This window comes from Acetobacterium tundrae (genome assembly GCF_008086615.1).
Lineage (GTDB): Bacteria > Bacillota > Clostridia > Eubacteriales > Eubacteriaceae > Acetobacterium > Acetobacterium tundrae.
The window spans coordinates 1-115,343 of record NZ_RXYB01000009.1 but is presented as its reverse complement, the minus strand read 5'-3'; the positions used below and the strand labels follow the sequence as shown (position 1 = coordinate 115,343).

107 protein-coding genes, 3 tRNA genes and 1 other RNA gene (1 of these 111 running past the window's edge) are annotated in these 115,343 nt (G+C 40.8%); 19 read left to right on the top strand and 92 right to left on the bottom strand.

Translation table 11 applies throughout. The features are described from left to right. Positions 1-524 carry the 5' end (the start) of a DNA primase gene (gene dnaG / locus FZC40_RS09175; protein WP_148603587.1) on the bottom strand. Its footprint begins 1,258 nt before the window's first position, so 524 of the gene's 1,782 nt are visible here — the first part of the coding sequence; the start codon lies at positions 522-524; the stop codon falls past the left edge of the window. A gap of 388 nt (positions 525-912) precedes the next feature. Beyond that, positions 913-2,190 (bottom strand): MFS transporter, encoded by a 1,278-nt coding sequence (locus FZC40_RS09170; protein ID WP_148603586.1) that lies wholly within the window; start codon positions 2,188-2,190, stop codon positions 913-915. Positions 2,191-2,395: 205 nt separating this feature from the next. Here FZC40_RS09170 and FZC40_RS09165 point away from each other — a divergent pair, with 205 nt between their 5' ends. Next, a complete protein-coding gene (locus tag FZC40_RS09165) occupies positions 2,396-3,283 on the top strand; it encodes a LysR family transcriptional regulator (RefSeq protein WP_148603585.1) in 888 nt (295 codons plus the stop codon). A gap of 1 nt (position 3,284) precedes the next feature. On the opposite strand, the gene FZC40_RS09160 is transcribed toward FZC40_RS09165, so the two are convergent. The 8 genes from FZC40_RS09160 to FZC40_RS09125 all read right to left on the bottom strand — a co-directional run bounded on the left by FZC40_RS09160 (position 3,285) and on the right by FZC40_RS09125 (position 12,516). Continuing rightward, the gene (locus tag FZC40_RS09160; protein WP_148603584.1) at positions 3,285-3,806 is read right to left on the bottom strand and encodes a hypothetical protein; all 522 of its coding nucleotides are present in this window, start codon (positions 3,804-3,806) and stop codon (positions 3,285-3,287) included. Continuing rightward, positions 3,782-5,446, bottom strand: coding sequence for a medium-chain fatty-acid--CoA ligase (fadK, locus tag FZC40_RS09155; protein WP_148603583.1), 1,665 nt, complete (start codon positions 5,444-5,446; stop codon positions 3,782-3,784). The genes FZC40_RS09160 and fadK overlap by 25 nt, the downstream gene beginning before the upstream one ends. Positions 5,447-5,632: 186 nt before the next feature. Further along, the gene (locus FZC40_RS09150; protein WP_148603582.1) at positions 5,633-6,916 is read right to left on the bottom strand and encodes an MFS transporter; all 1,284 of its coding nucleotides are present in this window, start codon (positions 6,914-6,916) and stop codon (positions 5,633-5,635) included. A gap of 128 nt (positions 6,917-7,044) precedes the next feature. Next, positions 7,045-8,061 carry an electron transfer flavoprotein subunit alpha/FixB family protein gene (locus tag FZC40_RS09145; RefSeq protein ID WP_148603581.1) on the bottom strand — a complete coding sequence of 339 codons (1,017 nt, stop codon included), beginning with the start codon at positions 8,059-8,061 and terminating at the stop codon, positions 7,045-7,047. Between the two features lie 16 nt (positions 8,062-8,077). Then, the gene (locus FZC40_RS09140) at positions 8,078-8,866 is read right to left on the bottom strand and encodes an electron transfer flavoprotein subunit beta/FixA family protein (RefSeq protein ID WP_148603580.1); all 789 of its coding nucleotides are present in this window, start codon (positions 8,864-8,866) and stop codon (positions 8,078-8,080) included. A gap of 12 nt (positions 8,867-8,878) precedes the next feature. Continuing rightward, the gene (locus tag FZC40_RS09135) at positions 8,879-10,021 is read right to left on the bottom strand and encodes an acyl-CoA dehydrogenase family protein (protein WP_148603579.1); all 1,143 of its coding nucleotides are present in this window, start codon (positions 10,019-10,021) and stop codon (positions 8,879-8,881) included. Between the two features lie 16 nt (positions 10,022-10,037). Next, positions 10,038-11,261, bottom strand: coding sequence for a CaiB/BaiF CoA transferase family protein (locus FZC40_RS09130; RefSeq protein WP_148603578.1), 1,224 nt, complete (start codon positions 11,259-11,261; stop codon positions 10,038-10,040). 82 nt (positions 11,262-11,343) lie between these two features. Next, positions 11,344-12,516 carry an acyl-CoA dehydrogenase family protein gene (locus FZC40_RS09125; RefSeq protein WP_148603577.1) on the bottom strand — a complete coding sequence of 391 codons (1,173 nt, stop codon included), beginning with the start codon at positions 12,514-12,516 and terminating at the stop codon, positions 11,344-11,346. A 338-nt stretch (positions 12,517-12,854) separates the two neighbouring features. Between FZC40_RS09125 and FZC40_RS09120 the strand changes: the two genes are divergently transcribed. Next, a complete protein-coding gene (locus tag FZC40_RS09120) occupies positions 12,855-13,112 on the top strand; it encodes a hypothetical protein (protein ID WP_148603576.1) in 258 nt (85 codons plus the stop codon). Between the two features lie 88 nt (positions 13,113-13,200). Here FZC40_RS09120 and ppdK read toward each other — a convergent pair whose 3' ends face one another. The 17 genes from ppdK to FZC40_RS09035 all read right to left on the bottom strand — a co-directional run bounded on the left by ppdK (position 13,201) and on the right by FZC40_RS09035 (position 30,552). Next, the gene (gene ppdK, locus FZC40_RS09115; RefSeq protein ID WP_148603575.1) at positions 13,201-15,837 is read right to left on the bottom strand and encodes a pyruvate, phosphate dikinase; all 2,637 of its coding nucleotides are present in this window, start codon (positions 15,835-15,837) and stop codon (positions 13,201-13,203) included. 5 nt (positions 15,838-15,842) lie between these two features. After that, positions 15,843-16,646, bottom strand: coding sequence for a pyruvate, water dikinase regulatory protein (locus FZC40_RS09110; protein WP_148603574.1), 804 nt, complete (start codon positions 16,644-16,646; stop codon positions 15,843-15,845). A gap of 11 nt (positions 16,647-16,657) precedes the next feature. Then, positions 16,658-17,296, bottom strand: a complete 639-nt coding sequence (locus tag FZC40_RS09105; RefSeq protein ID WP_148603573.1) for a helix-turn-helix transcriptional regulator — start codon at positions 17,294-17,296, stop codon at positions 16,658-16,660. A 128-nt stretch (positions 17,297-17,424) separates the two neighbouring features. After that, a complete protein-coding gene (locus FZC40_RS09100) occupies positions 17,425-17,994 on the bottom strand; it encodes a helix-hairpin-helix domain-containing protein (protein WP_148603572.1) in 570 nt (189 codons plus the stop codon). A gap of 1 nt (position 17,995) precedes the next feature. After that, positions 17,996-18,847 carry a histidinol-phosphatase HisJ gene (gene hisJ, locus FZC40_RS09095; RefSeq protein WP_186843839.1) on the bottom strand — a complete coding sequence of 284 codons (852 nt, stop codon included), beginning with the start codon at positions 18,845-18,847 and terminating at the stop codon, positions 17,996-17,998. Positions 18,848-18,944: 97 nt separating this feature from the next. Next, positions 18,945-19,703, bottom strand: a complete 759-nt coding sequence (locus tag FZC40_RS09090) for an amino acid ABC transporter ATP-binding protein (protein WP_279233326.1) — start codon at positions 19,701-19,703, stop codon at positions 18,945-18,947. 1 nt (position 19,704) lies between these two features. Then, entirely contained in the window at positions 19,705-20,376 is a 672-nt protein-coding gene (locus FZC40_RS09085; RefSeq protein WP_148603570.1) for an amino acid ABC transporter permease, read from the bottom strand. 118 nt (positions 20,377-20,494) lie between these two features. Beyond that, positions 20,495-21,325 carry an ABC transporter substrate-binding protein gene (locus FZC40_RS09080; protein WP_148603569.1) on the bottom strand — a complete coding sequence of 277 codons (831 nt, stop codon included), beginning with the start codon at positions 21,323-21,325 and terminating at the stop codon, positions 20,495-20,497. 90 nt (positions 21,326-21,415) lie between these two features. Continuing rightward, positions 21,416-22,585 carry a TraB/GumN family protein gene (locus FZC40_RS09075; protein ID WP_148603568.1) on the bottom strand — a complete coding sequence of 390 codons (1,170 nt, stop codon included), beginning with the start codon at positions 22,583-22,585 and terminating at the stop codon, positions 21,416-21,418. A gap of 76 nt (positions 22,586-22,661) precedes the next feature. Further along, positions 22,662-23,675: a LacI family DNA-binding transcriptional regulator gene (locus FZC40_RS09070; protein ID WP_148603567.1), complete on the bottom strand. Its 1,014-nt coding sequence runs from the start codon at positions 23,673-23,675 to the stop codon at positions 22,662-22,664. A gap of 39 nt (positions 23,676-23,714) precedes the next feature. Further along, complete coding sequence (locus FZC40_RS09065) at positions 23,715-24,974, bottom strand: pyridoxal phosphate-dependent aminotransferase (RefSeq protein WP_148603566.1); 1,260 nt, start codon at positions 24,972-24,974, stop codon at positions 23,715-23,717. 27 nt (positions 24,975-25,001) lie between these two features. After that, positions 25,002-25,553 (bottom strand): Fe-S-containing hydro-lyase, encoded by a 552-nt coding sequence (locus tag FZC40_RS09060; protein ID WP_148603565.1) that lies wholly within the window; start codon positions 25,551-25,553, stop codon positions 25,002-25,004. Between the two features lies 1 nt (position 25,554). Continuing rightward, entirely contained in the window at positions 25,555-26,397 is an 843-nt protein-coding gene (locus tag FZC40_RS09055; RefSeq protein WP_148567655.1) for a fumarate hydratase, read from the bottom strand. A gap of 119 nt (positions 26,398-26,516) precedes the next feature. Further along, a complete protein-coding gene (trmL, locus tag FZC40_RS09050) occupies positions 26,517-26,981 on the bottom strand; it encodes a tRNA (uridine(34)/cytosine(34)/5-carboxymethylaminomethyluridine(34)-2'-O)-methyltransferase TrmL (RefSeq protein ID WP_148603564.1) in 465 nt (154 codons plus the stop codon). Positions 26,982-27,189: 208 nt separating this feature from the next. Beyond that, positions 27,190-28,314 carry a lysylphosphatidylglycerol synthase transmembrane domain-containing protein gene (locus FZC40_RS09045; protein ID WP_148603563.1) on the bottom strand — a complete coding sequence of 375 codons (1,125 nt, stop codon included), beginning with the start codon at positions 28,312-28,314 and terminating at the stop codon, positions 27,190-27,192. Between the two features lie 246 nt (positions 28,315-28,560). Continuing rightward, positions 28,561-29,865, bottom strand: a complete 1,305-nt coding sequence (locus FZC40_RS09040) for a sensor histidine kinase (RefSeq protein WP_148603562.1) — start codon at positions 29,863-29,865, stop codon at positions 28,561-28,563. Between the two features lie 18 nt (positions 29,866-29,883). Beyond that, a complete protein-coding gene (locus FZC40_RS09035) occupies positions 29,884-30,552 on the bottom strand; it encodes a response regulator transcription factor (protein WP_148567651.1) in 669 nt (222 codons plus the stop codon). 126 nt (positions 30,553-30,678) lie between these two features. Between FZC40_RS09035 and FZC40_RS09030 the strand changes: the two genes are divergently transcribed. Both FZC40_RS09030 and FZC40_RS09025 read left to right on the top strand, forming a co-directional pair. Next, on the top strand, positions 30,679-31,356 hold the full coding sequence (locus FZC40_RS09030) for a response regulator transcription factor (RefSeq protein WP_148603561.1): 678 nt from the start codon (positions 30,679-30,681) through the stop codon (positions 31,354-31,356). Further along, the gene (locus FZC40_RS09025; RefSeq protein WP_148603560.1) at positions 31,343-32,824 is read left to right on the top strand and encodes a sensor histidine kinase; all 1,482 of its coding nucleotides are present in this window, start codon (positions 31,343-31,345) and stop codon (positions 32,822-32,824) included. Before FZC40_RS09030 ends, FZC40_RS09025 begins: the two co-directional genes overlap by 14 nt. Positions 32,825-32,891: 67 nt before the next feature. On the opposite strand, the gene FZC40_RS09020 is transcribed toward FZC40_RS09025, so the two are convergent. Genes FZC40_RS09020 through argC form a run of 4 tightly spaced genes read right to left on the bottom strand, consistent with a single transcriptional unit; the run spans position 32,892 to position 37,245 of the window. Next, on the bottom strand, positions 32,892-34,064 hold the full coding sequence (locus FZC40_RS09020; protein ID WP_148603559.1) for an acetylornithine transaminase: 1,173 nt from the start codon (positions 34,062-34,064) through the stop codon (positions 32,892-32,894). A 10-nt stretch (positions 34,065-34,074) separates the two neighbouring features. After that, positions 34,075-34,944 carry an acetylglutamate kinase gene (argB, locus tag FZC40_RS09015; protein ID WP_148603558.1) on the bottom strand — a complete coding sequence of 290 codons (870 nt, stop codon included), beginning with the start codon at positions 34,942-34,944 and terminating at the stop codon, positions 34,075-34,077. A 22-nt stretch (positions 34,945-34,966) separates the two neighbouring features. After that, positions 34,967-36,190 (bottom strand): bifunctional ornithine acetyltransferase/N-acetylglutamate synthase, encoded by a 1,224-nt coding sequence (gene argJ / locus FZC40_RS09010; RefSeq protein WP_148603557.1) that lies wholly within the window; start codon positions 36,188-36,190, stop codon positions 34,967-34,969. A gap of 14 nt (positions 36,191-36,204) precedes the next feature. Further along, positions 36,205-37,245, bottom strand: a complete 1,041-nt coding sequence (gene argC / locus FZC40_RS09005; RefSeq protein WP_148603556.1) for an N-acetyl-gamma-glutamyl-phosphate reductase — start codon at positions 37,243-37,245, stop codon at positions 36,205-36,207. A gap of 385 nt (positions 37,246-37,630) precedes the next feature. Here argC and FZC40_RS09000 point away from each other — a divergent pair, with 385 nt between their 5' ends. Beyond that, positions 37,631-38,857: an argininosuccinate synthase gene (locus tag FZC40_RS09000; protein ID WP_148603555.1), complete on the top strand. Its 1,227-nt coding sequence runs from the start codon at positions 37,631-37,633 to the stop codon at positions 38,855-38,857. Positions 38,858-38,859: 2 nt separating this feature from the next. Further along, positions 38,860-40,239, top strand: coding sequence for an argininosuccinate lyase (gene argH / locus FZC40_RS08995; protein ID WP_148603554.1), 1,380 nt, complete (start codon positions 38,860-38,862; stop codon positions 40,237-40,239). A gap of 127 nt (positions 40,240-40,366) precedes the next feature. Here the strand turns inward: argH and FZC40_RS08990 are convergent, their stop codons facing one another. Further along, on the bottom strand, positions 40,367-40,714 hold the full coding sequence (locus tag FZC40_RS08990) for a GIY-YIG nuclease family protein (protein WP_148603553.1): 348 nt from the start codon (positions 40,712-40,714) through the stop codon (positions 40,367-40,369). Beyond that, positions 40,714-41,190, bottom strand: a complete 477-nt coding sequence (locus FZC40_RS08985; protein WP_148603552.1) for a DUF6530 family protein — start codon at positions 41,188-41,190, stop codon at positions 40,714-40,716. The genes FZC40_RS08990 and FZC40_RS08985 overlap by 1 nt, the downstream gene beginning before the upstream one ends. A gap of 199 nt (positions 41,191-41,389) precedes the next feature. On the opposite strand from FZC40_RS08985, the gene FZC40_RS08980 reads away from it, so the two are divergent. The 4 genes from FZC40_RS08980 to FZC40_RS08965 all read left to right on the top strand — a co-directional run bounded on the left by FZC40_RS08980 (position 41,390) and on the right by FZC40_RS08965 (position 45,152). Next, positions 41,390-42,052 (top strand): TetR/AcrR family transcriptional regulator, encoded by a 663-nt coding sequence (locus FZC40_RS08980; protein WP_186843764.1) that lies wholly within the window; start codon positions 41,390-41,392, stop codon positions 42,050-42,052. A gap of 394 nt (positions 42,053-42,446) precedes the next feature. Beyond that, a complete protein-coding gene (locus FZC40_RS08975; RefSeq protein WP_186843763.1) occupies positions 42,447-43,604 on the top strand; it encodes a uroporphyrinogen decarboxylase/cobalamine-independent methonine synthase family protein in 1,158 nt (385 codons plus the stop codon). A gap of 10 nt (positions 43,605-43,614) precedes the next feature. Further along, complete coding sequence (locus FZC40_RS08970) at positions 43,615-43,794, top strand: hypothetical protein (RefSeq protein WP_148603549.1); 180 nt, start codon at positions 43,615-43,617, stop codon at positions 43,792-43,794. A 173-nt stretch (positions 43,795-43,967) separates the two neighbouring features. Continuing rightward, complete coding sequence (locus FZC40_RS08965; RefSeq protein ID WP_148603548.1) at positions 43,968-45,152, top strand: MFS transporter; 1,185 nt, start codon at positions 43,968-43,970, stop codon at positions 45,150-45,152. 103 nt (positions 45,153-45,255) lie between these two features. Here FZC40_RS08965 and FZC40_RS08960 read toward each other — a convergent pair whose 3' ends face one another. Next, positions 45,256-46,101, bottom strand: a complete 846-nt coding sequence (locus FZC40_RS08960) for a DMT family transporter (protein WP_148603547.1) — start codon at positions 46,099-46,101, stop codon at positions 45,256-45,258. Positions 46,102-46,214: 113 nt separating this feature from the next. Here FZC40_RS08960 and FZC40_RS08955 point away from each other — a divergent pair, with 113 nt between their 5' ends. Next, positions 46,215-47,741 (top strand): YifB family Mg chelatase-like AAA ATPase, encoded by a 1,527-nt coding sequence (locus FZC40_RS08955; RefSeq protein WP_148603546.1) that lies wholly within the window; start codon positions 46,215-46,217, stop codon positions 47,739-47,741. A gap of 97 nt (positions 47,742-47,838) precedes the next feature. Here FZC40_RS08955 and lgt read toward each other — a convergent pair whose 3' ends face one another. The 36 genes from lgt to pdxR all read right to left on the bottom strand — a co-directional run bounded on the left by lgt (position 47,839) and on the right by pdxR (position 83,675). Continuing rightward, a complete protein-coding gene (gene lgt / locus FZC40_RS08950) occupies positions 47,839-48,624 on the bottom strand; it encodes a prolipoprotein diacylglyceryl transferase (RefSeq protein ID WP_148603545.1) in 786 nt (261 codons plus the stop codon). A gap of 2 nt (positions 48,625-48,626) precedes the next feature. Next, positions 48,627-49,193: a phosphate propanoyltransferase gene (gene pduL, locus FZC40_RS08945; protein WP_148567635.1), complete on the bottom strand. Its 567-nt coding sequence runs from the start codon at positions 49,191-49,193 to the stop codon at positions 48,627-48,629. 65 nt (positions 49,194-49,258) lie between these two features. Further along, complete coding sequence (recN, locus tag FZC40_RS08940) at positions 49,259-50,998, bottom strand: DNA repair protein RecN (RefSeq protein ID WP_148603544.1); 1,740 nt, start codon at positions 50,996-50,998, stop codon at positions 49,259-49,261. A gap of 11 nt (positions 50,999-51,009) precedes the next feature. After that, positions 51,010-51,459 carry an arginine repressor gene (locus FZC40_RS08935; RefSeq protein ID WP_148603543.1) on the bottom strand — a complete coding sequence of 150 codons (450 nt, stop codon included), beginning with the start codon at positions 51,457-51,459 and terminating at the stop codon, positions 51,010-51,012. A gap of 27 nt (positions 51,460-51,486) precedes the next feature. Further along, positions 51,487-52,356, bottom strand: coding sequence for an NAD(+)/NADH kinase (locus tag FZC40_RS08930; protein WP_243135789.1), 870 nt, complete (start codon positions 52,354-52,356; stop codon positions 51,487-51,489). Positions 52,357-52,369: 13 nt separating this feature from the next. Continuing rightward, positions 52,370-53,194 (bottom strand): TlyA family RNA methyltransferase, encoded by an 825-nt coding sequence (locus tag FZC40_RS08925; RefSeq protein WP_148603542.1) that lies wholly within the window; start codon positions 53,192-53,194, stop codon positions 52,370-52,372. 44 nt (positions 53,195-53,238) lie between these two features. Then, positions 53,239-53,811: a hypothetical protein gene (locus tag FZC40_RS08920; protein WP_148603541.1), complete on the bottom strand. Its 573-nt coding sequence runs from the start codon at positions 53,809-53,811 to the stop codon at positions 53,239-53,241. A 670-nt stretch (positions 53,812-54,481) separates the two neighbouring features. Beyond that, the gene (locus FZC40_RS08915; protein WP_243135788.1) at positions 54,482-55,378 is read right to left on the bottom strand and encodes a polyprenyl synthetase family protein; all 897 of its coding nucleotides are present in this window, start codon (positions 55,376-55,378) and stop codon (positions 54,482-54,484) included. Then, entirely contained in the window at positions 55,378-55,593 is a 216-nt protein-coding gene (gene xseB, locus FZC40_RS08910; RefSeq protein WP_148567630.1) for an exodeoxyribonuclease VII small subunit, read from the bottom strand. Before xseB ends, FZC40_RS08915 begins: the two co-directional genes overlap by 1 nt. A 2-nt stretch (positions 55,594-55,595) precedes the next feature. Further along, on the bottom strand, positions 55,596-56,804 hold the full coding sequence (xseA, locus tag FZC40_RS08905; protein WP_186843762.1) for an exodeoxyribonuclease VII large subunit: 1,209 nt from the start codon (positions 56,802-56,804) through the stop codon (positions 55,596-55,598). After that, positions 56,791-57,774, bottom strand: coding sequence for a Kae1-like domain-containing protein (locus FZC40_RS08900; RefSeq protein ID WP_148603539.1), 984 nt, complete (start codon positions 57,772-57,774; stop codon positions 56,791-56,793). Before FZC40_RS08900 ends, xseA begins: the two co-directional genes overlap by 14 nt. After that, a complete protein-coding gene (nusB, locus tag FZC40_RS08895) occupies positions 57,761-58,177 on the bottom strand; it encodes a transcription antitermination factor NusB (protein WP_148603538.1) in 417 nt (138 codons plus the stop codon). Before nusB ends, FZC40_RS08900 begins: the two co-directional genes overlap by 14 nt. 195 nt (positions 58,178-58,372) lie before the next feature. Continuing rightward, entirely contained in the window at positions 58,373-58,717 is a 345-nt protein-coding gene (locus FZC40_RS08890) for an Asp23/Gls24 family envelope stress response protein (RefSeq protein WP_148603537.1), read from the bottom strand. 18 nt (positions 58,718-58,735) lie between these two features. After that, a complete protein-coding gene (locus FZC40_RS08885; protein WP_148567625.1) occupies positions 58,736-59,176 on the bottom strand; it encodes a CD1247 N-terminal domain-containing protein in 441 nt (146 codons plus the stop codon). Between the two features lie 2 nt (positions 59,177-59,178). Then, positions 59,179-59,736, bottom strand: coding sequence for an elongation factor P (efp, locus tag FZC40_RS08880; protein ID WP_148567624.1), 558 nt, complete (start codon positions 59,734-59,736; stop codon positions 59,179-59,181). A 108-nt stretch (positions 59,737-59,844) separates the two neighbouring features. Next, positions 59,845-60,717 carry a peptide chain release factor N(5)-glutamine methyltransferase gene (gene prmC, locus FZC40_RS08875; RefSeq protein WP_148603536.1) on the bottom strand — a complete coding sequence of 291 codons (873 nt, stop codon included), beginning with the start codon at positions 60,715-60,717 and terminating at the stop codon, positions 59,845-59,847. Between the two features lie 113 nt (positions 60,718-60,830). Then, positions 60,831-61,046 (bottom strand): 50S ribosomal protein L31, encoded by a 216-nt coding sequence (rpmE, locus tag FZC40_RS08870; RefSeq protein ID WP_148567622.1) that lies wholly within the window; start codon positions 61,044-61,046, stop codon positions 60,831-60,833. A gap of 83 nt (positions 61,047-61,129) precedes the next feature. Further along, positions 61,130-62,857 (bottom strand): transcription termination factor Rho, encoded by a 1,728-nt coding sequence (rho, locus tag FZC40_RS08865; RefSeq protein ID WP_148603535.1) that lies wholly within the window; start codon positions 62,855-62,857, stop codon positions 61,130-61,132. Between the two features lie 282 nt (positions 62,858-63,139). Then, positions 63,140-64,492, bottom strand: a complete 1,353-nt coding sequence (gene scfB / locus FZC40_RS08860) for a thioether cross-link-forming SCIFF peptide maturase (RefSeq protein WP_148603534.1) — start codon at positions 64,490-64,492, stop codon at positions 63,140-63,142. A gap of 61 nt (positions 64,493-64,553) precedes the next feature. Next, a complete protein-coding gene (scfA, locus tag FZC40_RS08855; RefSeq protein ID WP_083837856.1) occupies positions 64,554-64,700 on the bottom strand; it encodes a six-cysteine ranthipeptide SCIFF in 147 nt (48 codons plus the stop codon). 30 nt (positions 64,701-64,730) lie between these two features. Next, positions 64,731-65,117 (bottom strand): preprotein translocase subunit YajC, encoded by a 387-nt coding sequence (gene yajC / locus FZC40_RS08850; protein ID WP_148603533.1) that lies wholly within the window; start codon positions 65,115-65,117, stop codon positions 64,731-64,733. An 18-nt stretch (positions 65,118-65,135) separates the two neighbouring features. After that, positions 65,136-66,257 (bottom strand): tRNA guanosine(34) transglycosylase Tgt, encoded by a 1,122-nt coding sequence (gene tgt, locus FZC40_RS08845; RefSeq protein ID WP_148603532.1) that lies wholly within the window; start codon positions 66,255-66,257, stop codon positions 65,136-65,138. A gap of 32 nt (positions 66,258-66,289) precedes the next feature. Beyond that, entirely contained in the window at positions 66,290-67,315 is a 1,026-nt protein-coding gene (gene queA / locus FZC40_RS08840) for a tRNA preQ1(34) S-adenosylmethionine ribosyltransferase-isomerase QueA (protein ID WP_148603531.1), read from the bottom strand. Further along, complete coding sequence (gene ruvB / locus FZC40_RS08835) at positions 67,308-68,372, bottom strand: Holliday junction branch migration DNA helicase RuvB (protein ID WP_148603530.1); 1,065 nt, start codon at positions 68,370-68,372, stop codon at positions 67,308-67,310. The genes queA and ruvB overlap by 8 nt, the downstream gene beginning before the upstream one ends. A 3-nt stretch (positions 68,373-68,375) precedes the next feature. Continuing rightward, complete coding sequence (gene ruvA, locus FZC40_RS08830) at positions 68,376-68,978, bottom strand: Holliday junction branch migration protein RuvA (protein WP_148603529.1); 603 nt, start codon at positions 68,976-68,978, stop codon at positions 68,376-68,378. Between the two features lie 104 nt (positions 68,979-69,082). Next, positions 69,083-69,264: non-coding RNA, 6S RNA (gene ssrS / locus FZC40_RS08825), on the bottom strand. Positions 69,265-69,340: 76 nt separating this feature from the next. Continuing rightward, positions 69,341-70,702, bottom strand: coding sequence for a DNA repair protein RadA (gene radA / locus FZC40_RS08820; RefSeq protein ID WP_148603528.1), 1,362 nt, complete (start codon positions 70,700-70,702; stop codon positions 69,341-69,343). A 24-nt stretch (positions 70,703-70,726) separates the two neighbouring features. Next, positions 70,727-71,215 (bottom strand): VanZ family protein, encoded by a 489-nt coding sequence (locus FZC40_RS08815; protein ID WP_148603527.1) that lies wholly within the window; start codon positions 71,213-71,215, stop codon positions 70,727-70,729. A 297-nt stretch (positions 71,216-71,512) separates the two neighbouring features. Next, positions 71,513-72,151, bottom strand: a complete 639-nt coding sequence (locus tag FZC40_RS08810) for a YigZ family protein (protein ID WP_148603526.1) — start codon at positions 72,149-72,151, stop codon at positions 71,513-71,515. A gap of 3 nt (positions 72,152-72,154) precedes the next feature. Beyond that, positions 72,155-73,969: a GTPase HflX gene (hflX, locus tag FZC40_RS08805; protein ID WP_148603525.1), complete on the bottom strand. Its 1,815-nt coding sequence runs from the start codon at positions 73,967-73,969 to the stop codon at positions 72,155-72,157. 385 nt (positions 73,970-74,354) lie between these two features. Beyond that, positions 74,355-75,515 carry a tRNA uracil 4-sulfurtransferase ThiI gene (thiI, locus tag FZC40_RS08800; RefSeq protein ID WP_148603524.1) on the bottom strand — a complete coding sequence of 387 codons (1,161 nt, stop codon included), beginning with the start codon at positions 75,513-75,515 and terminating at the stop codon, positions 74,355-74,357. A gap of 18 nt (positions 75,516-75,533) precedes the next feature. After that, positions 75,534-76,700, bottom strand: a complete 1,167-nt coding sequence (locus FZC40_RS08795) for a cysteine desulfurase family protein (RefSeq protein WP_148603523.1) — start codon at positions 76,698-76,700, stop codon at positions 75,534-75,536. A gap of 46 nt (positions 76,701-76,746) precedes the next feature. Beyond that, a complete protein-coding gene (dcd, locus tag FZC40_RS08790; protein ID WP_148567608.1) occupies positions 76,747-77,280 on the bottom strand; it encodes a dCTP deaminase in 534 nt (177 codons plus the stop codon). Positions 77,281-77,364: 84 nt separating this feature from the next. Beyond that, complete coding sequence (locus FZC40_RS08785; protein ID WP_148603522.1) at positions 77,365-79,734, bottom strand: endonuclease MutS2; 2,370 nt, start codon at positions 79,732-79,734, stop codon at positions 77,365-77,367. A 4-nt stretch (positions 79,735-79,738) separates the two neighbouring features. Continuing rightward, positions 79,739-82,207, bottom strand: a complete 2,469-nt coding sequence (locus FZC40_RS08780) for a U32 family peptidase (RefSeq protein WP_186843761.1) — start codon at positions 82,205-82,207, stop codon at positions 79,739-79,741. A gap of 73 nt (positions 82,208-82,280) precedes the next feature. Further along, positions 82,281-83,675 (bottom strand): MocR-like pyridoxine biosynthesis transcription factor PdxR, encoded by a 1,395-nt coding sequence (gene pdxR, locus FZC40_RS08775; protein ID WP_148603520.1) that lies wholly within the window; start codon positions 83,673-83,675, stop codon positions 82,281-82,283. Positions 83,676-83,798: 123 nt separating this feature from the next. On the opposite strand from pdxR, the gene FZC40_RS08770 reads away from it, so the two are divergent. Further along, positions 83,799-84,647, top strand: coding sequence for a pyridoxamine kinase (locus tag FZC40_RS08770; RefSeq protein WP_148603598.1), 849 nt, complete (start codon positions 83,799-83,801; stop codon positions 84,645-84,647). An 80-nt stretch (positions 84,648-84,727) separates the two neighbouring features. Here the strand turns inward: FZC40_RS08770 and FZC40_RS08765 are convergent, their stop codons facing one another. The 3 genes from FZC40_RS08765 to FZC40_RS17900 all read right to left on the bottom strand — a co-directional run bounded on the left by FZC40_RS08765 (position 84,728) and on the right by FZC40_RS17900 (position 87,717). Beyond that, positions 84,728-85,405 (bottom strand): regulatory protein RecX, encoded by a 678-nt coding sequence (locus tag FZC40_RS08765; protein WP_148603519.1) that lies wholly within the window; start codon positions 85,403-85,405, stop codon positions 84,728-84,730. A gap of 62 nt (positions 85,406-85,467) precedes the next feature. Beyond that, positions 85,468-86,034, bottom strand: a complete 567-nt coding sequence (locus FZC40_RS08760) for a 2-(3-amino-3-carboxypropyl)histidine synthase (RefSeq protein ID WP_148603518.1) — start codon at positions 86,032-86,034, stop codon at positions 85,468-85,470. A 258-nt stretch (positions 86,035-86,292) separates the two neighbouring features. Beyond that, positions 86,293-87,717, bottom strand: a complete 1,425-nt coding sequence (locus tag FZC40_RS17900) for a M23 family metallopeptidase (RefSeq protein ID WP_243135787.1) — start codon at positions 87,715-87,717, stop codon at positions 86,293-86,295. A gap of 136 nt (positions 87,718-87,853) precedes the next feature. Between FZC40_RS17900 and FZC40_RS08750 the strand changes: the two genes are divergently transcribed. Further along, positions 87,854-89,182, top strand: coding sequence for an ATP-binding protein (locus FZC40_RS08750; RefSeq protein WP_148603517.1), 1,329 nt, complete (start codon positions 87,854-87,856; stop codon positions 89,180-89,182). Positions 89,183-89,547: 365 nt separating this feature from the next. Here FZC40_RS08750 and FZC40_RS08745 read toward each other — a convergent pair whose 3' ends face one another. The 11 genes from FZC40_RS08745 to prmA all read right to left on the bottom strand — a co-directional run bounded on the left by FZC40_RS08745 (position 89,548) and on the right by prmA (position 98,351). Beyond that, positions 89,548-90,840, bottom strand: coding sequence for an amidase domain-containing protein (locus FZC40_RS08745; RefSeq protein ID WP_148603516.1), 1,293 nt, complete (start codon positions 90,838-90,840; stop codon positions 89,548-89,550). A 136-nt stretch (positions 90,841-90,976) separates the two neighbouring features. Continuing rightward, positions 90,977-91,052 (bottom strand) — tRNA-Phe (locus tag FZC40_RS08740). Between the two features lie 135 nt (positions 91,053-91,187). Continuing rightward, a tRNA-Ile gene (locus FZC40_RS08735) sits at positions 91,188-91,264 on the bottom strand. A 23-nt stretch (positions 91,265-91,287) separates the two neighbouring features. After that, positions 91,288-91,364, bottom strand: a tRNA-Pro gene (locus FZC40_RS08730). A 364-nt stretch (positions 91,365-91,728) separates the two neighbouring features. Beyond that, positions 91,729-94,119: a cation-translocating P-type ATPase gene (locus FZC40_RS08725; RefSeq protein ID WP_148603515.1), complete on the bottom strand. Its 2,391-nt coding sequence runs from the start codon at positions 94,117-94,119 to the stop codon at positions 91,729-91,731. A gap of 112 nt (positions 94,120-94,231) precedes the next feature. After that, positions 94,232-94,675 (bottom strand): GatB/YqeY domain-containing protein, encoded by a 444-nt coding sequence (locus FZC40_RS08720; protein WP_148603514.1) that lies wholly within the window; start codon positions 94,673-94,675, stop codon positions 94,232-94,234. Positions 94,676-94,686: 11 nt separating this feature from the next. Next, a complete protein-coding gene (gene rpsU / locus FZC40_RS08715; RefSeq protein WP_013379247.1) occupies positions 94,687-94,869 on the bottom strand; it encodes a 30S ribosomal protein S21 in 183 nt (60 codons plus the stop codon). A 106-nt stretch (positions 94,870-94,975) separates the two neighbouring features. Further along, positions 94,976-95,320 carry a histidine triad nucleotide-binding protein gene (locus FZC40_RS08710; RefSeq protein WP_148567597.1) on the bottom strand — a complete coding sequence of 115 codons (345 nt, stop codon included), beginning with the start codon at positions 95,318-95,320 and terminating at the stop codon, positions 94,976-94,978. 14 nt (positions 95,321-95,334) lie between these two features. Beyond that, the gene (gene mtaB / locus FZC40_RS08705; RefSeq protein ID WP_148603513.1) at positions 95,335-96,648 is read right to left on the bottom strand and encodes a tRNA (N(6)-L-threonylcarbamoyladenosine(37)-C(2))-methylthiotransferase MtaB; all 1,314 of its coding nucleotides are present in this window, start codon (positions 96,646-96,648) and stop codon (positions 95,335-95,337) included. 1 nt (position 96,649) lies between these two features. Continuing rightward, a complete protein-coding gene (locus tag FZC40_RS08700; RefSeq protein ID WP_148603512.1) occupies positions 96,650-97,411 on the bottom strand; it encodes an RsmE family RNA methyltransferase in 762 nt (253 codons plus the stop codon). 1 nt (position 97,412) lies between these two features. Next, a complete protein-coding gene (prmA, locus tag FZC40_RS08695) occupies positions 97,413-98,351 on the bottom strand; it encodes a 50S ribosomal protein L11 methyltransferase (RefSeq protein WP_148603511.1) in 939 nt (312 codons plus the stop codon). 392 nt (positions 98,352-98,743) lie between these two features. Between prmA and FZC40_RS08690 the strand changes: the two genes are divergently transcribed. The 3 genes from FZC40_RS08690 to FZC40_RS08680 are packed head-to-tail and all read left to right on the top strand — an operon-like array spanning position 98,744 to position 100,849. Continuing rightward, positions 98,744-99,094 (top strand): BMC domain-containing protein, encoded by a 351-nt coding sequence (locus tag FZC40_RS08690; RefSeq protein WP_148603510.1) that lies wholly within the window; start codon positions 98,744-98,746, stop codon positions 99,092-99,094. Positions 99,095-99,097: 3 nt separating this feature from the next. Further along, entirely contained in the window at positions 99,098-99,568 is a 471-nt protein-coding gene (locus tag FZC40_RS08685) for a EutP/PduV family microcompartment system protein (RefSeq protein WP_148603509.1), read from the top strand. A gap of 12 nt (positions 99,569-99,580) precedes the next feature. Further along, positions 99,581-100,849, top strand: coding sequence for an S-methyl-5-thioribose kinase (locus FZC40_RS08680; RefSeq protein ID WP_148603508.1), 1,269 nt, complete (start codon positions 99,581-99,583; stop codon positions 100,847-100,849). Between the two features lie 383 nt (positions 100,850-101,232). Here FZC40_RS08680 and FZC40_RS08675 read toward each other — a convergent pair whose 3' ends face one another. The 8 genes from FZC40_RS08675 to hemW form a co-directional block, all read right to left on the bottom strand. Next, the gene (locus FZC40_RS08675; protein WP_148603507.1) at positions 101,233-101,667 is read right to left on the bottom strand and encodes an RrF2 family transcriptional regulator; all 435 of its coding nucleotides are present in this window, start codon (positions 101,665-101,667) and stop codon (positions 101,233-101,235) included. Beyond that, complete coding sequence (cysK, locus tag FZC40_RS08670; protein WP_148603506.1) at positions 101,667-102,599, bottom strand: cysteine synthase A; 933 nt, start codon at positions 102,597-102,599, stop codon at positions 101,667-101,669. The genes FZC40_RS08675 and cysK overlap by 1 nt, the downstream gene beginning before the upstream one ends. A gap of 181 nt (positions 102,600-102,780) precedes the next feature. After that, on the bottom strand, positions 102,781-104,055 hold the full coding sequence (locus FZC40_RS08665; protein ID WP_148603505.1) for a helix-turn-helix domain-containing protein: 1,275 nt from the start codon (positions 104,053-104,055) through the stop codon (positions 102,781-102,783). A gap of 375 nt (positions 104,056-104,430) precedes the next feature. Continuing rightward, entirely contained in the window at positions 104,431-105,603 is a 1,173-nt protein-coding gene (dnaJ, locus tag FZC40_RS08660) for a molecular chaperone DnaJ (RefSeq protein ID WP_148603504.1), read from the bottom strand. 286 nt (positions 105,604-105,889) lie between these two features. Beyond that, complete coding sequence (dnaK, locus tag FZC40_RS08655) at positions 105,890-107,731, bottom strand: molecular chaperone DnaK (protein WP_148603503.1); 1,842 nt, start codon at positions 107,729-107,731, stop codon at positions 105,890-105,892. Between the two features lie 127 nt (positions 107,732-107,858). After that, positions 107,859-108,449, bottom strand: a complete 591-nt coding sequence (gene grpE / locus FZC40_RS08650) for a nucleotide exchange factor GrpE (RefSeq protein ID WP_148603502.1) — start codon at positions 108,447-108,449, stop codon at positions 107,859-107,861. A gap of 8 nt (positions 108,450-108,457) precedes the next feature. Then, positions 108,458-109,492: a heat-inducible transcriptional repressor HrcA gene (hrcA, locus tag FZC40_RS08645; RefSeq protein WP_148603501.1), complete on the bottom strand. Its 1,035-nt coding sequence runs from the start codon at positions 109,490-109,492 to the stop codon at positions 108,458-108,460. Between the two features lie 149 nt (positions 109,493-109,641). Beyond that, complete coding sequence (gene hemW / locus FZC40_RS08640) at positions 109,642-110,826, bottom strand: radical SAM family heme chaperone HemW (protein WP_148603500.1); 1,185 nt, start codon at positions 110,824-110,826, stop codon at positions 109,642-109,644. A 297-nt stretch (positions 110,827-111,123) separates the two neighbouring features. On the opposite strand from hemW, the gene FZC40_RS08635 reads away from it, so the two are divergent. From FZC40_RS08635 to FZC40_RS08625, 3 genes are all read left to right on the top strand, one after another. Next, positions 111,124-112,140, top strand: coding sequence for a tyrosine-protein phosphatase (locus FZC40_RS08635; protein WP_148603499.1), 1,017 nt, complete (start codon positions 111,124-111,126; stop codon positions 112,138-112,140). A 298-nt stretch (positions 112,141-112,438) separates the two neighbouring features. Further along, the gene (locus FZC40_RS08630; protein ID WP_279233328.1) at positions 112,439-113,764 is read left to right on the top strand and encodes a glutamate-5-semialdehyde dehydrogenase; all 1,326 of its coding nucleotides are present in this window, start codon (positions 112,439-112,441) and stop codon (positions 113,762-113,764) included. Between the two features lie 537 nt (positions 113,765-114,301). Beyond that, positions 114,302-114,823: a hypothetical protein gene (locus FZC40_RS08625; protein WP_148603497.1), complete on the top strand. Its 522-nt coding sequence runs from the start codon at positions 114,302-114,304 to the stop codon at positions 114,821-114,823. The last annotated feature ends 520 nt before the right edge of the window (positions 114,824-115,343 follow it).

Sequence of the window (115,343 nt, the reverse complement as noted above, 5' to 3'; positions counted from 1 at the left end):
TAACCTTTTGTTTTTAGATAACCCAATAAATGATCCCAATCTGCGGTTGCGTAACCCAAGCCAAAATTCTTAATGGTTTCCCGACTAATGCCACGCTTGGATAGGTATGCCAGTCCCTGTTGGTTGGTTTTCAAACATTTATAATAGTAGTTTGCCGCATCTCTATGTAAATCATAAAGCCGTTTCTTTTTCTCATATGCCTGCTGATCTTCTAATGCGTTTTGTTTTTCAGGCAGAATCAAATTTACTCTTGCCGCTAAAAATTTAATTGCATCCACAAAAGGAAGTTTTTCCATTTCCATAATAAAAGTAATCACGTTTCCACCCACACCACATCCAAAGCAATGATATAATTGTTTTTCGATGGACACCGTAAATGATGCCGTTTTTTCATTATGAAACGGACATTTTCCCTTATATGAATTACCAACACGTTTTAAGGTCATATAACCTGAAACAACCTCAACAATGTCATTTGCTTCTACAACCGCTTGGATTGCTTCGTCTGAATAATATGTTGTCATTAATATTTTCCTTATTTTTTACTAATGAAGTTATCCCCTTGATAACTCCTCTATAATTCTTATTCTCAATAAAATCATATTATCCTTTTTTAAATAGCCTTTATTTTATAATTTAAACAAAAATAAAGTTTCATTAAGATTGGCCGCATCACCTCTGAAAGGTAAAATATTTTACACAAATGATTAGGCATTCAAGAAAATCAGATGGGAAATAGAAAAAATCATTCGCAAGGAAGAGTCTATTTTACTATGGGACGAAACCAGAAAGTATCAGAGATGAAAAAAAAGCCCATGGAAAATTTCTCTCCATTGGACTTAGTATTGAAGACCTCTCCTATCTTTAGCACTGAAAGATGAGTTCGAAAGCAGTCTTTTTAATGCGTTTTACTTATCGGTTTCTTTCCGCAATCGGAATAATCGGTCTGACTTGACTTGTCAATAAAATAATTGCTCCAAGTATCGAGATGCCTGCTCCTAAATATAGTGCATAATTATAGCCATAGTTATCAACGACAATACCTGTCAATAAGGGCGCAACAATTCCCCCAATGGTTGCACATGTTGCATAAAGGCCGGTGATTTTTCCGGCATTCTTTGGTGAAAAAACGATTGGCATGGAATAATATCCACCCATTGTCAAACACAGTAATCCATTTGATGCCGAGATAAAGGCTACTGCAGCGATAGATGTTGGAGCCTGAGATCCTAATACTAATAAAACACCAGCTCCGATCATTCCCAATAATGGAAATAGTTTTCTTCCCATATTATGCCCGAATTTTTTTGCTGCTTTATCAGCCAACCAACCACCCAATGGATATGTAAATGTTGCAACAATGTAGGGCATCATGGTATAGATTGCACTCGTACTCATTTCAAACCCGCGACCCTTGACAAAATATGTTGGCAACCAGGTCATAAACAAATAAAACAAATAATTGGTGCAGAAAAATGAAATGGCACCTGTCCATACCGACGGTGTGGAAAATATATCCTTTGATGTTAAATTGACAACTTGGCCACATTTGTCTAACTGAACCCCTTGGTCTGATCTAATATATTTAATTTCTTCTTTACTAATTGTGGGATGATCTTCCGGTTTGTTTTTTCCGAATTTCCACCAGATTATTACCCAAATTGGAGCAAGAAAAGCAAAGGAATGAAATACCATTTCCCAGCCCCAGACATTGATAATCCAAGCTGAAATTGGCATGGCCAAAGCAATCCCAATGGAAACTCCCATAATACTTAATCCCCAAGCTAATCCCGACTCTTTTTTAGGAATCCATTGTGCAATAATCGTGGACATTGCGGGTAAGGAAACGCCTTCTCCCATTCCCATGAAAATGCGTATTGCAATCATAAGACCAAGTGTTGCACCAAACGGCGTGATAAAAACAAATATGGACCACCATATTGCTCCAAACATAACAATTTTACCGCCACCAAAATGATCCGCCAACCATCCCCCCAGTATTTGAGTACAGGCATAACCGATGAAAAAAGCAGTGGAAACTAAACCAAATTGAGTTGCCGTCCAATTGAAATATTTCATCATAGAGGGACCAGCCATTGACATACATGAGCGGTCCATATACAAAACCATATAACACACAGTCAGTAGAAACACTATCTTCCATCTTTTATTTCCGATATTCGGACTCATCATAATTCTCCTTAATATTTTTTATTTATATTTAATTAAACGTTTAAATTACTTGTCATTTTATCTGGATTACTTTATATATTTATGATATTATATTGTTAAATATTATATTTTTTTTTATATATATAATCTTTTTTATCATCTGATTCTTCCCACTTTAACACATGCTTTTTATGATTAAACTTCTATCTATTGGAGAACCCTTATGAATCTTAACCAACTATATTATTTTAAAAAATTAGCTGAATTAGAACATTACACCCAAGCATCAAAAGAATTATTTATAACCCAACCTAGTTTGAGCGGTTCTATTTCTTCCCTTGAAGAAGAGCTCGGCATTGCACTGTTTCAACATCATGGGCGAAATATTAAGCTAACCAAATATGGCAAAGGATTTTATCAATATGTTTGTTCCGCTCTAACGGAACTGGAGAAGGGTATTGAAAAAGCAAGAGAAAAATCCGGTTCATATGGCGGGGTTATTGATTTAGGATGTATTCCAACGCTCATCGGCGATTTTCTCCCAGTGGCTATTAATGATTACCTGAAAAATGTTGATTCGAAAACAAAATTCAATATCTTTCAGGGTATGACTCTGGATGTGATTGAAGGTATCGAATCCGAAAAATATGATGTTGGTTTTTGCTCCTATATTGAAAATAAACAAAATCTGGAATTTCACCCTATTATGGCTCAGGAACTCATTTTACTGGTGAATAACAATCACCCCCTGGCAGAAAAAGATTCAATCTGCCTAAAAGAGCTTTCCGGTTATCCCTTGATTACTTACCGTCACTCTTTGCCCATTGGAAAGACAATCAGTAAGTACCTCAAAACAAACCATCTTAAAGCACTCTATGCTTATGATGATGAGATCTCCATTGGCGGTGTAATATCTAATACCGATAGTGCTGCAATTACTGCCAAAACTCCATTCTTATACCAATTTAGCCACTTAAAAATGATCAAACTGGATATTCCCATTGATGCTCGACTTATTTATATGGTCTATAATAAAGATAGTTACCACACCTTGCATGTAAATTCCTTTGTTTCTTATGTACTTGAAAACGAGTGCAATTTACCCTTGTAAATTACCAGTTTGCCTGCATTCTATCCATGGGTATTTTAATTAATCCGCTTTTATTCAAATATATATAAATTTCAAACCCGCGTTTACACCGAAAGGTACATTCCAAACAAGGATCTTCATCACAATACACATAAGCATCTTCATCTGCTAGAGCAAATATAACAGATGTCTTTCTTTGTTTTGTGATGTATTTAATTTGCCCGCCTGTAAACGTTTTAATATAAATCCACTCAATGGCATCCTTTTTCTCGAGTATTTCCCAGGTTACTTCAATTGCATTATCATTATATCCACCAACAATTCGATAATTGATCAAAACACTGTTTGCAATTTCTGAAGGATCTTTTGTCTTTAGTCTTTCCATTTCTTTATTACAACAAATGAGACCATCTTGGTTTGTTGTACTGACACTCTGAAAGATCTTTTTGCAATTTTCGCATTGATAAAAGGCAACCTCTAAACATCCAGCCTTTGGTTTTGTCGTTTCTCTTGATCTTTTTATGCCAAATTTTTTTTCTTGCAATCCAATTCCCCCAATACCTGCATCCGTTTTTCTAAATCATCTCTCAGTTGATTTTTCTTTACTTTTCCACTATCTGTTCTTGGAATTTTATCAATTATTTCCAATCGTTCCGGCCAATAGCGTTTCGGTATTTTTTTCTTTTGCATGTAATCCAAAAGCTCGTTTAGGTTCAAAAATTCTTTTCCCTTTTTCAATACAACATAAACACAAATTCGTTCTCCAAGGCGTTCATCAGGCATTGCAATGACTGCCTGATCTAAAACATCAGGATGTTTTGAAACATAATCGCTGATATAATTTGTGTTCAGGTTTTCTCCCCCTCTAACAATAATATCTTTTTTACGACCGATTACCTTGATATTCTCTTTTTCATCTGCCACGCATAAATCGCCACTGTAAAACCATCCTTCATCGTCCAAATCTTTTTCAGTAGCCACTTTGTCATTCAAATAACCTACAAAAACATTCGGTCCTCTTGATGCTTCTTCACCAATGGTTCCTGGCGTAACAACCTGTCTTTTTTCATCCACAATTCGAACTTCTATACCTTCCATCGGCCTTCCCGATGTGCTCCCCATTAGTTCAAGTGTTTCTTCCGGCCTAACGAACACGTGCGGAACACTTTCAGTGGAGCCATAAACTTCACACAATTTTATTCCATATTTAGATGCACACTCCACCATATCACCAGGTATGGGTGCTCCTCCACAAAGATAAAATTTGAGTGTGTTCAGTTGTTCATTTCCGTTTTTTATATCTTTTAAAATGTCATAAATAAATGGCGTGGAGCCCATGGAATAAGTACATCTTTCATGATTGATTTGTTTAATGGCCTTTTGACTTTCAAACTTACTCTGTAACACTACTTTCCCACCTATTAACATCGGCGCAATGATCCCATGATGAAAACCCGTTGCGTGATTCAACGGGGCCGGCATAAATATAATGTCATCCTTTGTCAACTTCAAAGCTTTGTTGAAATACTTCTCACTAAAAATAATATTATTATGCGTTAACATAACACCCTTGACGCCTCCAGTAGTTCCAGATGTATAAAGAATGGCGGCAACATCATTACTCTTTGCTTTTTTTACAAGATCACTATTATTTTTAAAGGCTGCTTTTTCACTTAAAATTTCTTTTAAAGTGATGGACTTGGTAAATTTTTCCTTCTGATTATCCAACAAGACCAAATGTTTAAGACAACTGATCTTTTTTCGTGAAAATCGAATCATTTCTTCGTAGTTTGTTTTGTGATACCAGGTTGGACAAAAGAAAATTTTGCTTTGAGATAAATTCAAGAGATATTCCAACTCTTTTCCGGTATAACACAACCCAATCGGATTAATAACTGCACCAACTTTTAAACAGGCAATTGTAATCAGAACAAATTCACTCCAAACAGGCACCTGGAAAGACACTACTTCACTGGGATTAATTTTAATCTTTTTCATATAGGATGCAATAGCATTTGCCTGATCATCCACTTCTTTGTATGTAAAACGATTTCCCTGATCATCTACAACAAATTCACGTTCCCCATTATTTGCTACTGACGCATTCCAATAATCCAACAACGTTTCTTTACCCCAATAGCCTAATTCTTCATATAATTCTTTTTGATGTCCATTTATTTTCATTCTTCCTTCATCCCCTTTTTATTTAAAAAGAGTGCCTTTAGTACAACTGATTCAAAATCAGTACTGATGAGAGCATTAAAAACTGCTTCCTGTTAAATCATACCGATAATTAATCGGTAATCTCTTAGATTGATAAGCATAACACCAGTACTGCCTCTCAGTTTTTCCTAATTTAAGTCTTATCGATTAAATATTCTGCGATTTTATTGGTTCAATTTTTGCTAGCAAAGCAAGAATTGAACCGACAATACAAACGGCTGCACAAACCCACAATGCATAACCATAAGCTACGGCATTACTGGCACCAGCGTTTAATCCTGCATCAACAACCAATCCGGTTACTGTTGGTGCAAGAACCCCAGCTACTGCACCAATAATTCCAGCTAAGCCCGAATATACGCCCACATTGGCTGGACAAATGGATGCCGGTACTGAAAAATAACCACCCATTGTCAAGCACAGGAAGCCATATGATAATGATACTGCAGCAACAACTAATGTTGGATCAGTCGCATTCGCTCCAATAAAAATCAACACAGCCGCGCCAATCATGCCAATAACCTGAACGAGTTTTCGACCGATCTTATCCCCAAATTTTTTGGAAGCCCCATCTGCGATAAATCCGCCCACAAAATAAGCGAAAAAACCGACAATAAATGGCGTTGCACCAGCACTGATACTCATTCCACGCCCGATGGTGAAATAATTTGGAAGCCAAGTCGTCGCAAAAAAGTACATATAAACCGCACACCCATAAGATAAACACATTAACCATACGGCCGGAGTTTTAAAAATATCCGCTTTTGTAAGGACGACCGGTTTTATATTTTCCTGACCTTCAGGTCTCTGCTGAATCCACTCAATTTCTTTCTGATTAACCTTTTTATGTTCTTTGGGAGACGATTTTCCTACCAGAACCCAGATAATACACCATACCGGAAAGATTATTGCGTAGATATAGAATAAATTTTTCCATCCAATCAGTGGCAGCATCGCTGCTGCAATATACATATTAAGTGCTGAACCCAATGGACAACCTGCCTGAACTAATGCAGAAGCAACCCCAAATTCTCTTTTAGGAAACCATTTTCCTAAATTTGACATGGCACCGGGAACGATACATCCCTGCGAAGCACCCTCAAGAATACGAACTAATATCATCAAGAACATGGTAACCCCGATAATCGGAGTAAAGAATGTAAATACCCCCGAGAGTAGTAAGCTGATAATGAGCACCTTTGTTGCTCCATATTTATCGGCGATTGATCCTGATGGGACCATTGTAATCATATAACCAATAAAAAATGCCGTTGAAGCATAACCAAACTGGGCGGAAGACCAGCCATATGCCTCCATAATCGATTTCCCTGAAACTGAGAAGACTGTTCTTCCCATAAACATAACCATAAATGAAAGCGCCAGAACAACTGCCACAGCCCATCTTACGTTAGTTTTTTTTCCATCACTCATGAGAATCCCCTTTCATATTAGAATTTTATTTGACCATTGATAAATCTAAAAGATAAAACTACTTTGCTCTGGTATTTTTTTAAACAAATACCAAAACTCACCGTGCTTTTTCAATTACCTATAAAATTCTATTGTTCTAAATTCTTTGCAATACGCATTTCCTTAATCATGGCCGGTACCATTTCAAATACATCTCCCACAATTCCATAATCAGCCACTTCAAAAATTGGTGCAGAAGCATCCTTGTTAATGGCAATAATGGTATCTGATTCAGTCATACCTGCTAAATGTTGCACTGCTCCTGAAATACCGCAGGCAATATAAACTTTTGGGGTAACCGTTTTTCCGGTCTGACCAACCTGTTTACTTTGAGGTATCCATCCAGCATCCACTGCTGCTCGGGATGCACCAACACTTCCCCCTAGAAGATCTGCCAATTCCTTAAGCATTGCAAAATTTTCTGCTCCTTTTAATCCTCTGCCACCGGCTACAATATACTCAGCTTCTTCCAGTTTAATACCAGATTCATCTTTGGCTTTAATAAAATCGATCACCTTTGTTAAAATATCTTCTTGTTTGGTTCGAATATCTTCTCGAATCATTACTGAAAGTTTATTCTGACATTTCTGCGGTTTTTTAAAAGCCCCCGGTCTTACTGTTCCCATTTGTGGTCGCGTTTCACTACATAGAATTCGGGCATAAAGATTCCCCCCAAAAGCTGGTCTTTCCCAAACCACATTCCCAGTATCTTCTTCCACGCTTAATGCTGTACAATCCGCCGTTAATCCTGTTTTCAAGCGAATCGCAAGTTTAGATCCCAAGTCTCTTCCATTTGCTGTAGCACCGATGAGGATCGTATTAGGATGATATTTTTCGCACAGTTCTAAAAATGCATGACCATAGGCATCGGCTGAATAGTTTGCATATTCCGCTCCGCGTACCACGTAAATGATGTCTGCTCCGTATTCAGTCGCTCCTTTAATCGCTTCATCAACATTTTCGCCGATGATAATGGCACAACATTTTTGTTTTAATGCCTCTGCTAATAATCTGCCTTGCCCTAATAGTTCATAACCAACGTCTTTGGGATGTCCCTGAAAACAATCGATAAATACCCATACATCCTGATATTGTTTCAAATCCATATTTTGTCCCTCCTTCTTATAGTATTTTCGCTTCTGCCAGTTTGCCAAACAGCACTTTTGCCGTTTCCCGAGGGTTAACAATCTCAAGCATTTCACAGCTTGATTTCCGCTCAGGTATAAAGGTTGATTTAACTCGGGTTGGCGATCCCTTTAATCCAATTTTTGTGATATCCATATTGGGTAGGTCGGCCAATGTAATATTTTCAATATCCGCTTTCAGCGAGTCAATTTTACCTTTAATTGTGGCGTATCTCGGTTTGTTTGTTTCCTTTGTTGCGGTACATAGAATCGGTAATTTTGCTTCTACAATCTCTATCCCTTCTTCAATTTCTCTTTCCACAACGCACTTATTTCCATCGATTTTCATACTCCGTATATGGGTCAGTCTGGCAATTCCCAGATGTTCTGCAATACTAGGCGCTGTTTGTCCCGTATCGCCGTCAATGGCCTGTTTTCCACCCAAAATCACATCAAATGGTCCAAGCTTTTCAATCACCTTGGACAAAATATAACTGGTTGCATAGGTATCTGATCCCCCAAAAGCACGATCCGTAACTAAATAAGCTTTGTCCGCACCCATGGAAAGGGCTTCTCTCAGAGTTGCCTTAGCTTGTTCCGGGCCCATGGAAATGACCGTAACCGAACCGCTATACTGTTCTTTTAGCTGAATCGCCTCTTCTAATGCATTCTTATCAAATGGGTTCATAATACTGGGAACACCTTGACGAATCAATGTTTTTTTTATTGGATCAATTTTGATTTCAGTTGTATCCGGAACCTGTTTTACACAAACAACAATATTCATTTCCGCTCCTCCTTACTTGTATTCTCTATCTAATTCGTTTGCTATGGTCATTCTCTGGATTTGATTGGCGCCTTCAAAAATTTGAAACACCTTGCAATCCCGCATCAGTTTTTCGACTGGGTATTCCTTGCTGTACCCATACCCACCAAAAATTTGAACCGCATTGGAAGTCACTTCCTGAGCACAATCAGATACAAATGTTTTAGTAATCGATCCTTCTTTTCGAACCAAACTGCCGTTATCCATCATTCGCATGGTGTTATTCACAAGGACTCGGGATGCTTCAGTTTTTATCGCCATATCGGCAAGCATCTGCTGAACCATCTGGAACTTGATAATGGGTTTTCCAAATTGTTTTCTTTCTTTTGCATATTTTACTGATTCATCCAGAGCGCGTTGCATAATGCCAACTGCCAGAGTAGCAACAAACGCTCGTGATAAGTTTAAAGCATTTAATGCCAGTTTAAAGCCGGAACCTTCTGCTCCAACCATGCTGGATGCTGGTACTCTAACATTTTCAAAAGTAACATCTGTTGTATTTGAAAGTCGCAGGCCCATTTTATTTTCATGTTGACCAATGGTTATTCCTGGTGCATCCGCATCAATAATGAAGGCTGAAATACCTTTATGACCAGCTTTCACATCGGTTTTAAAGAACCCTACAAATAGGGCAGCTATCTCACCGTTGGTAATAAAGGTCTTGGTTGCATTCAAAATGTAGTCATCCCCATCTTTAACGGCCGTTCCTCGAAGTGCGGCAGGATCAGATCCAGCATTAGGTTCGGTTAATGCAAATGCGGCAAAGTTGCCTTTTCCAATAATATCTGCAAAATATTTTCCCTGTTCCGGTGTACCTGAAAGGATTACATTTCTTAAAGCTACAAATGTGGTTACAAATGTAATGGCATAACCGGCATCAACTTTTGCCAATTCCTCAAAAATCATGGCTGTAGTTTCGTAACTTAAACCGGTTCCCCCAAATTCTTCTGGAATTTCCAGCATATGCAACCCCATATCAAAAGCCCATTTGAATAACTCCCCTGGACATTCACCTTTTTCATCCAATTCCTGAACATATGGCTTAATTTCGTTTTCGGCCATATCTTTTACAAGTGCAATCAGTGCTTTTTGTTCTTCGGTATACAATAAACTCATCTATTTCAACCCTCCTTTATTTTTTTAGAAGTTTTAATCCGGTTACTGCTCCCTGATCGATGGATTCATTAATCTGGGCATCATTGTAGCCAAGTTCTTTCATTATTTCCTGGGTGTGAGCTCCCTGGGACTTACAGGTTTCCAGTCGTGGTTCCGGCATCGATTCGAAAATAATCGGATTGGTAGGAACCATTCGCTTCCCAGAAGGATAATCGACTTTAGCTAAAATATTATTTGCCCAAACCTGTTCATCTTCATAGACATCCAACGGCTCATTGGCAGCTTCACAGGGAAGTTCATTTTCTGAAAGCATTTTTACCAACTCCACACGATTAATTTGAGCAATCGCGCCATCAAGTCTGTCAATGACTTCACTGTTCAGCCTCTTTGCATTTAGCTTTGCACAATTGTTGTATTTAGAATGATCCACCATATCATCAAGTTTTAATAAAGCCATGATCTTATTGTAATCCCGATCATATTCTGGGCAGCACATGATTACCCATTTTTCGTCCCTGGTTCGATAGCAATTATTAAATGGGTTGACCACTTCCCTGCGGCTCTTTGGATATTGGTTGCCGTACTGAGCTGAAATCATCGCGACACTGAGCATAAATGATGCCGCATGTTGAAGACAAACTGTTACCTTTTCCCCATTTCCTGTTTTTTCCCGATTGTAAAGAGCCCCGCAAATTCCAGCTAAAAGAGCGATGGAAACCTGAAAATCACCAAACCCATTCGGTGGATTCATGGGAGATCCTCCTTTATCTACAGTTGTACCTAAAACACCGCCTCTTGCCATGTAACAGGTTGCATCAAAGCCCGGTTTATCTTTGTCCGGGCCTTTTTCGCCATATCCGGTAACCTGGGCAAAAATAAGTCGTGGAAATTTTTCTTTAAGAGTTTCATAATCCAACCCCAGTTTGACTAAGCCTTTGGTTCTTGTATTGGTTACAAATACATCTGCTTCCAATAACAGCTTATGCATAACTTCCATTCCACGTTCGGTTTTCAAGTTGATGGTAATAAATCGTTTGTCCATATTTGCAACATCAAACGCCAGGTTCTCATCATCAGTAAAAGGCATGTTAAAAACCGCACCTTGTTCTCTAGCAGGATCGCCTTTTGGGGCTTCCACCTTAATTAAATCGGCACCCCATTCCCCCATCACCCGAACGGTGGTAGGAGCCGCTAAATATGTTGTTAAGTCAACAACTTTTACACCTTTTAAAGGTTCCATATTTTTCTCCTTTTTTCTCTGTTTGTAAAGATAGCCCTTCGAAACTATTCGAAAGGCTATCTCTATGAGTCATTGTAATTTCTTAGCTAATCTCAATGACGCCGCCGTTTGCAATTAGTTTTCTGGATGCTGTTAAACGTTGAACCGTTCTTGGTCCTTCTTCTAACCACATTGCTCGACAATCTCGATATAACCGTTCAACAGGGCCGTATACACAATCTTCAAAGTATCCGATACCACCAAAGATTTCAAGCATATAGTCTGAAACCAGTTTAACGGTGTTGATGCTGTGAAGTTTACACATAGCTGCTTTCATTTCAATATCTTTACCAGCTTCAAAGTCTTTTGCAAAATCATAAACCATTAATCGACATGCGTGAATTTCAGTTCCCATATCGGCAATACTTTGTTGAATGGCTTGTCTTGCTACTAATGGTTTTCCAAAAGTTACGCGGTCTTTTGCTCTTGCAATCGTCATTTCCAACATTCTTTGTGCCATTCCAAGGTTACTTATTCCAATATGTGCTCGCGATACTGACAAGGAATGCATTGCAATTTTTAAGCCGTCGCCTTCTTTACCTAAGAGATATTTTTTATTAAGTCTCATATTTGTGAATTTCAAACCAGCATGCCCAGCTCCACGACAACCCATCATATGAGGCATTGGCACAATTTCATAACCTGGTGTATTAACAGGAACAAAGAAACCAGATAGTCTTTTATCTTTGTCAGCATTCGGATCAGTAACTGCAAAAACATAAGCGAACTCACAACAGTCTGTATGAGAGATCAGGAATTTTTCCCCGTTTAAGATATAGTCATCTCCATCTTTGACTGCCATTGTATGTAAATCTGCTCCGGTTCCACCAGTTTCTTCTGTTAATGCAAAACATGTAAATACTGATTTATCTGCAAATTGACTCATGTACTCGTCTTTTAATTCTTTATTTCCAAAATCGTCAAGAATCCGCCAGTTCATATCTGCTGCATAGTGAAGATGCATACGCATTCCCCCAGGACCACGACTGAATTCTTCCTGTACTTGAAGGATTTGCAATTCATCCATTCCCCAACCACCATATTGTTCAGGTAAACTGAATCGATATAAATTATTTTTGATTGATAAGTCGAAGAATTCCTGTGGGAACTTATTCGTAACTTCAACCTCTTTCTGAATTTCTTCAAACGGACCTTCTGCCAATGCTCTAACCTGTTTCAGATATGCTTGAAACTCTTGTTCATTTAATTTTGCCATTTTTTTCTCCTTGTTGTTTATTTAACAATCTTTTTATGGCTTTATTATATATCAGATCCATTCATCATATCCAATAGCTAGTTTTTTGGTTTTCCATACTTATTTATCGTTTACACCTATATATACTTTTATCTGTTGTATAATTCTAATTTGTGTGATAGAGTTTAAAATTTTCACACTGATTATGATATTGAAGAAAGTTCACATAAGAAAATTTTATTCGCGATTATAAAAATGAGATATCAGGACTGCTGCCACATTATACTTGTGGACAAGATCCTTTTTGAAGAGTATAATGAATCTAAATTACTAAATACTGTTAAGAAAGAGGTGTTTTTATGGAAAAGAAGAAAGTTATTGAATTAATTCAAGAAAAAGTAAAAGCCGCCAGTTTCGATGATAAGGGAATCGCTATCATTCCAATGAAGGACATTAATGATGGCAACGTGATTGTTGAAGTATTAGAAGATTTAAAAAAAGATAGTACTTATCAATTTGATTTTGATCTTGATAATATGTCATTGAAGGTCTATAATCCTCTCGATGATATGGAAGGATTTACAGAAAGACATACCTCCCCTCAAAAATGCAAATAGTTTAGTCGTTTATTTCGTATTTTAAAACGCCTGATTGATGTTGAATTCAACATTAATCAGGCGTCTTTTTAATTCTGGAAGTTATTTATTATTTATCATTTTCGCGATGATCAAGCGCTGCCTGAGCTGCCGCTAAACGGGCAATTGGCACTCGGAATGGTGAACAAGATACATAACTTAGTCCCGCTTTATGGAAGAAATAGATCGATTTAGGATCTCCTCCATGTTCTCCGCAAACCCCGATTTTTAGATCAGGTTTTGTTTTACGACCTAAAGTGACGCCCATTTCCACCAATTTTCCAACGCCTTCAACATCAATGCTTTGGAATGGATCATTTGGTAAAATACCTTTATCTTTATAATCGGTAATGAATTTTCCGGCATCATCGCGTGAGAAACCATAAGTCATCTGGGTAAGATCATTGGTCCCGAACGAGAAGAATTCTGCAGTTTCGGCAATCTTATCAGCGATAAGGGTTGCTCTGGGAATTTCCATCATCGTTCCAATCAGATACTTAATATCTGATTTTTTCTCTGCTTTGACAATTTCTGCAGTATTTCGAACAACTTTATCCAAATAGGTCAACTCTTCATTGATTCCAACCAGCGGAATCATGATTTCGGGAACGATATTAAATCCGCATGCTTCTTTAACTTCAATAGCTGCTTCCATAATTGCTCTTGTTTGCATCTCAGCAATTTCCGGATAAGTGATCGCTAAACGACACCCCCGATGACCAAGCATCGGATTAAATTCTTCCAATCCATTAATGACGGTTAACATATCTACTTTATTGAGCCCCATATCTTGGGCCAAGGCTTCAATATCTTTGTCCTCAGTTGGAAGGAACTCATGCAGTGGTGGATCTAATAAACGGACGGTAACCGGACGGCCTTCGAGTGCTTTATAAATGCCGATAAAATCTTCTTTTTGCATCGGCAGAATTTCAGCGAGTGCTTTTTCTCTTAATTCTTTCGTATCTGAAAGAATCATACGTCGCACACTTGGAAGACGGGCTTCATCAAAAAACATGTGCTCAGTACGGCAAAGACCGACGCCCTCAGCCCCAAAGCGAACTGCAACTGAAGCATCACGAGGTGTATCAGCATTTGTCCGAACACCAAGCGTTCTGAATTCATCTGCCCATTCCATGATTTTTCCAAAATGTCCTGAAAGTTCTGGGGTCACAGTTTTAATACTTCCCTTATATACTTTTCCGGTACTGCCGTTTAAAGAAATATAGTCACCTTCATTAAAGATTTGTCCGCCTACACTAAATCGTTTTGCCGCTTCATCCACTTTAATCGCTTCACATCCGGCCACGCAACATTTTCCCATGCCTCTGGCTACAACAGCAGCGTGCGAAGTCATTCCGCCACGGGCGGTTAAAATACCGTTTGCGGCATTCATGCCTTCTATGTCTTCCGGTGAAGTTTCTTTTCTTACTAATAGCGTTTCTTCGCCATTAGCAGCAGCGGCACAAACAGCTTCGGCGGTAAAATAAATTTTACCCATGGCAGCCCCTGGCGATGCCGGAAGACCGGTTCCTAAAAGTGCTGCTGCTTTTAAAGCGGCTTCTTCAAAGGTTGGATGCAGCAATTGATCCAATGATAACGGATCTAAACGTAAAATAGCTTCTTCTTTAGTGATAAGGCCCTCTTCAACCATATCAACAGCCGCACAAAGAGCCGCTGCAGCCGTTCTTTTACCGGTTCGTGTTTGAAGCATATAAAGTTTATTCTTTTCAATCGTAAACTCGATATCCTGCATATCCTTGTAATGATTTTCCAACAATTCAGCTGTTTCATGGAATTGCTTATAAACCGCTGGCATGATGTCCTTAAGGTCATCAATATTTTTTGGTGTGCGGATTCCGGCAACAACATCTTCTCCTTGAGCATTAATTAAAAACTCACCAAACAGTTTCTTTTGTCCGGTTGCTGGATTTCTGGTAAATGCCACACCGGTCCCGCAATCATCGCCCATGTTTCCATAAACCATAGATTGAACGTTGACAGCAGTTCCAATGTCATGAGGTATATCATTCATATTTCGATAACTGATGGCGCGATTATTATTCCAGGATCTAAAAACTGCTTCAATCGCCATCAGCAACTGTTCTTTTGGATCTAACGGAAAATCTTTTCCCGTTTCTTCTTTGACAATTTTTTTATAGGCAACAACAACCGCTTTTAAATCCGCTGCGGTTAACTCAGTATCGTCTTTATAGCCATTTTTTTCTTTAGCATCATCTAAAATTTTATCAAATTTATCTTTGCTGATTTCCTGAACAACATCACCAAACATTTGTATAAAACGACGATAGCTATCAAAAGCAAAACGTTCATTGTTCGTTGACTTTGCAATTCCTGCAACCGTTTCATCATTAAGACCAAGGTTGAGAATGGTATCCATCATCCCCGGCATGGAGAATTTTGCACCAGAACGAACAGATACCAATAATGGATTCTCTGCATTACCAAATTTTTTCTCGCATTTTGATTCTAAAATTACCAGGTTATTATTAATCTGATCGATGATTTCATCGGAAAGTTTCTTATTTTGGTTGTAATACTCAGTACATGCTTCCGTCGTTACTGTAAAGCCCTGCGGAACCGGCAGCCCGATATTGGTCATCTCGGCTAAACCCGCACCTTTCCCCCCCAGTAACTCTTTCATGTTTGCATTGCCTTCTTCAAACAAATAAACCCATTTTTTTGACATTTTGTCTACCTCCTCATTATATTTGCAAGTATAATCGCTGCAATTTCTTCAATTGCTTTTGATGTAACGTCAATGACCATACATCCTAATTTATCAAAAAGCTGTTGTGCTTTTTCTAACTCCATCATGACTCTTTCATTGCTTCCATAATTTGATGTCCCGGTGAGGCCCATTGCCTTTAAACGTTCGGTACGAATGTCCACAAGGTGCTTTGGATCCAATATGAGTCCAAATATTTTCTTATTTGATATTTCAAATAATTCCTTCGGTGGTTCAACTTCAGGCATCAAAGGAATATTTGCAACCTTAAAATTATTGTTTGCCAAATAAATACTAATCGGCGTTTTGGATGTACGTGACACCCCAATCAAAATAATGTCGGCTTCATCTAGATGTGAAGTGTTTTTTCCATCATCGTATTTTACCGCAAACTCAATCGCCTCAACCTTTTTAAAATAGTGATCATCCAGTTCCGGCGTCGGTTTAAAATTATGTGTTGGCTCTTCCCCGGTAATGCCTCTTAGCGTTTCCACCAATGATCCCAGAACATCATAAATCGGAATGCCCCAACATCTGGCTTCAGTTTCCATATAGCTTTTTAGTTCCGGAGAATTAAAGGTATAAACGACTAATCCGTTTTCTTTTTTTGCTAACGCCAATAAATAATCAATACTTTTTTTGTCATTAATAAAAGGATGAAATCGTACTTCTCGAATCGAACTTTCAAAGCAGCTTTTACCTGCTTTAACCAGCAATTCACCAATTTCGCTTAGTGTATCTGAAACCACGAAAATTACAATGTTTTTCATCTAACTACCCATCACTCTGTATTATCTCCCATATTCACCACATACCGGGTGATATTTGTTCGCGATACTTTACCGACTAGAACTAATCGTTGATTGCCTTTTTCATCAAGTTCCTTGCTTACAATCGGCAATGATTCCACCTCATAAAGCATGGTTTTGTAGGCAGCATCATAAACTGACTCCGTCGGTTCAAGATAAATAATATTTGGCATCCGCGTCATAATCAAAGGAATTGGCAGCGATTCTACCTCTTCTCTCCCAATCATTGCTTTAATAAAATCCTTACGCGATACAATTCCAGAAAGGTACTTACCATCTACAACATATAAAGTTCCAGCATTTTTCGTGAACATCGTTATGATTCCATCATATATTGAGGTTGTCTCCTCAACAACTGTTGGTTCCGTCTGAATATCCATCACACTAATGGTTTTTATATAGCTTCCGAGTATGTGTAATAATGAACGGCCGGTATAATAATAACCAACCTTACGTTTTGCTTCAAGTATCCCCAACATGGTGAGAATTTTTAAATCAGGTCGGATGGTTGCTCGATTGATATTTAGCATTTCTGCAATTTCGCTGCTTTTCACGGGTTGTTTTTCTTTTACAATTTCGATTATTTCCTTTTCTCTAGCTGAAAGCTCCATATTCGGCCCCTCTAAAACTAATATTTATTTTATTAAGTATAACACATATCCTATAAATGTAAACAACTAATAAAATATTTTTGTCCAACCTGATAATATTTTATTAATAATATCTAATGTAACCTTTTTCATATCGATATTGATTCAACTAAACCCTCATAAACTTTATCACCAATCCGAGTCACATTTTTTATTTCTTCCAACTCTTTAAATCCGCCATTTTTTTCTCGATAATCAATGATTCCCTGAGCAATCACATCGCCTACTCCTGGAAGACTTTTTAGTTCTTCAATAGTTGCAGTATTGATATTTATTTTCTTATTTTCTTTGGCATCTGCGGTTTCAGTCACTTCACCAATGGTTGGAATATAAATTTTTTCTTCATCTTTTACTTTTCGTGCAAGATTTAACGTACTGACATCAGCCGACCCGGTCAATCCCCCAACAGCCTCTACCGCCTCGATTAAACGAGCATCCTGATTTAATGTTACCACACCAGGCTTATTGACCGCGCCGGCTATATGAACCATAATCTTTGCATTTCCCGAAACGCTGCTGTCTTCATTTAAATTTTCAGCCCCTGATACGTTCATTTCCGCTCCGCTTGAAGTTTTAAAGTGGTACCATCCCCAAAAAACGCACAAAAAAACAAGCACGATGAGAATGTATAGGATTTTGTTGCGATCAAGCTTATCCATTTCACACTCCTAAAGGTTGTGATTCCCACCGGCCTTTTTTTAGTATCCAATATTCCTTATATCCACAACTTAATAATATCGCTTCCGCTTCATTAAATTCATTTATAATTCCTTCAACTGAATGAGTATCTCCGCCGATTGTAATGGGAATGTTTCGTTTACACATTTCTGGTATCATCCAATCTGAAGGATACCGTCCAACTCCAGGTACTCGCATATTAGCCCCGGTATTAATCTCCATTCGGGTATTTGTCATCACAATGACATCTAGGCAATGTTTAACCGTCTCCTGATACCAGGTATCTTTCTCATTAAAAAAGAAATTGCCCTGATTGTATTTTTTTATGAGATCGATATGGCCTAAAATATCAGGCTGATACTTTTTTACCATATTGCCAATAGCTTTATAATAGTCCTCAATAAATTTTTGTGATCGATTATCATAGTATTTTCTGATTCCCTTGGCAAAATCCTCCTGAGAATCATCAATATAAGAAACGTCATCACTGCAAGTGGATCCGATCGTGTGAATGGACATAATGGTATAATCAAGTCTTGGCCATACTTTTTTTGCAAGTTCAGAAATATCTTTGCGATCGATGAAATAATCAATTTCCATTCCGCAATAGAGTTCAATTGATAGGGCATACTTTTTTTTGAGATTAGCTACGTCTTTAAAATAGTTTTCGAGATTTGCCTCTTCCATCGTCCAATCATTTAAAAATGGCAATGGCATATGGCTCGATAATCCCATACTTTTAAGACCTGCTTCAATGCCGGCATTAACCATTTCTTCTAAAGTGTTTTTTCCATCACAATAATTAGAATGCACATGATAATTTGCCTGTATCATTTTGATCCCTCCAAAAGTTTGCATGTGCTGATTGTATCATGCTATGTATTTTAAAGCAAATAAAAAAAATTGCCTATAAGACAATTTTTTAAATATTTTATAAAATTTTATTGAGAAAGCTTTTTGTTCTTTCTTCTTTTGGATTCAAAATAACATCTTCCGGTGTTCCCTGTTCGCAAATGACGCCTTGATCCATAAAAATCACCCGATCCGCAACTTCTCTTGCAAACCCTATTTCATGCGTCACAATAATCATTGTCATTCCTTTTTCAGCAAGATGCCGCATGGTTCCCAATACCTCGCCGACGAGTTCAGGATCAAGCGCCGAAGTCGGTTCATCAAACATCATTATTTTAGGATCCATTGCCAGTGCTCTGGCAATGGCTACACGTTGCTGCTGCCCACCTGAAAGTCTTGATGGATACTCATCTTTTTTGTCAGATAAACCCACTTCTTTCAGTAAATCCAAAGCTATCTTTTCGATCTCATTTTTGTCCGCTTTTTTAACAATTATTGGCGCAATTGTAACATTATCAATAACAGAAAGATGTGGAAAAAGGTTGAAATTTTGAAAAACCATACCAAGATCGGTACAAAGAGTTTGTACCTTTACCGGATCGATTTTCATAAGATCCTTATTGTTTTCTCGTTTATCTGCTAATTCATCTTCAATATATATTTCTCCGTCAGTGATCCGCTCCAAATGGTTTAGGCAACGTAACATCGTGCTTTTACCAGAACCACTGGCACCAATAATACAGACGACTTCGCCTGGTTGGATTTCTAAGTCAACGCCTTTAAGAACTTCCAAATTTCCAAAAGACTTACGAACATTCACTAATTTTACCATACTCATATCAATTTCCTTGTCTTTCATAAACGCCAAGTTTCTTTTCTATTTTATCAAAAGCAACCTGAATAATGGTGGTTAAGAATAGATAAATTGCCGCTGCATAAACATAATAGATCCAGTTTCCATCAGAACTTGCCATTGTTTTTACGGTTCTTAATAAATCAAAAAGTGCAATTGTTGATACCAATGACGTATCTTTAAGTAACATAATAAATTCATTGCCAACAGGTGCAACCAGTCTTTTAAATGTCTGTGGAATAACAATTTTAGTCATCGCCTGACGATAACTCATTCCCAGTGCCTTTGCTGCCTCCATCTGCCCGCTATCGATGGATTCAATTGCGGCCCGAATAATCTCAGCAAGATACGCAGTAGAATTCAAAGAAAACGCAATAAATGCACCAACCATCGGATTGATATTAAAAGTCATCCCGGTAGAATCAAGATAAATAATTGGAATAGCAAAATAAATAATAAACAGTTGAAGCAATAAAGGTGTTCCTCTAAAAAACCATATATAAAACCATGATACTGCATTGGCCACCTTGTTTTTTGAGAGTCTTCCGAGTGCAACAATGACACCAAAAAACGCCCCCAAAATAATTGCTACTATTGCAATCTCAACGGTAATAACTGTCCCATCAAAAATTGCCCATAATTGGGTTTGATTTAACACATTGATCTTCCCTTCATTATTAAATTATGAACCTCTGTTCATATTAATACATGAACAGGACTTGTCACAGTAACTGCTACAAGTCCCATTCAATTTTCTTATTAAATTTTGTCGTTTTCTATTCAATAACAGAAAGCTTTGTATTTATGTCTTTCGTCATGTCTTCATTAAACCATTTCATAGAAATCTCAGTCAATTTTCCATTTTTCTGAAGCGTTTTAATTGCTTCATTGAATTTTTTTGTTGTTGCCGTGTCGTCTAAACGAGATGTAATACCAATTGGTTCATTGGTCAAAACATCAGAACTTACAACAAATAAATCAGGATTTTGGGCAACATAATACTTAGCTACGCCAACGTCAGTAATAACATTGTCGATTTGTTTGCCTTGCAGTGCTGCAAACGCATCCAGCATGCCATCATATTCTTTTATTTCGACGTTAACGCCTTCTTGTTCTTTCAATTTTCCGGCCGCGATATCAGCCGTTGTTTGAATCTGAGCGCCTAATGTCTTTCCCTCAAGTCCTTTGAATGTTGTAACAGGTGCAGCATCTTTTCTGGATACAATGACAATACCATTTGAAATATAGGGATCTGTCATGCTGAATGACGCTAACCGTTCCGGTGTAATACTCGTACTGGAGATAACCGCATCATATTGTTTTGCCGTCAAACCATTAAAGATGCCATCCCATGAAACTGTTTTAAACTCTACTTTAACCCCTAATTGATCAGCTAATGCATTCGCAAAGTCAATATCAAATCCCACTAATTCGTTTTGATCATTTCTAAACTCCATTGGTAGATACGTATCATCGACAGCAACACTTAATACCCCATCTGCTAAAGAGTCTTCTGAAGCTGTTTTGCTTCCAGATGAACATCCGGTAAAGGCTGGTACTAACAACAAAACCGCAGCAAGGGTTAAACCCAAAAATTTTTTATTCATAATTTTCTCCTTTCTAAACTTCCTAATGTGGTTAATTATATATTATTTTGAATATATACACAAGTTTTTTTAAAACGCACAACACCATGTTTATGAAAAAGTTTTAATGAAAATGCTAATGATATTTAATCCCCCCAACCAGGTTCCCAGACTGCTTCCGAGATTAGTGAAAACTACTACCATTAAAACTTTTGTCACTTTATTATGCCATAATCCTTTAAAACTGCCAAGATCTTTAGGCAAGGATTCAAAATCTTCAACTTTCGGCTTCCGATAATGAGCCTCGACAATGCCTGAAAACCATCCTGCCGCTAATAAAGGATGCAACGTTGTAATAGGTGCCACCGCAATGGCGGTTAATATTGAGAGAATATGACCACCGGCAATAAATGCTCCCAGCCCCGCCAATAGTCCGGTCCAGAGAATCCACGATTTTGCCTGTTCCCATCCAGAACCAGGATTGAAGATAAAAGTGATCACAATTATCGCAATCAGCATAATGGGAATCATCCATCCGATCACTTTTCCAACCTTCGATTTTGGTGGAATGAACTCTAACTGGGAAACATCGATGTCTTTATTGATTGCTTCTTTTATTCCGGGAATATGGGCCGCACCAAGAACAGCAACGACCTTGTCACCAGGTGCATTTTTAATTTTTTGTGATAAATACTGGTCTCGCTCATCAACAAGGTATTCTTTTACCCCTTTAAAAGCCGATCCCATTTCTGACAATGCCGCTGTGAGCATATCTTCTGACTTAAGGCTTTCCAAATCTTCTTCCGTAATTTCTTCATCATCGACAACGCTTAATGCAATTGAAAAAATGACCTTGATTTTCTCCCAGAAGCTACACCCTCTCCAAATACGATTAAAGGTTACCTGAATACTGCGATCTGCCAAAACAAGTTCAGCGCCATATTCTTTTGCACAGGCGATACCTTCCATCATCTCTTGTCCCGATTCAATTCCAAATTGTTCTGCTAATTTTCTCTGATAATTTGAAAGCAAAATATTTACAAACATAAATCCTGCTCGTTTGCTTTTTATTATTTGAACGATATCAGTATTGGACCATGCATCTTTTTGTTCAATTGAATCATAACGTTGTTGATCTAATTCAATACAGATTGAATCCGGCTGTTCTTTTTCTATGGTTTCCCGAACTTCAGTAACACTGTTTTTTGATACATGGGCTGTTCCAATCAGAATGATCTCTTTCCCATTAACATTAAGCCGAGTTATATTGCTTGATTCCAATGATTCTCCCCTTTTGTTTTCTTTTATATAAGATTAAATCAATTAATGTTTTTGCATCCAAACCATTAAGTTCTTGCTACTTCTTAATCACAGCCACCGAGTCACGAATAATCACTTCATGAGGGACATAGACATTATTAACGGTTCGGTCGCCATCTTTTTCACATAATTTGATCAGCATACGCATTGAAATCGCTCCGATATCATACATAGGTTGAGCAACAGTGGTTATTTTGGGCCTTGTCCATTCTGAAATCCAAAAGTTATTAAACCCGCAGATACTAATGTCTTCCGGCACCTTTTTCCCCATTTCTTCTGCTTTGCGAATTGCCCCAAGTGCGATTTGGTCATTAAAACAGCATACACAGGTAAATTCAATTCCCAAATTAATGGCTTGTTCCATCAAACTGTAACCGCCTGTCAGACTGAGTTTTGCCTCCAATATACGACTATCATCAAATTCAATGTTTTTTTCTTTAAATGCCTTTATAAAGCCTTTTTTTCTTTCTTTATAAATATAACCTTCTTCAACTTCATCAAAGAATAGCATAAACTTTTCATGTCCCATTTCAATGAGTTGTATCGCCAGTTCATAAGCTGCGGCCTCATTATTAATCAATACCCCGCTGAGAAAGCCGCTATTGTCTGGAATACAGCCCAAAACAACTTCGCTCGGAGCATCAATCAGCTCTTTTTGCATTTCCTCGCTTAAATCTTTTCCGACGTAAATGATCCCATCACATTGTTTTTCAACTAAAACATTAAGAGCTTTCATTTCTTTTTCCGGATCAAAATCAGTATTGCTTAAAATAATATTGTAATGATAAATTCCGCACACATCCTCTGCCCCACGGACAATCTCAGTATAATATGGATTGGTTATATCCGGAATCATAATTCCCATGGTGTTTGTTTTTTGAATTTTCAAACTTCTTGCGATTGCATTGGGTTTATAACCCGTTCTTTTTATGGCCTCTAAAACCCGTTCCCTTGTTTCTTCATTAACCAAAGGAATATTATTTACAACACGTGACACGGTAGCAACCGAAACATTAGCTTCTCGAGCAACATCAACGATTTTAACTTTCATTTTTTCACCTTTCAATTTTTAAACAGGAATCCTGAAACCTTAACAACCGTCTCCCACTTCTTTCATCGCCTGTAATATAAGTTGTGGTGCACGACGACATTTCTCTTCCGACACAGCACATGGAGCAAATCGAAGGCCTTCTCCCAAAGGCACTACAAAAGTATTCTTCTCCATCAGACGATCGCTCACTTTTTGGGGATGATCACAAGGAAGACTGATAAAAAAGCCATCACAATAAGTAACCATTTTTAAACCAATTTTATTTGCCTCTTCAACAAAAGCATCAGCACGTCTTCTTAAGATAGCCTTATAAAAGCTCTGTTCCGCCATTGCCTGATTATAAAGCTCTTCATCACTGAAAATTCGAGTAATGGTTTCCATGGCACCACGTGTTCCATTTGACCAGTTGCCACGATTGGAATAGGTACAGGAGTTTGCAAATTCTGTTGCAATTTCTGCTGTCGGTGCCACACAAATAATGGCACCATTTCTTAATCCATACATGGTATAACTCTTTGAACAGGTATAGGCATATAATGTCAGCACATTATGGGGCATTCCTGTCAGCATTTTCATGAATTCTCGGGCTTCATCACCTTTACCCGCAAAATCGATATAGGCCAGGTCAACCAGTAAAATAATTTTAGACTCTGGTTGTGCTTCAGCCGTTTCGATAACAAATGCCTTGATTTCTTTCCACTCTTGATTGGAAATGGTATAACCGGTTGGATTGTGAGCCGGAGTATTTAATACCGTTAAAACTCTTTTTTGCTTTTCCAATAACTCCAGGACACTTTTCTTGTAACCCTCCAGATTAAAGCCGCCCTTTTTATTATAAAGTGGGAAAGTTGCGATTTTTCGGTGATTATCATCGGCAATGGTTTCATACGCGGACCAGCGCCAATCAGTCAGCAGAATAGCATCCCCTAATTCAGTATAATTACAGAACGCATGGCGAATGGCACCGGTTCCCCCTGGCGTCGCCACTGCGCGAATAAACCCTTCAGGTTTATATGCTTTGAAACATGCATCAACTATTTTTTCTAAAAATTCCGGCTGTCCGGCCAATCCAGAATAATTGGCAATCATGTTGTTTGGCAACGATTTAAGTGTGTCGTATACAGCTTTAAAGGTTACAAGCTCGCCATTATCATCCATTAGCGCCCCAATGGTTGAATTAATAACTGCCTCCGGTCCAAATTCTTTGACTCGCTTTTCGGCTTCTCCGGCAATTTTGAAAATGGGGTCTGTGCCCCCTTTTCTCAAAGACGTTTGAATTACCATTTCCGCTTTTTTCATTTTCATTCCTCCTGCAAAATCCAAAATTTATTTCAAATATTTTTTTCTTTCGGTTTCATATAAGTTATTTCCCTGAGTATCGATTACGACAATCGCCGGAAAATTCTCTACTTCAATTTTCCGAATAGCCTCGGTACCGAGATCTTCATAGGCTAAAATTTCGACCGATTTGATGCAGCTTTGCAATAATGCCCCAGCACCGCCGACACAGCCAAAATATACGGCCACATGATTCATCATGCTGTTGATAACCTTCTCACTCCGATTGCCCTTGCCAATCATCCCACCAAGTCCCTTTTCCAGAAGCTCCGGTGTGTAGGCATCCATCCGCCCGCTGGTGGTCGGTCCGGCCGATCCGATAATTTCTCCCGGTTTTGCCGGACTAGGTCCCACATAATAAATTAATTGATCGGTAAAATCTACCGGCAACGGCGAGCCCTTTTTTAGTGCCTCAATCATCCTCTTGTGTGCCGCATCACGTCCGGTATAGATAGTACCTGATATTTGAACATGATCCCCGGCTTTTAACTTTTTACGGTCCTCTTTACTCATCGGAGTTTTAATATTAATAACAGTCATCTTACAACTCCCTTTCTACATGTCTGTTAACATAGCAGGAAATATTTACTGCTACCGGTAATCCGGCGATATGAGTTGGGAAGACTTCCACATTTACCCCCAGCACGGTATTAACGCCGCCTAAGCCCATCGGACCGATTCCCAAATTATTACAGGCTTCCAGCAGATAGTCTTCAAGAGCGGCAACATGGTCCAATGGATTACGCATCCACAAAGGGCGTCCCAACGCTTCTTTTGCCATCAATGCGGCTTTTTCCATCGTTCCCCCGACACCTACGCCAACCACGATTGGTGCGCAAGCATTAGGACTTCCGGCTTCAACGGTTTTAATGACAAAATCCCGAACTCCAGCCATCCCATCTGATGGCTTTAACATTTTAAGCGCACTGGTATTTTCACTCCCAAATCCCTTTGGTAATATTTTTATTTTTAGCTGATCCCCAGGAACAACCTTGTAATGAATCACCGCCGGTGTATTGTTGTTTGTATTGGTGCGGATGAAGGGATCTGCGACAACCGATTTGCGAAGATATCCTTCTTCGTACCCTTTTGCTACCCCTGCTTGAAGGGCATCTTCAAGACTGCCATCTGCAATCATCAAATCTTGTCCAAAAGATACAAACATCACAACCATTCCCGTGTCCTGACAAATGGGGATGGTTCTTCTTTTAGCCACCTCAAAATTATCCAACATCGTTTTAAGAATCTCTTTCCCGTTTTCAGATTCTTCTGATGATTCTGCTGTACGTAAGCTTTCAAGCATATCTTCCGATAAAAACGTATTGGCTTCAATACACATTTCAGCAACGGTATCAATGATTTTTTTGGTTTGAATTGTTTTCACTAAGTTCTCCTTGAAAATGATCCTTTTTATATCATTCTATTTTATATAATTCTGTTAATTATATCACACTGTTACAGTAAAGTAATGTGATTTTCAATTATTTTCATAAATTTTCAGTGTTAAATAAGTCCCTTGTATTTATGTTGTCTTAACGCTTCAAACAGAACAATACTTACCGCATTGGAAAGATTAAGCGAACGGGCTTTTTCATGATTCTTCATGGGTATTCTAAAACGATTTTCAGGATATGCTTCATGAATTTCACTTGGAAGCCCAGCCGTTTCTTTCCCAAACATCAGGAAGGCATTTTCATCATAATCGATATTATCATAATATTTTTCTGCCTTTGTCGTGAGCAGATACAATTTTGCATCCGGATTTTTTTTAATAAAATCATCAAAAGATTCATAGACGTGCAAATCCAAAAGATCCCAATAATCTAAACCGGCCCGTTTCAAATGCTTCTCATCGAGGGAAAAACCCAAGGGTTTAATAAGGTGGAGCGTGGTCTCAGTTAAAGCGCAAGTTCGGGAAATATTTCCCGTATTTTGTGGTATTTCTGGTTGATAAAGAATAATGTTCATTAAATAGTCCTTTCATTTTTCATATCGGCGCTAGACAAACCAAAAGGAAATACAAGAATCGTATTTCCTCAAAACTGTAGACAAAGCGTAAAAAAATTTCTGAAGATAATAGCAGTATCAATGGTCTCCAGGACGAGGTTTTGGTATGAAATGATAAATCATTTACTATGCAATCTAGCTTTTTTCAGAGATTTCCAGCAATATTTTTTCACTGATTTTTTTTGTTTTCTTCGATTAAATAATCAACTTCGCCAGATAATTCTTCGCCAATGGCATTCACTTTTTCCTTTCCCATTTTAATGGAATGAATGGATAAATAAACACCGCCAAAGACAAGAATAAAATAAAAAGTGATCATTCGCCAAAGAATCATTGCTACCGGGGCATTTACCGCCCCGTAAATAGGTCCAAATATCAGTAAAAAGCCTGCTTCAGCTCCTCCGGCTGCACCAGGCGTTGGTACAAAGGCCACTGCTACATAAAGGATCGCTTGAAGAGAAATAATTGTTACGGCATTAACGCTGTTTAATCCCAAAGACAAGTACACGAAATAGCCAACCGAATAGAAAGCCATCATCTGTATGATCGAAACAAAAAATAATTGCAGAGTTTCTTTTTTTTTATATTTCAGACCTTCAACAGCCAGCTTGTATTCTCCCACAAAATGATCAATTTTTTTACACTGTTTTTCAGAATTTTTAAGGATGTGCAATTTTAGAAGAATTTTTACACAGCTTAGTAAAATTCCCTTTGCCGCATTTGGATTAAACACAAGAATGCCGATAAAAACAATCGCGGCTACATTTAAAACCAGACCAAAAGCAATCAGCCACTTAACGGCATCCAGACTCTGATTGAGCTCCGTCGTACAAAAGACAATCGCGATGATTGCCAGAAAAGTAATTGTAATTTGATACAAAGCATATTTTTGAACAAGAACAGCCGTACCTGTTCCAAGGCCGTATTTTTTTTTCGACATTTCATACAGCTGAATCGGTTGCCCGCCACTTGAACTGGGATCAAGAAGATTGTAATATTGACCAACCATGGTCAGCGTAAAGGCAAATGAAATTTTTTCATTTGAATTTTCCTGCCTCATGAGTTTTAATAACATATAAGCCTCTAGAAACCAATAAAGAAAAACACAGCCAATCCCCAAAAGCAAGAATTCACCCTTTGTTTGTTTGAGTGTATTCTGAAATTCTACCAGGTCAACTTGGGTAAATATAATGATAGCTGTGACACCAATTATTAAAATCAGAAAAAAAGCATTTGAATAGTTCTTCCAGGCTTTAGAAAACCAGCCTTTTTTCTTTTTCTCTTTTTCGCACATTCTTAGTTACCCATTTCCATTCTATAAGATCATGTTTATTATAGCATATCGTCACAGCAAGATAATAAATTTTTAAGTTAAAAAATTATATGATCTATTTTGATTCTTAATTTTATCTTTTTACAAACTAAATGTTATCGCGTTGTTCCACATAAAAAAAGTTCAATTACTCAACCAATTTTTAAAGAATCCTTACTGGAAATTCCAGTCTCCTTAAAAGCAGTTAAATACTTGAACTTTTGACTTTTATAAAAATGAATCGATTCGATAGTTATTATGGTTATTTTTTTTGGTATCCTGTTTTGTATTTGTCCGTGGTAAGAGAATCGAAAAGGTACTGCCTTCATTGGGAACCGATTCTATTTTTATTTTACCGCCATGTTTTTTTACAATGTAATCCGCGATGTTTAAGCCGAGTCCATAACCACCGGTTTCCCGGTTTCGGGCATCGTCCACCCGATAGAAACGACTAAATACTTTTGCCTTTTCTTCTTCCGTCAGTCCGACTCCGGTATCTTTAACGGCAATGACAATATTTCGTTTGCCTTGAGTTATGCACAATTGTACTTTACCGCCTATTGGTGTATATTTAATAGCATTATCGACTAATATTCGCACCGCCTGTTTAAGTCGTTCTTCATCACCGCGATAGTGTATATCCGGGGTAATATTCTCGCTTAGCTCAATTTCTTTTTCATTTGCCAATTCTGTCATAAGCACCACCATTTGATGACACAAAGAAGATAAATCAAACAGTTCCTTCTCAACGGAAAGACTTTGATTTTCCGCTTGTGCTAATAACAATAAATCAGAAATGAGTTTTGCCATTGTCTCACTTTCACTGCCGATGTTGTTCAGCCATTTCATGTTGTCTTTTATCTGTTCATCTTCCTTAAGTTTTAACACCTCCACATTCGTTTGAATGACCGTAAGAGGGGTTCGCAACTCATGAGAAGCATTTGCAATAAACTTTTTTTGATCTTCAAAAGTCTCCTTAATGGGTTGCAGCGATTTTCCTGCCAGAAAATAACTCAGGGGGATTAATACGACAATGGAGCCGACACCGATTAATAATAAGAAAGAAATAATGTAGGCAATCATTGACTTTTCCGTGGTAATCTGTTGAAAAATCTGCAACACATAATCATTAGAATCTTTTGAATACGAAAGAGTATAGACCCGATATTCGACATCATCCGAAACCATTGTATTAAATTGAGACGCCTGATTTTCCTGAATCACTAACTCATAACCCGACATAATTAAATTTCGGTCATTTACTTTCATCGATTTTACAGTGTGGCTGCTATCCCACAAAATAAATTGATATCCCACCTTATCATGAACGGAATCAACTGAATTTATCTGAGGCGGGTCTGATTCGCCATTGTTTTCAATAATCTCTTTGCCAACATTGGTTAAATATATTTCACCGGTAAGATTGAGACTCCATTTCACAAGAAAGCCCAAGAGTAAAATAAACACAAACATAAAAACAACTAGAATAAGGGTGTTAAATAGTGTGATTTTTCGTTTAATTTCTTTAAACATGAGACTTAGTACCCCAACTTATTTTTTCCCAAGTGTATAACCAACCCCTCGAATTGTGTCAATTTTGACCTCAGTATCGATAATCTTCTTTCGCAGATTATGAACATAAATTTCAATATTATTCTCATTGACTTCCTTGTCAAATCCCCAAACCCGATCTAAAATCTGTTCCCGGGTAAATACCTGGTTCGGTCGTTTTAAAAGCATTTCCAAGATTTTCGCTTCTTTAACCGAAAGCTTAAATTCCTTATCCGTTGTCTGCAAAATGTTTTTCTTGGTATTGAAACTCACATCTTCAAAAACAATCGTTTCTCCCTTGATGCCATGATCCGGGCGACGTCCCAAAGCACGAATCCGGGCAAAGAGTTCTTTTGCCGAAAAAGGTTTGATCAAATAATCATCCGCTCCCATATCCAATCCCTTTACCTTATCATCAATGGTTCCTTTTGCCGTCAACATCAATACCGGGGTATTAATACCCTGGTCCCTGATTTGCTGAAGAATTTCAATGCCACTTTTTATTGGCAGCATGATATCCAAAACGATCACATCATAAATAGGGTTAAGGGCAAATAACAAACCTTCTTCACCATCATTGGCAATATCGCAATCAATATTTTGTATCCTGCATAGTTCCTGGAGAGCATCAGTTATCTTTTTTTCGTCCTCTACAAATAATATACGCATAAAGCGACTCCTTCCACGTTTTTGAATTTAAATCATAAGTCATATGTTCTAATTATAATTCTGAAATCTTAAAGCTATATAAAATCAATAAAATATGATATGATTTTAATAAATTAGGAGGTTGCTATGAAAGAAATACTCATTATTGAAGATGATAAAAAAATATCTCGAATCATTGAACTTCAATTAAATCATGCCGGGTTTAAAACGACCAAAGCTTTTACTGGCCGTGAAGGCATAGAAACATTTAATCAACACCCTGCTTTTGATCTGATCCTCCTGGATATTATGCTTCCTGAAGCATCCGGGTATGACGTTCTTCATTATATAAAATCTCAAAACAATCAAATACCGGTTATTTTTTTAACTGCTAAAGATGGTACCCAAGATGTCGTAAAAGGTTTTGAACTTGGAGCTGACGATTATGTTACAAAACCTTTTAATTTTGATGAACTGCTTGCCCGAATCAAAGCGAATATACGCAAAAGCACTCATGATAATTTAATAAAAACACATATCATATTTAAGGATATCGAGATCGATCTCGATAACTTTCGTGTAATCCGCAACTCTAAAGAGATTGATCTTTCTCGAACTGAATTCGATCTTTTGTATTATCTTGTTCTTAATCATGATCTGGTTCAATCACGGGAACAGATTCTGGACAATGTTTGGGGTTTTGATTATGAAGGCGGTGATAATATTGTTGATGTATATATTAAATACCTGCGGGATAAAATCGACCGGAATTATAATGAAAAACGTATCCAAACAATAAGAGGTCGCGGTTATGTGGTTCGATAACTTAAATATTCCGGGCCGGAAAAAGCCATTGAAGATCTATCATCGGATCGTTTACTTTTTTATTCTTGCGCTGACATCGGTCCTGGCTCTTTCTTTTCTAATGGTATTCTTTTTCGCTCGGCAGCTTATTTTAAATGAAAACCAGTCGACCATGATTCGTTTTAATGATTATGTCATTAACACCATCGATGAAAACAGGTCGCTACTTCTCAGTCTTCCGACGGATAAGCGACTGGAAGTAATTTCAGAAAAAATATACCCCTATGTCAAAGACAATTCTCTGATTGCCTACCGACTTTCTGATAATGCCGGACACATCTATCAATCCTCAGAGATATTAAATGACCTTCTCACCGCCGATAATCTGGATAAATATAATTTTCATTTTTTTGAATTCAGTTTTGATGATCAAAATAAGAATCAGACAATTTCCGTGAATTCTCTACGTTATAATCAGACTGAATACTATTATGTAGGCTCTTACTACGTCCTTGAAGACGGAAATATCATTTATATTCAAATCGTGAAGAATCTTCATGATAGTTATGTTTTCATGACCACCTTATTCGTTTTGATGGTCTCCATCAGTATTTTAGGTTTAGTAGCGATTATCATCATTGGTATTTATGGTACCAAGCATACCTTGAAACCACTCATTGAAATATCCGAAACCGCAAAAAATATAACCGAAAATAATTTAAACATCCGTATTGAAGAAACTGGAAACAAGGATGAACTTGATCAATTGATTATATCCCTGAATCAAATGATCCAAAAATTAGAATCCGCTTTCAATAACCAAAAACGTTTTGCATCCGATGCTTCTCATGAATTACGAATTCCGCTAACCGTCATTCAAGGCTATATTGATATTTTAGCGGATTGGGGTAAAAATGATCCTCAGCTTCGTGATGAATCCATTGAAGCCATTCGAGATGAAATCCAGGGTATGAATAAAATGGTTGAAGACTTGCTGCTCATCACTCGAATCGAAAACAATTATTACAGTACTGATTTTAAAGTTCTAGATATTTCTCTAATTTTAGAAAAAATATACTATCAATGCCGCATGATTGATCCTGACCATGAATATGAGCTAAAAACATGCGAACACGCATTTGTTCGTGGGAATGAAGGCTTAGTGATTCAAGCCATCCGCGGTCTCATTGATAACAGCCGAAAGTATACAGAAACAGGAGGCACCATCACGCTGATCTGTAACGTTCGCGATCAGAAGATAAACGAAATTACCATTTCCGATTCAGGTTGTGGTATTCCAAACAGTGAACTTGCCAAGATTAAAGAACGTTTCTATCGGATAAACCATGATCGTTCCAGAGCAACCGGCGGCACCGGTTTGGGACTGTCAATTATTGACAGTATTGTCACCATCCATCATGGCGAGCTTATTATCACCAGCGAACTCAACCAGGGAACTAACGTGTCGATATTATTGAAAAATTATTAAAACTAAAATAGCCGGGGTGATCGTCGATCGCCCCGGTGAAATAAATTTTATTTTGTCTTTATTTGCCTTACAAACATTCTGAAAAAATTTGCACGGCCTGATCAATTTGTTTCTTTGTAATAATGAGCGGCGGAACAAAGCGAATCGCATTTGATCCTGCGGTAATAACCAATAGTCCTTTGTCCATCGCTTTAGCAACAATGACGCCGAGATCGTCATCAACTTCGGCTCCGATCATAAGTCCCATCCCGCGTACATCTTTGATTGAAGGATGTTCTTTTTTCAGTGCTTCTAATTTAGATTTTAAATAATTGCCCTTTTCAGTGACCGATTCAAAGAATCCCGGTGCTGTCAAAGTTTCAATTACATATTTGCCGGTTGCGCAAACAAAGGGATTGCCCCCAAAAGTGGCCGCATGGGTTCCCGGTGTAAAGACCTCAGCAACGTGATTTTTAGCAATAATACCGCCGATGGGCACACCGCCGCCTAATCCTTTAGCCATGGTGACAACATCCGGAACCACGCCGTATTGCTGATAGGCAAACAATTTTCCGGAACGGCCGATACCGGTTTGAACTTCATCGAAAATCAGCACAATATTTTCTTTATCACATATTTTTCTTACCTCTTTTAAATATTCCGGATCCGCTGGATGAATACCGCCTTCCCCTTGAATCGGTTCCAGAATAATACCACAGGTATTGGGATTAATCTGAGCCTTTAATGCTTCAATATCATTAAAGGGCACATGATAAATTTCCGGCAGCAAAGGTTCCAGATTCGCCTGATATTTTTTTTGACCGGTCGCGCTTATTGCACCGTAGGTTCGTCCATGAAAAGATTGATCCATGGCAATAATTTCTACGGCATCCGGATGTTTTTTTAATTTTCCATAAATACGACAAAGTTTTAATGCCGCCTCACAGGCCTCTGTGCCACTGTTGCAAAAAAAGACTTTATCTAAGCCGCTTTCTTTTGTCAATAATTCGGCTAATTCAATCCCTGGTTCTGTCCAATATAAATTAGAAACATGAACCAGTTTTTCCATTTGCGTTTTCATTGCATCGATCAGCCCCGGATGAGCATAGCCAAGGGCGTTAACAGCGATACCGCCCATAAAATCAAGGTACTCTTTCCCGTTTATGTCCGTCAGCACACATCCCTGACCTTTATCGAAAACCAATGGAAAACGCTTATAGGTTTCCATGATCACATTATTTCCACGTGTAATTAAATCCATTTTTTTCCTCCTAAATTATCGAACGACGAATCATCGTTCCAACACCAGCTGCTGTAAAAAGTTCGAGGAGCAACGAATGCTGAACCTTTCCGTCTAAAATATGAACCGAATTAACGCCGCCATTTATGGCATCCACACTGTTTTGTACTTTCGGAATCATCCCCCCGTAAATAACCCCTTCTTCAATCAGTTTTGGCACGCTCTCGGCCGAAAGGCGACGAATAATCGAGTCCGGATTTTCAAAATCCATATAGACCCCATCGGTATCCGTTAAATAGATTAATTTTTCAGCCTTTACCGCTTTAGCAATGGCATATGCAACATGGTCCGCATTAATGTTGTAACTCTGTCCAGTTTCATCCGTACCAATCGGAGCGATGACCGGCAAGTAATCGTCCTTTAATAAGGTGCTTAAAATTCGGCTATCCACCTTTTCAATCTCGCCAACAAAACCAATATCAAGATTGTTGACAAATTTCTTCTTAACCTTGATCATTCCACCGTCTTTACCGGAAAGACCAACCGCGCTGATTTCCCGATTCTGGAGAAGTTGAACAATTTCCTTATTAATCTTTCCTGATAACACCATTTCTGCAACTTCCACCACTTTTTCATTCGTGATTCGCAGTCCATCCACAAACTCGGTTTCAATATCAAGATCACTTAACATGCTTGATATATCTTTACCGCCGCCATGAATAAGGATCACCCGAATCCCAACCAAACGCATCAGTGCTATATCGTCCATTACTGATTGTTTAATCGCCTCATCATACATGAAACTACCGCCATACTTGATGACCATTGTTTTCTTTTTGAACTTCTGGATATAAGGCAAGGCTTCAATCAGAACATTCGCCTTTTCAATATATTTTTCCATATAATACTTCCTTCTATATTTTTTAGCTTCGATAGTCGCCGTTTATCTTAACATACTCATAGGATAAATCGCAACCCCATGCCACTGCCTTCTCATCTCCATCCTTAAGATCAACAGAAATATTGATGTCCGTTTCAGATAAGACTTTTTTTGCTTCATCTTCTTTAAAAGCAATCGGCACACCATCTTTTAAAAGCGTAATCATACCCGCCTGACTCGAAAAAATCAAAGATACTTTTAAAGGATCAAATTCAACCCCAGAATAGCCCAAGGCACAAAGTACCCGGCCCCAGTTTGCATCTTCACCAAACAAAGCTGTTTTAACAAGGTTAGAAGTGATCACTGCTTTTGCTAAAATTCTTGCTTCATTCTTTGTTTTTGTTCCGTAAACTTCTACTTCAATGAATTTTGTCGCACCTTCACCATCGCGAATGATTTTCTTTGCCAGAGTTTTGTGGACAAACACAAAGGCTTCCTTAAAGATTTCATAATCAGGGGTGGCTTCCTCCAGCTTATCATTTCCCGCCATGCCGTTTGACATAACCGTTACCATATCGTTGGTACTGGTATCCCCATCCACGGAAATCATGTTATAAGTATCAATGGTCGTCTCTTTTAACAGCTTTTGAAGCAGCGCCGGTTCAATGTTCACATCGGTGGTTACAAATGAAAGCATCGTGGCCATATTGGGATGAATCATGCCGGATCCTTTGGCCATACCCCCAATTTTCACCAGTTTGCCTTGAATTTCAACTTCAACCCCAATGGTTTTTACACCAGTATCGGTTGTTAGAATGGCCTTCGCCGCCAACTGCCCATGCTCGCTTGTATTTCCAATTTTTGGTACCAACACATCAATCCCGGATAGAATTTTTTCAACCGGTAATGCCACGCCAATAACGCCTGTGGATGCCACCAGAACATCTTCCGGTTTAAGACCCAGAGCCTCCGCCATTTTTTTGGCCGTCGCTGCCACTGCCGTTATGCCAGCTTGTCCGGTGCAGGCATTGGCATTCCCACTGTTAACAACGACTGCCTGCTTGTACGGATTGGCAATGACATCCTTGCACCAAAGAATGGGTGCTGCCTTTACTTGATTAGTGGTCGTCAATATAGCCGTCCCACCTGGCACTTCAGAATAGATGATCGCCAAATCACTTTTTTCATTTGCTTTGATCCCACAATTTGTGCCACCAGCTTTAAACCCACGGGGTGTTGTTACCCCACCTGTTTTAATTATTTTCATGTCTTTACTCCTATTTAAATCGGGAAGTCGGCAATAAAGTCGATTCCTGTTTTTTCATCTAAATCAAAAACAATATTCATATTTTGAACGGCCTGACCGGCCGCTCCCTTTATCAAATTGTCAATGGCACCGACAACTACTACATGATTGGTTCGCGTATCAATCTTTAAGCCGATGTCACAATAATTCGACCCCTTAACCCATCGCGTTTCCGGCATTCGATCTCCGGTTAAACGCACAAAATATTCATCTTTATAGAAATCTTTGTAAAGTTCCTGAAGCTCATTTATAGCGATTGACTTTGTTAAGGTCGCATAAGATAAGGCCAGAATCCCCCGATTCATGGGGACAAGGTGGGGTGTAAACAGAAGATTAAAATTTTTACCGTTAAACAAGCCCAGTTCCTGTTCGATTTCTGGGGTATGTCGATGTTCACCGATCTTATAAGCCTTGATGGATTCATTGCATTCTGAATACATTGACGTCTGAACCATTCCTCTGCCCGCACCGGTAACCCCCGATTTCGCATCAATAATAATACTGTTGACATCGATCAACTCATTTTTCACAAGGGGTGCCAGACTCAGGATGCTGCAAGTCGTATAACAGCCCGGATTGGCAATTAAACGAGCATTTTTTATAGTATCACGATGCAATTCACACAATCCATAAACAGCCTCTTTTAATAATGACTTATTATAGTGTTCGGTATTATACCAGTCTTCATATATATCAATATCCTTAAGCCGGAAATCAGCTCCTAAATCAATAATTTTTGTTTGCATCAATATTTCTTCAGTAACCATTTTAGATGCAATACCATGAGGCAACGCCAAAAAAACGACATCCGACTTTTCTGCCAATTCTTTAATGTCGGCGACTTCACAGACATGATTCATAATGTTTTCATAGTTTCCGTAAATATCACTGAATTTTTGTCCCGCATAACTTCTGGACCCAACCGTCACTATCTCCACCTCAGGATGCCTCATTAAGATTCGAATGAGTTCCTGTCCTGCATAACCGGTTCCACCGATAACAGATGCTTTAATCATTTTTTTATCCTCTCTAAAACTTCTAATAAGAATGCTTCAGACTGTTGATTACCCACCATAACGACAACGATTAGTCATTGGCCGGTATGGTTGCCAGGCAAAATGTTTGTCTACAACCTCAAGCATTCCAACCAGAATTACTTCTGCTATTATTCATTCTATCAAAATAATAGGTGCTTGTCTGTTTGTTTATGAAATTATTACAATTAATTATTTTTGTATTATACCGGACCTTTCATGAATAATCAAGCGATATTTTTGCATATTTATAAAATTAATTTTAATATTTTTGAATTTATACTTGATTTCCAGCCCAATTGATTGTATAATCATTCATGTATTAAAAATAAATATATAAACAGAATATTTTCAGGAGGATATAAAATTGAAGAAAAAAGTAATTCTTGCCTATTCCGGTGGATTAGATACCACAACCATTATACCATGGCTTAAAAACACCTATGACTATGAAGTTATTGCCGTATGCGTCGATGTTGGTCAGGGAACTGAATTAGATGGTTTGGAAGAACGGGCTCTCGCTTCCGGCGCCAGCAAATTATATATTGAAGATGTCACCGATGAATTTGTTGAAGACTATGTCTGGCCAGCTCTTAAGGCCGATGCAATTTATGAAAAGAAATATTTATTGGGAACTTCCCTGGCACGTCCTTTAATCGCAAAGGTTCTGGTAAAATATGCAGAGCTGGAAGGCGCCGAAGCAATTTGTCATGGCGCAACCGGTAAAGGAAATGACCAGGTTCGTTTCGAATTATCAATCGGCGCGCTGGCCCCGCAATTAAAAATAATCGCTCCTTGGCGAATTTGGGATATTAAATCTCGCGAAGATGCGATGGATTATTGTATCCTTCATGATATTAAAGTCCCGATGACCATTAGCAACAGCTACAGCCGTGACAAAAATATTCTGCATATGAGTCATGAAGGTCTTGAACTTGAAGATCCTTCATTAGAACCACAATATAAAAAGTTATTACAAATGACAACCCCACTTGAAGAGACTCCTGATCAAGCCGAAATTCTCAGTTTGGATTTTGAACAAGGTATTCCCGTTAAATTAAACGGCGAAGCTTTGAGTGCCCGTAAATTACTGGAAAAATTAAATGTCATTGGCGGACGACATGGCATCGGTGTTGTCGATTTAATTGAAAATCGTGTCGTCGGTATGAAGTCTCGGGGAATCTATGAAACCCCAGGCGGCACCATCCTTTATGATGCTCATGGCGAATTGGAACACATGTGTCTGGATCGTCAAACCTATGGTTTTAAACAACAGGCAGCGGTTAAATTTGCAGAGCTTGCCTACAATGGTGAATGGTTTACGCCACTACGCGAGGCACTCTCAGCTTTTGTAGACGAAACTCAAAAAACCGTTACCGGGAATGTCAAATTAAAACTCTATAAAGGGAATATCGTTCTTATTGGCGTTACTTCGCCTTACTCATTGTACAATGCTGAAATTGCCAGTTTCACGACTGGCGACCTTTACGATCATAAAGATGCTGAAGGTTTCATTCATCTCTTTGGTTTGCCGTTAAAAGTGCGTGCCCTGATGCGACTGAGCCGTGAAGAAGAAAAAAAGGGGAATAAATAATAATGAAAAAAATGTGGGGAGGTCGGTTTTCAAAAAAAACCGACCTTTTAACCGATGATTTTAACTCGTCTATTTCCTTTGATCAACGCCTTTATAAGCAAGATATCACAGGAAGCATTGCCCATGCCCGGATGCTCGGGAAACAAAATATTATCGATCCCCGTGAATCCAAACTGATCATCCAAACGCTTGAAGAAATATTATTGGATATTGAGGCCGGCACGATTGAATTTTCGGTCGAAATGGAAGATATTCATATGAATGTGGAAGCCATTCTCACCGAACGTATCGGCGACATTGGAAAGAAACTTCATACCGGCCGCAGCCGCAATGATCAGGTAGCCACGGATATGCGTCTTTATGTCAAAGATATTGCGAAAGACAGCAAATCACTCATTGGCAAACTGGCAGCCACTCTTTTGGATTTAGCCCAGGAACATACCGAAACCATTATGCCGGGCTATACCCATCTCCAACGGGCCCAACCGATTACCTTTGCTCATCATTTAATGGCTTATGTTGAAATGTTCAAACGTGATATGATCCGAATGGAACAAGTAAGAGCGATGGCTGATACCCTGCCCTTAGGTTCAGGTGCTTTGGCAACCACCACCTACCCTTTAGATCGGGAGTCTGTTGCCGCTGAACTGGACTTTTCCGCAGTTTCATTAAACAGTCTGGACGGAGTTTCCGACCGGGATTTTTGTGTTGATTTTCTTGAAGCAGCCGCTGTATTGATGATGCATCTCAGCCGTTTTTCCGAAGAAATTATTTTATGGTGCAGCAGTGAGTTTAACTTTGTCACCCTTGACGATGCCTTCAGTACCGGCAGCAGCATCATGCCCCAAAAGAAAAATCCCGATATCGCTGAATTGGTTCGGGGCAAAACGGGCCGTGTTTATGGTGATTTAATGGGCTTTCTGACCACCATGAAGGGAATTCCTCTGGCCTACAATAAAGACATGCAAGAGGATAAAGAACCCGTCTTTGATGCCTACGACACCATCAAAATATGCGTCATCACCTTTGCCAAAATGGTTAAAACCATGACCGTCAATAAAACAGTCATGAAAACAGCAGCTGCCGGCGGATTTTCAAACGCTACCGATGCCGCCGACTGGCTTGTTAAACACGGTATTGCCTTCCGCGATGCCCATGAAATCATTGGGAAACTGGTATTTTACGGATTAGAACATAAAAAAAGTCTGGATCAACTCACTCTGGACGAATACAAAAGCGTTTCACCTGTTTTTGATGAAACCATCTATGAGGCCATTGATCTAACCGTCTGTGTTAACCAGCGAAATATTATTGGTGGCCCTGCCAAAGCACGGGTTGAGCAAGCCATCGCCTTTAATCAGGAGTGGTTGAAACAAAACTGATACAACTAATTACTAACTAGTCACTATGCAAAGAGAGCGGTATCCCCGCTCTCTTTGCATAGCTAATAAAATGATTGTTTCTCTTGAATCATTTCATAGTCGCTTCTGTTTTCCACAAAAACGCCAACTAGCAACAGCTCTCATCATCATATTTCTCAAGCCATAACAATTTTAGCGTTTCAAGATCTTCTTTAAACTCTTTTATGCTTTGATCTTCATTCATTTCTAACTTTTCTATAATTTCAAACACAAAATTCTCACCGCCATAAATTAACCAGTCATTTTGAAGTTTATGACTGACGCAGGACCCTGTCTTTTGAGAAAATTCAAAGCGGTTAGCCATTCCCATGATATTGGATGTTGCATCTAAAAACAATTTTCCGGTCTTCAAGTTGCGAATTACAAATATACCGCCAGTTTGTTTTTGTTCTTTGTACGCTGCAGTGATTTCTTTTTTTGATTGACTCTTTTTCATTAGTACCCCATTTCTCTCAGAATTGCCGCTAAACGCGCCAATCTTTCACCAAGCAATTCATCATCCTTTGCCAAAGCTGCTGAAACCAATTTAATGTCCTCATCCAAAAACGGATTATCCACACAAACCGAAACGTCCATCGCCCCCCCTTGAAGAGGGATCCGATCAATTCGAGTTTCATTTTCATCATAAAGTTTCTCATACCGGTAGGCTTCCCTAAAATACTGTTTTGTCCGACATACGAAAATTGCCAAATCAATCACTCGATGCAATGGCATTTCTTCTGATTGTCTTGACCATTTCTCACCGGTATAACGCCATATTTTTGCCGATACATCAACCTTGCCCCGATCATTCCATTGGGCCAAGCCTACCGACAAACCCTTTGCATCTGATTGACAATCTCTTCCGTCAATTTTATCGTAATCCTCGGAAACAATAACAGGTTTATGTTTTAATGCTGTCGGAATTTTCATTTTCTGCTTCTACCTCATTTTCATAAAATTATTTTTAGTAGATTACTAATTTACTAAATTTTAACATAGGAAGAATTTTATGTCCATACAAATTTTTTCATATCCTAGCTTGTTTTTAATGGCCAGATATGTTAAACTCGTTTTATATTCGTATGCACAATTGAAATTAATTATATTGATAGAAAAGAAAGTTGAAACTATGGGAAAATATAAAGCGGGCAAAGAAACAAAAGAAAAAATTTATGAGGCTTCTAAAGCCTTGTTTTATGAAAATGGTTATACCAATACAACCTGTATCAAAATTGCCAAAGCCTCTGGTGCCAATGTTGGTCTGATTAACTATTATTTCGGATCCAAGGGCGGTTTGGGGATTGACGTATATAATGAATTCATGTTCGCCATCAAAACTCGGGTAAAAGAAAAGTTAGAAGCTGCTCACATAGAAACCACACTGTTAATGCAAACTGCTGTTGAAATGCGAATGATTAATTATAACATGCGAACGAACAAGAATTTTAGTCACTTTTATTATGATATACTAAATGAAAACATCATTTACACTCAGCAGAGCGTTATGACAGATTTTTATCGTATCCTTGCTGAAAGCTGTGGTTTGCATTTCAGTGAATTTGAAATTGCTTTTATTACCTATACCAATTTTGGTGCTTCTGTTGCCACCAATCTCGCCTATGATGCCGGTCTGATTGACTGTTCCTCACTCGATTTTGCCAATGCTAACATTGATCAATTGCTAACAGCGATGAACCTCGACAAAAAAATCATTGCTCAGGTAATCAATGAATCCTATGAAATCGAAAAAAAAATCAGTATTCGAATCGAGAAGAATTTTATTATTCTATAATAATTAAAATCTTCAGTAATTTCATCTGCAGCCTCAGTATAATGTTAAAACATTGCACTGAGGTTTGTTTTTTTTGCAAATTGCATCATTCATTATTAACTATATATAACTTATCGTTAAACGATCAAATCATTCACAATAACATTTTAATAGTAAAATATCACAATCATCGATATTAAACGATTATCATTCTAGACATATCTCATTATTTTCGTAATTTAATATTTTTTTATAAATTGTTATAGACAATCTCTTTGTTTCGTGCTATCATCAATTTATGTTAAATATAGCTAATATTGATTATAACTAACTATTATTTCTATTAATGTTTGTGTGTTTAATTAAATCAATTTTTTCAATTATTCGAGATTTCAATGAAATGAATGGAGGAATTATGGAAAATAGTGAATTTAGAAGTCAGTTGTTTACTGATGTATTAGCTGGAAAAATGCCAACCCGTGTACCTGAATCCTGTGGTGTTAATGCATGTGCAGCGCTGGAACTTGCCGGATATGATTTGCGGTGTGCTCAATATGGGTATACGAAAGTTCTGGAAGCTGCTGAAAAGATCAATGCCAAATATGACACCGATACATTAATCGGAACGTGGCCAGCTATGCCCTATGTAACAAAAGCAATTGGCAGCCGAACCAATGTCATGGGAGCTGACGGTTTTATGCAACATCCAAATGTTCATATTATGGAACCGACTGAATACAACCAACTTATCGCCGATCCACTTAAATATATGTGGCATGAACAAATGCCAAGAGCCTTCACAGAGTTTTCTCAACCATGGCCTCTAAATGCTTTTGCATTATTAAAAGCATTTTTAATGGAAAAAGAATTAGGCATGAAAATGTTTATGGCAAATTACGAAATGTCACTGAAGTATAACAAATCGACGACACCCGTACTCACGGCTATTTCACGCGCCCCATTTGATTACCTTGCAGATTATTTTCGTTCTTTTACTGGTGCGCTTACTGACATTAGACGTTACCCCGAAAAGGTACTTGAAGCCGTTGATGTATTAAAGCCACTGATGGTAAGAGGGGCGTTAGCTTCCACCGCTGGCAATGTACCCACACGCGAAAACAATCGTGTCTTCTTTGCATTGCACATGGCAACCTACATGCGGCCAAAAGATTTTCAAAAATTCTGGTGGCCAACTTTTAAAGCAACGATATGGGATGTTTACACTGCAGGATTTGGCATCCTTATTTTTGCAGAAGAAAACTGGATGCAGTTGCTGGATTTTTTTGATGAATTACCGCCGCTATGTCATATCATGTTTGAATATGGCGATCCCAAAATAATCAAAGAAAAAGTTGGAAAGAAACACATTATACAAGGGATGTACCCTGTCGATCTGCTTAAACGAGGAACAAAAGAAGAAGTAACTGCTAAAGCCAAAGAATTGCTGGATGTCATGGCTCCCGGCGGACAATATATTTTTGATTTTGATAAATCAATTCTCAGAGCAAAACAAGTCGATTGGGATAATTTTGGTTATTTAGTTGATTGTGTCAAAGAATATGGAAAATATTAGGAGGAGTTCAATGAGTGCTTATGATGAAATTAAAGAAAAGAATAAAATAAAAAGTGATTATTTTTTAACATCTGAAAATATTTTGGAAAAATACACTATCGATCCGGGTGCATCAGATGATATAAAAGAATCTTTTGGTCTTGTTGAAGAAATGCTCTTGTATTTTACATTGACAACATTAAGTAATTAGATATTCTCTTGGTGTTCGAAGTTGTCAGTTCTTATTGTAATCGTTATTATCTTAATTTGACAGCTAATTTTGAACACCAATCCTTTCTTTTTTCTTTCATTAATTTATGGTTTATACATATATAAAACAATATATGTGATAAATAAATTCTATTTTTTAGGAGGTATTATTTTATGACTCAAAAGAATTCAACCCTGTCAGCAGTCGCAATTATGTCCTTATTCTTTCTGACAATGGGTGTTGGGACCATCACTCCGGCCCTGAACAGCATCATGCAGGCATTTCCAAATTTGTCGGTTTCGACAATCTATTTAACTTCAACCTTGCCATCTTTGCTGTGTATACCAGCTACGCTTATTGCCGGTGCCATTGCCGGTAACAAAGTAAAATTCAAAACACTTTCAATTATTGGTATACTTTTGTTCTTAGTAGGTGGTATCGCACCAGCATTTGCAAATGACTTTACCGTTATTCTAATTGAAAGAGCCGTGTTTGGTATCGGTCTTGGTATCATGTCACCAATCGGAAATGCACTTATTATCGGCCTTTACGATGACAATCCAAGAGCAAAAATGATGGGGCTTGGCACGATCCTCATGAATGTCGGTGGTGTTATCCTTCAGTTTGCCGGTGGATTACTGGCTGGCATTTCCTGGAATTATGCTTTTTATGCACATGCTTTTGGTATTATATCCCTGTTATTAGTTATTTTCTTCCTGCCGGAACCAAATAAAATTGAACAGCCCATCGGTGTTACGAAACAAAAAGTAAAAATAAAAAGTTCTGTTTGGCTCATTGCAATCCTTTTTGGTTGTGTTATGTTTCTAGACTATCCCTTATTAATGGGTATGTCAACATTTTTAGCTAACAACGGTTTCGGCGGACCCGCTGTTGCCGCTGTTGTCCTGGTATTCTTTACCGTCGGTGGTATTATCGCAGGTATGATCTTTAGCAATGTTTTCAAACTAGCTAAACGTTTTACTATTTCATTTGGGTTATTTGCCTTTACACTTGGTTATGTTCTGGTTCTGTTTACCGGCAATATTATCATGATAACAATTGGAACCGCATTGGTAGGAATTGGCTTCTCTATTCTATTTCCAGCAGTCATGATGATTATCGGTATGGTTTCCGAACCCCAAGCGGTCCCAATTTGTGTTTCCATTGTACTCGCAATTATGAACGCTTTTGCTTTTTTAACAACTTACTGGATCGCTTTGATCGGAAGCATTACTGGCAACGCTATTGAAGGACCAATGTTTGCTGCTATGATCATGGCTACAGTAGCTGGTGTGATATTTTTATTCATTGATCCATTTCCAAAGACTGGAAACATGCCACAACCACAAGATGAATAATTAGCAATTTTATTTTCTAATCATTTATTTAAAAAAATAAACTTTCAGGATCACAAAAGCAGTGTTATGTGTAAATATAACACTGCTTTTGCTTTTGCTATTCTTATTCTTCAATACCATCACCCGACTTACTAGGGATTACTGTCAAAACAATGCCAAATAATATGATTGCAAACCCGGTTAAAGATCCTACTGATGGCATTTCACCGACAAAAATGAACACCAGGATCGGGTTTAGTATCGGCTCCAGCAACGATACAATCGAAGCTTTAAAAGCCGATATCAAGCGAACACCTTTTAAAAAGACAAGATAAGAAACACCAATTTGGAACACCCCCAGAAAAATCAGTCCCGACCATCCCTGAATAGACAATCCTGAAAAATCAAGACTATTAGGCATTAGCACAAGAATCAACAGACATAAAACAATATTGTTGATTCCAATGATCGATCGATCCGAAATTGGGTAATCTCTTTCCATAAAATACTGAACCACTGCATAGGCAATGCCATTTGTCAGTGCCAATAAATCTCCTAAAATATTGCCTCCCCCGGATGCGCTGAGGATGACAATAATACCCAAAAAAATAAATGCACGAGGAATGAATTCACGACTTTTTATTTTCTTTCCCTTAATCAGATAGAAAAGGTATAGCCATAAAGGTGCCGTGCATTGTAAAATAATCGCATTGGCAGCCGTCGTTATTTTCGTCGTGATCACAAATACAATGCAGACATAGCAATAAGCGAGGACAAGAGCCACATAGCCTTTTGACAATTTTATCTTCTTCCATTGAATAAAAGGCAAAAAAATAAGCCCCGCAATCAATGCTCGACCAAAAGTAATTGTATAAGCGTTAGCGTCAATGAGCTTGATAAACAAACCACCGGTGCTGAATAAAACCATCGCTATCACGACATACAAAATTCCTTTATTCTTTTTTTCCATTAGCACCTCCCGAATTTCTTAATATGATCATATCATATCGATTTATTTTTTTCGCTATGTTTTTCTTTTTATTTCCTGTATAATGCTCTTAATATAGTGGAGGTAAACTGTAAATGTTATCACAGATAAAAAGTAGCGGATTATTAGGTGTAAATGGCGTTATTGTCACCGTCGAAATTGATATTTCTCGAGGATTGCCTTCTTATTCATTAGTCGGCCTTCCCGATACCGGAATAAAGGAATCCAAAGACCGCGTTTTTTCTGCCATCAAGAACAATGGTTTAAAATATCCGATGGAACGCATTACCATTAACTTGGCCCCTGCAGATCTAAAAAAAGAAGGTCCTGCCTTTGACTTGGCCATTGCCCTGGGTATCTTAAACGCCTCCGATCAGCTGGCCTGGGATCAATCGGATAATTACCTTGTTGTTGGGGAATTATCCCTCAGCGGCGAAATTAGATGTGTCACCGGTGTTCTTCCCATGATTTTGGCCGCAAAAGAAGCCGGTATTCAAAATATTCTTATTCCTTATAACAATCGTTATGAAGCTGCGGTTGTCCAAGGTGTTGATGTTTTTCCCCTAAGAGACCTGAATGAAGCCATTGCATTGATTAAAGGTGAATTGATCATTGAACCATTTAAAGTTGATCTAAACCGTCTTCTCACTCAAAAGATAGATAGTTACGGCATCGATTTTTCAGATATTCGCGGCCAAGATCAGGCCAAACGGGCTTTGGAAATTGCTGCCGCCGGCAGCCACAACGTCTTGATGACAGGAGCACCGGGATCTGGCAAAACAATGTTGGCCAAGGGTTTTCCCTCTATTCTTCCTGATCTCACCCTGGATGAAGCCCTTGAAATCACAAAAATACACAGCATTTCAGGTTTGTTAAAAAATAATGCCATTATCAATCAACGCCCCTTTCGGTCCCCTCATCACACCATTTCTAAAGCTGCCTTAGTGGGTGGCGGGCGCATTCCCAAACCCGGAGAAGTATCGCTTGCTCATTTAGGCGTTCTTTTTTTGGATGAACTCCCTGAATTTCAAAAATCAGCGCTTGAGGTTTTGCGTCAACCCATGGAGGATCAGGAGGTCAGCATCTCCCGGGTCAATGCCGCCCTTACCTTTCCAGCCTGTTTTACCCTCATCAGTTCGATGAATCCCTGTCCTTGTGGTTTTTTGTCCGACCCATCCCATGAGTGTATCTGCACCCCGCAGCAAATCAAAAATTACCAGGGGAAAATTTCCGGTCCCCTGATGGATCGATTGGATATTTTTGTGGAAGTTCCCAATACAACCTATGATGAACTTCAAACCAAGCCCAAAGGCGAAACCTCCCAGGTTATCAAAAAACGGGTAGATGCTGCCCGGGGACGACAGAATGAACGGTACCGGGATCTCGATATTTTTTACAATGCCCAGCTAACACCAAGACTTATGGAACGTTTTTGTACACTTGGTACTGCCGAGCAAAAACTCATGGAAAAAGTCTACACCAAGATGAACCTCAGTGCCAGAGGCTATCACCGGATCCTGAAATTATCGCGAACCATCGCGGATTTAGACAATACTGAAAATATTAACGTATCCCATTTAGCAGAGGCCATCCAATACCGGGGAATGCCAAAACTCACATAATAAACATTATTTTGCTCATTTTGCGACTGCCAATCAGCCAAAAAAGCATAAAAAGAAAGAGCTTACGCTCCCCCTTTTTACTAATTACTATTAACATCTATTTATTTATTTTTAATGAATTGGGAAATCGATTTTCATTTTTCCGAAGATAGCAGAGTCCGATACCGGCAACAATAACCAAAAGTAAACTGATAAGCTGCGCCGTTCGGAGTCCTAAAAACATCAGACTGTCGGTTCTCAAACCTTCGATGAAAAAACGACCAATCGAATATAAACCAAGGTAAACAAATAGCAGTTCTCCATCAGCCTTTTTTAATTTACGCTCATAAAAAAAGAGGCAGCCAAAAACGAGCAAATCCCAGATTGATTCATATAAAAAAGTGGGATGGACCCGAATCATTCCAAGCGCTGCATCATTAACCGTAATTGCCCATGGCAGATTTGTTTGGGTACCATAAGCCTCCTGATTAAAAAAATTCCCCCATCGCCCGATAGCCTGCCCTAACGGCAAACCCACTATCACCGCATCTGCAAAAGTCATGAAACGGATCTTTTTTACCCGACATAAAATAATCGCCACAATGACTCCGGCAATGATCCCGCCGTGAATGGCAAGACCGCCATCCCAGGTGGCAATAATTTCGCCCGGGTGAGCTACATAATACGCATAATTGAAAACAACATAATAAAGACGGGCGCCAATGACTATTGCTGGTGTCATAAAAAGAAAAAAATCCAAAATAGTATCTGGGTCGATTCCATATTTAGGTGCGCGTTTTATGGCAATTAACAATCCGATAAGCAAAGCACTGGCAATTAGAATACCATACCAGTGCACTTTAAGTCCAAATACGGAAAACGCAATGGGATCAGGTGCAATCATGATTAAAGAATGGTTGCCGTTTGACCGTTTTTAGCTCCCGCAGCATTTCCTTCTTCAACGTCAATATGCATATCTAAAAGGTAATTAGGATTAACACGTACTAACACGTTATCAAAAGTTAAACCACGTGGGCCGTCTAATTTAACCGAAACAACATCTTTATCCTTCAAATTGTAAGTTTTCGCTTCATCAGGACTCATATGAATATGTCGTCCTGCAACAAGAACGCCTTTGCCAATTTCAATTTCTCCTGCCGGTCCGACAATTTTTACACCAGGTGTACCGTCAATATCGCCTGAATTTCGAATCGGAACCTTAAGTCCTAATACAAAACCATCGCCAATTGAAACCTCTATCTGTGTTTCAGGTCGCACTGGTCCAAGAATACGCATGGTTTGTTTTCCTTTAGGTCCAACAACATCAACCTTTTCTTCACAAGCGAATTGTCCGGGTTGTGATAAATCTTTCATTGGTGTTAATTGGTAACCTTTGCCAAATAACGCCTCTAAATCTGTCTGTGATAAATGAATGTGTTTGTTTGATAACCCAATAGGTACTTTTCTTTCCAATTTATATCTCCTTAACTTAAATAAATTTTTAACAATCTTTATTTTATCCAATAATGCCTAAAATGTTAAGACAATATTTTGTTCTCTTTCATTTTTTTTGTTTTTTTTGCTTTTTGGCTTAATTCCAGCATCTCCTGAGCATGATCCCATGTTTTTTGAGTAACCTCTGCCCCGCCAAGCATTCGGGAAAGCTCCTCTTTTTTACCCTTTTCATCCAATGATACAAATTGAACATCCACGGTATCTCCCACGTTCCGTTTTTCAACCATAAAATGCTGATCGGCCATGGCGGCGATCTGTGGTAAGTGAGTAATGCAGATAATTTGGCGGCCATTGGGAGGGGTTACTGTCAGTGCCTGTATCTTTTCTGCCACGACCTGAGCCGTTCTGCCGCTGATGCCGGTGTCGATTTCATCAAATACCATGGTTTCGATAGCATCCAGTCCGCCAAAGATGCTTTTGAGACTCAGCATAATTCGGGATATTTCCCCACCGGATGCAACTTTCCCCAAAGGCTTCGGCGGTTGTCCCGGATTTACAGAAATTAAGAACTCCACCGTATCTTGGCCATTGGAAGCAAACCGCCCGATGTCATGTTCGATTGAAATTTCGACCTGGACCTTTTCCATGGCCAGCTCGCGCAGTTCTTTTTCCAGGGCTTTTTTCAATGATTTCCCTGATTTTACCCGTAAATCATAAAGTAATTGACTGACTTTTTGATACTTTTCCTGCAGTTTGCTTAACTCCTGATAATAAGATTGAAGGTTTTCATCCCGATTCAGCAAACCCTTTAATCGATTTTTTATGTCATCGGCATAAGCCAGTATTTCACTGATGTCAGTCCCGTACTTACGCTTGAGTTTGTCAATAATTCCGAGCCGGGCTTCAATTTCATCCAAATCTCCCAGATTATATTCAATATCTTCTAAATAGGATCGGATTTCAAAAGAAAGACTTTCGACCTCGCTAAACAACCCGTTGATGCGTTCAAGCTTTTCTTCGAAGCTGCTGTCAATTTTAGCCGTTTCCGAAATGTTTTCCTGTAACATTCCCATTGCATCAAGGATTGAATTCTGATCTATTGTTTCACCCTGAAGCAGCTCATAAGCCCGACTGACATTCGAAAATAGGCGTTCCTTATTTTCTAAAATTTTTTTTTCTGCTGCCAGCCGGTCATCTTCTCCTGTTTCCAAACCAGCGCTTTCTATTTCTGCTATTTCAAACTGGAGGTTTTCTTTTTCTCGTTCTAATTCCCGTTCATTTATTTTCAATTCATCTATTTGACTTCTGATTTCTTTAATCGCCTTTGCATCCGCTGCTATCTGTTCGCGATATTTTGCATTGCTCTCGCCCCCAAAAGCATCTAAAAGCTGACGATGGTTTTCACGTTTAAATAGGGATTGGTGCTCATGCTGGCCATGAATATCCATCAGGTCGTCGCCAATATTTTTCAGTTGCGAAACAGTTATGATCAACCCGTTGGCGCGGCAGACATTTCGTCCATGATCATCCAACTCCCGGGTTAAAACCAACTGCCCCTCTTCAATGGGAACGCCAAATGTTTCGCACTTTTCAATCAGCTTCTTTTGTTCGCTAATGTCAAAAAGCCCTTGCACCGTCATCTTGTTTTCACCTTGACGAATATTGTTTTTGTTTCCGCGATTTCCCAATACCAGGGTTAACGCATCAATCACAATCGATTTTCCAGCACCGGTTTCCCCGGTGATCACATTCAGACCCTGATTAAAATCAACCGCTAAATGATCAATCAGTGCATAATTTTTTACAACGAGATTTCTCAGCATAGAGCCCTCCCTTATTTCATCAACTTTTTAAATTTCCCGACAATTTCGGCCATCATATCACGATTACGGATTAAAACAAAAATGGTATCATCCCCAGCAATCGTTCCCACAATTTCAGCCCACTCCAACGAATCAATTGCAAGGGCAGCGGCTTGTGCCATGGCCGGCAGGGTTCTTAAGACAATTGTGTTTTCAACATAATCAATGGTTAAGACCGACTCCTTAAAAACGGCATTGACCCGTTCATTATAGATACTGCCAATATCTTTAAGCGGTGCATAATGCTGGATGCCATCATGGCTCATGACCTTGATTAATTTCAACTCCTTAATATCTCTGGAAATCGTCGCCTGGGTTACGGTAAATCCCAAATTTTTCAGTGCCTGGGCCAGATCTTCCTGGGTTTCTATTAAATTATTTTCGATAATTTCAATAATTTTTAATTGCCGCGATACTTTCATCTCAGTTTGCCTCCTACTCATCTTTAATTATTCTTCGATATCACTCATCAGTTTAATTCTCAAGCGTTCATAACTGCTCATTTCGTTGAGACGAATCAAGCGGGTGCAGTAAGAAGATTTTTGAACCTGAACCTTATCCTCGGGGGTAATGGAAACGGTCGTTTGACCATCCAGAGTGACAACTAGGTCTTGTTCCCGTTCTCCAAACGCTAAGGTAACCACCTCGTCTTCCGGCAGTATATAGGCACGATCATGAAGACGATGGGGACAAATCGGGTTGAGTATCATCACATTGGCCCGCGGGGAAACCAACGGTCCCCCAGCCGCCAATGAATACCCGGTGGAACCGGTTGGTGTTGAAACGATCACGCCATCTGCCCGAAATATATCGATGGTCGATCCGTTGGCAGATGCCCGAATCTCCATCATCCGGGAGCCGCGACTTTTTACCAGAACATCGTTTAGTGCGATATAATCATGGGGGATTGAATTTTTCCTGGTAATAATGCAGTCTAACATCATCCGTTCCTCGATCGAATAATGACCAGTCGTGAGATTTCTTAGTGCCTCCTCATAGTGGGCGGCTTCGCCCTCTGTTAAGAAGCCTAACTTTCCGAGATTGATTCCGAAAATCGGCACGCTGTAATAACAGGTTCTTCGGGCAACGTACAACAGCGTTCCATCTCCGCCGAGTACAATAATGCAATCCGGTTTTTTATAAAAAACACTGCTTGCATAATAATGAATCAACTCGTGTTGAACCTGAATCTGCCCTTCCAGCAAGACAATCTTAAAGCCCAGATTAATCAAATAGGCGATGCAACGTTCTGCCAGAGCTTTACTATCCGGCTTTTCCATGTTCAGATAGATACCAATCTCACTTATATCTTTGTTCACCAATCATCACTTCCTATTCATCAATCGGTTTCTTCTTTTTTTTGCAACTTTCATGAGCAGCTGCAACAATCAGTTCAACTGTCTGACTCCAGTTTCCCCCTTCATCCGGTTCCGTGTTTTCCACATAGACAAGGAATTCAATATTTCCTTTCGGTCCCTGAATTGGTGAAAAATCGAGTCCTTTTACCGTAAAGCCCTGATTTTCAATCGAACTCAATACTTCAAGCAGGATCTCTGAATGAATTTTTTTATCTCTGATAACACCATTCCCCACCCGATTACGACCAGCCTCAAACTGCGGTTTAATCAGCCAAATTCCCTGGGCGCCAGGTTTCATAAATGTTTTGATGGCGGGAATCAGCTTGGTAATTGAAATAAACGATACATCCATTACGGTGCCATCCACCATTTCTGAGATTGTTTCAGTTGTAAGGTATCTAAAATTTGTTCGCTCCATCGAAACCACCCGGGGATCATTTCTCAAGCGCCAGTCTAACTGACCATAGCCAACGTCGACTGAATAAACCTTCTTTGCCCCATTTTGAAGCAGACAATCGGTAAAACCGCCGGTAGAAGACCCGATATCGATCAATGTTTTTTCCGTCACGGTCATACCAAAAACAGCCAATCCCTTTTCCAGTTTCAATCCGCCGCGGCTGACATAGGGCATATCGCCGCCTTTAATAAGGATCGTTGCCGCAGTATCAACAAGATCACCGGCTTTATCCTTAATTTCTCCGTCTACCTGTACAAGCCCTGCCATAATCGCTTTCTTTGCCCGCTCCCGAGTTTCAAACAGTTCCTGGCTCACTAATAATTTATCTAAACGTTCTTTCAAATTTTCCTCTTTTCATAATATCTCATATTTTTTTATATTTATTCTTATTCTTTCCCTCTAAAGGTTATTTTAAAACTGGCAATCAGACTCGATATTCCATGTATGATTGTTGTTCCATTTTTCATGGCCAGATCTTTTCCTAAAGCTTTTCCGCCAACGGTTATGCAGGCAACCACGCTGCTGAGGATTAAAGTCATCACCGCCACGTTTAACAATGGGTAGTGGGTTCCCAGTTGGATCACAATGGTAATGGTCGTCGCGCCACTGACAATCCCGCAAATATCCCCGATAACGTCGTTACATAAATTAGAGACCCGCGAAGCATTTTTAACCAAATCAACTGAAGTTTTTGCGCCCTTTATTCTTTTTGATGCCATGGCATTAAAAGGCTCCAGACTCACAGCAGTCACTGCAACGCCAATAATATCCGCAAGGATTCCCAATAAAACAATTAAGAATAAAATTATAAAAGCAACAAAAATAGGCGTATTGGAAAGCAAAAAATCTGAAATGTAACTGAAAAGCATGGTCAGGAAAAATGTCGAAAGGGTAATAATCAGCACCCATTGACGGTGACGTTTCTCTTTTAGTTCTTTTTTTGATATCTTTTTTTTCATAAATTGCTCCCTGACATGATGACTATTTATACATCATTATACAATAAAAGGAACTATGAAACATCATAATTCCTTAAATAATTACTTATTCAGGTGGCAGTATTATTAGTAAACTTTGCGACTTAGGTCCAGCAGGATTTCCCAATGTACGGCTGAAACGTCGCCGTTTCAGCGGTTTCCCTTTATGTACACTCTGCAGTGTCGCCAACTACAGGACTGAATTACCACTGAGTGTGCACCATAATCCTAATAATACCTCTGACGAGCAGCCTAGGAGTTTTCCTCAACAACACACATCAATCCTTAGCCTCTTTTGCAGATTAGGTTTCGGGCAGCAATATCTCAAAACTTAGGGCCCTAAAGCTTATGAAACTGTCCATCCATCCACCTAATCCACTCAAGGCAGGCTACGCTGCTTCAGTATCGAAAAATTCAACACATTCACAGGTTACTCCTAAATTAACAGGTCTCCACGGAGGCAGGGTCAACGCCCGCATGCCATTGCAGATCGCCCCATCCTCCTTAACCCCCTGAATCAGCCCTCAACTGGGCGTCAAAGGCAAAAACAAGGGACTTCATCGATATGCCCTTCGACGGATTTTTAGGCCCGCCCTGAAGATTGACAGTGCCGACTAGAATACTGCGCCACCTGAACTTTAATTATAACACACTATTTTTGCCGATGACAAATATAGCGCGCTAATTTTTCAAGAAAATTCGTATTGACGCCAATCGGTTTAAGCATCTCTACAGCTTCTTGCTCAAGTTCATCAACCTTTAATTTAGAAGCTTCCATGCCGTATAAAGATACAAATGTCGATTTGTGATTTTTTTCATCACTGCCAACCGGTTTTCCCAACTCTTCTTCATTGCCTTCGATATCCAGGATATCATCCACAATTTGAAAGGCCAGACCAATTCGTTGACTGTAACTGATTAATCGCCCCTGGGTTGCCGGCTCCGCCCTGGCAATAATACCGCCGCTTTGGACACAGGCTTCTAGCAATGCCGAGGTTTTATGCAAATGAATATAATCCATTTCCTCCAGACTGATCACCCTTTCTTCACTTAGCATATCAGCCACTTGACCGCCAATCATCCCATTGATTCCCGAAGCGCTCATGATGATTTTCATAGCGCCAATATAATTGATCAGCATTTCACCCGCTAACCCTTTGGTGCCCTGCAGCATCGTTTCTACTCCAAAATTCAGCAACCCGTCGCCGGCTAAAATAGCCGTCGCTTCCCCAAACATCTTGTGATTGGTCGGCTTTCCCCGTCTCAGATCGTCATTATCCATCGCTGGTAAATCATCATGAATCAAAGAATAGGTGTGAAGCATTTCCATCCCTAACGCCAATGGCATAATGACATTCACATCGCCTTCTAACGCCCGGCAGGTTTCAATCATTAAAATCGGACGCAGCCGTTTCCCACCAGCGAAAAGACTGTACTTCATCGCTTCGATGATTACTTCCGGAGCATCGATACTTTGCTGAAACGCTTTTTCCAGATGTCGATTGATTTCAAGGCTTTTGGCCTTAAAGTCAGCTTTAAAATCATTCACTACTCGGCGCTCCCTTCAAAATCCTTTTCTTCCCCATCAATCATGATGGTGATTTTCCCTTCCAACGTATCCAAATCGCCATTGCATTCTTTGATCAGCTTCATGCCTTCTTCAAAAAGTTTCATCGATGCTTCAATCTCCTGATTATCATCCTCAAGCAATTCAGCAATGGTTTCCAAACGACTTATTTTGCTTTTTAGTTTTTTTACCGCCATTATTAATTCTCCTTAATCGATCGAATCTCTGCATCCACTTCGCCATCTATAAAATGCAGCTTGATGCGTTGATCCACCTTCAATCCAGCGACTGAACCAATCGATAACCCCTGGTTATCAGTGACCCGGACATAACCCTTTTTTAGTACATTCATCGGATTCATCAAGCCCAGACGCATTTCAATGTTTTTTATTTGGAGCCGGTCATTTTTTAAACGACCTTTCACTGAACGTAACATCCGTTCCTGGATAACATCTAAATGCAGCCGCATATCCCCAATTCGTTCCCGGGGATGAAAACGCAAGAACTCTTTTTTCATGCGCCCCAGCTGCTCCCGGTTTGACACTATTTTAGTTTCCAGCGACTGAATTAATCGCCTTTTAAGCTGTACCAGGGCCCGGGTCATGCTCATCGTTTCCTCCGCCACCAGTTCAGCTGCCCCAGAAGGAGTGGGGGCCCGAAGATCGGAAACAAAATCTGAAATGGTATAATCTATTTCATGACCAACTGCGGATATAACCGGCAGCTCGGATTCTAAAATCGCCCTGGCCAGATTCTTATCATTAAAAGCCCAGAGGTCTTCAATCGATCCACCGCCCCGACCGATGACGATCACATCCACAGATTGCCGCTCATTAAACGTTCGAATGCCCTGAATGATGTTTTTAGGGGCTTCGTCGCCTTGAACAAGACTCGGATAGATGACAATATCGATCAGCGGATTCCGCCTTTTTATGATCGCGATCATGTCCTTAATCGCCGCGCCGGTTGGTGATGTGACAATCCCGACGCGGCTGATGATTTCCGGAAGTTTCTTTTTTCGCTCCTGATCAAAATATCCCTGGACTTCCAGTTCGCTCTTTAGGGCCAGGTATGCCTGAAAAAGATCGCCTACCCCCTGAGGCTCCATTGATCTTACCGTAATCTGATATTGTCCGCTGGGCAGATAGACCCCCAGGCTTCCCCGCAGTGTTACCTGCTGCCCTTCCTTGGGAATAAATTTCAGCACCATTGCCGCATTTTTAAACATCACGCAATCGATTTTACTGGTTGCATCTTTTAGCGAAAAATACAGATGACCGGAAGCCGCCCGTTTGACATTGGAAAGCTCTCCCTGAATCGTGAGATTTTTCAAGAGACTGTTCGTTTCCAATAAAGTTTTAAGATATTGATTCACTTCAGAAACACTGAGTATTCTAGCACTTGTCACGGATTTCACCCCCCGATGTTTTAAAATAATCCATGCCCATTAAGGCATTTCCTATCGCATTGTCTCTTGCGTACTCCCCGGGTGAAAAATACAGCCGAATTCCGGATTGCGCCAATTCTTTTATGATACATGTTTTTATAATCTGGTTGGACATCACTCCGCCGGAAAACAAAACCGAATGAAAGGCATGTTTTTTTTGCAGCTGCACAATCGATTTTGATAGGGTTTTGGCAATGGCTTTCAGCAAATGATAAGCGACAACACTTTTGTCAGCACCGCTTTTTAAATAGTTTTCGGCCTGGTTTTGCTGTCCTGAAAAATGAAAATCCGAACCCGCCATGGAAGCTGAAATGATGCAATCATTTTCCTGCTTTTGAAGCATCGCCTTTTCCGCAAGTTTTTCAACCGCCCTGCCGGCGGGAAAATCACACCCCATGAGCACGCCAATGCGATCGACTAATTGCCCGGCATTTAAGTCCAGCGTTTTGGCGATGATCTCGCAACGATAACCAATTTTTTCTTTGTTCACTAAAAGAAGTTCCGATGTCCCGCCGGAAAAATGAACCGCACAAAATGAATCTTCCAGTATCGGTGAACCGCTTCCGTAGAGTGCTGCACGAATATGGTCTTCCTGATGGCTTACTCCTAACAGCTTCACGTTTAGAACCGCGGCTAACGATTTTGCCAGGGATTCGCCGGCTCTGAAAACAGGCATATAAGAATCCGGTAAAGGTCGAGGCTGTTGTGAGAAACAGATGACTTCTATTTCTCTTCCCCTTGCCAGCTCTTGAAGTAAAATCGGCAAATTATTTACATGCTGAAAAAGAGCATCCGATTGACGAAGTCCTCTTTCTCCTGACTTCACTTCCAATAGGATGCCCTTTTTATAAATAATGTTTTCTTTTTCATCAACTAAGGCAACCGAAGTAGTATAGTTACTGGTATCAATGCCAAGACTAAGAGCACACATGTTGTCTATCCTTAACAATTTTATTCAAAATACCATTGACGTAGTTTTTTCCGTCCTCATCCCCAAATTTTTTAGTAAGTTCAATCGCCTCGTTAATGACTACTTCAAAGGGAACTTTTTCTTCCATAAAGAGCAATTCGCAAATCGCCATCCGTAAGATTGATTTTTCAACCTTCGGAATTCGGTCAATTTTCCATGTACTTTTTAAATATTCATCTAAAATCTCATCAATCTCAGCAAGATGAGATTCAGTTGCATCGATTAAAGTTTTTCCATAATCAAGATCCAGGGCATTATCTTCTATAAAATAGGCAATACTATCAGAAAAATCTCCTGGTTCTGTGTGAAAGTCTAGTTGAAATATACCTTTTAAAGCATATTCCCTTTCTTTTTTTCGACTCATGTGTTCTCCTTCTTGGGGTTAATTTGAATGTCTGACAACTTAATAAAGGAGCCATTGCAAAACTCTGATCGATTGTCCGGCCTTGCTGAATATCCGTTGAGACGCCTTGAGGCGAACACATAAGTCGTGTTCACTCCTCTCATTCATAACAGGGATAACATCAAGAACGGACAATCTTGAGTCTTGGAACAGCTCCTAAATACCAGAACCTTCAATTCTTACATTAACCGCAACTACCTGTAAATCTGCCATTGATTCAACCGCACCTTTGATTTTATTCTGAACCTCGTTTGAAACTTTTACAATATCAACGCCCGGTTCGGTAATCAAATAAACCCAAAGCGTCAACCCTTCAGGTTCACGGCCAATTTTGACTCCTTTAATAGTGGTAGTTAGAGATAATTTATCCATGATTTCATCAGTAATTTTCAATGAAATACGTTCCACTCCATTAACGCCGGTAGCTGCAAGGCTGACAATCGAACAAATCATTTCGTCGTTAATATCGGGGGACTGCATATTTATCATTTCCTTTTTCATCTTCTCTACCTAAACTCATTAAACTTCCTGGTGACAATCACAACCATCTTCACCACAGCAGTTGACTTCTTCATCAAGTACAAATGGAGCTCCGCAATCCGGACAGACAACTGAGTTGCTTTCAAACGCTTCAAACTCCGTGATATAAACATTCCCGCATTCTGGACAAATTACTTCGTAGTAATCCTCATCATCAAACTCATAGTCCTCATCGTCATCATCAAAAATGCCGTCTTCATCAAGAACGAAATCTTCTAAATCGGACAAATCATCATCAACCATTTCAACATATTCTTCCAGTTCTTCCTGAGCTTCGGTGATACCGTCTAAAGCATCGACGATGTCTTCAAGAATATCCAGGACTTGGACCAGAACTTTTCCCTCATTTGAGGTTTGATCCAATTCTAAACCATCCACCAAGCCTTTGGTGTAAGCGACTTTTTCATTAATATATTTCATTTTTATACCCTTTCCATATAATCACCCGTTCGGGTATCAATTCGAATAACATCACCCTGTTCTACGAAAAGGGGAACCATAATAACTGCTCCGGTTTCAACCGTTGCCGGTTTATTTCCACCGGTTGCTGTATCACCTTTGAAGCCGGGATCTGTTTTTTCAATTTTTAATTCTACAAAGTTTGGTGGTTCAACCGAAAAAGCAATGCCTTTAAGCGAACGAACGGTAGCATTATCATTTTCTTTTAAATACTTCAAGGCGTCTTCAACCTGGGCAAAATTCAATGGAATCTGTTCATAAGTTTCTCCATCCATGAAATAATACAAGCCGCCGTCTTCATATAGATACTGCATTTCTCTTGTTTCAACCTGAGCCTTCGGATATTTTTCCGTTGGGTTAAATGTTTTTTCAACCACTGCTCCAGAAATAACATTGCGAATCTTTGTTCGAACAAAAGCTGCGCCTTTTCCGGGTTTTACGTGTTGGAACTCAATAATAGTAAACGTGTTTCCATCCATTTCAAACGTAACACCTTTTTTAAAATCACCTGCCGATACCATATCTTACCTCCGCTATGCGTCTGTTAATTATTTTTTTCATATTATGCTTTTTTATTTTATCACAATTTTCTAAAGACGTCATCTCTATTTATGAATATTGCCCTGTTATTATTGTCTTTTATCATTATTTTCTGTCTTTTTTCCGATTAAACTTCGTACATGACCGCTAAGATCAAGGATCTTCTCTATTTGAACATAACCATGCCGGGTTAACAAATTAAAAACTGGTTCCATTTGTTCATCCCCAATTTCCAGTGCCAGTAGTCCCGGCCGTCTCAAATACTGACCGGCCGCTTCGATAATACGCTCGTAAAAATCTAAGCCTGAGATGCCGCCGTCCAAAGCCATATGAGGCTCATATTGTAAAATATCAGGAGCCAGATCATTCATATCGGTCCTTTTTATGTACGGTGGATTCGATACAATCAGATCAAATTTCTCACCTTCAGGAATCGCCTTAAACAGGTCTCCTTCATATAAAATAAGGTTGCCTTCCACCAGGTGGTCCGCGTTAGCCTTTGCAACCGAAAGCGCTCTCTTTGAAAAATCACTGAGGGCGACCATTCCCTGAGGAATATTTTTTTTAAGCGAAATGCCAATGGCACCGCTGCCGGTGCATAGATCCAGAATTTTTGCGCCATCCGGATAATCAGAATTCAAACGTTTGATGAGATATTCCACCATCGGTTCGGTATCTGGTCGGGGAATTAAAACATCCTGATTGACTAAAAAACCCATTCCCATAAATTCTTTTTTCCCTAATATATAGGCAACCGGCTCATCTTGACACCGTCTTTTTATGGCTTTAAAATAAGCTTCTTTTTTAATTGAGTCTACCGTTTCATGAGGGTGTGCATAAAAATAAACGCGGTCGCAGTTTAAAACACCGCTTAAAATTATTTCTGCTTCCAAACCAGGATTTACAATTCCGGCCTGATTAAGAGCCTGCCGACCGCTATCCAACATCTCTCTTATCTCCATTGGCTTACCTCAACTCTAATCGTTCTTTAAATTTTTTCTTAAGTGAATACCCGGTATTGCTTTCACACAAGAAAAAAGCCGGTTACAAGAACCGACTTTTACCAACTTTTTATTTACTCTGCTGACTCGTCTTTTAAACCAAATCTTTTATTGAATCGATCAACACGTCCACCAGTATCAATAAGCTTTTGTTTCCCAGTGAAAAAGGGGTGACAAGCAGAACAAATCTCTACTTTTAATTCCGGTTTAACTGAACCAGTTTCAAATGTGTTTCCACATGCACACTTAACTATCGCTTTGTTGTAATTTGGATGAATGCCTTCTTTCATCGAATCCACCTCGTTTCTTATTTATTTAATTGTCCGTCGTTATTATATCAACCGAGACATTATATCAGACAATTCTTAAAAGATCAAATATTTTGTGCGTTAAATTTATCAATATATTTTTTTATAAACGCTTTATTATCTTTTGTTCTTTCCAAAATCGAAATGATCTTGTCGGTCAGATCATAAACGGTCGTGCCCTTATACAATTTTCGGATATGGAAACTTACCTTTAGTTCTTCATCAGAAAGCAGTTTTTCCTCGCGACGGGTCCCTGACCGATTTAAGTTAATCGCCGGGAAAATCCGTCGTTCAGCCAAATCCCGTTCCAGATGAAGTTCCATATTGCCAGTACCTTTGAATTCTTCAAAAATAATATCATCCATGCGGCTTCCCGTATCAACAAGCGCCGTCGCGAGAATAGTCAAACTCCCACCCTCTTCAATATTTCTGGCCGAGCCAAAAAACTTTTTAGGAAAAAATAGTGCTTCCGGATCAAGCCCACCCGACAGCGTTCTTCCTGAAGGTGATACCACTAGGTTGTTTCCCCGGGTCAGGCGGGTCAGGCTGTCGACAAGAATGACCACATCTTTTCCTTGTTCAACCAAACGCTTGCCACGCTCCAAAACAATTTCAGCCGCTTTGATATGATTTTCAGGGGGCTGGTCAAACGTCGAATAGACGATATCCGCATCTATGGAGCGTTTCATATCTGTAACTTCTTCCGGTCGTTCATCCACCAGCAAAATAATCAGTTCAATATCGGGATGATTCGTCGTAATCCCCGTGGCGATTTCTTTTAACAGAATGGTTTTCCCGGCTTTAGGAGGCGCCACAATCAATCCCCGCTGGCCCTTTCCCATCGGTGAAAAAAGATCAATCATTCGGGTTGATATCACATCCTGATTCGTTTCCAACGTGATCCGTTCTTCTGGAAAAATCGGTGTGAGCCGTTCAAACTTAGGCCGATTCGCAATTTTTTCCGGGATATCGCCATTGACCTTTTCAACGTAAAGTAATGCATCGAATTTTTCATTTTCACCGGTCATTTTTATTTTTCCGACAATTTTATCCCCGGTACGCAGGTTAAACCGCCTGATCTGGTTTGCCGCAACATAAATATCATGATCACCGGATAAATAATGATTGGTTCGCAAAAATCCAAATCCATCTGGGTTTACATCCAAAATACCTTCCTGGGAACTCTTAAATCGGTCCAAATCCTTTTTATCATCCACGTACAGCATGCTGTTGATTTTTTGGATAATATCCGCTGTTTTTGTCCCGTTGACCTTTTCCAAAAAGAGCATCGCCGAATACTTTTCGCCGGGCTTGGGGGGACGGACCTTGCCGCTGAGCAAGTCGCCATTTTTTAATTTGAATTTCTGTATTTGCGAAGCGGAAATATACACAAATTCTTCATTGGTTGACATCTCGGCATTTTTCACAAAGCCAAAACCCTCCGGAACGATTTCTAAGATTCCTTCCTCAACCACCACATTATCCATGGAGTCTTTTATTTTATAATAAGGTGAACGTCCCCCATTGCCATTATTGGCGGAATCATGGGTATTGCGACGAATCGGCTGGGGTTGTTTTTTGTTGATGTTTTTCACTTCTGGTGATGGCTCATCTTCCTTTAACTCCAGATTGGTATCAGAAGCTATAGCTAAATCCGACTCTGGGTTCAGTTTCTCTTCTATTGCCTCAATCAGCTCAATTTTTTTTAATCGGCTGGTTTTTTCGATACCCAGATGCTCTGCCTGTTTGCGTAATTCAACAACGGTTGAATCCTCTAAAGATTTCTTTTCCAAATTAGTTGCCTCCGTGGATAATAATAAATGAATTTGAGTTTTGAATGATAAGAATTTTAAAATCAGTTCATTTGCTGTAGATTGATTTTGAAGTTTTAATGTTTTTGTAGATAGGTATAATTTATCATAAATAATACGGCTTGTCAAAAATGTTCAAGCTAAGGGTTCTAAAACCGTTCGGGGGACAGCTTCTGTTACGATTGTCCCCCAGTATTTACTTCTACTTTTGGGGTAGTCTTTGTTTCAAATCGGTTAACCCTCCGAGGGTTTAAACTAACCGGTTTATGCCTGTTCACCACTTTCAATAATTGAAATCATGATGGCATTTTCAACGCGTCGCCGTTCAATTTCACAGCTGACATGATGCGGTTTCATAATGGTGCCGTTGAAATTATAGGCATTGGCATGACATCCGCCGCCGCAGAAATATTTGCACCAGCACTGAGTGCAGGCTTCCTTTTCCAGCAGATTTCCGGCCTCAAACTCGTTTCTAATTTCATTGTTGGTTATGCCCTGAAATACATCGCCCATTTTAAACGCTTCATTTCCGACAAATTGATGACATGGGTAGACGTCCCCTTCCGGCGTTACTGCCACATAGTCTCTTCCGGCCCCGCAGCCGGAAAGACGTTTATAGACACAAGGGCCATGATCCAAATCTACATTGAAATGGAAGAAATTATAGTGAAGTCCGTCTTGATGACGTTTTAAATAGGATAATGCCAGCTTATCATATTCCGCAAATATTTCCGGCAGATCTTCTTCAGTTATGGCATAGTCTTTTGAAGCTTCTGAAACCACCGGCTCTACTGAAATGCTTTTAAAACCTTCTTCTGCCAGAAATTGTACATCCCTGGAAAAATCCAGGTTGTGATGGGTATAGGTTCCCCGAACATAATGATCTTTCTCGCCGCGCATCTCGGCCATGGCCTTGATGTTATTAATGATGATGTCATATGAACCTTTATCGTTAACAGTTTGACGCATGCGGTCATTGACTTCCTTACGACCGTCAAGACTCAGTACAATATTATCCATGGTTTCATTCAGATATTCCCGGGTTTCTTCATTAAGTAATACCCCATTGGTGGTCATCGTGTATTTGAATTTCTTATGATTTTTTTCAGCCATTTCATTACCATAAGCGACTAATTCCTTAACCACATCTAAATTCATCAGCGGCTCTCCGCCAAAAAAGTCAATCTCCAGGTTTTCTCTGTTTTTTGATTGGGCAACAATAAAATCGATGGCTTTCTTCCCAACTTCCAACGGCATCAGCATTTTTTCGCCGTCAAAATCGCCCTGCGCCGCAAAACAATACGTGCATTTAAGGTTGCAGTCATGGGCAATATGAAGACACAAAGCCTTAATCAGATCGCCATTGGCATAGTTGTTTTTTTTATATTTTACTTCTTTAAATAAAATGCCTTCTTCTTTCAATGTCTTTATTTCTGCCAGACATTCGCCTATTTCTGCGGCTGGGTATCTTTCCCCGAATGCTTTGATTAATTCATCATCGGTCTTTTCTCCATAACCATCTAATAATTCATAGGTTAAGTCATCAACCGTCAGCACCCCACTGGTATCCACATCCAAAACAATATTCAGTCCATTAAGTTTGTATTTATGTATCATTTTTCTCCTTATCAAAAGAAAAGGGCCATCTCTTACGAGATAGCCCCTCAGGCTTTTGTTATTATTTCTCAGTCGTTTGTTTGCATTTTTGGTTTCCCACAGTACAGGAAGTCTTACAAGCTGACTGGCAGGAAGTTTGACATTCGCCACATCCTCGGTTTTTTACATCAGTGAGTTTACCCTCTTTAATGATTTTAATGTGTTTCAATTTGTTCACTCCCCTCTAATGATTCAAAATTTATTTTTCGTCTTTTTTAGTGTTTTCAGCATCGATTTCTTCATATTCGGCATCGACTACTTTTTGGTCTCCGTCAAGCTCTTCATCAAGCTCTTCAAAAACCTCTTCTTCCGTTTCTACCGCATCTTCAACGCTCACTATTTTAGAAATAGCAGACTTTGTAATCACCGCTTTATTGTAATCAGGCAATAACTCGATGGTTACATTTTCTTCACCAATCGCGTAAACAATACCATAAAATCCACCAATCGTAATAATTTCATCCCCAGGTTTCATACTTGAGCGCATATTTTTAACTTCTTTTTGTTGTTTCTGTTGTGGTCTAAGAATAAAGAAATAAAAGAATACGAGTACTAACGCCAGAGGAAGAATCATGGTCAAATCCATATTCATTCTCCTTAATTTTTATTCAGCAATGCCATATTTTTCAAAGAAAGCTTCTTTATAGGCCAATAAATGATCATCCATAATCGCCTGTCGAATCTTCTCCATTGTTCTAAGTGTAAAGTATAAATTGTGATATGTCAATAACCTGGCGCCTAAAATTTCATTGGTTTTAATCAAATGTCGGATATAAGCCCGGGTATAGTTTCGGCAAACGAAACAATCACACTCCGGATCAACCGGTGAAAAATCTTCCTTATAAGTCGCATTTCGAACCACCACCTTGCCATGACTGGTAAGAGCGGTACCGTTTCTGGCAATACGGCTTTGGAGAACACAGTCGAACATATCAATCCCTCGAACGGTGCCTTCAAAAAGTGCATCTAAAGACCCTACGCCCATTAAATAACGGGGTTTATCTTTAGGCAGCAGCGGCGTCGTTACATCCAGGATATGGTACATCACCGCCTTGGATTCTCCCACACTAAGACCCCCAATGGAATACCCCGGAAAACCGATTTCCGTGAGATCCTTCACGCTTTGAGCCCGTAAGTCCTCAAACATTCCGCCTTGAACAATTCCAAACAAAGCTTGATCTTCCGGGCGCTTATGGGCATCACTGCACCTTTTTGCCCATCGCGATGTCATTTCCATGGATTTTTTTGTGTATTCATAATCAGCCCCTGCCGGAGCACATTCATCAAAACACATAATAATATCCCCGCCAATGGTATTTTGCATATCGATGGCTTTTTCTGGTGTCATGAAATGTTTGGATCCATCTAAATGTGAAATAAATTCAACACCGTCTTCCGTGATCTTTCTTAATTCATTTAAAGAAAAAACCTGGAATCCCCCGCTATCCGTTAATATCGGACGATTCCAATTCATAAATTGATGGAGTCCGCCGGCTTTTTTCATAATCTCCTGTCCCGGTCTTAAATACAAATGATAGGTATTCCCTAAAATAACATTTGCGTCCATTTCGACCAAGTCCTCCGAAGAAAGTGATTTCACCGTCGCCTGTGTTCCCACCGGCATAAAAATCGGTGTATTGATAACTCCATGCGGCGTATGTATTTTCCCCACCCGAGCCCCGGTGTCTTTGCACTCTTTAATCAGTTCATAACGAAATTCACTCATTCTTTTCTCCTAATGTTTAATAATCTGTTTTCTTATTCGATAAACATGGCATCACCAAAGCTGAAAAAGCGATATTTCAGATCAATCGCGGTCTGATACGCTTTCATAATCTCTTCGCGATTGTAAAAAGCCGACACCAGCATCAATAAGGTGGACTCCGGCAGATGAAAATTGGTAATGACAGCATCGACCACTTTCCATTCGTAGCCGGGATAAATAAAGATATCCGTGACGCCGGCATAGGCTTCCACTGTTCCCTCGTGAAGCTGAGCATTGCTTTCTAAGGTTCTGACCGAAGTCGTACCCACCGCAATAATCCGTCCGCCATTTTTTTTCGTACGCTTAATAGCCTGGGCGGTTTCTTCCGATACCTCAAAATATTCTTCATGCATATGATGTTCTTCAATCACATCACATTTTACCGGACGAAAGGTCCCGATTCCCACATGAAGCGTTACTTCGGCAATATTAACGCCCATTTTTTCGATCTTCTGAAGCAGATCCGGGGTGAAATGCAGACCCGCTGTGGGTGCCGCTGAAGAACCTTCACGCTTGGCATAAACCGTCTGATAACGATTGTTATCCTTTAGGGTTTCATGAATATAGGGAGGAACCGGCATTAACCCGATCTCGTCAATAATCTCTTTAAATACCCCGGGATATTCAAAAGTGATCACCCGCAGGCCGCCCTGAGTGGTCCCAGTAATTTCGCCCGTCAGTTCGGGACTAAAAACAATCCTTGCACCGACCTTCGCTCTTTTTCCAGGCTTCACCATGATTTCCCAGTCTTTATCCGAGAGATGTCTTAACAGCAGAATTTCAATCTTGCCGCCGGTATCTTCACGATGCCCAAAAATCCTTCCCGGCAAAACCTTGGTATTATTCATCACCAGCAAATCTCCCGGTTGTAAATACTCGATAAGATCAAAAAAATTTCGGTCTGCAATTGTCTTTTTCTGGCGATTAAGCACCATCAATCGAGAATTATCCCGTTTCTCCAAAGGATGTTGGGCAATAAGCTCATCTGGCAGATCGTAATAGAAATCTGATTTATTCATCGTTTTCTTCCTCGCTGTCATAAAATTTTAATTTAATTTGTTGCAACTCTGATGAATCGCTCATCAGTACCTCTACGCCTAAATGGTTATAACCGCGGCTGGTAACCACTCGGCCTCTGGGCGTCTTTGACAGAAAGCCCAATTGAATCAAATAGGGTTCGTATACTTCTTCAATGGTGTTTTTTTCTTCGCCAATGGCCGCCGCCAGGGTATCAAGCCCGACCGGGCCGCCGTCGAATTTTTCGACAATCGTCATCAGCATGATCCGATCAATCTGATCCAGACCAACCGCATCCACTTCAAAAAGATCGAGGGCTTCCTTCGTTGTTTGTAAATCAATAATACCCCGGCCTTCTATTTCACAATAATCTCTGACCCGTTTTAACAACCGATTGGCAATTCGCGGCGTTCCCCGAGACCGAATGGCGAGTTCTATCGCCCCTGCTTCGTCCATTTCAATACCGAGGATTCTGGCTGAACGCCTGATAATCGTCGCTAACTCCACCGGATTATAAAGTTCCAACCGCTGAATCATGCCAAATCGATCACGCAGCGGCGAGGTCAGCAACCCTACCCGGGTAGTGGCTCCAATTAAGGTAAAGGGCGGCAGCTCCAACCGGATGGATTGGGCCCCCGGCCCTTTGCCAATCACAATATCCAGCGCAAAATCCTCCATGGCCGGATACAGTACCTCTTCAACCGATCGTTGCAGTCGATGAATTTCGTCAATAAAAAGGATGTCGCCTTCCTTTAAGCTGGTCAGAATAGCTGCTAAATCGCCAGCCTTTTCAATGGCAGGGCCGGAAGTCGTTTTAATTCCCACCCCCATCTCCCTAGCAATAATATTGGCCAGCGTTGTTTTTCCCAGACCAGGTGGCCCATAAAGTAACACATGATCCAGACTCTCTTTTCTTTTTTGAGCCGCTTTAATAAAAATTCTCATCTGCTTTTTGACGCGTTCCTGGCCGATATATTCATCCATGCCCTGGGGCCTTAAATTTTTTTCAATTTCTACATCTAATTCAATCAAATCAGAGGTAATGATACGTTCTTTCATGTATTACCGTCCCTTCAACGGATTAGTGGACCGGAGCGCACTCTTAATTAAATCTTCAAGACTGCAATCTGGGCCATAAGCTCTCGATACCATTTCCGAAGCTTCGGAAATACTATACCCCAATCCCACTAGTCCGTTTATCGCCTGGGTTGCGGTATCGTTTATTTCATGCGGATTGACGGTTTTAAAATCCACTCCCGCAAAATCTTTATACCGATCCTTTAGCTCCAAAATAATTCGACTGGCCGTTTTTAAACCAATTCCTGGCGCTTTAGCAATCGCTTTAGGATCATTATTGATAATATGATTGATCAGCTCATTACTGCTGAACTGCGATAAAAGTCCGGTTGCTGCTTTTGGCCCGATACCGGAAATACCAATCATGGTCCGGAATATTTCCCGTTCATCCGTTGTTGCAAAACCATAAAGAGCCATTTCATCCTCTTTAATAACCTGATGGAGAAAAAGCTTCACCTCCGAATGCAGACAAGGCAGCTCATTCAATGTATTGGCAGATACTTTTATTTTATATCCCATGTGATTCAAATCAATGATCACATAATCCAGCGCCTGTTCCTCCAAGCTTCCAATTATATATTCGTACATCTGCTCTCCCTCAAATTCTTGTTTCTATCTCATACCAATTATTGCATATCTTATCTATTGTACCAAAACAATAAAATAATTCAACAAAAAAAGCACCCTTAGGTGCTTATCCCATTGTGACGTCCTCTATTTTTGACGCCCTAGCCTAGGCCAGGTGGGTGTCTTGTCTCTAGCTTTTGCCTTCCGCTGATATTATGCGGCCCGACATCTGATAGCGAACAATCAGACTCCCTCGAAAATGATGTAGGTTCAAAAATAAAGTATGTGACGATCACTTTGGGATAACTCCATTATACACGATTACCGCTTGAAATCAAAGGATAAATTTTTTTTGCAACTAGATTATAGACCGTATCATGCTTTTAAAGCAAATTATCCAACGCTGATCGGATATTATCCACCGGTAAAATTTCCATCTCATGAACATTCAAACCCTTTTGATTGCCCTTGGGAATAATACATCGCTTAAAGCCCAGCTTTTTACCCTCAATCAACCGCTTTTCCATATTCTGAATGTTTCTAACCTCACCGGTTAGGCCGACCTCGCCGAGAATCATTAAATCCGCCGGTATTTGAAAATTTCTCAAACTGGAATAAAGTACCGCTATGACGCCGAGATCCAGGGCCGGTTCATCAATTTTTATGCCGCCAACGACGTTGATATAGGCATCCACCGACTGCATCTGAATACCCAGACGCTTTTCCATAATCGCCATCAGTAAAACCATGCGGTTGCAGTCCATTCCCGTGGACATCCGGCGGGGATTTCCAAATCCGCAGGGGGAGATGAGTCCCTGAAGCTCAATGAGCAAGGGCCGACTGCCCTCCATACAAGGCACGACCACTGAGCCGCAGGTGTTCTCGGGGCGGCTGTCCAGCATCATTTCTGAAGGGTTTGCCACCGGCTGAAGGCCGCTTTCAGTCATTTCAAAAATACCGATCTCATTGGTGGAACCAAAGCGGTTTTTCTCGCCCCGGAGGATCCGATAGGTGTGGTATTTCTCACCCTCAAAATAAAGCACCGTATCCACCATATGTTCTAAAACCCGAGGGCCGGCAATGTTCCCCTCCTTGGTGACATGACCCACCAGAATCATCGAAATATTATCCTTCTTCGCCAGCTGCATCAGCGCACCGGTGTTTTCCCGGATCTGACTGACACTGCCGGGGGCCGAAGAAATGTCCGGACTGTACATGGTCTGAATGGAATCAATAATGACAATGTCCGGCCGCTCTTCCAGAATAATAGTCAAGAGATAGGGAATGTTAATTTCAGAAAGGAAAAAGATATTCTTCGATTTCACATTCATCCGTTCTCCGCGCATTTTTAATTGTTGTTCCGACTCTTCTCCTGAAATATACAAAATCTTATAGCCCTGATTTCCCAGAGCTTCGGTTGTTTGCAAAAGCAACGTGGATTTTCCGATTCCCGGATCTCCACCCAGCAGAATCATCCCCCCCGGAACAATACCGCCGCCGAGAACCCGATCGAATTCCTCATTTTGCGTGGGATACCGAGTATCTCCTGAATAAGTGATTTCCGCTAAAGATTTGGGTTTGGAATACACGCCCCGTTCTCTGGTGTTTTCTTTCCCGGCCATCTTTGAAAGATCAAGCTCTTCAACCATGGTATTCCATTGGTTGCATTCCGGACATTTTCCCATCCATTTTGGGGAATCATAACCACAGTTCTGACAAACAAAAACACTTTTTTTCTTAGCCATTCTTCCTCCTAACGGAATGAATCTCTATTCAATCCATTTGTAAATTCCATAACCAATCAAACCACCAATCAGATTAAGAATCACATCATCGATATCCGCCCGACGACTGGTCAGAAATAAATATTGCAGGACTTCAATCGCACAGGTGGTGCCTAAAATCAGCACCAAAGCTTCGAAAAACTTTACTCGCTTTTTCCGGGACAATGGATATAATAGTCCAAAAGGAACAAACAACAGAATATTTCCCATCAAATTTTTAAAAGAATCGGTAAAAGTATACATAATAATATCCTGAAAATCCGTCGGCTTGGTGGCCAGGAATACCCAGTTGATAATCCCGTTCTTCATTATGTCAAAAAAGAAATTATCGATACTTGTAAACGGAATGAGATTATAAGTTGTTTCATATGTTATGTTACTGGTATCCGGTAACAAGGTCATCATAAATAAGCATCCCAAATAAACCAGAAAAATCAGTTTAAACAAAAATGCCGCGCGGTTGTTTTTTGCCATAGGTTGTTTCCTCTCTATCTCGATTGTCGATTATAACAGCGTTGACATTATAACCAACAAACCTTTAATAAGTCACCGCTATTTCTTATTTATTCCACCATATTTCCATTCATAACAGCAGATCTTCATTTTTAGGAAAAAGAAAAAATACCGAAAGTAACCCTTCGATATTTTCGCTTCGGTGTCTTAAATTAAAATACATTATTGTATCCATACAAATTTAGGACTTTTTATCATTCTAGTTACTTATTATACACAAAGTTGCATTTATTGTAAAGAGGTTGCACCAATTGTTATTTATATAACGATCTCCGGTACATCCACATAGGCTGGCTCCCCCATGATCACCTGAACATTTCCATTGGTCTGATCCTCAACCCAGGCCAGAAATTCCTTTGTTTCAGCAACAGCAATATGAAAACCCAGGGTCACCTTTTCGCCAAAATCGTCACTGACCGGCGTGATTCCTTTTTCCAACAGGCCATTGCTTAAACTGCCATAGGCCGGGTAATGAATCACAATCCGCAACTGATCTGAATACTGTTTCTTGATAATGCCGCAATGGTTTATAACATCGCCGGCACCGCCCCCATAAGCACGAATCAGCCCACCGGCACCCAGTTTGATGCCGCCGAAATAGCGGACCACCACCACTAAAACATCCTTCAGTTCCCGATGGTTGATGATGTCTAAAATCGGTTTTCCCGCCGTCCCAGGCGGTTCCCCATCATCACTGGACTTCTGGCGCTTCGGGTTGGTGTTAAGGACATAGGCCCAACAGACATGCGTAGCCTTGTAATGCTTCTTTCTTATTTGCGTTAGCATCGATTCCACCGCTTCTTCATTTTCAATATGAAACACCATATTAATAAAACGGGACTTTTTTATTTCTATTTCGGTCTCATCTGAAATTAATACGGTTTTGTAATCTTCCAACTTTTACACCTCTGATACTTTGTACTTCTCAAAAAGATGGATGGGAAATCCATCCGTCATTTCAATCGTTACCAAATTGCCTTCTCCCTGATAATCAATATCCAACACCACCTTCATTTCATGAAGCAGGGCCATGGACTTATTGTCATCATAGGGAATCAGCAGTTTCATTTCACGTTTTTCACCGATTAAAACGGTACTGACGGCTTCAAACAAAGCATCAATCCCCAAACCCTGTTTAGCTGAAATATAGAGTTTAAGTTCCTCCTTAGCGGCCTGGTTTTTTAATAAAAAGGTTTCCTGTTCCGCCAGCGAAAGCTTGTCGATCTTATTGTAAATCATCATTACTTTTTTATGACCCACGCCAATATCAGCCAACACCTGATCAACCACCTGAATTTGCGCCTCATAATTATGATTGGAGACATCCACCACATGAAGAAGTAAATCAGCCGTTTCAACTTCCTTTAACGTGGTTTTAAACGCGGTAATTAAATCATGGGGCAGCTTTTCAATAAAGCCAACCGTATCCGAAACCAGATAATCGCCGTATTCCGGATCCACCTTGCGAAGGGTTGAATCCAGGGTGATAAATAAGCCATCCCTGGTTATCGCTTCGCTTTGGGTTAAGCGGTTGAACAACGTGCTTTTACCGGAGTTGGTATAGCCGATCAGACTCACCGTTTTCACCTTATTTTTTTTGCGCTGCAACGCATTCAGCTGATTGCTTTTATTAATCCGTTCGTTCCTTGCTTCCAGTTCATCAATCTGTTTCCGGATATGGCGACGATCCGTCTCCAATTTTTTTTCGCCGGGACCCCGGGTTCCAATGCCGGCACCGGTCCGGGACATGACAATCCCCAAGCCTTTAAGATGACTCATTCGATACTTTTGCTGTGCCAGTTCAACTTGCAGTTTTCCTTCTCGGGTAGTAGCATGCCGGGCAAAGATATCCAAAATAATCGTCGTTCGATCGACCGTTTTCGTTCCGGTAGCCGCTTCAATATTGGCAATTTGCTTGGAATTAAGCTCATCATTGGCGACAATCAAATTAATATCATTGTTTTGGATGACTTTAATCAACTCCTGAAGTTTTCCTTTGCCCACGTAAAATGTGGAATCAATCTGACTCCTTGCCTGGCACACCTGTTCAACAACCACGCCACCCGCTGTTTTAACCAATTGAACCAGCTCTTCCATGGAATCTTTAAGGTCAACGCCTTTATTTCCCGGCAGATCCAAGCCAATCAGAAGCGCTCTTTCTTCATCATCCTCTACATCAAAGCAATTGTTTGGATCATTTTTGATAAACCGATTGGCTTGAAGAATATAATGCTCCAAAGGAAAGGCATTGAGTTCTTTTAGACTTTTCAAGAGTCCCTGTCGATACGCCATGGTCTCTTCCTCAATAACCGGCACCCCGATACTAAAGCCAAGCGGCACCACTTCATCTACGCCAATCGCGACAATGCACTGAAGGCTCTGTTTCTTTGCTGCCGAAAAATCCTCAGCGGATAACCGCGGATTTCCGCCGGGATGGGTATGAATCACACGGTATTTATTCAGCGATTTTATATGGTACTCCATATCTTCATTGCCAATGCTAACCGTTGCCGCATCACCGACATTGACCCACTGAATATGGTTTTTTTCATTAGTGGCAATCAATATTTCCCGTTTGATTGTCAGGGTTAAACGCCTCATGATTTCAAGTACATAGTCATCCAGAAGCACCTGGTTTTCCATTTCATACCCAATTAGATCATTGAGTTCATTCATATAACTTTGGCGAATGCCATTATTTTTATTATCAGTCATCACTTTTTCCTTAATCAATAGAATGCTTCATTATAACACAAAAACCAGGCAATCATTGCCTGGTTAAGACTGTTTTTAAGATACTAACGTTAATTTGGGCTCGTATTCTGATATTTGCGGGGATAGGATTTCGGTTAGCGGTTTTTAAGATACTAACGTTAATTTGGGCTCGTAGGGGCGATCCATGATCGCCCGGAACGTAAGTTTTAAAACAAACATCTTCGGGCGATTGGGAATCGCCCCTACACTGTAACGCTTGAGCCCCTACATTGTAACGCTTAAGCCCCTACACTGTAATGCTTAAGCCCCTACACTGTAATGCTTAAGGATCGTCTCTCCTGTGCTTGTGGGACTATTTCTAATAAACTCTTAGCATACAACTATTTTACAGTTTAACAATTTCGGAGTTTTCCACCGCCGTGGCCATCATGTCCACCATCATTTCAGCGATGGCTTCCTCCGAACGAATCATTTCGGAAATCTTTGGCTTTGTTTCCGGATGCTTGGGGACAAATATCGTGCAGCAATCCTCATAAGGCAAAATTGAGGTTTCAAAGGTACCAATTTCTTGAGCAATTTTAACAATATCCGCTTTATCAAAACCAATCAGCGGTCTGAAAACCGGAAGATTGGCTACGGCATTCGTGGCGCCAAGCCCTTCCATGGTCTGGCTTGCCACCTGTCCCAAACTTTCTCCGGTGATCAGGGCTTTGGCCCCTTCTTTTGCAGCAATCATTTCGGCGATGCGCATCATGTACCGGCGAATAATAATCGTCGTCTGGCGGTCCGGGCACAGCTCCACAATTTTGGTTTGGACCTCGGTAAAGGGCACCACATATAATTTAATCCGGCCGCAATACTGGCTCATGATCTTAGCCAAATCGATTACTTTTTGTTTGGCCCGGTCACTGGTAAACGGGAAGCTGTGGAAATAAACCGCAATCACCTCGACGCCTCGTTTGGCCATCATATAACCGGCCACCGGGCTGTCGATTCCGCCGGATAATAATAACGCGCCTTTTCCGCTGCAGCCGACCGGGAGGCCGCCGTTGCACTTAAGAAATTCATGATACATATAGGTTTTTTCCCGGACTTCGACCCAGAGATTCAAATCCGGGTTATGGATGTCAACCGAAATGCCTGCGACGGCATCAAGAACCGTTTCTCCCAGACGGTAATTCAAATCCGGTGATTTAATCGGAAAGGTTTTATCTCCGCGTTTAGCGGTAATTTTAAAGGTTTTGATTCCTTCGGCTGATCGGACCTGCTCAATGGCGTTTTCCTCAATCACTTTAATGTCGCTGTCAATCACAATCGCCGGGCTGACGGAGACGATGCCGAATACTTTTTGAATCCGTTCCATGCCCAGTTTAAGATCTTCTTCTTCCACATTGACGATAATTCGCCCCTGAATTTTTTTCACCTTTGCCGAAGGCACACACCAAAGCGTGTTGCGGATGTTTTTTGCCAATAATTCTATAAAATAATTTCGGTTCAGTCCTTTTAGAGCAATTTCGCCATATCGAACCAGAATAACATGTTCCATTAATTTTTCTCCTGTGATTTATTTTTTTCGTCTCGCTTTTATCAAAAGCCGCAAGCTCGCCACTGCTTCCGCTATGGCCCTTACAGCTTCATCGGCATCTTCTTTTGTGATATCCTTTGAAAAACTGATGCGAATGGTTCCTTCTTTATATTCTTCTAAAAGCCCGATGGCTTTGAGCACATATTGTTTTTCTTTCTTATGAGACGAACAGGCCGAGCCGGTAGAAACATAAATACCTTTTGCTTCCAGACTATGCAGCAGCACTTCACCGCGAACCCGGTTAAACGATACATTTAACACATACGGGCTGCCGTTAGGATCGCCGTTGACTTTAATATCCGCGACCTGATCTTCGAGTCCCCTGATGAGGCGGCTGCGAAGCTCACGAATAGCCTCCAACTCATCCAGATACGACTCTTTTCGAAGCCGAATCGCCTCGCCAAAGCCAACAATGCCGGGAACATTTTCGGTTCCGGAACGCATATTGTTTTCCTGACCGCCACCACGAAGCAGCGGTTTTAAATTGATGCCTTTTTTTATATAGACGGCACCCACCCCTTTGGGGCCAAATATCTTATGGCTGCACATGGTCAGCGCATCCAGCTGACAGGCCTCCACATCGATGGGAATTTTCATATATCCCTGGACGAAATCCGAATGAAAGACACAATTGGGATTTGCCTGCTTGACAATCCTCCCGATCGCTTTGAGATCCTGGATGGTGCCCAGTTCATTGTTCACGCCCATAATGCTGACTAAAATCGTACTGGCATTCATCGTGGCTTTTAGTTCGTCCAAGTCGATATGCCCCTGTTCATCCACCCCTAAAACAACCACCTCAATCTGATGCTCTTCATAAAATGAAAAAACATCCAATACCGAGGGGTGTTCAGTGGCTGAAGTAATGATCCGCATCCGACTGCGCTGTTTATTCTCGACAATTCCCTTGATAATCATGTTATTTCCTTCGGTACCGCCGGAAGTAAAATAAATATCCTGAGATTGACAGTTGATTGTGGCGGCAACGAGTTCGCGAACTTCTTTGACCGCCTGTTCCGCCCGGATTCCCAGCCGATGAAGCGATGAAGGATTCCCGTAATTATTTAACATCGTATCCATCATCTTTTCCGCCACCTGGGGATGAACCCTGGTTGTTGCGGCATTATCTAAATATATTTCTTTCATAATCCTGTCCCTTCATTCACCAAGGCCCGCGTTTTGACGATAGCATCTAGCATTCATCATCCATGAAAATGCGACTGCCCACCGCCGAACGCTGTTTCTGATATTTTCCGTGATACGGATTTAATGCCACCGCATCCATTTGGGCAAATACCAATTGACAAATCCGTCGGCCTTTTTCCAATTTAATGGGCAGCCGGTTGGCATTGTAAAGTTCAAGCGTGATTTCGCCTTCAAAGCCCGGATCAACCCAGCCGGCATTTTGGATGAATAATCCCATCCTGCCAACAGAGCTTCGCCCTTCTACAAAAGCCGTCAGATTACAGGGGAGTTTTATGTATTCCATTGTCGTTGCCAATAGAAATGAGTTGGACGGGATGATGATCTCATCGGCTTCCATCGAAACATATTTAATTTCATCCGTTAAAGTCATGGTCTCAAAATGATTTTCATCCAGCTTCAGATAACTGCTTCCCAACCGAATGTCCACTGATGCCGGCTGAACCTGACCCTTTTCCAACGGATCAATAACCAGCTCCCCTTTTTCTAAATATTCATAAATGGTTCTATCCGATAATATCATGACTCCTCCAAAAATTATAATTGTGCTGCCGTAAAAATTTTCCTATTAATTGTATTATGGGCAGTATCCAATGTCAATCTTTTGCTAGAGATTAACGATGGTGACCCCGGAGCCTCCTTCATTCATGGCGCCCAAACGAAAGTCTTCGATCAAGGGATTCCCTTTAAGGTATTCATGGATGATCTGACGAAGCCGCCCGGTTCCCTTGCCATGAACAATTACGATCTGTTTGTTTCCCGACAGCATCGCATCCCCGATCATTTTTTCAACTAGGAATAGCGATTCCTCACCATTTTTCCCCCGCAGATCCAGTTTTGTATTCATTACATGACGATCGACTTTTTTGTATGTAACCTTTTTTTCTTCGGGTTTGGCAATCGCGGTTGAAGGCGTCAGGTCTTTAACATCAACCTTGAGCTTAATCATATCCGACTGAACCATCGCCTTGTTTTCATTGGGCAAAAGATTGATAATCTCCCCTTCGCGACGGAGGCTGATAACAAAAACCTTCATACCCATGCTTAAGTCTTCCATACGCAGCGCCTGACCCTGATAATCTTTCGGAATATTTCCAAATTGATAAATGTTTTTTTCTTTTTCTTTGATGCGTTTGCGAATGGCTTCAAGCTCTTTATTATCTTTGACCGCATTGATCGTTGTTTCCTGAATTGTTCGTATTTCCCGATAAATTTCTTCCGTTTCCTCGCGGGTCTTTCGTACAATCTCCAGGGCTTCTTCTTGAGCCTTTAAAACCAATGCCTTTTTCTCTTCCTCGAAGCGTTCCTTTTCCCGATCCATTTGACGTTTCAATTCTTCGGTTTCCCGTTTCAAACGAATCATGGCATCGTGTTCCGCTTCCGTTCGGCGGCGCTTTTCATCGATTTTTATCAGGGTTTCTTCAAATCGGATGGCTTCGTTTTTAATGAGCTCCCGTGAATGTTCGATAATGTCATCACTCAGCCCCAACCGCCTGGCAATTTCAAAAGCGTTGGATTTTCCCGGAACCCCGATCAGAAGGCGATAGGTTGGCCTTAATGTTTTGACATCAAATTCTACACTGGCATTAACCACCCCCGGTGTCACCAGAGCAAACTCCTTCAGTTCACTGTAATGGGTTGTTGATATACTGGTCACTCCACAAAGATGTAGAGTATTAAGAACCGATATTGCCAGGGCTGCCCCTTCCGTCGGATCGGTTCCGGCTCCTAATTCATCAAAAAGAACCAGACTGTTTTGATCCGCTTTACCCATGATTTCGACAATATTCGTCATATGAGAGGAAAAGGTGCTCAAACTCTGCTCAATACTCTGTTCATCGCCAATATCGGCGAAAATATCTTTGAAAATTCTGGTTTTGCTGCCTTCCCGAACCGGAATAAAAAGTCCCGACTGTACCATCAGATTCAAAAGCCCGATGGTTTTTAAGGTCACGGTTTTCCCCCCGGTGTTCGGTCCGGTAATCACCATGGTATTAATTGACTCGTCAAAATAGATATCCGATGCCACCACCTGATCCTCAGGAATCAGGGGATGTTTTGCCCGCAACAGTTCAATCGGTCCGATCTCAGTCACCGTAGCCTTGACGCCATTAACAGCCAAGCCGTATTTCCCTTTGGCAAATTGAAAGTCCAGATCCACCAGCACATCATAATTACCGATGATGTTATCACGGCTTTCGGCAACCTTTTGGGTCAGATCTTTGAGGATTCGGATGATTTCCTGTTCCTCTTCTGCCACCAGAATTTTGATATCATTATTCAGTTCCACCACCGCCATCGGCTCAATATACAAAGTGGCGCCGCTGGCCGATTTATCCAAAACAATCCCCGGAACCTGGCTGCGGTATTCTTGCTTGACCGGAATCACGTAACGGTTGTTGCGAATGGTGACAATTTTTTCCTGAAGAATTTTTTCATAGGCCGTTGAGCTCACCATATGGTTGAGCTTTTCACTAATCCGATTGTTTTTAAACTGCATTTCCCGACGAATTCGGGCGAGTTCCCGGGAAGCTGTGTCGGCCATTTCCTCAGGGCCTAATATTTTTCGGTTAATTTCTTTTTCCAATTCCTCACAGGTTTCCAGGGATTCAAAAAGATCTTTCAATAAAATCAGGTTGTCCATTTGGGTATCCCCATGATAGTAGTCATCCATATCCCTGGCAATGTGCAGCAGGGTGGCAATGGAAAGAAGTTCCTTCATCGAAAGCATCGAGCCAATGACCGCGCGTTTGACATAATCACTGGTATTTGGCACATCCGCTAACGGCGGTCTCCCATTTCGCAGAATCATGCCCAAGCTTTCATTGGTTAAATCAAGGCCGCGATTCACGGCGGATAAGGTTTCCAGGGGCAGTAACTCCTCAACTTGTTCCTTCCCCCCCTGGGTCACACAATTTTCCATCAGACTTTTTAAAATTTTATGATATTCTAAGACTTTAAGACTTCTTTGATCCATGTCCTTATTTCACTCCTCGTTTAAAACTTCCCCGGGTCGTCCCCGCCGTGCTTAGCCCTTCCGGCAGACCCCAATGCTCCTCATAAATATCCCGACGGTAATAATTGATAATGATTTTTAAGGTTTCAAGCGCTTCGTTGCGGTGGTAAATCCGCCAGGTATCGACCCCGTGCAAAGCCAGAATTTCTTCTCGTAAGAACAGCGTGTCCCGATTATAAATGTGAATAAGCCCCTGATTATCGCGTTTTACCGGGAAATATCCGCCTCGCTCATCCGCCAGATTTCCAGTCATTTCCATATGACAAAGGCCGGTTGTTCCTTTGCTTTTCTCCTGACAGTTGGCACATCTGAACAGGCATTTTTTGCTCACCATCAGCTCCTGCGTACCGTAAACCGGCAACACCATGGTAAGATCCGAATACTCCGAAATTTCCTTTAATTGTGTTTCATCCAGTTCTGGAGACAAAACCCCACCTTTGACCTGCCACTCTTTTAATGCCCGTGCCGCCAGGGTATTAAACAGGTTAAAGGACTGATCCGCTTCCAAATAATCGGACCGATTTTTCAGCAGTTGCAGGGCTTCATAATTTCCAATCAGAAACCCGTCATGTTTAATATCCTGATTCGATAATCGGCGCACTTTTTGCGAACCGGCATCATCCATTATTTTGGGTGTTTTCAGCAAAACGTTTAAGCCGCATTCTTTTGAAAAAGCCGCCATTTCTGCAACGCCTTCTCCCAGCAATGGCAATACCACCTCATCAACGCCTAGATTGCCGAGTTGCGACAGCCACTCGCGTGACGGCATTTCTCGGAATTCCAGCGAAATCCGCTTCCTGCTGTTTTCTTTATCAAGCGATTTTTGATTGCCATGCAGTTCTTTTTCCAGCGGAACGATCGTAATCAAATCGTCGGCACTCGTTTCAGACACCTCTGTGATTTTAGCCTCCAGCTTTCCAATAACTTCTTTTCGGAGCAAATTCAGCTGACTTCGGGATAAAAACAGATTTGCATCCATATCGATCGCGATTGTTCCCAGTGCAAAATCCGTTGCGCCAAGGCGTGAAATCTGTTCGCTGATGATGGCTTCATCCAGTGGATTTTTCAGCGGCATTTCCGGCTCAAAATCCGCCGTATAAGACACCTCAATTCCTTGGGATGCAGCAACGATTTTCACCGGCAGCTCTGCCTTTATCGTCAGCTTGAAATTCACCACCGCCTCCGGCTGATTCACCGGCACCGAACCCCATTGATGCAGCTGATCCATTAAGCCCTTATCAAAATTCTTATACAGTAAGGTTCCCGGCGCAACCCTGTACCGACAGGGAATAGCAATGACTTCTCCACCATGGCCCTTTTCCAGCCGACTGCCATCCAAAGTGAAAATTCCATCCACCTTCGCACCAATTTTGCCGTCTTCACCAAAAGATAAGCCATCCCCAAGGGAAAGCTCGGCATCCTGATTCAAACTGAGCGCCAAATGCGGATAAGCCCCGTAATTTTTGCTGTTTTGTGATTTTGGCATGGCCATGACCTGACCAATCAAAATGCCTCTATTTTTACCAACCTGAGGATTCAAGATATCCGCTTCATTGAACAAATGACCGCGGGTAAAATCCCGGTTAAAGACCTGCATAACGGCCTGATCGTTGATGGTTTTTGCGGGTTTCTCACCAAAGACCTCATCAATTCGTTCCCGATAGGCGCGGGTAATCCCATAAACATACTCCGGGGTTTTCATCCGGCCTTCAATTTTTAACGCATCCACACCAGCGGCAACAATCGCCTCCATCTCTTCGAGGGTTTTTAAATCCTTCGGGCTTAATAAATAGCCCTCATTGATCAACTGGTCTTGTTCATCAAAAAGCTGATAGGGTTTCCGGCAGGGCTGGGCACAAAGTCCCCGATTGCCGCTTCGTCCCCCGATCATACTGCTCATTAAACATTGTCCCGAATAAGCGTAGCACAGGGCGCCGTGACAGAATATTTTTAATTCGATCTGCGTCTTTTTTTTAATTTCCGCCACCTGAGTTAACGGCATTTCTCGGGGTAGTACGACGCGGGAAAAACCCTGTTCCTGAAAAAACAACACGCCTTCCAGCCCATAAACCGAAGCCTGGGTGCTGGTTTGCAGTTTAAACTCCGGAAAATAATGTTTGATTAAATAAATCACTCCCATATCCTGGACAATCAGCCCATCGACATGGAGGTTTTTCAAAAAATTAAGGGTCTTGATAAGCGCCTCGAATTCACTATTTTTAATTAATATATTAAGCGTGACATACACCTTCACCCCACGGTAATGACATAGCGCCACCGCCGTTCTGATTTCCTCTTCCGTCATGTTTTCGGCATTACGACGGGCATTAAAGGCTTTTCCACCAAAATATACCGCATCTGCTCCACCGTTTACAGCAGCAATAATGGCATCCATGGTTCCAGCAGGTGCAAGCAGTTCTGGTTTTTTATTCATTCTTACCTCTTGTTTCTTTATTTTTAATCTCATATTCTCACAATTCTATGCAATTAATTATTATAACATATTATTACAAATCCCATGCTTTTTTTAACAAATTGATGCCCTCATAAATCTGCTCTGTCGTTAACGAGCCGTAGCCCAATAAAACCATGCTTTCAAATTTCTTTGAAACCCCATGAATAAAATAGGGTGACACCGGATAGACCTTGACGCCCAAAGCCAGGGCGCATTCACACATTTCTTTCTCACTTAACCCCTTGTTTAATTGCACCAGCAGATGATGCCCGGCATTTTCACCGGTGATCTTAACCTGATCACCCAATTGGCCCAACTCATCCATCAGAGTAATGCGTTTTTCCTTATAGACCTTACGCATTTTATTGACATGTTTTTCGAAAAAACCGCCTGAAATAAATGCCGCAATCATCCTTTGTTCAAGACTTGAAACCGGAGAACTGATTTGATCGGCAATTTCCAAATACGTCTTTAGTAGCGAATCCGGCAAAACCATGTAACTGATTCTCATCGAAGGTGCAATTGATTTTGAAAAAGTACCGATATAGATAACTTTTCCATTCTTGTCGATACTCTGCAATGACGGTAATGGTTTTTCATTGTAACGAAATTCGCTGTCATAGTCATCTTCGATAATATAGATCTGCTCTTCTTTATTTGCAAAATTGAGCAGTTTGATCCGACGATCAATCGGCATACTGATTCCCAACGGGAATTGATGCGACGGCGTCACGTAAATGGCTACATTTTTATGATTCTTTAACGGCTCGATACGAATCCCTTTTTTGTCAATATCCACAGAGATGACCTTATTCCCCATTTTTTCAAAAATATTATAGGCTTTAAGATAGACCGGATTTTCCAGAATAATTTCTTTACTGTTTCCCCAAAGCAGGTCCAGGGTTTGCAGCAGATGGTCGGTACCGGAACCGATAACGATCTGGTCTGCCGTACAAACCACCCCTCTGGAACGGTACAATAAATTTACCAGGGCTTTTCTTAATTCAGGTTCTCCCTGAATATCCGGTTTGTTCAATAGATTCAGATCATATTCATTAAAAGTTGCTTTAAATATTTTTCTAAACGCATCATATGGAAAAATCCGTTGATCAATCATATTCGGAGAAAAATCGATACCATTGATCTCATTTTTTTTAGACTCAACTTTATTTTTCGAGACGGCTCTTTTTTCATTCTGCAGATAAGTATCAATTTCGCAGACGTAATATCCTTTTTTAGGAACAGCCTCCAAATAACCTTCAGCCACTAATTGGCCATAAGCCGCATCAACCGTATTAACACTCACCGCCAGATGACTGGCCATATTTCGTTTGGACGGTAATTTCTCACAGTTTTTTAAATTGCCAAGAATAATTTCATTTTTCAGGAATTCATATATTTCCTCATAAAGGAACTGTCCTTCATTTTTAAACGGTATCGTAATCATCGACTCTCCTTGTTTGATCCTAACATATTGTGTAAAACTGATTCTTTTAATGGGTTCACCTTTATCTTATAATAAGAGTATTTGAAAATCAAGAAGATAATTCATAGCAAGGAGAATTTAATGATAGAAAAACAAAAACGAGTCGCCGCCATTCATGATATTTCATGTGTTGGGAGATGCTCCCTGACGGTTGCCCTGCCGATTTTATCAGCAGCTGGGTTTGACACCAGTATTTTGCCAACAGCTGTTTTATCAACCCATACCGGCGGTTTCGAGCATTTCACCTACCGCGATTTAACTGCAGATATCACGCCGATTGCCAATCACTGGGAATCTCTCAATTTGAAATTTGATGCATTATACAGCGGATTTTTAGGATCCTATGAGCAAATTGATTTGGTTGGCAGCCTTTTTGACACCTTTCAAACCGACAACACCCTCACTCTGGTCGACCCGGTGATGGGCGACAATGGTGAGCTGTATTCCATCTACTCCAAAGAAATGGCACAAGGGATGACCCGGCTTTGCGCCAAAGCCGACATCATTGTTCCAAACCTCACCGAGGCGGCCTTTCTTTTAGAAGAACCTTACGTTGGCGAAAGCTATAATCAATCCTATGTCGAAAATTTATTGGTCAGTCTTTCTCAGCTGGGTTCGAAAAAAGTGGTCTTAACCGGCATTTCCTTTACGGATACAAAACTTGGGGCGGTTGCCTACGACTCCGAAGCCAACACCTTTGACTACGCTTTTAACGAACGTATCCACGATAATTTTCACGGCACCGGCGATATTTTTGGCAGCACCCTGTTAGCCGGCATCTTAAATGATTTCAGCCTAAAAGATTCGCTCCAAATCGCTGTTGATTATACCCGAGAATGTATCATCAAAACCGTCGCACTCAACCAGGAAAAACGATACGGTGTTTGCTTTGAAAGAGCGCTCCCCTATCTGATCAAACGATTAGGACTATAAAAACAAAAGTCCCGGAAACGTTATAAATTTCCATAATAAAGGCCAACATTATCATTCTGATAAATGTTGGCCTTTATTGGTTAGTCTTCTTTCATCTGATCGAGTTTTGCTCTTATCATTTCATAGGGATATTTTCGACCCATCAAGCTCTTAATGATCCGATTTTCCAAATCTCTACCGAGGAAGCCCTTTTTTTTATGTTGTCGCTCATATTTTTCATAATCGCGACTTAATTTTTCCCGGATCTTTTTTTCTTCGAATTCAATTTCTTCTTCAGATAACACGATCGGTTCTTCTTCTAAATCCAGTTCTTTAATCACGTCGATTGTCATATCCATCGGATATCCCATCCGGGCCAGTTTATCGTATATTTTTTTTCGCTTCTGTAAAACTGTTTTTCCTTTTAAAAGCTTCAGATTTTTCGTAGCCACCATCAAACAGCATCGATACTCGGCATCTTCTGGATAAAGATCCGCTAAGGTGAGCAATAACTCATCACTGATGCCGCGTTTTCTAAGATCCTGACGTATTCGCTTGGTGCCATAATAGGTCAGTTGACGATTGTTTTCCAGATAATTTTTAAGATAAATTTCATCATCCACATAACGATACTCCCGGAGTTTTCCCATGACATGATCGATTACAGAATCCTCAATATTTTTTTTCTTAAGATAGGTCACCATTTCAAAGCAGGTCCGGGATTTATATGACAAGTAGTTAACCGCCAAATCCATGGCTTTTTCTGTTTGCGTACTCATTACCGCGTTCTCCTTAAAACCAGAGAAACACGCAAAGCGTGTTTCTCTGGTTTTATATTTATTTATTTTTTCAATGCTTTTATGCTTTTCAGCATGGTTGCGAAATCTTTTGTTTCAGAAAGCAGCACCGTTTTTTCGATACAATTAAATCCGTTTTTGCTTGAGTCAACCGTGTATAAACTCTGAAAAGTTTCAATCACACGCTGAGCTTCATCTGATGATGTCATTGTACCGACTTCCTGACCATTAAACTCAACCACCGTTCCTTTTACATAAAGCTCAATTCCTTTATTACTCAAGACCTGGACCCAGGCATCAAAATCCATGGGATTATCCAGTCTCGCTGGAACAAGCTTAAAGCCATCGCCAAGAAGGATATTCTTGCTGTTATAGGACTCACCCAAGCTATTCTGAATACGGTCCACTGCCGATTCAAAGACACTGGCTGTTTGTACATAACCAAGACTTTCGCCATGATAGAATACTTGATAACCTTGTGTCTGCGCATTTACGACCCCAACTGATGCTATTATAACCAAAAGTGTTATCGTCACAATGGTACTTTGTCGTTTTTTGCGAAGCCGTTTTTTTCTTCGTTTTTCACGTTCTGCCTTTACAATATCATTCATATCTTTACCTCATGTTGTTAATCGTTACACATTTGTTACATAATAACATATTTTAGAAAGATAATCAACGTTTTATTTACAAAAAAAAGATGCCATTTTAAAGACATCTTTTTTTATAAATTAGATTCACTAGATATAATACCGACAATTGTTACATCATGTTGTGTGCCTCACGGCGAACAGGCATAGCCTGTATGAATCGTGCGCATACAACTGATTAACAATTGGTCGGTATGTCTATGTTAACATATCACTTTGTTATACGTTATCTCCGGTACTGATATTGAAGAAGTTATTGATTGGCTGAGCAACATTATTGAGTAGGATTTCAAAGTGAACATGATTGGCTGTCGATGATCCTGTCGATCCCATACTGCCAATAATTTGCCCCTGAGAGACGGTCTGACCTGCAACAACATTTAAAGTGCTAAAGTGTCCGTAAAGGGTTGAATAACCATTGCCGTGGTCGATCATGACACAATTTCCGTATCCGCCATACCAACCTGCCAGAGTAACTGTTCCGGATGCAGCTGCATGAACTGAAGTCCCTTCACTGTTTAATATATCAACCGCTGCGCCATTATTATGATTGCTGTAGTATCCGCTGTCATAATCTCTGAAAATTTCTCCCACCCGACCACAGGCTGGAAGAACAAATTGTGCTTGCGGCGTCACGACTGCTGGGGTTTCTGCTGCCGGTGTTTCCACTGCTGGGGTTTCCACAACTGGGGTTTCCACTGCCGGGGTTTCCACTGCCGGGGTTTCCACTGCCGGGGTTTCCACTGCCGGTGTTTCCACTGCCGGGGTTTCCACTGCCGGGGTTTCTACTGCTGGGGTTTCTACTGCTGGGGTTTCCACGGTCGGAGTTTCTGCTGCCGGGGCTACCACTGCTGGGGTTTCAGCTGCTGGAGTCTTCACGGTAGGTGTTTCCACTACCGAGATTTCTTCTGCCGGGGTAACTTCTGCTACTGAAATTTCAGCCGACTTTCTTTCCACGATCGGGGTTTCTGTTACCGGTGCTACCACTGCTGGGGTTTCTGTTGCCGGGGCTACCACTGCTGGGGTTTCGGCTGCCGCAACTGCCACTGTCGCTGTTTCGGCTGTCGGGGCTACCACAGCCGGTGTTTCCACGGTTGGTGCTTCCACGGCCAGAGTTTCAGCTACCGGAGTTTCAGCCGCCTGATTAACTGGTGTTTGATTGTAATTTACCGATTGAGCAACCTGTACAGTCTTATTCGTTTTTGTTCCCGCAATTGCCTGTGCAATTTCTTCGGTTGTCATACAATCAACAAATCGGGCTACCCGTATTTCATAATCACCAAGATTTACATCGCTATTGCCACTGTTAGCTTCGCCAATACTGTTGAGTGCCGTTTCTAAAACCGCCGGACTGTCAACATAACCAATGCTGTTACCATTATATAAAATTTCATAAGCTCGGGTTTGTGCATCAACAACTCCTGCACCTGCCAACATTAAAAAAACACTGACTACAACCGCTGAGCCTCTCATTCTAAAGGTCTTCTTCTTTTTACTGTTCATATTTTTTTTGTGATTGACATGATTTGTCTCTAAAAATTCATCTCGAAATTCATCTCTTTCTACTTTTTGCGTCGCCTGATTAAATCGGTACTTCTTTAAAAGCTTGCTAATTTTTTTAAAAATATTCTGAGTTTTCCCCATGCCATTCTCCTTGTTACAATTTCTTTACAAGAATGATACCATGTCAACTTAAATTTTACAAGTTCTTTGTTGAATTTTGTATTGCATTTTAATTTATGGTATAATTCTTGTAAAAATATAAACAGGACGGTGACCAATGAATAATATTATGAATGAACCTTTTACCAGTACCAGCCCACTGCGGCTAGTTTTTTTTAGAAATATTAATGATACACCCATTATAAAAAGTTTTTTAAACGTATTAACTGAATCTGAAAAGAATCTTAATTCCAGCCCTTCGCAGGAGTTTTGGGATGCTTACTACCAACTAAATTCACTCCTTATTAAGGGAGCGATGGAAAAGAAGCCTAGCAAACCCACTCACCCTGTTGGTGATTCACTTTGGCAATACATGATTCTCAGACACTTTTTTGATGACGAAAACCCTTTCACTCTTTTTTGTGAATCGCAGTTGTTAACAAAGAACCATCCCTTTTTTGAAAGCATGCTTGACGATGTCGCGATTTTGTTACAAATGTTAAATTTTTCCTGGGATGCATTAATCAAGGAAAATGATATCCTTACCGAAAATATTTTTTCAAAAGCGATTTTTCCGCTATCCACAGATGAAGCATCTTTCAATGCTGCCATTCGAAAAAACGATCCGGAACAATTTCTTAAAACATTAAGCGAATATATTTACAAACACGGTTTTGGAATATTCTTAAATCATTCCTCTTTCAAACTAAATAGCCAGGGACAGATTCTTCCCATTATCAATGAAAGTACGCAAACGATGGATGATTTAGTCGGCAATACTTTTCAAAAGCAGGAAATCATTCAAAACACTCAAGCCTTAATCGATTATAATCAGGGACTTAATGTTTTGTTGCAAGGAAGCATGGGGACCGGAAAATCATCAACCGTTCGAGCGTTGCTCGATATTTTTTCAGATACCCGGCTTAGAATGATTGAAATTAAGCGCGATCAGCTGGGTCTGATTCCACAGCTTTTCAAGCAGCTTGAACATCGTCCTTATCCTTTTATCCTTTTTATTGATGATCTCACCTTTGAAACAAGAGACCAGGATTATAAAATACTCAAGGGCGTTCTGGAAGGTTCCCTTGAACAAAATCCAAACAATGTGCGGATTTATGCCACCTCCAATCGACGTCATTTAGTCGAGGAACGATTCAGCGAACGCCAGGACGCCGTCAACGCCCGGGAAGTTCTGGAAGAAAAACTATCGCTCAGCAGTCGATTTGGTTTAATTCTAACCTATTCCACTCCAAATCAAAAAGAATATCTGGCCATTGTCCATGATTTAGCTCAATCAATGGGATTAAACATGACTCCTGAAGAGCTCGATTCTCGAGCCATCGCCTGGGGAGCACGTCATATCAATACTTCTGGTCGAACAGCCGAGCAGCTGGTTCATTATTTATTTGCTGAACAAAAGCAGTTTCAAAAAGAAACAGCTAGCTAAAACCTCAAATATTATTTAATTTCGATGGGGCGAATCGGTTATGATAAAAATAGAAACCGCTTTACGAATCCTAAACTATAATTATTTTTGTAGGGGCGATCCATGATCGCCCGCAGGCGTTTTTATTGAAAACCAGCGTTTTCGGGCGATCATGGATCGTGCCTACAGCAAAATGCATTTGACCATTTCAAAGTACAGACCTTGACACGATGCAAACCACTCTCACGACACAGCATCGTGCTTTATCCTATTGATGAAGAGACATTAATAAAGGCCGATTATTTATTTATCGTGAAATGTTTTTTAATAAAACATCTCACCAGATAAACTAATCGGCCTTTATATTTTATTCGTTAAATCAACTATCAGTTTTCATTCCAACCCTCGATTTTGATTAAGCGGAGATCTGAATAACCATAGGCACTAGCCGGATAATTTATTCGATCCGTGGTATTTGAATTAATCAGATAATCCAGCATATTTCCATTGCTATCTTTAATGACCTTTGTAATGATAACTGAATGAAGCCACTCATCATCCTGACCATACTGTAAAATATCACCAGCCGATCCGCTAAAGACGTTATCGTCAACAATGGCTTCTAATCCATATCCGGTATTTTCACTAGCATAGGTATAAAATTCTTCAACACCTGTCCAGGCCGGACTCCGGCCCGAATCTGTTTCATCCAGATCAATCGTTTCCCCGTACCATTTCCATTGGGTGTCAACATCACCGATGTAGTCCATGGGTATCCCCCCGGCAAACAGGCATTGCGAAATATAATTATTGCAATTCCCGCCATATTCGTCATATGCACTGTATTTATTCTCATTACGTATCACTTTTTTCGGATCGACCCATGCCATCGCATATTTCACTGCCGCCGCCGCGTCATACTTATTGTCCACAGCCGCTTCCTGAGATTCCGCTGCGCCGGAATTATAAGCTTTCTTTTCCGATGATAATTCCTCCACATTAGCTAAAGATTCGCTTAGCAGCTGATCAGCTACTGCTTCCGGATCGCCCGTGCCAGCTTCGACAGCTTCCTGGATCATAGTAAAACTGTCTTCATCTTTATAATGCTCCGTAATTACATAACTATTTCCAACTTTTTTTAAGTAAAAGGTGTGTTTTATTCCGCTGCTTGACGAATCAACGTCAGGAATGAAAGCAAAATTTACAGTATGATCTTCGGTGACAACCACTTCAATCTCTCCGGCATTATTGTTTATTTCTGAGATGGTTATACCACACTCATAATTTGTCATCTTTAAATCATTACTCTGATTAAGTCTTAAATTAATGATATAATTCAGGGCACTTTGGTTAATCTGGGCATTTTCACTGGATGGATCAGAAAACAAATCGGTAATATCGGTTGTTTTCAAATCAGCGGTTGCCGCAAAGGTTGTTTCAAAATACTTTTTAATCGGCGTCAGCATCGCCTGATCAATTGTCTTTCCGCCTTCCCGTACTTTTACCACCCGAGTATCTTCATCGGATGCATTATTACCTAAAGCCGCAATCGAACTATTCATTATCCCCGATGAATTTGCAAAAACTCCAACACAGGCAAACCCCATTGTCGCCAATGTTATCAGAACAAGGCCAATGACAATCCTCTTACGTTTTTTCCTTTTAACTCTTTTTCTCATCAATTCGCACCCTTTCGACTATTTGTAACAATTGTACAACAGTAATGTGTTTTTTTTGTGAACGAATCCCGAAAATATTATTAAATTTATTTTTTTTCAAAAAATAAAAAAACAGCCTACGCTGTTATTTGAAAAGTGGTGCCCAAAGGCGGAATTGAACCACCGACACGAGGATTTTCAGTCCTCTGCTCTACCGACTGAGCTATTTGGGCATATACAACTTAATTTATTTTTGTCTTCATATGTTTGTTAAAAAGCAACTTTGCCTAACTAAGTGATTCACACCAAATCAAAGATTTGGGTTCTCTACTTATACCGACCATTTATCCTATTTGGGCATAAAAATATGGTGGGCCTTCAGGGGCTCGAACCCCGGACCTACCGGTTATGAGCCGGTTGCTCTAACCAACTGAGCTAAAGGCCCCAAAATAGCATTTTAAAAAAAAATGGTCGAGGTGAGAGGATTCGAACCTCCGGCCCCCTGGTCCCAAACCAGGTGCGCTACCAAACTGCGCTACACCTCGATACAACGTTATTTATTATAAATGTTTTTTTGTGTTTTGTCAAGGACAGTTAAATGATTCCTTGTTCGAATTATTTTTCTTATCTTTGACGACTTGCTAAGTATAGCACGTTTTAATATGCAAATGCAAGCTTTTTTTTTAAATTATCAAACTATTTTTAGGCAGACAAATCTCAAATGAGGCGTTGCCTTTTTTACGCCTGTAGGGGCGATTCTTAATCGCCCGATACCGTGGATCTTTTATGCAAACGTCAACGGGCGATCATGGATCGCCCCTACAGTATGGTTGTGTACATGAAGTTTCGGCAAGACTTAAATTAGATTTATAGAGAGTCTGGCTGCGTGCCAGCAGAAATCGTCCGTTACTATTTTTCCAATGCCGTTGGTTTCGTCATTTTTTTGCTGTTTTCCCACCGATCAATACCGTCTTCAATTTTTACAGCACTCCAACTGAAAAATTTAATCAAAGGATAAATATCTAAAATAGTGCTTCCTAAAATAATCAGCATACCCAGTGTAAACCCTTGAATTGGTAGCAGGAAAAAAAAGTCCTCGAAAAAAAGTATGCAGGCTACAAAAGACACCATCATGGTGAAAAATAATCCCCAACGTTTATTGTCCATGGGTTGGCACACTCTGAAAAGTATGACAAAGCCAATCACGCCCGTTACGATCACCGCCAAAGTTGATATTTCCTCATAATTAAGCGATATATGCGATCCGATGACCATGATCATCACCACATTGAAGACCACCGTCAATGCCCCAGGCAGAGATTTTTTAAAAACCGTATCAAGAAACTTTCCCGTTACCCGATTCTTATTTGGCTCCAATGCCAAAAAAACCGATGGTACACCAATGGTCAGAGCACTGATTAAGGTCAGCTGAATCGGGGCAAAAGGATAAGCGCCGTTGGCAATAATAACAATAATTGCCAACATTAATGAAAACATGGTTTTAACTAAAAAAAGTGACGCAGCTCTAGTGATATTGTTGATCACTCGGCGACCTTCCATTAACACTCGGGTAAAGCTTGCAAAGTTCGAATCCAGCAATACCAGTTGCGAAACCTGACGCACCGCATCGCTCCCTTCCGCCATGGCAATACTGCAATCCGCTTCCCTTAAGGCCAGCACATCGTTCACGCCATCCCCGGTCATCGCCACCGTATGATCCGCTTCTTTAAGAGCTTGAATCAAAAGCTGTTTTTGCTTCGGTGTCACCCGGCCAAAAACCGAATAGGATAGCGCCGCCGCCTTAACGGCTTCATCTGTTTTAAGTTTTGACGTATCAATATAGTTATCCGCATCCCAGAGGCCGGCCCTTCGGGCCACCTGAGAAACCGTCAGCGGATTATCACCGGAAATAACCTTTATGGTCACCCCCTGGTTTCTAAAAAACTCCAGCGTTTTTTTCGCATCATGACGAATCTTATCCCCCATCGGAATCAGCGCAAGGGTCACAATATTATCAGGCAAACTGCCATCTTCACCAAAAGGATCAGCTGCATACCCTAATATCAGGACACGGCTTCCTTCGCTGGCATAGCCCTCAACCTTGTCCTGGATTTCCGGGTATCGACGGCCTAAAACAAATTCCGGAGCACCAATCACGAATGAACCCTCATCGCTGAAATAGGCGCCGCTCCATTTACGCTCTGACGAAAACGGAATCGTTTTTTCACACTTCCACTTTGGCGCTTCGCCTTTGAAACTCTCACATAAGGCCTTATTCGTGGTATTTTCATCTTTAAGATTGGCAACCAAAGCTCGGAGGGCCTGAACCGGATTCTTTACATTATCGATGGTTTCAAGCGACAGCACTTCCATATTGCCTTCTGTGATGGTCCCGGTTTTATCCAGACACAGGATATCCACCCTAGCCAGCGTTTCAATGCAATATAGTTCCTGCACTAAGGTCTTAAAATGCCCTAATCGGACCACGCCAGCCGCCAGTGCCACACTGGTCAGCAATACCAGCCCTGCCGGAATCATCCCAATTAATGCCGCCACGGTCGCCACAACGCCTGCTTCAATTGTCATCCCCCTGCCAATAATTTGCACATATAAAAGCAAAAGCCCAATTGGCACAATTAGAATTCCCACCGCCTTCATAATAAAACCCAGGGCTTTCATGATTTCCGAATTTGGCTTTTTGGTTACCTTGACGGCCTCAACCAGTTTTGTCGCATAATTATCCAAACCAATCCGCATCACCTGAACGGTTGCTTCTCCTGAAACAACAAAGCTGCCGGATAAAAGCTCATCCCCAGTGTGTTTTATGACCGATTCCGATTCACCCGTTAATAAAGATTCGTTAACCTCCAACGCGCCATCGATCACTCGGGAATCCGAGGGTATCTGCTTTCCGGCTTTTAAGACCAGCACATCATCCAATACAATGCTTTCAAAGACAATATCCTGGCGATTGCCATCGCGGATAACGGTCACATGAGGCTGAGAAATAAGCGATAACTTATCGATGGTTCTTTTTGCTCTAATTTCCTGAACAATGCCGATGATTGTATTAATAATGACGATATTAATGAAAAGAAGATTTTGAAAAGACCCAACAAAAATAATCATTAAAGCCAACACAACATTAAGCAGATTAAATAACGTCAATGTGTTGTCTCTAATGATTCTGCTGATGGTTTTCGTTTTAGATTTGGGTTGAATATTAACCATTCCCGCAGTTAACCTTTCGTCCACCTGGGCTTGGGTAAGACCAATTTCAGGGTTGATGTTGTTTTCCATTAAATCCTCCAGTTGTTTATTCTCTGGGGAGGATTATATCATCGTAATCTTAAAGAATTATATAACAAAAAAGAGGCCTGTCCAACGGACAACCCTCTTTGTGTTTATTTTATTATATCAGACTTTCTCTGACAACTTGATTAACAAGTTTCCCGTCCGCACGACCTTTTATCTTCGGCATCAGAGCACCCATAATTTTACCCATGTCTTTTGCGTCAATTGCTCCGGTTTCTTGAATTGTTTCATTCACAATAACTCTGATTTCATCAATCGTTAATTGTGTAGGAAGGTAGCTCGTGATTACTTTAATTTCTTCATGAGCCTGCTGGATTAAATCGTCTCTTTTAGCTTTCTCAAACTCAGTCAGGCTATCCCGACGTTGTTTAAGTTGTTTTGCAATAATTTCCAAGATTTGTTCATCCGTAAGCTCCACTTTTTCATCTTTCTCCACCTGCAAAACAGCAGCGCGAATCAACGTAATCGTGGACTTTCTTACCTTGTCTTTTTCTTTCATTGCTGTTTTTAAATCAGCTTGTAATTGATCCTTTAATGCCAAATAGTCACATCCTATCTTTTTTTCATCTTTCTTTTTCTAGCTGCTTCTGATTTTCGTTTTCGCTTTACGCTTGGCTTTTCATAATGCTCTCTTTTGCGAATTTCAGACATTACCCCAGCCATTGCTGTTTTTCTTTTAAAACGTCGCAATGCACTTTCGAGTGTTTCGTTTTCTTTGATTTTTACTTCAGACATTTTCAACCCCCCCCTCTAATCCGTTGCTAATTTCCGGAACTATCTATTAACATGGTATGAGTCAAACTATATTATATGCAATATCCAGGTCTCTGTCAATCATTTTTCAACCGGGCGGCCATAATAATGGTCTGCCACCTAATAAATGATAATGAAGATGGGGAACCGTCTGGTTTCCGTCCCTACCACAATTAATAACCAGACGAAATCCTGAATCTGCTATTCCTAATTTCAATACGATTCGATTGACAACAGTATGGATATGAGAAATAATGTCGTTTCCGGCAGGAACCGATAAAAGCGAATCAAAATGTTCTTTGGGAACAATGATCACATGAACCGGAGCTTGAGGATTTACGTCATTAAAAGCCAATATTAAATCATCCTCATAGACAATTTCAGATGGTAATTCTTTATTGACAATCTTACAAAAAATACAATCCTGAGACATTTATTTTCCTCCTTCTATATAAAATTTCCTGTTAATTTATTAGAATGCGTATCCCTATATAATACCCTAAGTTCGATAATTTTACCATTTATTTTTTCATCGGTATTAAGCACCACGGGAATGTAATTTTTGGTGTGTCCTTCATAGCCATTATCATCATGAGTCGACTCAAAAAGAACCGCCGCGATTTGCCCATCATTTTTTATTAAAAACGCCTCTTCCAGCTCATTGGTCAATTCGCTCAAGATGTGACTTCTAAGGGTTTTCACTGTTTCATCCACCTGATTATCAAATTTTTCCGCCTTTGTTCCCAAACGCCGGGAATACTTGAATACGTGTATTTGATAAAAACCCACCGCCCTGGCAAAATCCAAAGTCTCCTCAAACTCTTCTGGAGTTTCCCCTGGAAAGCCGACCATAATATCTGTAGTAAGTGCCGCCAATGGAAAGACTTCCCGAATCTGACTGACAATGTCAAGATACTCCGAAGTCGTGTAATGACGGCTCATGCGTTTTAGCACTGTATCACTTCCACTTTGAAGGGATAAATGGAAATGCGGACAAAAGCTGTCAAGTACCGCCAAACGTTTTAAACGGGATGCGTTGACAAACTTAGGTTCCATGGATCCTAAGCGAATGCGTTTTAAACCGTCAATCTTATCAAGCTCCTCGATTAAATCAATCAGGTCCGTGTTTCCCTGATCCACGCCGTAAGACGCAATATGGATACCCGAAAGCACCACTTCTCGATATCCCATTTCAACCACGCGTTTCACTTCAGCGACGACATCCTCTTTTATTCGGCTTCGCACCGGTCCCCGGGCGAAAGGCACAATACAGTACGTGCAAAACTGATTGCAGCCCTCCTGTATTTTTATGACCGCCCGGGTCTTCCCCTTTACCTCAGAAATCGTCAACGGTTCAAAGACTTTTTCCCTCATGATATCCGAAACAAAATCACGCTGATTTTGGTCCTTCAGATGGGCGTCAATGAAGGACAGAATATCAATCCTGTTTTTCGTCCCGATCATCAAATCCACTTCTTCAATCTTTTCAACTTCTTCCGGAGCAACCTGAACATAACAACCCACTGCACAAATAATGGCATCTGGATTCAGCCGTTTAGCCCGGCGCATCATTTTTCGAGACTTTTGATCGCCTAAATGAGTGACGGTGCAGGTGTTAATGACATACACGTCCGCTATTTCAGTAAAATCGACAATTTCATAGTCGGCTCTTTCGAAGATTTCCATCATGGCTTCACTGTCATAGGTATTTACCTTGCATCCCAATGTCATAAAGGCTACTTTTTTTTGAGAACTATTCATCTTAACTCTGTCCACCTTCTTTCCAGAAATTCAATTGACTCAACACCACCATTCCCGCCGTTTCCGTTCTTAAAATGCGTTTCCCCAGCGAAACACTCGCAGCTCCGACCTCCCGGCAGTGCAGCACCTCTAGCGGATCAAATCCGCCTTCCGGTCCGATGATGACGCCGATCTTCAGCCGTTTTCGCGATTCATTATCTTCTTCAAACTGCATCAGCACTTTTTTTAGCGTCTGTTTGTTTTCATCCTCATAAGCCAACAGCAGCAAATCAAAATCGGAAACTTTGTTAAGGATTGCCTTTAAGGTATGAAGTTCTTTTACCGTTGGAACAATCCCCCGTTTGGATTGTTTGGCCGCTTCATAAGCGATGCGTTGCCACCGTTCGATTTTTTTATCCTTTTTATCTTTGATCTGGGAAATTGAGCGCATCGAAGAAAAGGGAACGATTTCTCTGACCCCCAATTCCACACTCTTTTGAATGATCACTTCCATTTTTGTTCCCTTGGGCAACCCCTGAAATAAAGTGACATCAAGATCAGCGGTTTCTCCCTGAGAAGCCCAAATTTTCTTGATAATACCTGAAATGGACTGACTCCCCGGTGATTCTAAAGCGACCTGATAGTCCGTTCCCTGACCATCACAAATCTCGATGAGATCATCCTTTGCCAATCGCAATACCTTTGTAATATGTTTAAAATCCTCACCTGCAATGAGAATCTTCTGATCTGAAATTTGGTCGGATTTCACAAAAAAACGATGCATTCTAGTCTCTCTTTTGGGCGACGACGCCAACCCATTCACCCATCTGCTGGACAAAGAGTATTTTAAAGTTTTCCGCTTCTAAAGCCACCAGCACATCGACTAACCGGTCAATGATAATCCCGGAAGAAATAAAAATTCCATTTTCCTTTAAATAGGGTCGAATAATGCCGGACAGCTCCACAATGGCGGCCGCTAAAATATTGGCCACGATCACGTCCGCTTCCCCATCGATCACATCCAGCAGATTTCCTTCCCGAATTTCAACCATATCGCCTAAATCATTAAGTTCAGCATTTTCCCTGGCAATTCGGACCGCCAGCGTATCAAAATCGACGGCGACCACTTTTTTCGCCTTGAGCTTTCCGGCAATTAAAGACAGTACCCCGGTCCCGCAGCCGATGTCAAGCACCACATCCCCAGGCTTGATATATTCCTCAAGTTTAATGGCACAAAGCTGCGTCGTTTCATGCGTGCCGGTGCCAAACGCCATTCCCGGATCGATATTGATGACAATTTCGTCCTTTTCAGGTTCGTATTCTTCCCAGGTGGGTTTGATGACGATACTTTTTCCCACTTTTGTCGGTTTATAAAACTTTTTCCAGGAATTAGCCCAATCGTCCTCTTCAATTTCAGTAATCATCAATTCGCAGTCACCCGGATCAAGTCCACAGGCAGGCAATGTCTTAACCGCAGCAATCAATTGATCCAAAGCCTTCTCTGTATCATCAACTTCGCTGAAATATCCCCGTATAATGGAAACATTCGGATCCATTTCCAAAAGAGATTCATCCACAAAATTAACCTTTGGATCTTGTTGAATTAAAAGCACATCTTGAAGCGTTTGTATCGCTACGCCCTGAGCCCCGGCTTCATAAAAAGCATTAACGACTGCTTCCTCAGCTTCCAATGTAGTTGTGATTTGAACTTCTTTCCAAAACATTCCCTTACCTCCAATTAAATTTATATTTTATTATATCATTATCTCATTCTCTTTGACAATTTTTCATTATAACTTATCTCACCGACAAATCAAACATGTTTTTTTTTCTTTGTTAATTTGTCATTTACTGGTTTATCGGTTTGTTGGTTTATAGCGATGTAGAGTTTTGTAGGGGCGATTATCAATCGCCCGCGAACGTTTTTATGAGATCAACGTTTGCGGACGGACAATGCCCGCCCTGCCAAAAACATTATTTAAAAATTATACCATCAGATCTTTACAGAAATATTTTGCCGGCTTTCTGTAAAAAATGGTTAATCGATGTAACGGGTTCCAATTTAATGCTATAATAAATTTAGTTTCAATTAAATATAACAGAAAAGGTGACCACTATGGAAACTGAAAAAAAGAACCGTTCAATCCAAGAATACGTTCCTGGTAAACAGGTTACACTCGCACATATTATTGCCAAACCCAAAAAAGATATTTACATCAAACTCGGCCTGGACGATGAAGCCAGTGATGCCATCGGCATCTTAACCATCACACCAAGTGAAGCCGCCATTATAGCCGCCGATGCCGCAACTAAGGCGGCCCCGGTAGAAATCGGATTTCTGGACCGTTTCAGTGGATCTCTTGTCATCACCGGCCGTGTCAGTGATATCAAAGCCGCCGTCACCGAGATTCTCAACACCTTACACAATATTTTAGGATTTGACATACCTAAAATTACCTACTCTTAAAATATGGCAAGTAATCGAAAACGGGTGGCTCTTATCGGAAAAATTGGCAGCGGAAAAACCACCCTCATGCAGCGGCTCTCTCAAGAGGAACTGATCTACTCAAAAACACAAATGATTAGTTATACCGACCATTTCATTGATACCCCGGGAGAGTTTATTGAGTTGCCGTTTTTTGCCCGACAAGCCATTAATGTCACCATGGATGCAGGCCTGGTGATCCTTGTGAATTCCTGTATCGACTCACAGAATTCAGTCTCTCCCAATTTTGTCCATACCTATAACATTCCCTCCATTGGTGTGGTGACAAAAATTGACCGTGAAGATGGCAATATCAAGCGCAGTCGAAATCTTCTCATTTATGCCGGCATTCATCCAAAACATATTTATGAAGTGAGTGCTTATACCGGAGAAGGCATTGAAGAATTACAAAAAGTGATCCACCATTATATGGATCCCCATCGAAATAAAAAGTAAAGGAAGATGATTATGACCACTGATAGTTATGGCAATTTGACATCGGAAGGCGTTGCCGCCTACCTTAAAGAAAAAGAAATCTTTCCTGAGGATGCTCACTTAACCGTTGAGGATCTCCACGCTGTAAAAGAAAGCATTGAAGGTTTTGTAAATTTAATTTATCATGTTTATGACGATAAAGGAAAATCCATTATTCTTAAACAAATGCTGGAATTTCCGCGATACCGCATCGAAGATGAAAAAAATGATACGGTTGAAGCCGAGGATGCCGGCGAAGATGGCGGTTGGACCCTGGATTTGGGACGAATGCGTTCCGAAATCGCCGTCCTTATTTTCTGGAATACCGTTTGCCCCGGCATTTGTCCGGAAATGTATCTTTTCGATGAAGCGAATCGGATCATCGTCATGGAAGATTTGATGGCGCTAAGCCTGTTGCGATTTGATTTATGCCGAATGGTTAAACACCCGTTGTTTCCCAAAAGAATCGGCACTTTTTTTGCCCGGAATCTTTTCTTTTCATCCAATCTCCATCTGACCCGATATAAGAAATCCGAAGTGGAACGATTTTTTGTCAATCCCGAATACAACGCCCTCTGCTCATCGGTATTCGAAGATAATATTGCCGTCTCGATGAAGCGGGAAATGGCACCCGGTACCGAAGCCAAAAGAAAAGAGCTTGTGGATAATCCTAAAATCAGTGCGGAAGTCAAACACTTGCGAGAGAATTTTATGGAAAATAAAGAATGTCTGATCCATACCGACCTGCACAGTTCCAACATCATGATCAACCAGGAAGACGTGCGCATTATCGATGGCGAATTTGGTGGATTTGGCCCCTTAGCTCAGGATTTCGGCCGGCTAACCGCCAGTCTGAGTCTCAATTATATTTCCTGGTTTGGGGATAATGAAAAATCCGCGCCGGAAAAAGCCGCCTATCAGGTTTATTTATGTGAGACCATCGAAAGCCTCTACCATGTTTTTCAACAAGAATTCAGAAATCTGGTGGCCGCCTATCAGGAAGAAAGTTACAGCCTTAAAATTCTTGATGTCGATTCCTACCTGATCAAACAGCTTCAGGATGCGCTTTCCTATGCCGGTGCCAACATCACTTCGCGACTGGCAAATCGCGGCATCTGTTATGATATTTCAAGACTCCCTAAAGAAAACCGGACCCTCCCTTCCATTCTGGGCATGACGGTTGCCGAAGAGCTGCTCCTCAATCACGAAAATTATACCGCAATCGAAGAATATACAAAATTTTTAAAAAATCTTTCTAAATAAAAAAGCGTAGGAGCGATCCATGCCGTTCATTCCGGCTTTTAGCTCTCAAAAAAAGCGTAGGGGCGATCCATGCCATTCATTTCCGCTTTTAACTCTCAAAAAAAAAGCGTAGGGGCGATCCATGCCATTCATTCCGGCTTTTAACTCTCAAAAAAAAAGCGTAGGGGCGATCCATGCCATTCATTCCGGCTTTTAGCTCTCAAAAAAAAAGCGTAGGGGCGATCCATGCCTTCATTCCGGCTTTTAACTCTCAAAAAAAAAGCGTAGGGGCGATCCATGATCGCCCGCCATCGCTTATCGTCTAAACCAACGTCTGCGGGCGATCATGGATCGCCCCTACAAACCTTAATTGCTCTTACAAACCTTAATTGCTCTTACTAATCTTAAATATAATACTCGCATGTACCTTTTTCATGATAGCGTCTGACCAAATCAGCCAGGGTGATGTTGTTCACCACATTTTCGATGGCCTCTTTAATCTCCTGCCAGACCTCCACCGTCACACAGCGATCTGCTCGTTCGCAGCTGCCCGGTTCATCCAGACAGGCAACCGGGGAAAGCTCCCCTTCCATTAATCTTAAAATCATCCCAACCGTGTATTCTTCGGGGGGTTTGGTCAGCTGATAGCCACCCTGAGATCCCCGGACGCTTTTGACATACCCCGCCCGGGAAATCTGAGTAATGATCTGCTCCAGATATTTTTCTGAAATTTCCTGACGTTCAGCAATCCGTTTAATTGGAATATACTCCCCGGTATTGTTAATTGCCAAGTCCAACATTAAACGCAGAGCATATCTGCCTTTAGTGGATATTTTCATTATGCGTATAACCCCACGGATAAGTAGCGTTCACCGGTATCCGGCAAAAGCACAACAATAGTCTTTCCTTTATTCTCAGGTCGTTTTGCCAATAGCGTTGCTGCATAAAGAGCCGCTCCAGAAGAAATTCCGACCAAAAGGCCTTCTTTCTTTGCTACTGTTTTTGCGGTTTGGAAAGCATCTTCATTACTAACGCCAATTACTTCGTCATATACCTTCGTATTTAAAACCGCGGGAATAAAACCTGCTCCAATCCCCTGGATTTTGTGAGGACCCGGCTTTCCGCCTGAAAGTACCGGTGATGATTCAGGTTCTACCGCAACCACTTGTACTCCTGGTTTTCTTTCTTTCAAGACCTCACCAACACCGGTAATCGTTCCACCGGTGCCAATTCCGGCCACAAAAATATCTACTTCACCATCTGTATCATTCCATATCTCAACCGCCGTGGTCTTTCTGTGAACTTCCGGGTTTGAGGGATTTTCAAACTGCTGTGGAACATAAGCATTCGGAATGGTCTCTGCCAATTCATTCGCTTTGGCGATAGCACCCTTCATGCCGTCAGCGCCAGGTGTTAATACCAGTTCAGCACCCAAAGCGGCAAGTAAGTTTCGACGTTCAACACTCATGGTTTCAGGCATGGTTAAAATCATGCGATATCCCTTAGCCGCAGCCACAAAGGAAAGTCCAATCCCCGTATTTCCGCTTGTCGGTTCAATAATGACAGTACCCTCTTTAATAAGGCCTGCTTTTTCGCCATCTTCAATCATCGCCAATCCGATCCGATCCTTAACCGATGACAAAGGGTTAAAATACTCTAACTTTGCCACAATCTTAGCATCAAGTGCCAGTGTTTTTTCATAATTTGATAATTCCAATAAAGGCGTATTCCCGATTAAATCAGTTAATTTTGTTGCGATTTTTTTTGACATTATATTACCTCATTTCTTTTATTTTTTTTTAATTCATATTAAGTCTATATGATTTACTTGATATGTTTATTATATGCCTCCATCTTTTTTTTGTCAATATAAAAATACCGGATTTCTCCGGTATTTAAGATTGACATCAACCTGTAGGGGCAATCATGGATCGCCCCTACAGATACGTCGTCTAATTTGCAGTATTTTCAATATTTCTAAAATATTCATCTATTTCATTCTGTGAATAAACATAAAAACTGTAGGGCAGATAATCAAATAATTCTTTAAAAACGGTCACGATCCCAATCTCACTCACACACAAAGTGATTATTTTTTTGTTGTTTTTATCGAAAATATAAAATACCAATTGTTCATCATCTACTAAGTATTGAATGCCCAATGCTCCTGAATCACTGATAAAGCTATCTCTTAAAATAAATTCACGGGATTTGTCTGCGCTGTTTTTATCAAAGAAAGACAACAATTGTTTTTCTCTGTTTATTATTGGTTGCTCAAAAGAATCGATCATCGTTTGATGTATTTGGTCCAAGGTATAATATTTTGTTGAATCATTATCGCCGCCAATTTTTTCCAAGGCTGGGATGGATTGCATGGGATTCTCAATCGCTTTCTTTTCCACCAGTTGTTCACAACAATTTAATATGGACTGAGCCTTTTCTCGGTAATACGTAATTATTTGCGGGTTTTCAGAAATAATCGCACTCTCAAAATCACGATCAATGATAATCACATGTTTGGATGTAATAAAATAATTTGGAACGATGATGCTGATATCATCATAAATCTTTGTGCCGGTATAAAAATAGTAAGGTTCATAGTTAACGTTTTCAAGGCATTTTAATGGGAGAACCTGGTTAAGAATATTCAGATTGTTTCCCAGCTTCTTCTTGTTGACGAGGGGAATAATATTTTGAATTTTTCCGCATTTATTCTGACCGTTGGCCATCTTTATAATTGATTCATACAAAAATAAATGTTTGAAATTGATTGACATGATGATATGTGCTTTTTCATTTTGATCCATTTCCTCAATGAAAGCGCTTCTAATCAGTGCTTCAATTTCAACCTGACCTTTGATAATCTGAGTTTCCTCATGATAAAGATCATTTTTTATCCGATACTCATCCTGTCCAACACTGTTTATATTCAAGCCAACATGCTCACTTAATATCGTGTATAATGAAAAAACATCTTGAACATTCTTTATCAGCTCTTTATCATCGCATTCTTTTTCATACAAGGTATAAAGTGCTTTCTTTCTTTCTTTTGTCAGATTAAGAACCGTCATCATTTCCTGAAATTTTTTTAAATGGATTTTTCTTTTTCCGGAAAAAAAGTGTTGCAGGGTTGTTCGATCGATATCCACTTCTTTTGCCAATTGAAAAACCGAAATTTTTTTCTCCTGAATGATCGCTTTGACAGCATTACCTAGTTCTCGGCCCATATTTACCACCCTTAATCTATTGATAAATTATTTTCATAACTCCAACCCGCTATCTTTCTTCACCGTTTCATCACTTATTTTTCACATTTTCTTCACATTCTATCAGAAAAGTGAATGCAAATCAATGTTTAACAGGTTGGGTATCGCAATTATTTTTTTGTATGAAATTTTGCGCAAAAATTGGTGCTGGCTATTCCACCAACACAAAATATCATCGAATCAAAAGAATACCGGATTTCTCCGGTATTCTTTTCAAGCCTATTTTTTTATCATTAACCTGTCGGGGCGGGTACTACCCGCCCGCAAACGGTCTGCGTAAAACAAATGTCAACGGGCGATTAATAAGCGCCCCGACACGATTCAATCAACTTTTTATTATGCGTCTTTTTTAGGACTATTTTCTTTTTCTTCAGTCTCAACCCGAGACCAGAAACGCTTTCCTTCAGGATGGGCATCGACACCTGTAACCTTAGCAAATTCTTCCAGCGCGTGGCGTTGCTCACGGTTTAGTTTACGAGGTACTTCCACCTTAATTGTTATAAATAAATCCCCGCGGCCACGGCCATTCACATTGGGTATGCCTTTGCCTTTCAGGCGAAAGACCTTCCCGTTTTGAGTTCCCTCAGGAATTTTAAGCTTAATCCTGCCATCAATCGTTGGTACAACCAAGCCGTCTCCCATGGCTGCTTGAGCATAGGTAATAGGCACTTCATAATAAACGTCGTCCCCATTTCGTTTAAAGAGCAGATCTTCTTTCACGTTCATATAAACGTAAAGATCGCCTTTACTGCCATTGTTCGGCCCGGCGTTGCCCTCACCTCGCAGCGGCAGCATTTGTCCATCATCCACACCGGCAGGAATCTTTATATTAATGGTACGTTCTTTTAATTCAACACCTTTGCCATGGCAAGTTGCGCACGGTTTATCAATGATTTTTCCTTCGCCATGACACTTATCACAGGTCTGAACCTGTTGAACCGTCCCAAATGGTGTTTGCTGTCTGACATAAACTTGTCCGGAACCACCGCATTGATCACAGGTTTTAGCGGTTGATCCTTTTTCAGCACCGGTACCGCCGCAAGTTGAACAGCTTTCATTACGTTTTATCTTAATCTTTTTCTCAACCCCAAATACCGCCTCGCGGAAGGTTAAATTAATGCTGATTTTCATATCGCTGCCACGGTTCGATCGACTGCGGCCACGAGAACTGCCGCTGCTAAAACCACCACCGCCGCCAAAGGCACTGAAAATATCCCCAAAGATATCCTCAAAGCCGCCAAAACCGCCGCCACCGCTAAAACCACCGCCACCGGCACTGGGGTCAACTCCGGCATGACCATACTGGTCATAACGCGTTTTTTTATCAGCATCGCTTAATACTTCATAAGCTTCATTGGCTTCTTTGAATTTTTCTTCAGCCGCTTTATCCCCCGGATTTTTATCAGGATGGAACTCCATTGCCTTTTTCCGATAAGCTTTTTTTATCTCATCTGCACTAGCTGTTTTGCCAACACCCAGTACCTCATAGTAATCTCTTTTTTCGCTCATAAATTTATCTCACCTCTTTTGAATCCTTCTCAACAACTAAACAACTATTAATTATACCCTATTAAAGCGAAAGAGTAAAAGTGTTTTTTTTGCTCAAGCACTAAAAACAAAAATAGTGGCAGCGATCGCTGCCACTCAAACTGTAGACAAACTATCAAGTAAGTTTCTTGCGATAATCGTAACATCAGTTGTCGGCATCATGGCGAACAGGCGATAGCCGGTTCGATCATGCAGCCGACAACGATTTACTATGGTCACAAGGAACGCGTTGTTTGTCAACAGCCTTTTATTTTTTTTCGTCTTCTTTTACTTCTTCGTATTCAGCTTCTGCAACATCATCATCGTCACCCTGAGCAGCAGCATCCTGTCCTTCAGGTTGTTGTTGGGCCGCAGCTTCTTCATACATTTTTTGAGCCAATGGGTAAAATGCTTCGTTGACTGCTTCTGTTGCTTTGGTAATCGTTTCAACGTCTTCGCCTTCATTTGCTGTTCTAAGTTCAGCCAGTGCCGCTTCAACTTTTTTCTTGTCGTCGTCTGAAACTTTACCTTCCATTTCCTTTAAGGATTGTTCAGTTTGATAAATGGTGGAATCGGCAACATTCTTAGCTTCAATCAAAGCCTTGGCTTTTTTATCTTCATCAGCATGTTGTTCCGCTTCTTTTACAGCTTTGTCAATTTCATCATCGCTCATGTTGGTTGTGGATTTAATCACCACATTTTGAGTTTTGCCGGTTCCGATATCTTTAGCCGATACACTAACAATACCATTGGCATCAATATCAAAGGTTACTTCGATTTGGGGAATCCCGCGACGTGCTGAAGGAATACCGGTTAATTGGAACCGTCCTAATGTTTTGTTATCTTTAGACATTTCGCGTTCACCCTGTAAAACATGGATGTCGACTGCTGTTTGATTGTCAGCAGCGGTTGAGAAAGTCTGGCTTTTCTTAGTAGGAATGGTGGTATTACGGTCGATTAATCGAGTGAACACACCACCTAATGTTTCAATACCCAATGATAATGGGGTCACATCAAGAAGTAAGACATCATTCACTTCACCGGCTAAAACACCACCCTGAATAGCTGCCCCAATCGCAACACATTCATCCGGGTTAATACCCTTGTAAGCTTCTTCTCCGGTAATATTCTTAACGGCATCCTGTACTGACGGTGTTCTTGTTGAACCACCAACTAGGATAACTTTATCTAATTCATTTTTAGCAAGACCGGCATCCTTCATCGCCTTTTCAACCGGACCAGTGGTGCTTTTAACAAGATCCGATGTTAATTCATCAAATTTAGCTCGGGTTAAGGACAATTCCAAATGCTGCGGACCTTCTGCTGTCGCGGTGATAAATGGCAGGTTGATATCTGATTTCATCACTGTTGACAATTCAATTTTAGCTTTTTCAGCGGCTTCTTTAAGTCTCTGAAGGGCCATTTTGTCGTTTTTAAGATCAATCCCGTGAGATTTTTTAAACTCGGCTGCCATCCAGTCAATAATTTTCTGGTCAAAATCATCACCGCCAAGGTGATTGTTTCCGTTTGTTGCCTTAACTTCAAACACGCCATCCCCTAATTCAAGAATGGATACATCAAAGGTTCCGCCGCCAAGGTCATAAACCATAATTTTATGACTGGTATCTTTGTCCAGACCATAAGCAAGGGCTGCCGCTGTTGGTTCGTTGATAATTCGTAAAACTTCCAGACCGGCAATCCGGCCGGCATCCTTGGTTGCCTGTCTTTGCGCATCACTAAAGTATGCCGGTACGGTAATAACGGCTTTAGTAACGGTTTCTCCCAAATAAGCTTCGGCATCTGCTCTTAATTTCTGCAGAATCATTGCCGAAATTTCTTGCGGCGTATAGCTTGAATCATCTATTTTCACCTTATAATCGGTTCCCATTTCACGTTTGATTGAAGCAATGGTACGATCCGGATTGGTAACAGCCTGTCGTTTAGCGACCTGTCCAACCAATCGTTCGCCATCTTTTGTAAAAGCTACAACCGATGGGGTCGTTCTATTTCCTTCTGCGTTTGGGATAACAACTGCTTCTCCGCCTTCTAAAACGGCTACACAAGAATTTGTTGTTCCTAAGTCAATCCCGATAATTTTTTCTTTGCCCATATCTATTTCCTCCTGAAATTATTTCATATTTTTATTTAAAACGGAAATCCCTGCTCACAACGATTTAATCGCCATTTACAAGTCTTCCGGTTTAATGCCTGTTAATTTGTTTTATTGTTTTATTGTTTTACTTATTACAAACTTTAACCATGGCCGGCCGGATCACCTTGCCTTTAAAGCTGTAGCCCTTTTGAAAAACTTCCAGAATCGCCTGATCTTCTTTTTCTTCATCCTCCCCAACTGCAACACCATGGTGTAACTTCGGATCGAACGAACCCTCACAGGAAACTTCTTCCAGACCTTCTTCCTTAAGCACTTCTTTTAATTGCTTAAAGACCATTTCCAGACCATCCGCACACCCCTTAGCTTCCTCGCTGAGGTCAGCCAGAGAAGCCTCTGCCCGTTCCAGATTATCCACAACCGGAAGCAGTTTGGTTGCGAAATTTTCCGCCGCAAACTGATAAATCTCGGTTTTCTCTTTTTGACTGCGCTTTTTGTAATTTTCAAAATCAGCCTGCAATCGAAGCAGGCGATCTAAAACTGCCTCATCTTCCTTCACAATCTCCTTTAATTCCTGATCCGGAGATTCCTCGGCTGGAGCTTCTGCTGCAACCGGTTCATCGGATGATTCATCGGCATCTGCGGTTGCATTCTCCGGCGCTTCTTTTAAACTATCTTCATCCATTATTTCTGACTTATTTTCCTCTTTTTTTATCATCTAACCACCTATTTCATTAATAAATTTGAGATATGTAAATTCAACTCATTGCGTATGTAATTTAGAACCGACGACACATTGTCGTAGTTCATTCGGGTGGGCCCGATGACTCCAAAAGCTCCCATCATTTCCCCATCCAATTCATAGGTAGAGGTAATGATACTAAAATCCTTCAGGTTCTCATTGTCATTTTCGCTCCCGATTTTAATGCGAATCACCTGATTCCCATTATTGTTGGTCATCATTTCTGAAAGAACCTGTTTTTCCTGGACAAGATTAATCAACTGCTTAATCTTATTCACATCACTAAATTCCGGATAATTAAAAAGATTAGTCAGTCCGGTGGAGTGCACTTCTGAATCCTCATCCAACAGAACTTTTTTCAAATGAGGAATGATTTCATGAATTAGCTTGCTTTCTTCCGGCGTCATCTCCTGAATCCGATCAACCAGTTCTGAACTCAGATCGCTTAAATTGGTGTTCTTAAGAAATCCATTGATCACATTGGAAAGCTTCAGCACCAGAGCATTGTCCACATCCTGTGATAAAGAGACTTCAATGTTTTTAGCCATACCTTCATTGGTTACTACAACCATTAATACCCTATTTTTAATCAGCGAAACAATTTGAACATTTCGACAATTAAAATTTGTAACTCGAGGTGCCAGAACAACCGCTGTATAATTCGTTAATTGGGATAAAACCCGGGCCGTATGATCCATCGTGGATCCCAGCTCGGTAGTGGTATTCAGAAAACCCCGATGAATGTCCGTTCGGATCATTTTTTCCAGCTTTCGAATCTCCATAATTTCATCCACATAATAACGATACGCCTTCTGGGTTGGAATCCGACCCGAAGAGGTATGAGGTTGAACCAGATATCCTAAATCTTCAAGATCCGCCATTTCGTTACGAATGGTTGCCGGGCTGATACCTAGGTTGCATCGCTTTGAAAGGGTTCGTGAGCCAACTGGTTCGGCGGTGTTAATATAATCACGGATGATTACTTCCAATATTTTCTTTTTACGTTCGTTTAGTTCCATGATTCACCTCGTTATTAGCACTCGCAATAACTGAGTGCTAACATCTGAGTTAAATATAACACCGTGCCCCTACTTTGTCAACAAATTTCTATAATACCTTACTCACCTTTTAAACATTTCTTAAGGTATTTATTATCTTTACCCTTCCTTTAAAAGAACGCCAACGATACCTGGTTTTCAAAGTCCTGGCCTTTCGGCGTCAAGCGCAGAACCGAGCCGTCCTGAACCAGCAGCTCCGCCTTAAGCAGGGAATCTATTGCTTCCTGATAGATAGCAAAAAAGCTACGGTTAAATTGCTTTTTAAAATCAGCATCATCAATGCCGTTGAGCTTGCGCAGCCCTAAAAACATCCACTCACTCATCAAGTCTTCTTCACCCATCGGCGGTTCATATTTACCAGGCGATTTTCCCGCCTCAATCAAACGGCAGTATTCCTTCAGATCACTGGTATTGACGTATCGCACCCCATTATAAAAGCCGCTGGCGCCCAAGCCAAAACCCAGATAAGGCACCATCTCCCAGTATTTGAGATTATGGCGGCTTTCATAGCCCGGTCGGCAGTAGCTTGAAATCTCATAGTGGCTGTAACCATGGGCTTTTAAAAAGCGGTCAATCGTCCAATGCATCTCCCGTTCTAAATCTTCACCGGGCAAAACGAGGCGACCCGCTTTTACCAAATTTGTCATCGCGGTTCCTGCTTCCAATATTAAGCTGTAGCAGGACAGATGGGTCGGCGAAAAGGCCATCAGTTCCGCCAGTGTCTCGGTTAAATCTTCCCGTTTCTGACCCGGCAGCCCATACATTACATCGACACTGATGTTATTAAAACCCACGGACCTTAAAATTTCCATACACTGGATAAAATCCGATTGTTGATGAACCCGTCCCAACATTTTCAACAGCTCATCCTGCCAAACCTGAAGCCCCACGCTCACCCGGTTAAATCCGGCGGCTTTGTAACTTTCAGCTTTTGGGGCGCTCAAAGTCCCCGGATTAATTTCGATGGTTTTTTCAGCCGCTTCGGAAACGGTAAAAACTTCATTGATCACTGCCATCGTCTTTTGGATGTATTCCGGCGAAACGGATGACGGGGTTCCGCCGCCAAAATAGATAGTATCCACCACCGGAAAAGCCAAATCCCCACAATCCGAATTAAATCGCACCAGCGCAGAACGCCTGATTTCCTGCTGCAGGGCTTTAAAATAACCAGCAATGGTTTGGCTGTTCTGACCGGAAAAAGAACAGAAATCACAGTAGGCACATTTTTTAACACAGAATGGAACATGACAATAGATTCCCAGCGACTTTATCGGATCATTCTTTTCAGCATTCATTATTTCACCCCTAAGATTTTTAAAGACTATTTTTGCTTGAAATATGGTATAATTATAGCATAAATTGCAGGAAATACGCTTGAATACGTTAACGGGCGATTGATAATCGCCCCTACAGGGGCAGCCCGTCACATACGTTATGGTACAAAATACAATGCATACATACCGTAGGGAGCGGGTATTACCGACGTCATTTTCCTCAAACACATCATCATAATTTATTATGCATATACCGTAGGGGCGGGTAGTACCCGCCCGCAAACGCCCATAACAGAAGTCACAGAAAGGAAACAATCAATGAAAAAACCAATCTTAATTGCCCTTATCGCCGGAGCCGTAGCTACAGTCCCGGCATACTTTCTCATCCGAAAGATGATGCAAAAAAATCACCCCTCGGCCAAAACCAAATCACCATCAGAAGAATCATTAAAGACAAACGACCCCATCAACGAAGTTCAAAATGAAGCACCTGTCAAAACCTATTCCGGGCTGGTTTCGCCCAGCGGTCTGCCGCTGTACAACTTTAAAGATGAAGACAACCTGATTTTCTGTGATGAAACACAATTGGGCAAGCGCCTGATCCAGCTGGAAAATTCCATCAACATCCGCGATATCGGCGGCTATACCGGACTTGAGGGGCGCAAAGTCAAATGGCGCAAAGTTATCCGCAGTGAAGAGCTGGCCCACCTGTCTGATAAAGACGTGGAATATTTTTCCGATTTAAAACTGAAACACGTGTTTGACTTTAGAAATGAAGCCAAGGCAAAAAAAATGGTTGACCGTTTGCCGGAGTCCACTGAATATCACCTGCTTCCTATTTTTAACAGCCTCGATAAAGATACCGACGGCATCGACTTTACCCAGCCCGGTACCGTCGATCGCTTCATGCGGGGAATTTACAAAGTCCAAACCGAAGAACGGGCTCAATGCTTTGCCGAGGTTTTAAAATATTTAACCGAACCGTCCGAATACCCCATTCTTTACCACTGCACCAACGGCAAAGACCGCACCGGTTTTATGACCTATCTGATTCTCGGTCTTCTTGGGGTCAAAGATGACACCATCTTATCGGATTATACCCTGACCAATTTAACCTTCGATGAAAGTTTTCAGCTTTTAGGAACCATCATGTCTGAAGAACTGTCCATCGATAATTATAACCTGTGGGAATTTTATGGCGTGAAACCGGCCTGGTTGAAAAGCTCCATGAATTACGTCAATACAAAATTCGGAAATGTCGAAAATTATTTGCTTGAAGAAACCGATCTGCGCGAAAAAGACTTTAAAAAAATACGCGAGAATCTACTCGTTTAATAATACCTTTACTAAAAAACCGTAGGGGCTAAATTGTCTGTATCCAAATCCCCAAAATGCAAACTAGCTTAATAATACCTTTACTAAAAAACTGTAGGGGCTAAATTGTCTGTATCCAAATCCCCAAAATACAAACTAGCTTAATAATACCTTTACTAAAAAACTGTAGGGGCTAAATTGTCTGTATCCAAATCCCCAAAATACAAACTAGCTTAATAATACCTTTACTAAAAAACCGTAGGGGCGATCCATGATCGCCCGAAAACGTCAATAAACAGAGGATGCCAAAGGCATCCAAATATTTTACGAATTCAAAGGAGGAAGTCCAATGCAAATGGAAGAACGCGGAAAAATCGCCGAAGATGCCGGCATTCTTTTAGCCGCCACTGACGGCAACACCCGAAACGCCGGTTTACTGGCCATTGCCAAAGCCCTTAAAGAAAACGAAACCGCCATCATTGCCGCCAATCAGGAAGACATGAAACGAAGTCAGGAAGAAAGTCTTGGGGCGCCCTTGTTAAAACGCCTCACCTTTGACGCCGACAAGATCACCGACGTCATCCAGGGAATTCACAGTTTAGTGGAACTGAAAGATCCCTTAGGCGCCACGAAGCTGTCCACCCAGCTGGATGAAGGGCTGGACCTTTACAAAGTAACCTGTCCGATTGGCGTTATCGGCGTTATCTTTGAATCCCGACCGGATGCTTTTGTTCAAATTTCAACCCTCTGCCTGAAAAGCGGCAACGCGGTTCTCCTAAAAGGCGGCCATGAAGCCCTGGCAACCAATCGGATTCTTTCCAAAGTGATTGGCGAAGCCACAAAAACCGCCGGCATTCCCGACGGCTGGGTTCAGAACCTGGAAACCCGAGATGACGTCACGGCCATGCTGGCGCTGGATCAATACATCGATCTGATCATCCCCAGAGGTTCCAACAGCTTTGTTCAGTACATCATGAAAAACTCCAACATCCCAGTGATGGGTCATGCCGATGGCATTTGCCACGTATACGCTCACGAAGATGCGGATATTGAACAGGCCATCGATATTATTGTCGATTCAAAAACCCAATACGTCGCCGCCTGTAACACCCTGGAAACCCTTTTGGTGAATGAGAACATCGCTCCGGCGCTGTTGCCGCCGCTAAAAGAAGCTTTAGCAAAAAAAGGGGTCCGTTTGAAAGGCGACGCTGACACACGAAACATTATCGCTGCCGAAGAAGCCACCGAAGCCGACTGGAAAACCGAATACCTGGATTACATTCTTGCCATTCGCATTGTTCCGACGCTGGAGGCCGCTATTTCACATATCAATACCTACGGTTCCGGACATACCGATGTCATTTTAACCACGAATGAGGCCACCGCCAGAACATTTCTGACCTTTGTTGATTCTGCCGGTGTCTTCTGGAATTGCTCAACCCGATTCAGTGATGGCTTCCGATTTGGATTTGGGGCGGAAGTCGGCATCAGCACCTCAAAGATTCATGCCCGCGGCCCGGTTGGCCTGGACGGCCTCCTCAGCTACAAATACAAGCTGTTGGGCCATGGCCAATGCGTAGCCGATTACGCCAGCGGGAAAAGCCGCTTTACCCACCTTCCCCAGGAAACCAACTGCCCTATTTAACGGTATAAGCATAACTGTAGGGGCGATTATCAATCGCCCGCCAACGCCGATCTTTCATACAAACGTCCACGGGCGATCATGGATCGCCCCTACGAATCGGAATCAATAACCTGGTAATTTCCCAGATAGCCTCATTTATCATCCTGTAGGGGCGATTATCAATCGCCCGCCAAACGCCGATCTTTCTATACAAACGCCCACGGGCGATCTTTCATACAAACGTCCACGGACGATCATGGATCGCCCCTACGAATCGGAATCAATAACCTGGTAATTTCCCAGATAGCCTCATTTATCATCCTGTAGGGGCGATTATCAATCGCCTGCCAACGCCGATCTTTCATACAAACGCCCACGGGCGATCATGGATCGCCCCTACAAATTGGAATCAATAACCTGGTAATTTCCCAGATAGCCTCATTTATCATCCTGTAGGGGCGATTCCCAATCGCCCGCCAAACGCCGATTTTTCATACAAACGCCCACGGGCGATCATAGATCGCCCCTACGAATCGGAATTTAGAAAGAGGGGTCACTATGAAATCGAAAAAAATTATTGTCGTTGTCTTGATTCTTTCTGCCCTCATGGCCATTAGTTTTTCCAGTTGTGCAAAAACAGACAAAAGCACAACTGGAAGCACCACCGCAAATACCACCCAAAACACCACCGAGATTCCCAATCCGATGGTGGAAAAAGCTTCAACAGCTGAAATTAAAGACGCACTTGATTTTACCTTTGATTCTTTGCCAACTGACATCAGCAGCATAAAATATTTCACCATTGACGACACCATCGCTCAAGCTGACTTCACTTCAAACGGAGTGGCGTATACCGTCCGCAAAGCTGCCGCTACCGTTGATAACATTGCCGGAGTTTATACCGAATTTTCAGGTAGCCAAACCATTGCCAACAGCACCGGAATTGACGTCTCATATAAATATAACGACGGTGCCGAAGGCCTGGCCCTCTGGACATCCGGAGCTTTTATCTATTCGGTGTTCTGTGAAACCGGCTTTGATTCAACCGCCATGCCGAGCATTGTCGATGCTGTTTCATAAAAAAATAAATGAACTAAAAAAGAGACCTCGGTCTCTTTTTTAGTTGCCGCCAACCTAACCCATCATAGCAGCGATAGCCTCATTCATCATCTCGTAGGGGCGATTCCCAATCGCCCGCCAATGTCAATTCTTCATCCATACGTCCACGGGCGATCATGGATCTCCCCTACAAAGCAAAATCAATAACCTGACAATCGCGCAGATATCCTCATTCATCATCCTGTAGGGGCGATTCCCAATCGCCCGCCAATGTCAATTCTTCATCCATACGTCCACGGGCGATCATGGATCGCCCCTACAAAGCAAAATCAATAACCTGACAATCGCGGCGATAGCCTCATTCATCATACCATAGGGGCGATTCCCAATCGCCCGCCAATGTCAATCTTTCATCCATACGTCCACGGGCGATCATGGATCGCCCCTACAAAGCAAAATAAATACCCTGACAATCGCGCAGATATCCTCATTCATCATCCTGTAGGGGCGATTCCCAATCGCCCGCCAATGTCAATCTTTC

Coding starts and splice junctions, on each gene's coding strand:
- FZC40_RS08635 (WP_148603499.1), top strand. CDS start 111,124: ATGAAAAAACCAATCTTAATTGCCCTTATCGCCGGAGCCGTAGCTACA.
- grpE (WP_148603502.1), bottom strand. CDS start 108,449: ATGATAAAAAAAGAGGAAAATAAGTCAGAAATAATGGATGAAGATAGT.
- FZC40_RS08690 (WP_148603510.1), top strand. CDS start 98,744: ATGGAAACTGAAAAAAAGAACCGTTCAATCCAAGAATACGTTCCTGGT.
- FZC40_RS09020 (WP_148603559.1), bottom strand. CDS start 34,064: ATGGATTTAATTACACGTGGAAATAATGTGATCATGGAAACCTATAAG.
- scfB (WP_148603534.1), bottom strand. CDS start 64,492: ATGATACATAAATACAAACTTAATGGACTGAATATTGTTTTGGATGTG.
- FZC40_RS09065 (WP_148603566.1), bottom strand. CDS start 24,974: ATGAAAAAAGCGGAAATGGTAATTCAAACGTCTTTGAGAAAAGGGGGC.
- hisJ (WP_186843839.1), bottom strand. CDS start 18,847: ATGATACAGGCAAATTATCATGTGCATTCTAATTATTGTGATGGAAAA.
- FZC40_RS17900 (WP_243135787.1), bottom strand. CDS start 87,717: ATGGGGAAAACTCAGAATATTTTTAAAAAAATTAGCAAGCTTTTAAAG.
- FZC40_RS08815 (WP_148603527.1), bottom strand. CDS start 71,215: ATGGCAAAAAACAACCGCGCGGCATTTTTGTTTAAACTGATTTTTCTG.
- pdxR (WP_148603520.1), bottom strand. CDS start 83,675: ATGATTACGATACCGTTTAAAAATGAAGGACAGTTCCTTTATGAGGAA.
- FZC40_RS08900 (WP_148603539.1), bottom strand. CDS start 57,774: ATGTGTGCTCTTAGTCTTGGCATTGATACCAGTAACTATACTACTTCG.
- FZC40_RS08675 (WP_148603507.1), bottom strand. CDS start 101,667: ATGAAAATATCCACTAAAGGCAGATATGCTCTGCGTTTAATGTTGGAC.
- FZC40_RS08885 (WP_148567625.1), bottom strand. CDS start 59,176: ATGAAATATATTAATGAAAAAGTCGCTTACACCAAAGGCTTGGTGGAT.
- argH (WP_148603554.1), top strand. CDS start 38,860: ATGAAAAAAATGTGGGGAGGTCGGTTTTCAAAAAAAACCGACCTTTTA.
- FZC40_RS08960 (WP_148603547.1), bottom strand. CDS start 46,101: ATGGAAAAAAAGAATAAAGGAATTTTGTATGTCGTGATAGCGATGGTT.
- FZC40_RS09025 (WP_148603560.1), top strand. CDS start 31,343: ATGTGGTTCGATAACTTAAATATTCCGGGCCGGAAAAAGCCATTGAAG.
- FZC40_RS09070 (WP_148603567.1), bottom strand. CDS start 23,675: ATGAAAGTTAAAATCGTTGATGTTGCTCGAGAAGCTAATGTTTCGGTT.
- FZC40_RS08795 (WP_148603523.1), bottom strand. CDS start 76,700: ATGAAAGAAATATATTTAGATAATGCCGCAACAACCAGGGTTCATCCC.
- FZC40_RS09090 (WP_279233326.1), bottom strand. CDS start 19,703: ATGAGTATGGTAAAATTAGTGAATGTTCGTAAGTCTTTTGGAAATTTG.
- thiI (WP_148603524.1), bottom strand. CDS start 75,515: ATGGAACATGTTATTCTGGTTCGATATGGCGAAATTGCTCTAAAAGGA.
- ppdK (WP_148603575.1), bottom strand. CDS start 15,837: ATGTCAAAAAAATGGGTTTATTTGTTTGAAGAAGGCAATGCAAACATG.
- xseB (WP_148567630.1), bottom strand. CDS start 55,593: ATGGCGGTAAAAAAACTAAAAAGCAAAATAAGTCGTTTGGAAACCATT.
- FZC40_RS09080 (WP_148603569.1), bottom strand. CDS start 21,325: ATGAATAAAAAATTTTTGGGTTTAACCCTTGCTGCGGTTTTGTTGTTA.
- argC (WP_148603556.1), bottom strand. CDS start 37,245: ATGATTAAAGCATCTGTTATCGGTGGAACCGGTTATGCAGGACAGGAA.
- mtaB (WP_148603513.1), bottom strand. CDS start 96,648: ATGAATAGTTCTCAAAAAAAAGTAGCCTTTATGACATTGGGATGCAAG.
- FZC40_RS08750 (WP_148603517.1), top strand. CDS start 87,854: ATGAATAATATTATGAATGAACCTTTTACCAGTACCAGCCCACTGCGG.
- FZC40_RS08990 (WP_148603553.1), bottom strand. CDS start 40,714: ATGAAAAAGAGTCAATCAAAAAAAGAAATCACTGCAGCGTACAAAGAA.
- trmL (WP_148603564.1), bottom strand. CDS start 26,981: ATGAACATTATTCTTTATCAACCAGAAATACCACAAAATACGGGAAAT.
- FZC40_RS08725 (WP_148603515.1), bottom strand. CDS start 94,119: ATGGAAAACAACATCAACCCTGAAATTGGTCTTACCCAAGCCCAGGTG.
- FZC40_RS09125 (WP_148603577.1), bottom strand. CDS start 12,516: ATGGCAAAATTAAATGAACAAGAGTTTCAAGCATATCTGAAACAGGTT.
- FZC40_RS08975 (WP_186843763.1), top strand. CDS start 42,447: ATGGAAAATAGTGAATTTAGAAGTCAGTTGTTTACTGATGTATTAGCT.
- hflX (WP_148603525.1), bottom strand. CDS start 73,969: ATGACTGATAATAAAAATAATGGCATTCGCCAAAGTTATATGAATGAA.
- FZC40_RS08625 (WP_148603497.1), top strand. CDS start 114,302: ATGAAATCGAAAAAAATTATTGTCGTTGTCTTGATTCTTTCTGCCCTC.
- FZC40_RS08920 (WP_148603541.1), bottom strand. CDS start 53,811: ATGAAAAAAAAGATATCAAAAAAAGAACTAAAAGAGAAACGTCACCGT.
- FZC40_RS09130 (WP_148603578.1), bottom strand. CDS start 11,261: ATGGAACCTTTAAAAGGTGTAAAAGTTGTTGACTTAACAACATATTTA.
- FZC40_RS09040 (WP_148603562.1), bottom strand. CDS start 29,865: ATGTTTAAAGAAATTAAACGAAAAATCACACTATTTAACACCCTTATT.
- FZC40_RS09165 (WP_148603585.1), top strand. CDS start 2,396: ATGAATCTTAACCAACTATATTATTTTAAAAAATTAGCTGAATTAGAA.
- FZC40_RS08985 (WP_148603552.1), bottom strand. CDS start 41,190: ATGAAAATTCCGACAGCATTAAAACATAAACCTGTTATTGTTTCCGAG.
- FZC40_RS08685 (WP_148603509.1), top strand. CDS start 99,098: ATGGCAAGTAATCGAAAACGGGTGGCTCTTATCGGAAAAATTGGCAGC.
- FZC40_RS09145 (WP_148603581.1), bottom strand. CDS start 8,061: ATGGATTTGAAACAATATCAGGATGTATGGGTATTTATCGATTGTTTT.
- FZC40_RS09135 (WP_148603579.1), bottom strand. CDS start 10,021: ATGAGTTTATTGTATACCGAAGAACAAAAAGCACTGATTGCACTTGTA.
- FZC40_RS09140 (WP_148603580.1), bottom strand. CDS start 8,866: ATGAATATTGTTGTTTGTGTAAAACAGGTTCCGGATACAACTGAAATC.
- fadK (WP_148603583.1), bottom strand. CDS start 5,446: ATGAAAATAAATGGACATCAAAAAGAATTATATGAAGAATTAGGCTAT.
- prmC (WP_148603536.1), bottom strand. CDS start 60,717: ATGGAGATAAGAGAGATGTTGGATAGCGGTCGGCAGGCTCTTAATCAG.
- dnaK (WP_148603503.1), bottom strand. CDS start 107,731: ATGGGCAAAGAAAAAATTATCGGGATTGACTTAGGAACAACAAATTCT.
- nusB (WP_148603538.1), bottom strand. CDS start 58,177: ATGAGTCGAAAAAAAGAAAGGGAATATGCTTTAAAAGGTATATTTCAA.
- FZC40_RS09100 (WP_148603572.1), bottom strand. CDS start 17,994: ATGGATAAGCTTGATCGCAACAAAATCCTATACATTCTCATCGTGCTT.
- argJ (WP_148603557.1), bottom strand. CDS start 36,190: ATGAAAATAATTAAAACAGGTGGGGTAACAACACCCCGTGGGTTTAAA.
- cysK (WP_148603506.1), bottom strand. CDS start 102,599: ATGTCAAAAAAAATCGCAACAAAATTAACTGATTTAATCGGGAATACG.
- FZC40_RS08780 (WP_186843761.1), bottom strand. CDS start 82,207: ATGAATAAAAAACCAGAACTGCTTGCACCTGCTGGAACCATGGATGCC.
- lgt (WP_148603545.1), bottom strand. CDS start 48,624: ATGATTGCACCTGATCCCATTGCGTTTTCCGTATTTGGACTTAAAGTG.
- recN (WP_148603544.1), bottom strand. CDS start 50,998: ATGCTGAGAAATCTCGTTGTAAAAAATTATGCACTGATTGATCATTTA.
- dnaJ (WP_148603504.1), bottom strand. CDS start 105,603: ATGAGCGAAAAAAGAGATTACTATGAGGTACTGGGTGTTGGCAAAACA.
- yajC (WP_148603533.1), bottom strand. CDS start 65,117: ATGGATTTGACCATGATTCTTCCTCTGGCGTTAGTACTCGTATTCTTT.
- ruvB (WP_148603530.1), bottom strand. CDS start 68,372: ATGAAAGAACGTATCATTACCTCTGATTTGATTGAATTAGATGTAGAA.
- FZC40_RS09035 (WP_148567651.1), bottom strand. CDS start 30,552: ATGCGTATATTATTTGTAGAGGACGAAAAAAAGATAACTGATGCTCTC.
- FZC40_RS09110 (WP_148603574.1), bottom strand. CDS start 16,646: ATGAAAAACATTGTAATTTTCGTGGTTTCAGATACACTAAGCGAAATT.
- FZC40_RS08745 (WP_148603516.1), bottom strand. CDS start 90,840: ATGAGAAAAAGAGTTAAAAGGAAAAAACGTAAGAGGATTGTCATTGGC.
- FZC40_RS09170 (WP_148603586.1), bottom strand. CDS start 2,190: ATGAGTCCGAATATCGGAAATAAAAGATGGAAGATAGTGTTTCTACTG.
- radA (WP_148603528.1), bottom strand. CDS start 70,702: ATGGCTAAGAAAAAAAGTGTTTTTGTTTGTCAGAACTGTGGTTATGAT.
- hemW (WP_148603500.1), bottom strand. CDS start 110,826: ATGAATGCTGAAAAGAATGATCCGATAAAGTCGCTGGGAATCTATTGT.
- hrcA (WP_148603501.1), bottom strand. CDS start 109,492: ATGGAACTAAACGAACGTAAAAAGAAAATATTGGAAGTAATCATCCGT.
- argB (WP_148603558.1), bottom strand. CDS start 34,944: ATGGAAAAATATATTGAAAAGGCGAATGTTCTGATTGAAGCCTTGCCT.
- efp (WP_148567624.1), bottom strand. CDS start 59,736: ATGGTATCGGCAGGTGATTTTAAAAAAGGTGTTACGTTTGAAATGGAT.
- FZC40_RS08970 (WP_148603549.1), top strand. CDS start 43,615: ATGAGTGCTTATGATGAAATTAAAGAAAAGAATAAAATAAAAAGTGAT.
- FZC40_RS08980 (WP_186843764.1), top strand. CDS start 41,390: ATGGGAAAATATAAAGCGGGCAAAGAAACAAAAGAAAAAATTTATGAG.
- prmA (WP_148603511.1), bottom strand. CDS start 98,351: ATGTTTTGGAAAGAAGTTCAAATCACAACTACATTGGAAGCTGAGGAA.
- FZC40_RS09105 (WP_148603573.1), bottom strand. CDS start 17,296: ATGGAGCTTTCAGCTAGAGAAAAGGAAATAATCGAAATTGTAAAAGAA.
- FZC40_RS08935 (WP_148603543.1), bottom strand. CDS start 51,459: ATGAAAGTATCGCGGCAATTAAAAATTATTGAAATTATCGAAAATAAT.
- FZC40_RS09150 (WP_148603582.1), bottom strand. CDS start 6,916: ATGAGTGATGGAAAAAAAACTAACGTAAGATGGGCTGTGGCAGTTGTT.
- queA (WP_148603531.1), bottom strand. CDS start 67,315: ATGAATAAATCAGATTTCTATTACGATCTGCCAGATGAGCTTATTGCC.
- FZC40_RS08965 (WP_148603548.1), top strand. CDS start 43,968: ATGACTCAAAAGAATTCAACCCTGTCAGCAGTCGCAATTATGTCCTTA.
- ruvA (WP_148603529.1), bottom strand. CDS start 68,978: ATGTACGAATATATAATTGGAAGCTTGGAGGAACAGGCGCTGGATTAT.
- FZC40_RS08765 (WP_148603519.1), bottom strand. CDS start 85,405: ATGAGTACGCAAACAGAAAAAGCCATGGATTTGGCGGTTAACTACTTG.
- FZC40_RS09120 (WP_148603576.1), top strand. CDS start 12,855: ATGGAAAAGAAGAAAGTTATTGAATTAATTCAAGAAAAAGTAAAAGCC.
- FZC40_RS08785 (WP_148603522.1), bottom strand. CDS start 79,734: ATGGATCAAAGAAGTCTTAAAGTCTTAGAATATCATAAAATTTTAAAA.
- FZC40_RS08890 (WP_148603537.1), bottom strand. CDS start 58,717: ATGAAAAAGGAAATGATAAATATGCAGTCCCCCGATATTAACGACGAA.
- FZC40_RS09045 (WP_148603563.1), bottom strand. CDS start 28,314: ATGTGCGAAAAAGAGAAAAAGAAAAAAGGCTGGTTTTCTAAAGCCTGG.
- FZC40_RS08680 (WP_148603508.1), top strand. CDS start 99,581: ATGACCACTGATAGTTATGGCAATTTGACATCGGAAGGCGTTGCCGCC.
- rpsU (WP_013379247.1), bottom strand. CDS start 94,869: ATGTCTGAAGTAAAAATCAAAGAAAACGAAACACTCGAAAGTGCATTG.
- FZC40_RS08710 (WP_148567597.1), bottom strand. CDS start 95,320: ATGTCTCAGGATTGTATTTTTTGTAAGATTGTCAATAAAGAATTACCA.
- FZC40_RS08665 (WP_148603505.1), bottom strand. CDS start 104,055: ATGGGCCGAGAACTAGGTAATGCTGTCAAAGCGATCATTCAGGAGAAA.
- rpmE (WP_148567622.1), bottom strand. CDS start 61,046: ATGAAAGAAGGCATTCATCCAAATTACAACAAAGCGATAGTTAAGTGT.
- FZC40_RS08955 (WP_148603546.1), top strand. CDS start 46,215: ATGTTATCACAGATAAAAAGTAGCGGATTATTAGGTGTAAATGGCGTT.
- FZC40_RS09030 (WP_148603561.1), top strand. CDS start 30,679: ATGAAAGAAATACTCATTATTGAAGATGATAAAAAAATATCTCGAATC.
- FZC40_RS08760 (WP_148603518.1), bottom strand. CDS start 86,034: ATGAATGATATTGTAAAGGCAGAACGTGAAAAACGAAGAAAAAAACGG.
- tgt (WP_148603532.1), bottom strand. CDS start 66,257: ATGAGTGAATTTCGTTATGAACTGATTAAAGAGTGCAAAGACACCGGG.
- dcd (WP_148567608.1), bottom strand. CDS start 77,280: ATGATATTATCGGATAGAACCATTTATGAATATTTAGAAAAAGGGGAG.
- FZC40_RS09060 (WP_148603565.1), bottom strand. CDS start 25,553: ATGACTGTTATTAATATTAAAACTCCGATGAGTAAAGAGGACCGTAAA.
- FZC40_RS08700 (WP_148603512.1), bottom strand. CDS start 97,411: ATGCATCGTTTTTTTGTGAAATCCGACCAAATTTCAGATCAGAAGATT.